Origin of the sequence: Pseudomonas moraviensis subsp. stanleyae (assembly GCF_036283065.1) — a bacterium.
In the GTDB taxonomy this organism is placed as follows: Bacteria; Pseudomonadota; Gammaproteobacteria; order Pseudomonadales; family Pseudomonadaceae; genus Aquipseudomonas; species Aquipseudomonas stanleyae.
The window spans coordinates 173,015-287,279 of record NZ_JAADJI010000006.1; the positions used below are offsets into that span (position 1 = coordinate 173,015).

General features: G+C 60.8%; 106 protein-coding genes, 1 pseudogene and 1 riboswitch (2 of these 108 cut by a window edge). Of the genes and pseudogenes, 54 read left to right on the forward strand and 53 right to left on the reverse strand.

The window, feature by feature from the left end:
* A protein-coding gene (locus GXB78_RS12445) for a substrate-binding periplasmic protein (RefSeq protein WP_329515599.1) crosses the window boundary here: on the reverse strand, positions 1–100 show its start. The gene continues 638 nt to the left of window position 1, outside the view; the window shows 100 of its 738 coding nt (coding positions 1–100); the start codon lies at positions 98–100; the stop codon falls past the left edge of the window.
* Between the two features lie 255 nt (positions 101–355).
* Between GXB78_RS12445 and GXB78_RS12450 the strand changes: the two genes are divergently transcribed.
* Positions 356–808, forward strand: a complete 453-nt coding sequence (locus GXB78_RS12450) for a GNAT family N-acetyltransferase (RefSeq protein WP_329515600.1) — start codon at positions 356–358, stop codon at positions 806–808.
* 187 nt (positions 809–995) lie between these two features.
* On the opposite strand, the gene GXB78_RS12455 is transcribed toward GXB78_RS12450, so the two are convergent.
* From GXB78_RS12455 to GXB78_RS12465, 3 genes are read right to left on the reverse strand one after another with little or no spacing between them, the layout of a single operon-like run.
* A complete protein-coding gene (locus GXB78_RS12455; protein ID WP_003229005.1) occupies positions 996–1,292 on the reverse strand; it encodes a winged helix-turn-helix domain-containing protein in 297 nt (98 codons plus the stop codon).
* A gap of 18 nt (positions 1,293–1,310) precedes the next feature.
* The gene (locus tag GXB78_RS12460) at positions 1,311–1,805 is read right to left on the reverse strand and encodes a M48 metallopeptidase family protein (protein ID WP_186549295.1); all 495 of its coding nucleotides are present in this window, start codon (positions 1,803–1,805) and stop codon (positions 1,311–1,313) included.
* Positions 1,806–1,850: 45 nt separating this feature from the next.
* Positions 1,851–3,974 carry a putative bifunctional diguanylate cyclase/phosphodiesterase gene (locus GXB78_RS12465; RefSeq protein ID WP_329515601.1) on the reverse strand — a complete coding sequence of 708 codons (2,124 nt, stop codon included), beginning with the start codon at positions 3,972–3,974 and terminating at the stop codon, positions 1,851–1,853.
* A gap of 312 nt (positions 3,975–4,286) precedes the next feature.
* Here GXB78_RS12465 and GXB78_RS12470 point away from each other — a divergent pair, with 312 nt between their 5' ends.
* Both GXB78_RS12470 and GXB78_RS12475 read left to right on the forward strand, forming a co-directional pair.
* On the forward strand, positions 4,287–4,955 hold the full coding sequence (locus GXB78_RS12470) for a polysaccharide lyase family 7 protein (RefSeq protein WP_329515602.1): 669 nt from the start codon (positions 4,287–4,289) through the stop codon (positions 4,953–4,955).
* A gap of 195 nt (positions 4,956–5,150) precedes the next feature.
* On the forward strand, positions 5,151–10,037 hold the full coding sequence (locus tag GXB78_RS12475) for a hypothetical protein (RefSeq protein WP_329515603.1): 4,887 nt from the start codon (positions 5,151–5,153) through the stop codon (positions 10,035–10,037).
* 128 nt (positions 10,038–10,165) lie between these two features.
* Here GXB78_RS12475 and GXB78_RS12480 read toward each other — a convergent pair.
* From GXB78_RS12480 to tkt, 8 genes and pseudogenes are all read right to left on the reverse strand, one after another.
* Positions 10,166–10,513: pseudogene (locus tag GXB78_RS12480) on the reverse strand (DUF6124 family protein); the annotation flags it as partial.
* 1,300 nt (positions 10,514–11,813) lie between these two features.
* Positions 11,814–12,200 carry a hypothetical protein gene (locus GXB78_RS12485; protein WP_329515604.1) on the reverse strand — a complete coding sequence of 129 codons (387 nt, stop codon included), beginning with the start codon at positions 12,198–12,200 and terminating at the stop codon, positions 11,814–11,816.
* A gap of 362 nt (positions 12,201–12,562) precedes the next feature.
* Positions 12,563–13,627: a class II fructose-bisphosphate aldolase gene (gene fba, locus GXB78_RS12490; protein ID WP_008081027.1), complete on the reverse strand. Its 1,065-nt coding sequence runs from the start codon at positions 13,625–13,627 to the stop codon at positions 12,563–12,565.
* Between the two features lie 252 nt (positions 13,628–13,879).
* On the reverse strand, positions 13,880–14,212 hold the full coding sequence (locus GXB78_RS12495; RefSeq protein WP_329515605.1) for an MliC family protein: 333 nt from the start codon (positions 14,210–14,212) through the stop codon (positions 13,880–13,882).
* A gap of 57 nt (positions 14,213–14,269) precedes the next feature.
* Positions 14,270–14,491 carry a hypothetical protein gene (locus GXB78_RS12500; RefSeq protein ID WP_064365345.1) on the reverse strand — a complete coding sequence of 74 codons (222 nt, stop codon included), beginning with the start codon at positions 14,489–14,491 and terminating at the stop codon, positions 14,270–14,272.
* A 34-nt stretch (positions 14,492–14,525) separates the two neighbouring features.
* Positions 14,526–15,689 carry a phosphoglycerate kinase gene (locus GXB78_RS12505; RefSeq protein ID WP_329515606.1) on the reverse strand — a complete coding sequence of 388 codons (1,164 nt, stop codon included), beginning with the start codon at positions 15,687–15,689 and terminating at the stop codon, positions 14,526–14,528.
* 12 nt (positions 15,690–15,701) lie between these two features.
* Complete coding sequence (gene epd, locus GXB78_RS12510; RefSeq protein ID WP_042606605.1) at positions 15,702–16,754, reverse strand: erythrose-4-phosphate dehydrogenase; 1,053 nt, start codon at positions 16,752–16,754, stop codon at positions 15,702–15,704.
* Positions 16,755–16,905: 151 nt separating this feature from the next.
* Positions 16,906–18,903, reverse strand: coding sequence for a transketolase (gene tkt / locus GXB78_RS12515; protein ID WP_150743450.1), 1,998 nt, complete (start codon positions 18,901–18,903; stop codon positions 16,906–16,908).
* A 259-nt stretch (positions 18,904–19,162) separates the two neighbouring features.
* On the opposite strand from tkt, the gene GXB78_RS12520 reads away from it, so the two are divergent.
* From GXB78_RS12520 to GXB78_RS12535, 4 genes are all read left to right on the forward strand, one after another.
* On the forward strand, positions 19,163–20,158 hold the full coding sequence (locus GXB78_RS12520) for an ArsR/SmtB family transcription factor (protein ID WP_329515607.1): 996 nt from the start codon (positions 19,163–19,165) through the stop codon (positions 20,156–20,158).
* A gap of 18 nt (positions 20,159–20,176) precedes the next feature.
* Positions 20,177–21,367 (forward strand): methionine adenosyltransferase, encoded by a 1,191-nt coding sequence (gene metK / locus GXB78_RS12525; RefSeq protein WP_024014624.1) that lies wholly within the window; start codon positions 20,177–20,179, stop codon positions 21,365–21,367.
* A gap of 220 nt (positions 21,368–21,587) precedes the next feature.
* The gene (ligB, locus tag GXB78_RS12530; RefSeq protein ID WP_329515608.1) at positions 21,588–23,264 is read left to right on the forward strand and encodes an NAD-dependent DNA ligase LigB; all 1,677 of its coding nucleotides are present in this window, start codon (positions 21,588–21,590) and stop codon (positions 23,262–23,264) included.
* Positions 23,265–23,362: 98 nt separating this feature from the next.
* Entirely contained in the window at positions 23,363–23,758 is a 396-nt protein-coding gene (locus GXB78_RS12535; RefSeq protein ID WP_016772779.1) for a DUF1090 domain-containing protein, read from the forward strand.
* 120 nt (positions 23,759–23,878) lie between these two features.
* Here GXB78_RS12535 and GXB78_RS12540 read toward each other — a convergent pair whose 3' ends face one another.
* Positions 23,879–24,328 carry a c-type cytochrome gene (locus GXB78_RS12540; RefSeq protein WP_329515609.1) on the reverse strand — a complete coding sequence of 150 codons (450 nt, stop codon included), beginning with the start codon at positions 24,326–24,328 and terminating at the stop codon, positions 23,879–23,881.
* Positions 24,329–24,456: 128 nt separating this feature from the next.
* On the opposite strand from GXB78_RS12540, the gene mltA reads away from it, so the two are divergent.
* Complete coding sequence (gene mltA / locus GXB78_RS12545) at positions 24,457–25,641, forward strand: murein transglycosylase A (protein WP_329515610.1); 1,185 nt, start codon at positions 24,457–24,459, stop codon at positions 25,639–25,641.
* Between the two features lie 114 nt (positions 25,642–25,755).
* On the opposite strand, the gene GXB78_RS12550 is transcribed toward mltA, so the two are convergent.
* Positions 25,756–26,139 (reverse strand): MAPEG family protein, encoded by a 384-nt coding sequence (locus GXB78_RS12550; RefSeq protein ID WP_325717305.1) that lies wholly within the window; start codon positions 26,137–26,139, stop codon positions 25,756–25,758.
* 347 nt (positions 26,140–26,486) lie between these two features.
* Here GXB78_RS12550 and GXB78_RS12555 point away from each other — a divergent pair, with 347 nt between their 5' ends.
* The gene (locus GXB78_RS12555) at positions 26,487–27,656 is read left to right on the forward strand and encodes an MFS transporter (protein WP_329515612.1); all 1,170 of its coding nucleotides are present in this window, start codon (positions 26,487–26,489) and stop codon (positions 27,654–27,656) included.
* A 308-nt stretch (positions 27,657–27,964) separates the two neighbouring features.
* Positions 27,965–29,230, forward strand: a complete 1,266-nt coding sequence (locus GXB78_RS12560) for a cation:proton antiporter (protein ID WP_329515613.1) — start codon at positions 27,965–27,967, stop codon at positions 29,228–29,230.
* Here the strand turns inward: GXB78_RS12560 and GXB78_RS12565 are convergent, their stop codons facing one another.
* Together GXB78_RS12565 and GXB78_RS12570 are read right to left on the reverse strand one after the other, a co-directional pair.
* The gene (locus tag GXB78_RS12565) at positions 29,231–30,118 is read right to left on the reverse strand and encodes a formate/nitrite transporter family protein (RefSeq protein WP_329515614.1); all 888 of its coding nucleotides are present in this window, start codon (positions 30,116–30,118) and stop codon (positions 29,231–29,233) included.
* Positions 30,119–30,291: 173 nt separating this feature from the next.
* Positions 30,292–30,696: an acyl-CoA thioesterase gene (locus GXB78_RS12570; RefSeq protein WP_016772772.1), complete on the reverse strand. Its 405-nt coding sequence runs from the start codon at positions 30,694–30,696 to the stop codon at positions 30,292–30,294.
* A 191-nt stretch (positions 30,697–30,887) separates the two neighbouring features.
* A riboswitch (S-adenosyl-L-homocysteine riboswitch) is annotated at positions 30,888–30,986 on the forward strand.
* 23 nt (positions 30,987–31,009) lie between these two features.
* Here GXB78_RS12570 and ahcY point away from each other — a divergent pair.
* The 4 genes from ahcY to GXB78_RS12590 all read left to right on the forward strand — a co-directional run bounded on the left by ahcY (position 31,010) and on the right by GXB78_RS12590 (position 36,557).
* Positions 31,010–32,419 (forward strand): adenosylhomocysteinase, encoded by a 1,410-nt coding sequence (gene ahcY / locus GXB78_RS12575; RefSeq protein ID WP_039757587.1) that lies wholly within the window; start codon positions 31,010–31,012, stop codon positions 32,417–32,419.
* Between the two features lie 186 nt (positions 32,420–32,605).
* Positions 32,606–33,451: a methylenetetrahydrofolate reductase [NAD(P)H] gene (gene metF / locus GXB78_RS12580; RefSeq protein ID WP_329515615.1), complete on the forward strand. Its 846-nt coding sequence runs from the start codon at positions 32,606–32,608 to the stop codon at positions 33,449–33,451.
* Positions 33,452–33,654: 203 nt separating this feature from the next.
* Positions 33,655–34,467, forward strand: a complete 813-nt coding sequence (locus GXB78_RS12585) for a substrate-binding periplasmic protein (protein ID WP_329515616.1) — start codon at positions 33,655–33,657, stop codon at positions 34,465–34,467.
* A 221-nt stretch (positions 34,468–34,688) separates the two neighbouring features.
* A complete protein-coding gene (locus GXB78_RS12590; RefSeq protein ID WP_253496728.1) occupies positions 34,689–36,557 on the forward strand; it encodes a DEAD/DEAH box helicase in 1,869 nt (622 codons plus the stop codon).
* Positions 36,558–36,806: 249 nt separating this feature from the next.
* Here GXB78_RS12590 and GXB78_RS12595 read toward each other — a convergent pair whose 3' ends face one another.
* Entirely contained in the window at positions 36,807–37,385 is a 579-nt protein-coding gene (locus GXB78_RS12595; protein ID WP_039757580.1) for a YceI family protein, read from the reverse strand.
* 31 nt (positions 37,386–37,416) lie between these two features.
* Positions 37,417–37,968 (reverse strand): cytochrome b, encoded by a 552-nt coding sequence (locus tag GXB78_RS12600; protein WP_329515617.1) that lies wholly within the window; start codon positions 37,966–37,968, stop codon positions 37,417–37,419.
* A gap of 300 nt (positions 37,969–38,268) precedes the next feature.
* On the opposite strand from GXB78_RS12600, the gene GXB78_RS12605 reads away from it, so the two are divergent.
* Entirely contained in the window at positions 38,269–38,766 is a 498-nt protein-coding gene (locus tag GXB78_RS12605; RefSeq protein ID WP_123417826.1) for a hypothetical protein, read from the forward strand.
* 363 nt (positions 38,767–39,129) lie between these two features.
* Here GXB78_RS12605 and GXB78_RS12610 read toward each other — a convergent pair whose 3' ends face one another.
* The gene (locus tag GXB78_RS12610; protein WP_329515618.1) at positions 39,130–40,872 is read right to left on the reverse strand and encodes a flavin monoamine oxidase family protein; all 1,743 of its coding nucleotides are present in this window, start codon (positions 40,870–40,872) and stop codon (positions 39,130–39,132) included.
* A gap of 223 nt (positions 40,873–41,095) precedes the next feature.
* Here GXB78_RS12610 and GXB78_RS12615 point away from each other — a divergent pair, with 223 nt between their 5' ends.
* A complete protein-coding gene (locus GXB78_RS12615) occupies positions 41,096–42,502 on the forward strand; it encodes an adenosylmethionine--8-amino-7-oxononanoate transaminase (protein WP_329515619.1) in 1,407 nt (468 codons plus the stop codon).
* 201 nt (positions 42,503–42,703) lie between these two features.
* Complete coding sequence (locus GXB78_RS12620) at positions 42,704–43,423, forward strand: 16S rRNA (uracil(1498)-N(3))-methyltransferase (RefSeq protein ID WP_329515620.1); 720 nt, start codon at positions 42,704–42,706, stop codon at positions 43,421–43,423.
* 92 nt (positions 43,424–43,515) lie between these two features.
* Here the strand turns inward: GXB78_RS12620 and trhA are convergent, their stop codons facing one another.
* A complete protein-coding gene (gene trhA / locus GXB78_RS12625; RefSeq protein ID WP_039757573.1) occupies positions 43,516–44,133 on the reverse strand; it encodes a PAQR family membrane homeostasis protein TrhA in 618 nt (205 codons plus the stop codon).
* 161 nt (positions 44,134–44,294) lie between these two features.
* On the opposite strand from trhA, the gene GXB78_RS12630 reads away from it, so the two are divergent.
* A complete protein-coding gene (locus tag GXB78_RS12630; protein ID WP_329515621.1) occupies positions 44,295–45,215 on the forward strand; it encodes a LysR family transcriptional regulator in 921 nt (306 codons plus the stop codon).
* Positions 45,216–45,405: 190 nt separating this feature from the next.
* Here the strand turns inward: GXB78_RS12630 and madM are convergent, their stop codons facing one another.
* The 16 genes from madM to pilG form a co-directional block, all read right to left on the reverse strand.
* Positions 45,406–46,170, reverse strand: coding sequence for a malonate transporter subunit MadM (madM, locus tag GXB78_RS12635; RefSeq protein WP_329515622.1), 765 nt, complete (start codon positions 46,168–46,170; stop codon positions 45,406–45,408).
* Between the two features lies 1 nt (position 46,171).
* Positions 46,172–46,588: a malonate transporter subunit MadL gene (madL, locus tag GXB78_RS12640; protein WP_329515623.1), complete on the reverse strand. Its 417-nt coding sequence runs from the start codon at positions 46,586–46,588 to the stop codon at positions 46,172–46,174.
* A 62-nt stretch (positions 46,589–46,650) separates the two neighbouring features.
* Complete coding sequence (mdcH, locus tag GXB78_RS12645; protein ID WP_329515624.1) at positions 46,651–47,571, reverse strand: malonate decarboxylase subunit epsilon; 921 nt, start codon at positions 47,569–47,571, stop codon at positions 46,651–46,653.
* Complete coding sequence (locus tag GXB78_RS12650) at positions 47,568–48,188, reverse strand: malonate decarboxylase holo-ACP synthase (protein WP_329515625.1); 621 nt, start codon at positions 48,186–48,188, stop codon at positions 47,568–47,570. The genes mdcH and GXB78_RS12650 overlap by 4 nt, the downstream gene beginning before the upstream one ends.
* Positions 48,182–48,967 (reverse strand): biotin-independent malonate decarboxylase subunit gamma, encoded by a 786-nt coding sequence (gene mdcE / locus GXB78_RS12655; protein ID WP_329515626.1) that lies wholly within the window; start codon positions 48,965–48,967, stop codon positions 48,182–48,184. Before mdcE ends, GXB78_RS12650 begins: the two co-directional genes overlap by 7 nt.
* Positions 48,964–49,815 carry a biotin-independent malonate decarboxylase subunit beta gene (locus GXB78_RS12660; protein WP_329515627.1) on the reverse strand — a complete coding sequence of 284 codons (852 nt, stop codon included), beginning with the start codon at positions 49,813–49,815 and terminating at the stop codon, positions 48,964–48,966. The genes mdcE and GXB78_RS12660 overlap by 4 nt, the downstream gene beginning before the upstream one ends.
* A complete protein-coding gene (locus GXB78_RS12665; protein ID WP_329515628.1) occupies positions 49,808–50,107 on the reverse strand; it encodes a malonate decarboxylase subunit delta in 300 nt (99 codons plus the stop codon). The genes GXB78_RS12660 and GXB78_RS12665 overlap by 8 nt, the downstream gene beginning before the upstream one ends.
* Positions 50,107–50,964, reverse strand: a complete 858-nt coding sequence (locus GXB78_RS12670) for a triphosphoribosyl-dephospho-CoA synthase (RefSeq protein ID WP_329515629.1) — start codon at positions 50,962–50,964, stop codon at positions 50,107–50,109. Before GXB78_RS12670 ends, GXB78_RS12665 begins: the two co-directional genes overlap by 1 nt.
* Positions 50,964–52,634, reverse strand: coding sequence for a malonate decarboxylase subunit alpha (mdcA, locus tag GXB78_RS12675; protein WP_329515630.1), 1,671 nt, complete (start codon positions 52,632–52,634; stop codon positions 50,964–50,966). The genes GXB78_RS12670 and mdcA overlap by 1 nt, the downstream gene beginning before the upstream one ends.
* A 507-nt stretch (positions 52,635–53,141) precedes the next feature.
* Positions 53,142–53,507 carry a DUF6124 family protein gene (locus GXB78_RS12680; RefSeq protein ID WP_329515631.1) on the reverse strand — a complete coding sequence of 122 codons (366 nt, stop codon included), beginning with the start codon at positions 53,505–53,507 and terminating at the stop codon, positions 53,142–53,144.
* Between the two features lie 513 nt (positions 53,508–54,020).
* Positions 54,021–54,491 (reverse strand): chemotaxis protein CheW, encoded by a 471-nt coding sequence (locus tag GXB78_RS12685; protein ID WP_253496759.1) that lies wholly within the window; start codon positions 54,489–54,491, stop codon positions 54,021–54,023.
* Positions 54,484–60,393 (reverse strand): Hpt domain-containing protein, encoded by a 5,910-nt coding sequence (locus GXB78_RS12690; RefSeq protein ID WP_329515632.1) that lies wholly within the window; start codon positions 60,391–60,393, stop codon positions 54,484–54,486. Before GXB78_RS12690 ends, GXB78_RS12685 begins: the two co-directional genes overlap by 8 nt.
* A gap of 11 nt (positions 60,394–60,404) precedes the next feature.
* Positions 60,405–62,453, reverse strand: a complete 2,049-nt coding sequence (locus tag GXB78_RS12695) for a methyl-accepting chemotaxis protein (RefSeq protein ID WP_041476807.1) — start codon at positions 62,451–62,453, stop codon at positions 60,405–60,407.
* A 140-nt stretch (positions 62,454–62,593) separates the two neighbouring features.
* Positions 62,594–63,133: a chemotaxis protein CheW gene (locus GXB78_RS12700; RefSeq protein ID WP_253496768.1), complete on the reverse strand. Its 540-nt coding sequence runs from the start codon at positions 63,131–63,133 to the stop codon at positions 62,594–62,596.
* Between the two features lie 10 nt (positions 63,134–63,143).
* Positions 63,144–63,509, reverse strand: coding sequence for a twitching motility response regulator PilH (gene pilH, locus GXB78_RS12705; protein ID WP_329515633.1), 366 nt, complete (start codon positions 63,507–63,509; stop codon positions 63,144–63,146).
* Positions 63,510–63,569: 60 nt separating this feature from the next.
* The gene (gene pilG / locus GXB78_RS12710) at positions 63,570–63,974 is read right to left on the reverse strand and encodes a twitching motility response regulator PilG (RefSeq protein WP_016772743.1); all 405 of its coding nucleotides are present in this window, start codon (positions 63,972–63,974) and stop codon (positions 63,570–63,572) included.
* Positions 63,975–64,199: 225 nt separating this feature from the next.
* Between pilG and gshB the strand changes: the two genes are divergently transcribed.
* From gshB to GXB78_RS12745, 7 genes are all read left to right on the forward strand, one after another.
* On the forward strand, positions 64,200–65,171 hold the full coding sequence (gene gshB / locus GXB78_RS12715) for a glutathione synthase (protein WP_329515634.1): 972 nt from the start codon (positions 64,200–64,202) through the stop codon (positions 65,169–65,171).
* 148 nt (positions 65,172–65,319) lie between these two features.
* Positions 65,320–66,219: an energy transducer TonB gene (locus tag GXB78_RS12720; protein WP_329515635.1), complete on the forward strand. Its 900-nt coding sequence runs from the start codon at positions 65,320–65,322 to the stop codon at positions 66,217–66,219.
* A gap of 134 nt (positions 66,220–66,353) precedes the next feature.
* Positions 66,354–66,926, forward strand: coding sequence for a YqgE/AlgH family protein (locus GXB78_RS12725; protein ID WP_329515636.1), 573 nt, complete (start codon positions 66,354–66,356; stop codon positions 66,924–66,926).
* Positions 66,926–67,363: a Holliday junction resolvase RuvX gene (gene ruvX / locus GXB78_RS12730; RefSeq protein WP_016772738.1), complete on the forward strand. Its 438-nt coding sequence runs from the start codon at positions 66,926–66,928 to the stop codon at positions 67,361–67,363. Before GXB78_RS12725 ends, ruvX begins: the two co-directional genes overlap by 1 nt.
* An 81-nt stretch (positions 67,364–67,444) precedes the next feature.
* Entirely contained in the window at positions 67,445–67,951 is a 507-nt protein-coding gene (gene pyrR, locus GXB78_RS12735) for a bifunctional pyr operon transcriptional regulator/uracil phosphoribosyltransferase PyrR (protein WP_024014655.1), read from the forward strand.
* Between the two features lie 27 nt (positions 67,952–67,978).
* Entirely contained in the window at positions 67,979–68,983 is a 1,005-nt protein-coding gene (locus GXB78_RS12740) for an aspartate carbamoyltransferase catalytic subunit (RefSeq protein WP_016772736.1), read from the forward strand.
* Positions 68,980–70,251: a dihydroorotase gene (locus tag GXB78_RS12745; RefSeq protein ID WP_329515637.1), complete on the forward strand. Its 1,272-nt coding sequence runs from the start codon at positions 68,980–68,982 to the stop codon at positions 70,249–70,251. The genes GXB78_RS12740 and GXB78_RS12745 overlap by 4 nt, the downstream gene beginning before the upstream one ends.
* 94 nt (positions 70,252–70,345) lie before the next feature.
* Here the strand turns inward: GXB78_RS12745 and GXB78_RS12750 are convergent, their stop codons facing one another.
* Positions 70,346–70,780 (reverse strand): TM2 domain-containing protein, encoded by a 435-nt coding sequence (locus tag GXB78_RS12750; protein ID WP_329515638.1) that lies wholly within the window; start codon positions 70,778–70,780, stop codon positions 70,346–70,348.
* Positions 70,781–71,028: 248 nt separating this feature from the next.
* On the opposite strand from GXB78_RS12750, the gene GXB78_RS12755 reads away from it, so the two are divergent.
* Positions 71,029–71,646: a C40 family peptidase gene (locus tag GXB78_RS12755; protein ID WP_024014657.1), complete on the forward strand. Its 618-nt coding sequence runs from the start codon at positions 71,029–71,031 to the stop codon at positions 71,644–71,646.
* A gap of 150 nt (positions 71,647–71,796) precedes the next feature.
* Here GXB78_RS12755 and GXB78_RS12760 read toward each other — a convergent pair whose 3' ends face one another.
* The gene (locus GXB78_RS12760) at positions 71,797–72,831 is read right to left on the reverse strand and encodes a type IV pilus twitching motility protein PilT (protein ID WP_016772732.1); all 1,035 of its coding nucleotides are present in this window, start codon (positions 72,829–72,831) and stop codon (positions 71,797–71,799) included.
* A 56-nt stretch (positions 72,832–72,887) separates the two neighbouring features.
* On the opposite strand from GXB78_RS12760, the gene GXB78_RS12765 reads away from it, so the two are divergent.
* The 10 genes from GXB78_RS12765 (at position 72,888) to GXB78_RS12810 (ending at position 80,329) form a co-directional block, all read left to right on the forward strand.
* Entirely contained in the window at positions 72,888–73,574 is a 687-nt protein-coding gene (locus GXB78_RS12765; RefSeq protein ID WP_329515639.1) for a YggS family pyridoxal phosphate-dependent enzyme, read from the forward strand.
* Positions 73,575–73,597: 23 nt separating this feature from the next.
* On the forward strand, positions 73,598–74,416 hold the full coding sequence (proC, locus tag GXB78_RS12770; protein WP_329515640.1) for a pyrroline-5-carboxylate reductase: 819 nt from the start codon (positions 73,598–73,600) through the stop codon (positions 74,414–74,416).
* 11 nt (positions 74,417–74,427) lie between these two features.
* Positions 74,428–75,018: a YggT family protein gene (locus GXB78_RS12775; RefSeq protein ID WP_039757546.1), complete on the forward strand. Its 591-nt coding sequence runs from the start codon at positions 74,428–74,430 to the stop codon at positions 75,016–75,018.
* Positions 75,019–75,271: 253 nt separating this feature from the next.
* On the forward strand, positions 75,272–76,411 hold the full coding sequence (gene metX, locus GXB78_RS12780; RefSeq protein ID WP_083353760.1) for a homoserine O-succinyltransferase MetX: 1,140 nt from the start codon (positions 75,272–75,274) through the stop codon (positions 76,409–76,411).
* 7 nt (positions 76,412–76,418) lie between these two features.
* Entirely contained in the window at positions 76,419–77,039 is a 621-nt protein-coding gene (gene metW, locus GXB78_RS12785; protein ID WP_039757544.1) for a methionine biosynthesis protein MetW, read from the forward strand.
* 26 nt (positions 77,040–77,065) lie between these two features.
* Positions 77,066–77,500, forward strand: coding sequence for a DUF4426 domain-containing protein (locus GXB78_RS12790; protein WP_329515641.1), 435 nt, complete (start codon positions 77,066–77,068; stop codon positions 77,498–77,500).
* Positions 77,497–78,093: an RdgB/HAM1 family non-canonical purine NTP pyrophosphatase gene (gene rdgB, locus GXB78_RS12795; protein ID WP_329515642.1), complete on the forward strand. Its 597-nt coding sequence runs from the start codon at positions 77,497–77,499 to the stop codon at positions 78,091–78,093. The genes GXB78_RS12790 and rdgB overlap by 4 nt, the downstream gene beginning before the upstream one ends.
* Positions 78,090–79,295 (forward strand): radical SAM family heme chaperone HemW, encoded by a 1,206-nt coding sequence (gene hemW, locus GXB78_RS12800; RefSeq protein ID WP_329515643.1) that lies wholly within the window; start codon positions 78,090–78,092, stop codon positions 79,293–79,295. Before rdgB ends, hemW begins: the two co-directional genes overlap by 4 nt.
* Positions 79,296–79,317: 22 nt before the next feature.
* The gene (locus GXB78_RS12805; protein WP_008083808.1) at positions 79,318–79,641 is read left to right on the forward strand and encodes a DUF3392 domain-containing protein; all 324 of its coding nucleotides are present in this window, start codon (positions 79,318–79,320) and stop codon (positions 79,639–79,641) included.
* Between the two features lie 139 nt (positions 79,642–79,780).
* Positions 79,781–80,329: an RNA 2'-phosphotransferase gene (locus tag GXB78_RS12810; protein ID WP_329515644.1), complete on the forward strand. Its 549-nt coding sequence runs from the start codon at positions 79,781–79,783 to the stop codon at positions 80,327–80,329.
* A 59-nt stretch (positions 80,330–80,388) separates the two neighbouring features.
* Here the strand turns inward: GXB78_RS12810 and GXB78_RS12815 are convergent, their stop codons facing one another.
* The 5 genes from GXB78_RS12815 to GXB78_RS12835 form a co-directional block, all read right to left on the reverse strand.
* Positions 80,389–81,177, reverse strand: a complete 789-nt coding sequence (locus tag GXB78_RS12815) for a hypothetical protein (protein ID WP_329515645.1) — start codon at positions 81,175–81,177, stop codon at positions 80,389–80,391.
* Positions 81,178–81,352: 175 nt separating this feature from the next.
* Positions 81,353–82,078 (reverse strand): tRNA (guanosine(46)-N7)-methyltransferase TrmB, encoded by a 726-nt coding sequence (gene trmB / locus GXB78_RS12820; protein ID WP_042606558.1) that lies wholly within the window; start codon positions 82,076–82,078, stop codon positions 81,353–81,355.
* A gap of 9 nt (positions 82,079–82,087) precedes the next feature.
* The gene (locus GXB78_RS12825) at positions 82,088–82,882 is read right to left on the reverse strand and encodes a thiazole synthase (RefSeq protein ID WP_007964131.1); all 795 of its coding nucleotides are present in this window, start codon (positions 82,880–82,882) and stop codon (positions 82,088–82,090) included.
* A 61-nt stretch (positions 82,883–82,943) separates the two neighbouring features.
* A complete protein-coding gene (gene thiS, locus GXB78_RS12830) occupies positions 82,944–83,144 on the reverse strand; it encodes a sulfur carrier protein ThiS (protein WP_329515646.1) in 201 nt (66 codons plus the stop codon).
* A 187-nt stretch (positions 83,145–83,331) separates the two neighbouring features.
* Positions 83,332–83,703, reverse strand: a complete 372-nt coding sequence (locus GXB78_RS12835; RefSeq protein WP_329515647.1) for a DUF423 domain-containing protein — start codon at positions 83,701–83,703, stop codon at positions 83,332–83,334.
* A 74-nt stretch (positions 83,704–83,777) separates the two neighbouring features.
* On the opposite strand from GXB78_RS12835, the gene mtgA reads away from it, so the two are divergent.
* The gene (mtgA, locus tag GXB78_RS12840) at positions 83,778–84,500 is read left to right on the forward strand and encodes a monofunctional biosynthetic peptidoglycan transglycosylase (protein WP_095181330.1); all 723 of its coding nucleotides are present in this window, start codon (positions 83,778–83,780) and stop codon (positions 84,498–84,500) included.
* Positions 84,501–84,681: 181 nt separating this feature from the next.
* Here the strand turns inward: mtgA and rpoH are convergent, their stop codons facing one another.
* The 4 genes from rpoH to ftsY all read right to left on the reverse strand — a co-directional run bounded on the left by rpoH (position 84,682) and on the right by ftsY (position 88,826).
* Positions 84,682–85,536, reverse strand: coding sequence for an RNA polymerase sigma factor RpoH (rpoH, locus tag GXB78_RS12845; RefSeq protein WP_016772717.1), 855 nt, complete (start codon positions 85,534–85,536; stop codon positions 84,682–84,684).
* Between the two features lie 115 nt (positions 85,537–85,651).
* Positions 85,652–86,677 carry a permease-like cell division protein FtsX gene (gene ftsX / locus GXB78_RS12850; RefSeq protein WP_329515648.1) on the reverse strand — a complete coding sequence of 342 codons (1,026 nt, stop codon included), beginning with the start codon at positions 86,675–86,677 and terminating at the stop codon, positions 85,652–85,654.
* Positions 86,674–87,345 carry a cell division ATP-binding protein FtsE gene (ftsE, locus tag GXB78_RS12855; protein ID WP_003229148.1) on the reverse strand — a complete coding sequence of 224 codons (672 nt, stop codon included), beginning with the start codon at positions 87,343–87,345 and terminating at the stop codon, positions 86,674–86,676. The genes ftsX and ftsE overlap by 4 nt, the downstream gene beginning before the upstream one ends.
* Positions 87,342–88,826 carry a signal recognition particle-docking protein FtsY gene (gene ftsY, locus GXB78_RS12860; protein ID WP_329515649.1) on the reverse strand — a complete coding sequence of 495 codons (1,485 nt, stop codon included), beginning with the start codon at positions 88,824–88,826 and terminating at the stop codon, positions 87,342–87,344. The genes ftsE and ftsY overlap by 4 nt, the downstream gene beginning before the upstream one ends.
* 608 nt (positions 88,827–89,434) lie before the next feature.
* Between ftsY and GXB78_RS12865 the strand changes: the two genes are divergently transcribed.
* From GXB78_RS12865 to GXB78_RS12890, 6 genes are all read left to right on the forward strand, one after another.
* Positions 89,435–90,790: a M16 family metallopeptidase gene (locus GXB78_RS12865; protein WP_329515650.1), complete on the forward strand. Its 1,356-nt coding sequence runs from the start codon at positions 89,435–89,437 to the stop codon at positions 90,788–90,790.
* The gene (locus tag GXB78_RS12870) at positions 90,783–92,273 is read left to right on the forward strand and encodes a M16 family metallopeptidase (protein WP_329515651.1); all 1,491 of its coding nucleotides are present in this window, start codon (positions 90,783–90,785) and stop codon (positions 92,271–92,273) included. The genes GXB78_RS12865 and GXB78_RS12870 overlap by 8 nt, the downstream gene beginning before the upstream one ends.
* Positions 92,273–92,875 (forward strand): 16S rRNA (guanine(966)-N(2))-methyltransferase RsmD, encoded by a 603-nt coding sequence (gene rsmD, locus GXB78_RS12875; protein ID WP_212617362.1) that lies wholly within the window; start codon positions 92,273–92,275, stop codon positions 92,873–92,875. Before GXB78_RS12870 ends, rsmD begins: the two co-directional genes overlap by 1 nt.
* A 110-nt stretch (positions 92,876–92,985) precedes the next feature.
* On the forward strand, positions 92,986–94,329 hold the full coding sequence (locus tag GXB78_RS12880) for a M16 family metallopeptidase (protein WP_329515652.1): 1,344 nt from the start codon (positions 92,986–92,988) through the stop codon (positions 94,327–94,329).
* On the forward strand, positions 94,322–95,794 hold the full coding sequence (locus GXB78_RS12885; RefSeq protein WP_329515653.1) for a M16 family metallopeptidase: 1,473 nt from the start codon (positions 94,322–94,324) through the stop codon (positions 95,792–95,794). Before GXB78_RS12880 ends, GXB78_RS12885 begins: the two co-directional genes overlap by 8 nt.
* Before the next feature lie 70 nt (positions 95,795–95,864).
* Entirely contained in the window at positions 95,865–96,872 is a 1,008-nt protein-coding gene (locus tag GXB78_RS12890) for a hydrolase (protein WP_329515654.1), read from the forward strand.
* A 251-nt stretch (positions 96,873–97,123) separates the two neighbouring features.
* On the opposite strand, the gene GXB78_RS12895 is transcribed toward GXB78_RS12890, so the two are convergent.
* Together GXB78_RS12895 and GXB78_RS12900 are read right to left on the reverse strand one after the other, a co-directional pair.
* On the reverse strand, positions 97,124–97,978 hold the full coding sequence (locus tag GXB78_RS12895) for a sulfurtransferase (RefSeq protein WP_329515655.1): 855 nt from the start codon (positions 97,976–97,978) through the stop codon (positions 97,124–97,126).
* Positions 97,979–98,009: 31 nt separating this feature from the next.
* Positions 98,010–98,681: a TetR/AcrR family transcriptional regulator gene (locus GXB78_RS12900; protein WP_016772708.1), complete on the reverse strand. Its 672-nt coding sequence runs from the start codon at positions 98,679–98,681 to the stop codon at positions 98,010–98,012.
* Between the two features lie 148 nt (positions 98,682–98,829).
* Here GXB78_RS12900 and GXB78_RS12905 point away from each other — a divergent pair, with 148 nt between their 5' ends.
* From GXB78_RS12905 to GXB78_RS12925, 5 genes are all read left to right on the forward strand, one after another.
* A complete protein-coding gene (locus tag GXB78_RS12905; RefSeq protein WP_329515656.1) occupies positions 98,830–100,260 on the forward strand; it encodes a coniferyl aldehyde dehydrogenase in 1,431 nt (476 codons plus the stop codon).
* Between the two features lie 27 nt (positions 100,261–100,287).
* The gene (locus GXB78_RS12910) at positions 100,288–100,833 is read left to right on the forward strand and encodes a twin-arginine translocation pathway signal protein (protein WP_329515657.1); all 546 of its coding nucleotides are present in this window, start codon (positions 100,288–100,290) and stop codon (positions 100,831–100,833) included.
* A 132-nt stretch (positions 100,834–100,965) separates the two neighbouring features.
* The gene (locus GXB78_RS12915; protein ID WP_329515658.1) at positions 100,966–102,561 is read left to right on the forward strand and encodes a GMC family oxidoreductase; all 1,596 of its coding nucleotides are present in this window, start codon (positions 100,966–100,968) and stop codon (positions 102,559–102,561) included.
* 115 nt (positions 102,562–102,676) lie between these two features.
* Positions 102,677–103,156, forward strand: coding sequence for a pantetheine-phosphate adenylyltransferase (gene coaD / locus GXB78_RS12920; RefSeq protein ID WP_007953414.1), 480 nt, complete (start codon positions 102,677–102,679; stop codon positions 103,154–103,156).
* Between the two features lie 145 nt (positions 103,157–103,301).
* Positions 103,302–103,553 carry a YfhL family 4Fe-4S dicluster ferredoxin gene (locus GXB78_RS12925; RefSeq protein WP_003195146.1) on the forward strand — a complete coding sequence of 84 codons (252 nt, stop codon included), beginning with the start codon at positions 103,302–103,304 and terminating at the stop codon, positions 103,551–103,553.
* Positions 103,554–103,678: 125 nt separating this feature from the next.
* On the opposite strand, the gene GXB78_RS12930 is transcribed toward GXB78_RS12925, so the two are convergent.
* From GXB78_RS12930 to GXB78_RS12940, 3 genes are read right to left on the reverse strand one after another with little or no spacing between them, the layout of a single operon-like run.
* The gene (locus tag GXB78_RS12930; protein ID WP_329515659.1) at positions 103,679–104,002 is read right to left on the reverse strand and encodes a multidrug transporter; all 324 of its coding nucleotides are present in this window, start codon (positions 104,000–104,002) and stop codon (positions 103,679–103,681) included.
* A 56-nt stretch (positions 104,003–104,058) separates the two neighbouring features.
* Positions 104,059–104,871: a bifunctional DNA-formamidopyrimidine glycosylase/DNA-(apurinic or apyrimidinic site) lyase gene (gene mutM / locus GXB78_RS12935; protein WP_329515660.1), complete on the reverse strand. Its 813-nt coding sequence runs from the start codon at positions 104,869–104,871 to the stop codon at positions 104,059–104,061.
* A 12-nt stretch (positions 104,872–104,883) separates the two neighbouring features.
* The gene (locus GXB78_RS12940; RefSeq protein WP_329515745.1) at positions 104,884–105,696 is read right to left on the reverse strand and encodes an HDOD domain-containing protein; all 813 of its coding nucleotides are present in this window, start codon (positions 105,694–105,696) and stop codon (positions 104,884–104,886) included.
* 228 nt (positions 105,697–105,924) lie between these two features.
* Here GXB78_RS12940 and GXB78_RS12945 point away from each other — a divergent pair, with 228 nt between their 5' ends.
* The 6 genes from GXB78_RS12945 to ilvD all read left to right on the forward strand — a co-directional run bounded on the left by GXB78_RS12945 (position 105,925) and on the right by ilvD (position 113,646).
* Positions 105,925–106,464, forward strand: coding sequence for a type 1 glutamine amidotransferase domain-containing protein (locus GXB78_RS12945; RefSeq protein ID WP_329515661.1), 540 nt, complete (start codon positions 105,925–105,927; stop codon positions 106,462–106,464).
* 163 nt (positions 106,465–106,627) lie between these two features.
* Positions 106,628–107,824 carry a class I SAM-dependent rRNA methyltransferase gene (locus GXB78_RS12950; protein ID WP_016772700.1) on the forward strand — a complete coding sequence of 399 codons (1,197 nt, stop codon included), beginning with the start codon at positions 106,628–106,630 and terminating at the stop codon, positions 107,822–107,824.
* 451 nt (positions 107,825–108,275) lie between these two features.
* The gene (locus tag GXB78_RS12955; protein WP_329515662.1) at positions 108,276–109,349 is read left to right on the forward strand and encodes a SagB family peptide dehydrogenase; all 1,074 of its coding nucleotides are present in this window, start codon (positions 108,276–108,278) and stop codon (positions 109,347–109,349) included.
* The gene (locus GXB78_RS12960; protein WP_329515663.1) at positions 109,346–110,323 is read left to right on the forward strand and encodes a diiron oxygenase; all 978 of its coding nucleotides are present in this window, start codon (positions 109,346–109,348) and stop codon (positions 110,321–110,323) included. The genes GXB78_RS12955 and GXB78_RS12960 overlap by 4 nt, the downstream gene beginning before the upstream one ends.
* Positions 110,316–111,548, forward strand: a complete 1,233-nt coding sequence (locus GXB78_RS12965) for an MFS transporter (protein ID WP_329515664.1) — start codon at positions 110,316–110,318, stop codon at positions 111,546–111,548. Before GXB78_RS12960 ends, GXB78_RS12965 begins: the two co-directional genes overlap by 8 nt.
* A 256-nt stretch (positions 111,549–111,804) precedes the next feature.
* Complete coding sequence (gene ilvD / locus GXB78_RS12970; RefSeq protein WP_329515665.1) at positions 111,805–113,646, forward strand: dihydroxy-acid dehydratase; 1,842 nt, start codon at positions 111,805–111,807, stop codon at positions 113,644–113,646.
* A gap of 122 nt (positions 113,647–113,768) precedes the next feature.
* Here the strand turns inward: ilvD and GXB78_RS12975 are convergent, their stop codons facing one another.
* Positions 113,769–114,265, reverse strand: the end of a protein-coding gene (locus tag GXB78_RS12975; RefSeq protein ID WP_329515666.1) for an HAD family hydrolase. Its footprint extends 559 nt past the window's final position; the window shows 497 of its 1,056 coding nt (coding positions 560–1,056); its start codon lies beyond the right edge, outside the window; its stop codon occupies positions 113,769–113,771.

The following is a 114,265-nucleotide window of genomic DNA, read 5'->3' on the forward strand; positions in this document are numbered from 1 at the left end:
GCGGCCAGTTATCGAACACCAGCCGCAGCTTCTGCGCTGCAGCATCCTGGCCGAGCAACAGCAGTCCGATCAAAGCGCAAGCTTGAAGCAATCGCAGCATGCTTGAACATCCTCAGCGGGCATCCGCCCGACGTGGTTTCACGTCAAAATCCAAGGCCCCTTACCGGCAAAACCCAAGCATTGAACATTAGCTCATGGGAACCAGTGCACAGTGCTCTTGAGCAGATTACACAAAGTCGCGGGCGCCGCGAGAAAGGAATGATGGCATTTTGACCTTTATCACAGACTGTTGCGCCATACAGACATACGGAGCCAGTGCGCTTAGTATCGGGCGACGTGTTCAAGGAATCGAAAAATGACAATCGAGTGGATCTGCAAACATCACAGCGACTTGGGCAAAGAACAGTTGTACGCGCTATTGAAGCTGCGCTCGGACGTATTCGTGGTCGAACAGAAATGCGCCTATCCGGACCTCGACGGTCAGGATCTGGAAGGCGATACCTACCATCTGATGGGCTGGGAAAACGATCAGTTGATGGCTTACCTGCGCCTGCTCGATCCGGAATCCCAAGGCGGCGACGTGGTGATTGGCCGGGTGATTACCGCCCCTGCCGGGCGTGGCAAGGGACTGGGTCACGCGATGATGGAACAGGCGTTGAAACAGGCCGAGAAGCATTGGCCGCAAGTGCCGATTTATCTGTCGGCGCAGGCGCATTTGCAGGGGTATTACGGCAGATACGGGTTTGAAGTGGCGGGTGAGGAATATCTGGAGGATGGCATTCCTCACATCGGGATGCGTCGCGCCTGAACAGCCCCTCACCCTAACCCTCTCCCAGAGGGAGAGGGGACTGACCTTGGTGTCTTGGGCCATGCGGCGACCTGAAAAACAGTGTCGATTATGGATTCAACAGCATTCGCTCACTTCGGTGAAATTCTACAATTTCCCCCGATCGGCTCCCTCTCCCTCTGGGAGAGGGCTGGGGTGAGGGGTTTTTTCAGGGATACTCAAGAACAGCCTTGATCTGCCGCAAATTGCGTTCGATCCACCCGCGATCAATCGCCCCCCACTCGCGAATCCGATAGCGCCCGGCATGATTGCGCGCCCCCTCTTCCTGCTCGAATTCACAAACGATATCCAGATCGGCCAGCGCGGCAATCGTGTCCTGCGCCGTGCGCCGAGGCATGCCGGTGACTTCGGTCAGCGCCGGCACGCTGGGCGCCAGGCCACTGTCGATCAGATAGGCCACATACAATCGGCGGTAGAAACTGCTTTTGGTCTTGCTTACGTCCATCCACACCTTCCTGATTGGTTAAGCCTGCATATCCCGCCACGTCAGGTACACGCGCAGATCGAACTCGATCTGGTGATACCCCGGCAGCATGTGCTCGCACAATTTATAGAACGCCTTGTTGTGATCCGATTCCTTGAAGTGCGCCAGCTCGTGCACCACGATCATCTTCAGAAAGTCCGGCGCGGCGTCCTTGAACAGCGAGGCGATGCGGATTTCCTTGTTGGCCTTGAGCTTGCCGCCCTGCACCCGCGAGACCGTAGTGTGCAGACCGAGGGCGCGGTGGGTCAGGTCGAGGCGGTTGTCGAACAGCACCTTGTCGATGGCCGGCGCGTTGCGCATGTATTGCTGTTTCAGATCCAGCGCGTAGCTGTACAACGCCTTGTCGCTCTGCACGTCATGGCGTCCCGAATAGCGTTGGTCGAGGTAATCACCCAGCCGCCCTTCGGCGATCAGTTGGCGCACCTGATCCTGCAAACGCTCGGGATAGGCCTGGAGGTACTTCAAGACAGTCATGGACGGGCAGCACGGCGCGGAAAAAGGTGCGCCAGTGTAGCGAATTCAACCGGCCAGCGCGCTCCAGTCGAACGGCTCGGCAAAGCGGACCGCGTCCTCGGCGACCAAGGGTCGCGCCACCAGGAAACCTTGCACGTACTCGCAGCCATGGGCTTGCAGCCACCGGTATTGCTCGACGGTTTCCACCCCCTCGGCGATCACCAGCAGGCCGTATTGCTTGCACAGGTCGATGACCATGCGCACCAGCGCAGCATCACGCGGCGAGTCTGGCAGGCGCGCGATGAGGTGGCGGTCGAGCTTCAGCGTGTCCAGCTCCAGATCACGCAGATGCGCCAGCGAGCATGATCCGGAACCGAAATCATCCAGCGCCACGCGCACCCCGAGATGACGCAGCAACCGCAGTTGCTTGCGGGTCTCGTCCGGGTTTTGCATCAACGCTTCTTCGGTGACTTCGACCTCCAATTGCTGCGGCTGCAACGCATGGCGCTCCATGACCTGACGCAGTTCGGTGACCAGATTCGGCAAGCCGAACTGGGTGTTGCTCAGGCTCACCCCGAGCACCAGATCTTCGGCGAACAGCGCTTCCCAGGCTTTGCGCTGGCCGGCGCCGCGATGATAGATCCAGCTGCCGAGGCGACTGATCAAGCGTGCCTCTTCCAGCAACGGCAGAAACAACCCCGGCGGCACATCGCCAACGCTCGGATGCTGCCAGCGCAGCAACGCTTCGAAACCACGAATCTGCCCGCTGGCGATCGCCACCTGCGGCTGATACACCAGATTGAAATCGCGGTTTTCGATGGCCTCGCGCACGCTGTCTTCCAGCATCAGGCGCGAGCGTGCGCGGCCATTCATTTCGGGGTCATAGAAGCGATATTGCTGACGCCCGGCACGCTTGGCTTCGTACATGGCAATGTCCGAGGCGCGCAGCAAGCCGTCGAGGTTGCGGCCACAGTCGGGATAGGTGGCGATGCCGATACTGGCGCCAAGGACAATATCCAGACCTTCGATCTGCTGACAGACCGACACCCGCTCGATGAGCTTCTCGGCAATCTTCGCCGCTTGCTCGGGAAATTCCAGATCCAGCAGCGCGGTGAATTCATCGCCGCCCATGCGCGCGAGAATATCGAACGGCCGCAGACACGCCTTCAACTGCTCGGAAACCCAGCGCAACACGCGATCGCCGGCATCGTGGCCGAGGGAATCATTGACCCGTTTGAAGCCGTCGAGATCGAGATAAAGCAGCACCCAGCTGCTGTCACTGCGTTCGCCGCGCAGCAGCAGGTTTTCCACGGTCTGGTAGAAACCCCGCCGGTTGAGCAGGCCGGTCAGCGGATCGGTGACCGCCTGAAACTCCAGTTGCTGGTGCAAATGACGCACCACCGACATGTCCAGCACAGTCACCACCATCGCGTGCTGCTCCGAGGACAGCGGCGCACAGGACAACGCCACCGGCACCTGCTGCCCGGGCGCCGTGCGCAGCAACGCATCGTGCAGACGCAGGGTTTCGCCGCGCTGGTAGCCGGCGTAAAACTCGGAATCGGCCCACAGCGGAATATGCGGCTTCTGCAGGAAGTCGAGAAACTCCTTGCCCTCAAGCTCCTTGACCGGCGCGTTGAGCAGCCGCGAAATCGCCGGGTTGGCAAAGCGAATCACGCCGTCCTCGCTCAACACCAGAATGCCTTCGGCGGCGTTATCCAGCACCGAGGCATTGAAGGCGCGCGCCACTTCCAGATCATGGCTGAGGCGTTGCAGGGCACGGCGATTGCGCTGGTGCTCGAGCAACGCCTGGACCTTGGGCTTGAGGATTTGCGGATCGAACGGTTTGAACAGGTAATCCACCGCGCCGCTGGCATAGCCTTTGATCACGGCGTCCTGGGATTGCTCGTTGGCAGTAAGGAAAATGATCGGCGTCAGGCGCGTGCGCTGACTGCCGCGCATCAGCCGTGCGACTTCGAAACCGTCCATGCCGGGCATCTGCACATCAAGCAGGACCAGGTCGATGTCGTGTTCGAGCAAAAGGTTGAGCGCCTCGAAACCGGAGGCGGCGGTCATCACGTGCCAATCCTGACGCTGCAGCAACGCGCGCATGCTGATCAGGTTTTCGGGGTAATCATCGACGATCAAAAGGACCGAGCTGCCTTCACCTGGCTGGGGTTGCGCGCATTCCATGCTGCTTCTCTTATCGGGACCGGTTGCCGGCAAAACCATAGACGTACTGAGCCTTCACTCTAGTCGCGGATGCCGCAAAGCAGAAGCAGCCGCCACGCCATCATTTGGCCAATGTTCCGTCGAGCCGACTAACGGTCACCGCCACAGCCCCCGAAAACCGGGCGGGATGGCATTTCGACAGGACTTTGACGTCAAGTAATCGCCGGGCGGGCATTAACAAAAATTGCCGCTACGCTTATAAAGACGCCCGAAAAGGCGCGGGCTAGAGCTTCTGGTACCCGCGTTCAGGATGAATCGAGTGGAAGAACCGACATGATCGATCTCGCAACCTGGAACCTCAGCGTTCCCGTTGGCAGCCCGCCGTACACCGTCGAAACCGAAAAACTGGTGAACGGCTTCAAGGATCAATACTTCCATTCCGATACCGGGACCTTGTTTTTCTGGTCCCCGGTTACCGGGTCAAAAACCGAAAACGCCGTGTATCCGCGCACTGAGCTGCGCGAAACCTACAGCAACGGCACCCTGCGCAACTGGTATTACCCGGACGCTGACAACCTGCTGCGTGCGACGCTCACCGTGAACAAGGTACCCAGCTCGGGCAAGATCGTCATCGGCCAGATCCACGCGTACGAGAGCCAGCGGCCGATGGTCAAGCTCGAATATCAGTACAAGGAAAAAACCCAGACCGGCAATCTGGTGATCAAGGTGCGCATGCGCCCGGACGACGCCGAAAGCCGCGTCATTACCCTCGCCACCGGCATCAAGCTCGATCGCGAATTCAACTACCTCATCCACTTGAGTCCGGGCGGCGCACTGGGCGTAAGCGCGGCGGGGTATCAGTGGGATTCACAGATCAGCGCGACCTGGCGCGACAAGCCGTTGTATTTCAAGGCCGGGGTCTATGTGCAGGACAACACCGGATATACGAGTGAGGGTGGACAGGTGATGTTTTCGAAGCTGGATATTGATCACAACAAATGACGCGAGCAAGCGACGGTTCCGGGAGAAATCTGCCGAAACAAGCAGCAACAGCAACAGGCGCAATGTAGTAGTCAGGTATGTCGGGTCAGTTCCCGGGAGTCTTTAGGTTAGGGCGAATCGAACAATCGATTCGTGTGCGGCGCCGCCCGTAGTGGTGGTGGCTGCACCGCAACCAACCTAGAAGGAACCTGGGTGATGAACTCTTCCCCTCCCGATTCTGCCGAAGACGCGCTGCGTCAGTTGGCGCCCTGCACCCTCGCCATCGAGCATCTTCTGGATGCGCAGCCAACTCTTGCTACGGTAATGGCCGCTCACTTGCGCGAGGGTCTGGCGGCGCTCGTACCTGAAAGCCCGCCGGACCCTGACGCGGTTTTTCTCAACGAATATGTGTATGACACGCCCTCGCCCGGTGCTTCAGATGGCGCTGCGCGAGTGGGCCGTCTGACGCGAACACGCAACCTGACACAGGCCCTTCACGAAGCTATTGTCAGTCGGAAAATACCTACCGCCCTCGAGAAAGAGCCGCCAACCGGCCTGGTCGACAAGGCCGTGGGCTTTTACCCACATGCGTACGATACGGGCCGCGATAACGAGATCACTGTCCTGCAAGTCGCAGCCGTCAATACCCTGATCCGCGATCTGCAAGAAGACAGTCCTTTGCTGTACTGGCGGGCGCTCGATGTTTTCTGGGCTTCGCCCCATGCCACCACTGGCGCCCTGACAGTCCTTGAGGCCGTGAGCCAAAAGCAACGTGTGATGTTCAGGCTCGAAGCGGATCTCAAACTGCATGATGCCCGGCAACAACTTATCCAGGCTGAGCAGGCACTGCAGAAAAAGCCTGGTGACAAGTCGCTGCAAACGACAGCCGACAACATCCGGACGCACCTGCAGGTGATGACCGAAGGCAGGCAACTGATCGAAAACCTCGTACTCCACGAGACCACGCGAACCGCCACGCCCGCGCAGGTGGTCAGCATTACTCTCCACTCCAGTGACGAGCCCGAATGGTCGGCACTGCTGAGCGGCTGCTTCATCATCACCGAGCGATTGCATGGGACTCGTCCGACAGTGCTGTACACCCCGCAATTCGGCGTCGAAGTCTTCGAGCACTTCAACGCCATGGAGAATTTTCTGCGGCGCCGTCTGGTAGCTGATCCAGAGAAAACGTTGCTGCTCCACAACGTAGCAGTCAATGACCGAGCCCGCGCCAGCGAAGAAATGAAGCAGGGGCAGCGTTTGCGCTACACCGCGCTTACCGGCGATGTATTCAATGCCTGCCTGAAAAAGCGACGGCAGCACCAGGATGTCGAAATCGATCACGCTTTAAGCGGTTCTCCTGCCAACTTCGGCGCCTTGGCCAAGCAGTTACAGACCGCGTTGGCGCTACCACTCAAAGGCAGTCCTGACTTGATCGCACGATTGCCCGAACGCGCCGAGCCGACCAAAGTCACCGCTCTGGCCCACACTTGGCCCGACGCTGAGCAGCAGACACGCCTGATTCAGCAGTGGAACGCCATCAACCAACAGATTAGCGATGTCCTTGACGAGCAGAAACATCCTTGCCTGCAAAAGGCGCTGTCCTCCCTGCTCAACGAGACCTTTGCAAAGCTGCCTGCCGATATCGAACCGGGCACGTTGTATGTGACCCGCTATCGCACCGGCGCGGACGGTCTTCGTCAGTTCGAGTCGTCGCGTCCCTTGCTCGAGGCGTTGCGCGCTTTATTGCTTTGGGAAAACGCCAAGGCGCCAGCCGAGGATGGCGAAGCAGGGCCGCAAGCGGAGGCGGACCCTGTCAGCGAGGGCGTATTCAGTAGCTCCACCGTCTGCGACGAAGCTGAGCAAATTGCGCAAAACGGTTCGCTGACGGAATTGGCTGACGCTCTGCAAGCCCGTTTGACCGAGCAGGTCCGCGACTACTGGCAAACGCCGTTAGCGGCAGAGCTGGCGTGCCCACAGGCGCGCTTGATCGACCTGTACCGCCAGGCGCTGAACGTTCAGGCTTGCCTGCGCTCAGCCGACCAGACGTTGAGCCCCCAGGCCAGACTGCTGATCGACCGCGCCCTGGGTTTTCCGACCCAGGCTCGCCGGGAGGCGCACTTCAAGCCTGGCGCGCGCCCCGGTATCTATCGAGTGACAGTGAATACCGCCAGCGCCGACGGCGCGCGTCTGGCCGGCAGTTTCGTCCTGACCTCGAACGACGGCTCCAGCCCGGTTTTGCCGCATTGGCCCTATGGCCACAAGAGCCTGAGCACGCAGGGCCTGAGTGGCAGCAGTGGCGCCAGCCTTGTCGTGCTGTATACGCCGCAGCAAGGCTTTGAAGAGCTGCCGAACCTGCAAGCATTACGTGACAGGCTCGTAGCGCGCATCAATGCCGGCGACGAAGTCGGGAAATTATTTGCCAGCGGCTTGCCGCTGGCGGTGCAGCACATGAAAAGCGGCCTGTGGGGCAGTGATCTGCGCTCTACCTTTGCGCCGATAGAGGACGACTTTGTTGCCGACGGCATCCAGACGCTACTGGACAAACAGCAGTCCGACATCGATACCCTCATGGGTCTGGCCCATAGCGAGTCGGACCGCGAAGGCAACGCCCGCCCGCAGATGCTCGAACTGCTGGATATGGCCGGAGCGTTCATGGCGCGTAACCGCCTCTTGCTGGATCACTGGCAGGCGGACTGGGAAAAGCGCCTCAGTCAGGCCGATCGTACGGCGCTGCAGGATCTGGCCCGGGACGCAGAGGAAAAACAGCTGCAACTGAGCCAGCAATGGAAGGCGCTTGTGCCGACCATCGCCGAATATGCCAAGGCACAGGTATTGCTCAAGATTCGTGCCTTCCTCGCAGAAAAGGGCGCAGATGAGCGGGTCCGCGCTGCCTATCCTGCAGAGGGCATCGATCCGGATCAGACGATGGTGATCCGCACTACCCGAACCCGCGTCGGAGCCGGCACGCAATCGGGATTTGCATCGGTGCATGAAAGCGTCGCGAGCACACGCATGAGTCTGACCAATCTGCTGCTGAAAAATAACCAGCCCTGGCAGCGGAGTCTTTCCTGGAGTGAAGAACACCTGCTGGAAGCCACACTGACCACATCCAAGGGCCTCTGGCTGCGTGATACCAGTGGAAAAGCAGTGACTGTGGACAAACAACGCCTTGAACAATGGGTCAAGGAGCTGAACATCGGTCACCGCTATGCGCAGGATGTGCTCGATAAACACCTCGCTCCGCAGGCCACCACCACCGAAGGCCAGGCCTTGCAGAAAGCCTGGATCGCGACTCAGGCAGCGACACTCGGCTACGCGGCCTTGTCCGCACGGTTGAGCCCCGACGCATACAGCAAGGTGTTGCCCAGCGACAATACGCAAAAGACTGCCGCCGCCTGGCTGTCAGCCGTTCTGTCTTCGCCGGATCCACAGAAACGCCCCCTGGTCGATGGCCAGGCGGTGATCGCCAACGCTCTGGTGTTCAACCCCACCGGTAATGCCCCGGATGGCCGCGGCGGGCAAAGCGTGAACGGCGTGCTGGTTCTGTCCGCGGCCAACACCGACATGCGAGTGCTGTATACCCCGAGCGCGCCTGATGGCATGGACCTGCGCGAACTCTCCAGCGAAACCGGCTTGCCCCGACTGATGCGTGGCGCCTGGCAAACCTGGCTCCAGGCACGATTACCGCCCAAAATCCGCCTGCTCAATCACCGCCTCGTCGCTTGTACAGGCGATGTGTTTGCCGGGCTTTATCGGCAAAACTATCTTCACCTGCGAGCCAGGACAAACGCTGAAAGCGTGACCAATGAAGAATTGCTTGACCAGTCCCGGTTCAACCAAGTGATGTTTGGCATCGAGGTGGTGACCACGGTACTGGGCGCTTTGCCCTGGAGCGGACCGATGGCTTCATCCGCGATGAAATGGCTTGGCGCAGTCGGTCGCAGCAGCGTCCAAGCCCTGCGTAGCCTGGGACAAAACGTCGCCGGGCTGATTGTCCGCCGCGGGGCGGCAAATCGAACATTGATCGAAGTCGCAACGGCCACCACTCAGCTCACCGGCGTTGCTCGCGCCACGGGTATCGGCATCAAACCGCTGCAGTTGCTGATCAGGCCGGCCAAAAGTACAACATTGTCGGACCTGACGGGTTATCAAAAAGCCTTTCTCCAGGAAAGCTCCCGCCTGGCAGTCGCGGGCGGGATCCCGGCCGGTTCGTCTCTGGCCGAAGGTTCGGGCATCTATCGCACCCCATCCAATACCCTGCTGGTACGCAGCACCGGTGCAAAAGGTGAAGAGCAGGTATTCCGCATTCAGAACTCATTCAATCTCTACGATCCCAATGGATTGGTTGCCCCAGTGCTGACACCGAGCGGAGCGCTCACCTCTTTTCGGCTACGCAGGATGACCAATCAGCTCTGGACACTCGATACGTTGAATCGGCTACCTGGAGGCGCACCCAAGGCCGATAGCCGGATCGTCAAGGCGCTCAGGGAATGGGATGCAAGAATCACTGCCAATGCTCAATCCGCAAATCCCTTACATACTCTCGACCCCGTACCCTTTTTCAACGAGCGCAACATTCCGGCACAGAGCTGGAACAAATTCGTGAGAAAAAACACTGGAGAAATCAATACGCTCGGCTACTCGATGCTCAGGCCCGGACAATACGAGAGGCTTACGGACGAGCTTTTTCAAATATGGCTTTCCATGAATCAACCCACCAGGGAGGCCGCGGAGGCGTTCGCCAATGCTCACCGCCTTCACCCGTTGATGTGGAGCAAGTACGTGACAAAAAAAGGCGAGCTGACCGTCCCAGGTACTATTCGGGCTATAAAACTGCTAAAAGGCCCTGAGGGGAAATACACGAAGATCACGGACCAGCACTTTCGCGACTGGCACCAGCTTTCTCTGCAATCGGAAAACCGGAACCGATACGCCACCGTCAAGTTTGCACTCGATAACAATATCCATGCTCAATCCTGGATGAAGTACGTCAACGCCCAAGGCGAATTCAGGATGACAATTCCAACGGTGGCCAATCGCGTCAATCGACTGGGGCTAACCCAGAACCTGCCGCAGCCGGGTCCGTCCGGCTCTTCAACCTGACGAGTGATTGGGGTCGAACTGCGCGAGCACACTTTTTACGGGAGTGTGCCCGCTCGCCATGACTGATGATATTCAGCCTGCTTGCCGACTGAGCCACTGCGATCGCCAGCAGGCTCAGTCCGGCAAGTTCAGCTGTGCGCCGCAGTCTGTGCCACTTCGACGTTATCCAGCACCCGGTTCACCGCCTGCTCCGCCAGCATGATGATCTGCGCAATCGCCAGAATCGTATGGCGCTGCGGGCTCTCGACATGCGCGGCAATGTCACTGGTCATGACGCTCGCCGATGCAAGGGATCCACAGGCGTGGGCCTGCAGGCTCTCGTTGTCCATATCGCCGACGATCTGGAACATCGCACTGGGGGTGCGCGGCTTTTGCCCGCTGCCATTCGGTTTCAGGTAATGATCGAGCGCACGTTCGGCGGCGTCGTGCAGCTTTCTGGAGTCGAGGGATTCGTAGGGGGAGGTTTCGGTTTCAGGCGAAGATTACCCTTGGTCGAGCTATCCCCCCTTGAGGCCTGACGAGACTGCACGGAACAACTGGCAGGTTGACAGCCCCGGTGAGTGGACCCTCCAGCCCGCATTGCCTTACACAGAGTTCATTGATCAGCTGCGTAACGTTCTGAATTGCATAAGAGGCGCGGGTCAACGCGGGCAATTATTAGGCCATTCAGCCACGCTTCATTGATCAATTGATAAGATCATCGTAATTACGATTTCACAACGATCAAGAGTACGACCTGTGAAATAAAGCGGACGCTAAAAAAATTTCGAGGGGGACGGATTTAATAAAATCCGGTCCTTTTTTTGGTTTCCTTTTCGTTTTATACATCTGCCCTCTTTCGGCTCCGGATTTGCACTCATCAAATTCGGTATAAAAGGCAATCCATAATCGCAAAAAGATATTAAAGACTGTCAAACCTGACAGGTTCCTAAAAAAGATCAGCTGATATCATCCAACTTCAAGAATCAACAAAACCAAAATTGTCACCCCGGAGATTTATATGTCATATCCAATAAATGGCGAATACATCAATGGCAACTTCACCAATGCGACTTTAAACTTTCGAATTTCCAGCCACGATGAAGCCAATGGTAATTCAGCGGAGTATTATTCGAGAACCAATACACCCCCAATCCAATCAAACACTACATAAATGGATGATTCAAATTCAATAGAGACAAAAACTCCACATCATTTTACTTCAAGACACCTACGGACACTTGAAACTTGGAGTCACCTGATTTGGGAGGCAAGAATCAATTCATGGTAATGAACGCAACCCGCACCCCCAACGACCAGTCGAAACCGCCTACAACCTTAGTTTTAGATGCAGCAAACAAGTGACCGTAATACGCTCGAAGGACGCTCGGGACTCTGTGGGAAACTCGGTATAAATCATGCATCGTCGAAACAGGCACGTATTTGCTAGGCTGTGGCCGATGCATTGAACTCAACCCGCTGCGAGCTCAAATGATTGCTCGGATACAAGAGTACCCGTGGTCGATCTATTACTTGAGACTCAATGAAAATGATAAGGACACTTGACTGGATGAAAGCCCCGGGTTCAATGGACTTGGCTTGAACCACGTTTAGCGAGTTTATGGATCAAGCCACGCCACCTTCTGAATTGCAGTCGGCAAGGGGGGCGGCTTAACGCGTGTAATTGACTGGCAGTGTGCGTTTCACAGAAGAAATTGAAAACATCACGAAAGTGCGAATTTCGCTACGTTCTAATAGAAGGGAACAGATTTGATAAATCTGCCCCCTTTTCTAGGATTATTGCTTACCTAATGACTGACTTATGCTATCCGAACCATTGCCAGCTCCGGAGTTTGTTGTTCTTCCGGTGTCATTACGGAATTGCCACGAACCGGTTTCAACACCATTGTTAAACTCTACGCCCTGGAAGTGACGAAAATCCGGCCCATCACTGTGGTATGGCTGTGTAAATTGATATTTAAAATCACCGATTTCGAAACTTAAATCCGTCCGTCTTCCTTCGTGATTGAAGTGAAAATATCCTGCGATGGCTACACCCGCGCCAGGCGGACCAAACGTGCCCGTAAACTTCCCCTTAGCTTCATCCATCCAACTAATCACCAACTGCTTATAAGGACTGACAAGGTTTGCGTTGTAAGTACCTAACATATTTGAATGGGACATGAGCTTCTCCAAGAAAAATTTTCATCCATTTCATATCTTCGCTTACTACATGGATAAACTACCAAGAAGGGGTGCACGCAGCCACCTGTCAACATTGACAGTTTTTTATGCAAATTCGCTATAGGCTAAATAATGATAAAGGATCAGATCTTGAAGGAACGCCTACAACCTGAAAAGAGCAATTAACGTGTTGGGCGTGCGCCAGATGATGGCGCTGATGGGCTGAAACGCCTTTTTTCGTCTGCTGTGAGCACAAAAGCAAACGCCCCGAACAAGTCGGGGCGTCTGCTGCAACCACCATCAGTGCGTTTTCACACAGTCTGTCACGGCGGGTTTCTTTTAAAGCAGTCTAACGCTCAGGCTCAGTTAACCTTAGCGTTCAACTCACCCTTCAGATAACGCTGGTACATCGCTTCCAGGGAGATCGGCTTGATCTTCGAGGCATTGCCGGCAGTACCGAACGCCTCATAACGAGCGATACACACGTCACGCATTGCGGTCACGGTTGCACCGAAGAATTTACGCGGGTCGAATTCGCTCGGGTTGGTGGCCATCAGGCGGCGCATGGCGCCGGTGGAGGCCAGGCGCAGGTCGGTGTCGATGTTGACCTTGCGCACGCCGTGCTTGATGCCTTCGACGATTTCTTCTACCGGTACGCCGTAGGTTTCTTTGATGTCGCCGCCGTACTGGTTGATGATCGCCAGCCACTCTTGTGGCACGGAGGACGAACCGTGCATCACCAGGTGGGTGTTCGGGATGCGCTTGTGGATTTCCTTGATGCGATCGATCGCCAGCACGTCACCGGTCGGTGGCTTGGTGAACTTGTAGGCGCCGTGGCTGGTGCCGATGGCGATGGCCAGGGCGTCGACCTGGGTGCGCTTGACGAAGTCAGCGGCTTCTTCCGGGTCGGTCAGCATCTGGCTGTGATCCAGAACGCCTTCAGCGCCGATGCCGTCTTCTTCACCGGCCATGCCGGTTTCCAGCGAACCCAGGCAACCCAGCTCGCCTTCTACCGAAACGCCGCAGGCGTGGGCCATGGCGACGGTCTGTTGGGTGACCCGGACGTTGTAGTCGTAGTCGGTCGGGGTCTTGCCGTCTTCGCCCAGCGAGCCGTCCATCATCACCGAGCTGAAGCCCAGTTGAATCGAACGCTGGCAGACGTCAGGGCTGGTACCGTGGTCCTGGTGCATGCACACCGGGATGTGCGGAAATTCTTCGATCGCGGCGAGGATCAGGTGACGCAGGAATGGTGCGCCGGCGTATTTGCGGGCGCCGGCCGAAGCCTGGACGATCACCGGGGAGTCAGTCTTGTCAGCGGCTTCCATGATGGCGCGCATCTGCTCAAGGTTGTTGACGTTGAAAGCTGGAACGCCGTAGCCGAACTCGGCTGCGTGGTCCAGCATCTGGCGCATGCTGATAAGTGCCATTGTGTGTGTCTCTCCCGGTTGAGGGTCGTTGATCGTGCCAGCCTGCCGGAGCGGCGGCGGCTATTCAAGTTAATGCAGATCGGGGGTTGAGGCCCGGTCTGGTGATTCGATAAAGCAAAATCCTGAGAACTACACAGAACCCCTGTGGGAGCGAGCCTGCTCGCGAAAGCAATCTTGCAGTCGCAGATGCAGTGCCTGTCAGACCGCTTTCGCGAGCAGGCTCGCTCCCACATTAGAACTGTGGTGTGTCAATTACTGCGCCTTGCATCCACGGCCAATCAGGTCATTGGTGGCGACCCAGTACACCAGGCCTTCGTCACCCTTGACGTGAAACGCCAGCATGCCGTCGCTGTACAGCGTGCCCGAGGCGCCCGCCTCTTCTTTCAGGCGATAGACCTGATCTGCGCCACCGAGGCGAACGTCGACTTCCTGCTGGCCGGCATCGGCGTAACGCCACAACACCTTGGCCTGACTGTCGCAGGTCCAGGTCGTCCAGTCGTCTGCCGGGGCCGACGACTGAAACAGGTTCAACTGCGCGCAACCACCCAACAATGCCAAAGCCGCAACGGCGATCAAGCCTTTCATCCGTGTTCCTCGACTGACGACACACGCCGCCAGCCCTGAGTTAAAGAGTCAGACCCGTCAAGGACAACCATGTTCCTTGACCGGGGTTTGCGTCTCGTATTTGTCCAGACCGTCCGGGCCCGAGCGCTTGTTCAGCACCGGGTTGGTTTCGGCCTGCCAGTCGGCCTGATAACAGCCCTTCTGCGGCTCGCTCGGTGCTGGCGTCGCGTCGGCCTTCGGGTTACTCCCGCAGGCCGCCAGCGTACCGCTCAGCAACAACAGCGCTAACGACTTGACCATATGAACACTCCTTTGCCTGGCCAAACGGGCGGCCTCAGGCCTTGGCCCGGCTTTCCAGGACTTCGACGGCAGGCAGCACCTTGCCCTCGACGAATTCGAGGAACGCGCCACCACCGGTGGAAATGTAGGAGATTTGCTCAGCCACGCCATATTTATCGATCGCCGCCAGGGTGTCGCCGCCGCCAGCAATCGAGAATGCCGAGCTTTCAGAGATGGCCTGGGCGAGCACTTTGGTGCCGCTGCCGAACTGATCGAACTCGAACACGCCGACCGGGCCGTTCCACAGAATGGTTTTCGACGACTTCAGCAACTCGGCGAAGTTGGCTGCGGTTTGCGGGCCGATGTCGAGAATCATGTCGTCAGCCGCAACGTCAGCGATCAGCTTGACGGTAGCTTCGGCGCTTTCGGCAAATTCCTTGGCGACCACAACGTCAACCGGCAATGGCACGCTGACTTTCGCAGCGATTTCACGGGCAGTGTCGAGCAGATCCGGTTCGTACAGCGACTTGCCGACCGGGTGACCGGCCGCCGCGAGGAAGGTGTTGGCGATGCCGCCGCCGACGATCAGTTGATCGCAGATCTGGCTCAGGCTGTTCAGCACGTCGAGTTTGGTCGAGACCTTGGAGCCGGCAACGATGGCTGCCATTGGCTTGGCCGGCGCGCCCAGGGCTTTGCCCAGTGCGTCCAGTTCAGCGGCCAGCAACGGGCCGGCGGCAGCGACTTTGGCGAACTTGGCCACACCATGCGTCGAACCTTCGGCGCGGTGAGCGGTACCGAAAGCGTCCATCACGAACACGTCGCACAGGGCCGCGTATTGCTGAGCCAGCTCGTCAGTGTTCTTTTTCTCGCCCTTGTTGAAGCGCACGTTTTCGAACAGCACGATATCGCCAGCCTTGACCTCGACGCCACCAAGGTAATCAGCCACCAGCGGCACTTCACGGCCGAGCGCTTTGCTCAGGTAGTCGGCGACAGGTTTCAGGCTGTTCTCGGCGGAGAATTCGCCTTCGGTCGGACGGCCCAGGTGCGAGCAGACCATCACCGCCGCGCCTTTTTCCAGGGCCAGCTTGATGGTCGGCAGCGAAGCCAGGATGCGCGCGTCGCTGGTGACAACACCGTCCTTGACGGGGACGTTGAGGTCTTCGCGGATCAATACGCGCTTACCTTGCAGATCGAGGTCGGACATCTTCAACACGGTCATGGGTCGCACTTCCTACGGTTTTTTTGAAGTTGCTGTTTGCAGATAGTGGTCTGCAACGTCCAGCATTCGGTTGGCAAAACCCCACTCGTTGTCGAACCAGGCCAGGATGTTCACCAGTTTGGGGCCGGAAACACGGGTCTGACTGGCATCGACAATGGCCGAATGTGGGTCATGGTTGAAATCACAGCTGGCGTGCGGCAACTCGGTGTAGGCCAGAAGGCCTTTGAGCGGGCCACTAGTGGCGGCTTCGCGCAGGATCCGGTTGACCTCGTTGGCGTCAGTCGCGGTGGCGGTCTGCATCGTGATGTCGAGGCAGGACACGTTGACTGTCGGCACGCGCACGGCTTTGGCCTGAATTCGTCCGGCAAGTTCCGGCAGCAGGCGCTCGATACCGCGCGCCAGACCAGTGGACACCGGGATCACCGACTGGAACGCCGAACGCGTGCGGCGCAGGTCTTCATGGTGATAGGCGTCGATCACCGGCTGATCGTTCATCGCCGAGTGGATCGTGGTGATCGACACGTAATCCAGACCGATCGCCTGATCGAGCAGGCGCAGCAGCGGCACGCCGCAGTTGGTGGTGCAGGAGGCGTTGGACACCAGCAGTTCGTCGCCGGTCAGGCAGTCCTGATTGACGCCGTAGACGATGGTGGCGTCGACATCCGCTTCGCTGGCCATCGGCTGCGAGAACAGCACGCGTGGCGCGCCGGCGTCGAGAAACCGCTGACCGTCGGCACGGGTGTGGTAAGCGCCGGAGCACTCGAGCACCAGATCGACGCCCAGCGACGCCCAATCGATGCCTTCGGGAGTGGCACTGCGCAGGACCTTCACGCAGTCGCCATTGATATGCAGACAATCGCCCTCAACCCGCACTTCGCCGGGAAAACGGCCGTGGGTGGAGTCGAAGCGTGTCAGGTATTCGATGCTGGCCATGTCGGCCAGATCGTTGATCGCGACAATTTCAAACCCGGCCTTCGCGCCGCGCTCGAACAACGCCCGCAAGACGCAACGACCAATGCGGCCGTAGCCGTTGAGTGCAACTTTGTAGGGACGCGGTTGAGGCATGGGGTTCTCGATTACCGTGGTGTATCAGGCAGTGCGATGTTGCCTGAGCCATCGCTTTCGCGAGCAGGCTCGCTCCCACAGGGAAATGCATTCCATCGTGGGAGCGAGCCTGCTCGCGAAGGCGTCAGCCCGGACAACACAACTGTCAGACTTAGTCTTCCAGCAGCTCTTCAGCCTGACCCAGGATGTTTTCCAGGGTAAAACCGAACTCTTCGAACAGTGCCGAAGCCGGCGCCGACTCACCGTAGGTGGTCATGCCGATCACGCGACCTTCCAGACCCACGTACTTGAACCAGAAATCGGCGTGGGCCGCTTCGATGGCGATACGTGCGCTGACTTGCAGCGGCAGAACCGACTGCTTGTACTCCGCATCCTGAGCATCGAACGCGCTGGTGCAAGGCATGGAAACCACGCGGACCTTGCGGCCCTGCTCGGTCAGTTTGTCGAAAGCCTGAACGGCCAGACCAACTTCCGAACCGGTAGCGATCAGGATCAGCTCAGGCTCGCCTGCGCAGTCCTTGAGCACATAACCGCCACGGCTGATGTTGGCGATCTGGCCAGCATCGCGTTCCTGGTGTTGCAGGTTCTGCCGCGAGAAGATCAGCGCCGACGGGCCGTCCTTGCGCTCCAGCGCGTTTTTCCAGGCCACTGCCGATTCCACGGCATCGGCTGGACGCCAGGTGTCGAGGTTCGGCGTGCTGCGCAGGCTGGTCAGTTGCTCGATCGGCTGGTGCGTCGGGCCGTCTTCGCCCAGACCGATGGAGTCGTGGGTGTAGACGTGGATCACACGCTTCTTCATCAGTGCCGACATACGGACGGCGTTGCGCGCGTATTCCATGAACATCAGGAAGGTCGCGCCGTAAGGCACCAGACCGCCGTGCAGGGCCACGCCGTTCATGATCGCGGTCATGCCGAATTCGCGCACGCCGTAGTACATGTAGTTGCCGCTGGCATCTTCGGCGCTGACGCCTTTGCAGCCTTTCCACAGGGTCAGGTTGGAACCGGCGAGGTCAGCCGAACCGCCGAGCATTTCCGGCAGCAGCGGGCCGAAAGCATTGAGGGTGTTCTGGCTGGCTTTACGGCTGGCGATGGTTTCGCCCTTGGCCGCGACTTCGGCGATGTAGGCCGAGGCTTTTTCCGAGAAGTCGGCCGGCAGTTCGCCGCTCAGACGACGGATCAGTTCGTTGGCTTCGGTCGGGAACGCAGCGGAGTAGGCGGCGAAACGCTGATCCCACTCGGCTTCGACCGCGCGGCCAGCTTCTTTGGCGTCCCACTCGGCGTAGATTTCAGCCGGGATTTCGAACGGGCCGTAGTTCCAGTTCAGCGCCTGACGGGTCAGGGCGATTTCCGCGTCACCCAGTGGCGCGCCGTGGCAATCTTCTTTCCCCTGCTTGTTCGGCGAGCCGAAACCGATGGTGGTCTTGCAGCAGATCAGCGTCGGTTGAGCGCTCTTGCGTGCGGTTTCGATGGCGGTCTTGATCTCTTCCGGATCGTGGCCGTCGACGTTGCGGATCACCTGCCAGTTGTAGGCTTCGAAACGCTTCGGCGTGTCATCGGTGAACCAGCCTTCGACTTCGCCGTCGATGGAGATGCCGTTGTCATCGTAGAAGGCGATCAGCTTGCCCAGGCCCAGCGTGCCGGCCAAGGAGGCGACTTCGTGGGAAATGCCTTCCATCATGCAGCCATCACCGAGGAACACGTAGGTGTGGTGATCAACGATGTTGTGGCCGGGGCGGTTGAACTGCGCGCCCATGACTTTTTCCGCCAAGGCGAAACCGACGGCGTTGGCCAGACCCTGACCCAGCGGGCCGGTGGTGGTTTCGACGCCCGGGGTGTAACCGAATTCCGGGTGGCCTGGAGTACGGCTGTGCAGTTGACGGAACTGCTTGAGGTCGTCGATCGACAGGTCGTAACCGGTCAGGTGCAGCAGCGAGTAGATCAACATCGAGCCGTGCCCGTTGGACAGCACGAAGCGGTCACGGTCGGCGAAAGACGGGTTGCTCGGGTTGTGCTTGAGGTAGTCGCGCCACAGCACTTCGGCAATATCTGCCATACCCATAGGGGCACCGGGATGGCCGCTGTTGGCTTTTTGCACGGCATCCATGCTGAGGGCACGAATGGCGTTGGCACGCTCACGACGGCTAGGCATCGCTGATCTCCTGGGTGTGAATAGACTGAAACGGAAAAAAGGAGGGCATTTTCCCTCACCCATGCGCCTCGGGGCAATGACAGATAGTCATCGGCAGGCGTTTTTCCAATTGATAGCACCGGTTTCGTCTGGTGAAACCTTTCCGCTATTCGTTTGTAGAGACTACCGTCCGGCGAGAAGTGCCATTTATCGAGCAATATCAAAACTTTTTGATATTGACCTTGCGATGCTTTGCCCCCGTCTCTAGACTGCCAGCCCTATGAACTTACGCGTGCCTTCCATTCGCCATGACGATTGCGACGAGCTGGCGGCCCTGTGCAAGGCCGGCGGCGATCCGCTGCGGCTGAATGTCTTGCGCGCGCTGGCCAACGATTCGTTCGGCGTGCTGGAGCTGGCGCAGATTTTCGGCATCGGCCAGTCGGGCATGAGCCATCACCTCAAGGTGCTGGCGCAAGCCGATCTGGTGGCGACACGCCGTGAAGGCAACGCGATTTTCTATCGTCGCGCCCTGCCCCACAGCGATTTGCTCGGCGGCAAGCTGCACGCGGCATTGTTGGAAGAAGTCGACAATCTGGATCTGCCTGACGAGGTGCAAGCGCGCATCGAACAGGTTCACGGCCAACGTGCCGCGGCGAGCCAGGACTTTTTCGCCCGGGTCGCGGAGAAATTCCGCGCCCAGCAAGACTTGATCGCAGGCTTGCCGCAGTACCGTGACAGCGTGCTGGCCCTGCTCGACAAACTGAACTTCGATGGTGCAGCCACGGCCATTGAAGTCGGCCCCGGCGATGGTGCTTTTCTGCCGGAACTGGCCCGTCGCTTCGGCACCGTAACCGCGCTGGACAACAGCCCGGCGATGCTCGAACTGGCGCGTCAGGTGTGCGAACGTGAACAGCTGGCTAACGTCAGCCTGCAATTGGCCGATGCATTGAACGGCACCAGCCTTACGGCCGATTGCGTGGTGTTGAACATGGTCCTGCACCATTTCGCCGCCCCGGCCGATGCGCTCAGGCACATGGCCGACCTGCTGCAACCGGGCGGTAGCCTGCTCGTGACAGAGTTATGTAGCCACAACCAGAGTTGGGCCAGGGAGGCCTGCGGTGATCTCTGGTTGGGGTTTGAACAGGACGATCTGGCCCGTTGGGCCACCGCTGCGGGACTCGTTCCCGGGGAAAGCCTCTATGTAGGCTTACGTAATGGTTTCCAGATCCAGGTTCGCCACTTTCAGCGACCGGCTGGCGACACTCACCATCGGTAAATTCAGGAAAACATCGAGATGAGCGAATACTCCCTCTTCACCTCCGAGTCCGTGTCTGAAGGACATCCGGACAAAATCGCCGACCAGATTTCCGATGCGGTGCTGGACGCCATTATTGCCCAGGACAAACACGCTCGCGTGGCCGTGGAAACCCTGGTCAAGACCGGCGTGGCCATCGTTGCCGGTGAAGTGACCACCAGCGCCTGGGTCGACCTGGAGCAGATCGTTCGTGACGTGATCTGCGACATCGGCTACACCAGCTCCGAAGTCGGCTTCGACGGCGCGACCTGCGGCGTGATGAACATCATCGGCAAGCAGTCCCCGGACATCAACCAGGGTGTTGACCGCGCCAAGCCTGAAGATCAGGGCGCTGGCGACCAGGGCCTGATGTTCGGCTACGCCAGCAACGAAACCGACGTTTTGATGCCAGCGCCGATCACCTTCTCGCACCAGCTGGTGCAGCGTCAGGCCGAAGCACGCAAGTCGGGCCTGCTGCCGTGGCTGCGTCCGGACGCCAAGTCGCAAGTGACCTGCCGTTACGAAGGTGGCAAGGTTGTCGGCATCGACGCCGTGGTTCTGTCGACCCAGCACAACCCGGAAGTGTCGTACAAAGACCTGCGCGAAGGCGTGATGGAGCTGATCGTCAAGCACGTGCTGCCTGCCGAACTGCTGAGCAAGGACACCCAGTTCCACATCAACCCGACCGGCCAGTTCATCATTGGCGGCCCGGTAGGTGACTGCGGTCTGACCGGTCGCAAGATCATCGTCGACAGCTACGGCGGTATGGCCCGTCACGGCGGCGGCGCGTTCTCCGGCAAGGATCCATCGAAGGTTGACCGTTCGGCTGCCTACGCTGGTCGTTACGTGGCCAAGAACATCGTTGCAGCCGGCCTGGCCGAGCGTTGCGAGATTCAGGTTTCCTACGCGATCGGTGTGGCCCAGCCTACGTCGATCTCGCTGAACACCTTCGGCACCGGCAAGATCAGCGATGACAAGATCATCAAACTGGTGCGTGAAGTGTTCGACCTGCGTCCATACGCGATCACCACCATGCTCGACCTGCTGCACCCGATGTACCAGGAAACCGCAGCCTACGGCCACTTCGGCCGTGCACCGCAGACCAAGACCGTTGGCGAAGACAGCTTCACCACGTTCACCTGGGAAAAAACCGACCGCGCCGACGCCCTGCGTTCCGCCGCTGGCCTGTAAGACCCTGGCTGCATGAAAGCCCCGCACGGTTTGCGCCGTGCGGGGCTTTTTCATGCCTGAAACATTCTTTAGATCCCTGTGGGAGCGAGCCTGCTCGCGAAGGCGCCCTCCCCGGCAACACCAGTTCTCCTACCCCGAAACAGTTCGCAAAACAGCCGCGCAACGTTCTTCAGATCCTCACCTACCCTTCAAGCATCACCCCCGAGCAAGGACGCTCACAATGCTGTTCACACTGCGCCTGTTGCTGGCCTTCCTGCTGGCAATCATCACCCTCGTCAGCCAAGCCAACTGCCCCGACTGGCCCCTACCTCAAGCCCAACGCGAAATCACCACCCTGCAAAACCGGATCGACCAATGGGACGACGCCTATCACCGCGAAGGCCGCTCATTGATCACTGACGAACTCTATGACCAGTCCGTGCTGCGACTGAATGAGTGGCAAGCCTGCTTCAACCAGCCCTCATCACCGCAGCCCTTGCGCACCGCGTCCGGCGCGGTCACGCACCCCATCGCCCACACCGGTCTGGACAAGCTGCACAAAGCCGAAGACGTCGCCAACTGGCTGCGTGATCGCCAGAACGTCTGGGTGCAACCCAAAGTCGACGGCGTGGCCGTCACGCTGATTTACCGCGATGGGTTATTGCAGCAGGCCATCAGTCGCGGCGACGGGATCAATGGCCAGGACTGGACAGCCTCCGCGCGAAAGATCGCTGCCATTGCGCAACGCCTGACGCAGCCACGGGATCTGTTGGTGCAAGGTGAACTGTATTGGCGCCTGAACGCGCATGTTCAATCACAGGCCGGCAGCGTCAATGCCCGCGCTACCGTGGCCGGGCTGATGGCACGCAAATCCCTCGATGCAGAACAGGCTGCCGGGATCGGCCTGTTTGTCTGGGACTGGCCGCAAGGCCCGGTGCGGCTGCCGGAAAGATTGTCCGAACTTCAGGCATTGGGGTTCGCTGCCACTGAGCCCTATACACAGCCCATCAGCCAATTCGAAGACGCGCAAAAATGGCGCGAGCACTGGTATCGCTCGCCCCTGCCCTTTGCCAGCGACGGCGTGGTGCTGCGCCAGAGCCAACGGCCAACCGCCGAACGCTGGCAGGCCAAGGCACCTTATTGGGCGGTTGCCTGGAAATACCCTTTCGCTCAGGCATTGGCCGAAGTGCGCAAGGTCAACTTCAAGATCGGCCGTACCGGACGCGTCACGCCGGTGCTGGAACTGCTGCCGGTCCGACTCGATGACCGCGAGATCAAACGGGTCAGCGTCAGCTCGCTCAAGCGCTGGCAGACCCTCGACATTCGCCCCGGCGATCAGGTCGCGGTCAGCCTGGCCGGGCTGACCATTCCACGTCTCGACAGTGTCGTGCTGCGCACCAGCGAACGCGCGGACATCAGCGTTCCCAATGCCAGCGACTACCACGCCCTGAGCTGCTGGCAACCGACGCCCGGCTGTGAGAGCCAGTTTCTCGCGCGTCTGACCTGGCTGAGCGGCAAGCAGGGTCTGGGCATGCACCATGTCGGGCGTGGCACCTGGGAGAAACTTTTGGAAACAGGCCGTCTGAAACACCTGCTGGATTGGCTGACCCTCGATGCGTCAGAGCTTGCTAACATTGCCGGCCTCGGCGAGCGCAGCAGCGCGCGTCTGGTCCACAGTTTTCAGGGCGCGCGGCAACAGCCGTTCGCTCAATGGTTGAAAGCGCTGGGCATGCCGCCGGCCGGACAGGCACAACTGGCCGATTCATGGCAGGCCCTGGCACAACGCGACACTGAACAATGGCAGGCAGAAGCCGGCATCGGCCCGGGTCGCGCCGCGCAACTGAGCGCATTCTTTCGCGACCCGCAGGTACTGGCTTTGAGCAACACCCTGAAAGCCGCCGGCATCGACGGCTTCTGAACATGCAATCCCCGCCCGGCGGGAACCCAATGGCCGGCCAGACGCTCCAACAGCGCAGTGCCCTCCAACCCCGATTGCCTTTGCACATGGAGCTTTTTATGAAATTTCTCGCACCGCTGGCCCTGCTCACTCTTTGCGGTGTCATGGCCGCCCCGGTCATGGCCGAAGAAGACGGCCCGGGCCTGACCGGTTGCGCTGCCAAGAAGCAGGGCATCATCAATCAGATCGAACAGGCCAAATCGCGCGGCAACATGGAGCAGCAGGCAGGTCTTGAAACCGCACTGCGCGAAGTGAACGAACACTGCACCGACGCCGGGCTGAAGAAAGAACGTGAGAACAAGGTGCTTGAGGCCAAGCATGAAGTCAGCCAGCGTCAGGCGGACCTCGACAAGGCCATGAAGAAGGGCGATCCGGAGAAGATCAACAAGCGCAAGGAGAAGCTGGCCGAGTCGCGCAAGGAACTGCAGGAAGCGCTGGACGAGATCGATAAGTAAAAGTTTGATTTGGTGGCGAATGGCAGACCGCTTTCGCGAGCAGGCTCGCTCCCACATGGGAATGCATATCCCGTGTGGGAGCGAGCCTGCTCGCGAAGGCGTCAGTCAAGGCTACACAAATCAATGATCGCGAAACTCTTTATGGCAAGCACTGCAGGCATCCTCGACTTTCTGCACTGCCGGTCCGAGATTGCTGGCCTTGTACGGCTGAACCTGACTGGCGACGACCAGTTCACCGGTAGCCGCTTCGAGGACGCGGGCCAGTTCCTGAAAACGCGCCTGTTTCTGCCAGACGTCGTCTTTGGCGCTGGTGTGATCTTCTTCGCGCACCTGCGGGAAATGCTTCCACGGCTCATGGGCCAACGCATCAAGTCTGACCGCGCCTTCGGCAAATTTCGGCCCGTCGAAGGCGATGCGCCCGCGCAACATGCCGCCGAGGTCTTCGCTGGTCTTGAGCATCTGCTTGAAAATGGCCTTGCGCTGGCCCAATGGCGAGTTCGGGTCGACGCCGCCACAGGCGGACAAGGTCAGACAGGCCAGCAGTACAACAGCAATTCGTTTCAGAGTCATGGTGGCTTCAGGTCGCGGAAATCGGCGGCCAGTATCCTCGGCTCACCGCCAAACACCAATAGCCCTATTAAAAATACGGGTTGGTCGAGCGCATGGAGCACTCGGCTAACCGGCACAGGAATCACTCCATGAACAGCCGCTTCACGGCCTGGCGTCACCCGCTTCTCGTCACCCTCCCGCTACTGGCCATCCTCGCCGGCTGTACTGGCGGCGACAGCGCCAAACCGAAAACCCATGCGCTGGCCACCTATTCCAGCGCAACCTGGGAAGCGTTGCCGGCAGTTTCCGACAGCGATCTGGTCGCCGGTTTCGGCTCGTGGCGCAGCGCCTGCACCCGACTCAAAGCCGACGCGGTGTGGGGCCCGACCTGCGCTGCGGCAGCCAATGTGCCGCAGAGCGCCGCCGAGATTCGCGCGTTCCTCAAGCAGAACCTCGATGTCTACGGCCTGCGCGCCGAGAACGACAACCCCAACGGTCTGATCACTGGCTACTACGAACCGGTGTATCCCGGCAGCCTGACGCCAACCGCGACGGCAAACGTGCCGGTGTATGGCGTGCCGGAAGACATGATCATCGTCTCGCTCGACAGCATCTATCCGGAACTCAAAGGCAAGCGCCTGCGCGGCCGTCTCGAAGGCCGCGTGCTCAAGCCTTACGACGATGCGGCGACCATTGAATCCAAAGGCGTGAAAGCGCCGGTAGTGGCTTATCTGACTGATCCGATGAACCTGCAATTTCTGCAGATTCAGGGCTCGGGCCGGATTCAGACCGAGGACGGTAAACAGTTGCGCATCGCCTACGCCGACCAGAACGGCCACCCGTACCGGCCGATCGGTCGCTGGCTGGTCGAGCAAGGTGAGCTGAAGAAGGAAGAGGTAACCATGAGCGCGATCAGCAACTGGGCCAAGGCCAACCCGACTCGCATCCCGGAACTGCTCGCCAGCAACCCGAGCTACGTGTTCTTCACCCGCAACCCGGACAGCAACGAAGGTCCGCGCGGCTCGCTGAACGTGCCGCTGACCGCCGGCTACAGCGCGGCGGTGGATCGCAAGGTGATTCCACTGGGCAGCCTGTTATGGCTGTCCACCACCAAACCGGATGGCACACCGCTGGTGCGCCCGGTCGCGGCGCAGGATACCGGCGGCGCGATTGCCGGTGAGGTGCGTGCGGATCTGTTCTGGGGCACTGGCGATGCGGCCGGGCAACTGGCCGGGGACATGAAACAGCAAGGGCAGATCTGGATGCTCTGGCCTAAAGGAAAAGAATTGCCGCAAGTGCCGCAGGTGGCGGATACACCGAAGCAAAAGTCTTAGGTTCTTCATGGTCTGATCGGTCGCCTTCGCGAGCAGGCTCGCTCCCACATCTGGAATGCATTTCCATGTGGGAGCGAGCCTGCTCGCGAAGAGGCCGGCAGCACCACCCGATAATCAGATAGACACAAAGAAGAACGAAGCAATCAACGCCATCCCGATAAACCACACCACCGAACGCAGTGCAGCCCAGTCGGCCAGGTAGCAAATGATGTACAGCAGACGGCTGGTAATGAACAGCACGGCCAGCACATTGACCGTCACCAGTTCGGCAGTGCCGACCAGATGCGCAACGATCACCGCGGCGGCAAACGCCGGAGTCACTTCAAAGCTGTTCAGTTGCGCGGCATGGGCGCGACGAGCGACGCCATCGACACTGTCGAGAAAGTCCCGTGGATCGTAATTGTCCTTGAGGCGGAAACCGCCGGTTGCCTTCGCCACGATCGTGCACACGTACGGCAGAAAAATCGCGATCAACACACACCACAGAGCCACCGTCATAACGTCGTCCTTTTTTCGATTCGAGTAATGGGCGAGCGGTCAGAACTTCATCACCAGCATGCCGATCAGCACCTGCCCACAGGCTAAGAGCCGTGGCCGACCGAAAGGTTCTTTCAGACGGATATTTCACGACAGCGTCTACGCTGAACATCCGAATCCGGAACCGATCAGTCAGATTATTGATTCGCCATGTGTCAGCAGCTGTTTATACTGCACCCCACCACGCCGTACTCAGTTGCACACCCAAAAATTCCAATAAAAGCTGCCTGCTCCGCTTTCTTCGAAAACGGTCGCTGGCACGCGTATGCCTGATCAAAGCGTCAAGACTACTGACAGAGACCTTGCGCATGCCCCTCGCTTTGCTTGCACTCGCCGTTGCCGCATTCGGCATCGGCACCACCGAATTCGTCATCATGGGCCTGCTGCCCGACGTCGCCCGCGACCTCGCCGTGAGCATTCCTCACGCCGGCCTGCTGATCACCGGTTACGCCCTGGGCGTGGTGTTCGGCGCGCCAATCCTGGCGATCGGCACCGCCAACATGCCGCGCAAAGCGACACTGCTGGGCATGACGCTGATGTTCATTCTCGGCAACGTGCTCTGCGCGCTCGCGCCGAACTACGCAACGCTGATGGCGGCACGCGTGGTCACGGCGCTGTGTCATGGCGCGTTTTTCGGCATCGGCTCGGTGGTCGCCGCCGGGCTGGTTGCGCCGAACAAACGCGCGCAGGCCATTGCGATGATGTTCACCGGCCTGACCCTGGCCAACGTCCTCGGCGTACCCTTGGGCACAGCGCTGGGCCAATACGCTGGCTGGCGCTCGACCTTCTGGGCGGTGTCGGTGATCGGCATTGTCGCCGCGCTGGCGCAATGGCTGTGGTTGCCGAAACACATCGCGATGGACAAGGCCAACCTCGCCAGCGAATTCAAAGTATTGGGCAAGGCCAACGTGCTGCTGGCGCTGGGCATGAGTGTGCTGGCCTCGACCAGTCTGTTCAGCGTGTTCACCTATATCGCACCGATTCTGCAAGACATCACCGGCGTCAGCCCCCACGGCGTGACGGTGATGCTGCTGTTGTTCGGCGTCGGCCTGACGGCGGGCAGCATGCTCGGCGGGCGTCTGGCTGACAGCCGTCTGTTGCCATCGCTGGTCGGCGTGGCGCTGGCGGTCGTGGTGATTCTGGCGGCGTTCAGCCAGACCAGCCGTGCGGTTATTCCGGCGGCGATCACGCTGGTGCTGTGGGGAGTTTTCGCTTTCGCACTGTGCCCGATTCTGCAGCTGTTGATTATTGATCAGGCCCACGAAGCGCCGAATCTCGGGTCGACGCTGAACCAGAGCGCGTTCAACCTCGGCAACGCTGCGGGCGCCTGGATCGGCGGGCTGGTAGTGGCCAGCGGCGCGGATCTGGCGGACTTGCCCTGGACCGGGGCGCTGGTTGGCGTGCTGACGGTGCTGACGGCGCTGCTGTTCATTTACCTGCAACGCCGGCGGGCCAGTGCGGTCAATGTGTCTGGCTGATTGTGGGTTGCCAGATGCAGCCCTCACCCTAGCCCTCTCCCAGCGGGAGAGGGGACTGATCGGGGAATGCTCGATACCCACGCCGACTTGAACGTGCTTTGCTGAATCCTTAATCGACCCGATCGTCCAGATCGATGCACCTCACCAGACACCTCGGTCGGCCCCCTCTCCCTCTGGGAGAGGGCTGGGGTGAGGGCTGTTGAATTTGACTCCGGATTCGGATGTGCCCTCAGCCACCCCCACCCCATCAAATCCCTGCGTGCAGACTCCGGTCGCGTGCCATTCACCCTCCATCCCAAGGACTCCGGATGCTTGAACTTGTCGCCGCTTTCATCTGCCTCACCACCCTCCTGACCTTCGTCAATTTCCGTTTCATCGGCCTGCCACCGACCATCGGCGTGATGGTCACCGCGCTGCTGTTTTCGCTGATCCTGCAAGGCCTCAGCGTGCTCGGTTTCCCTGGCCTCGAAGATCGCGTGCAGCAACTGATCGGCCAGATCGATTTCGGCGATCTGCTGATGAACTGGATGCTCTCGTTCCTGCTGTTCGCCGGCGCCCTGCACGTCAACCTCAATGACTTGCGCAGCTACCGCTGGCCGATCGGCCTGCTGGCGACTTTCGGCGTATTGATCGCCACTGTGGTGATCGGCAGTCTGGCCTTCTACATCTTTGCCCTGTTCGGCTGGCACGTGAGTTTCCTCTACTGCCTGTTGTTCGGCGCGCTGATCTCGCCGACCGACCCGATTGCCGTGCTCGGCGTATTACGCACGGCCAACGCTTCGAAACCGCTGAAAACCACCATCGTCGGCGAGTCGCTATTCAACGACGGCACGGCGGTAGTGGTCTTCACCGTGCTGCTGGGCATTGCGCAACTGGGCGAAACCCCGACCGTCAGCGCCACGGCCATGCTCTTCGTTCACGAAGCGATTGGCGGTGTGTTGTTCGGCGGTCTGATCGGTTATCTGGTGTATCGCATGATCAAAAGCATCGAGCAGCATCAGATCACGGTAATGCTGACCCTGGCCCTGGTGATCGGCGGTTCGGCGATGTCCACCGAACTGCACGTCTCGGCGCCGATCGCGATGGTGGTCGCCGGTCTGATCATCGGCAACCTTGGGCGCAATCTGGCGATGAACGACATGACCCGCCGCTATCTGGACGGTTTCTGGGAGTTGCTCGATGACATGCTCAACGCCCTGCTGTTTGCACTGATCGGCATGGAGTTGTTGCTGCTGCCGTTCAACTGGCTGCACATGGCCGCCGCAGGGCTGCTGGCGGTGGCGATTCTGCTGTCGCGCCTGCTTACCGTGGCCCCGGCGATCCTCTTGCTGCGTCGCTGGCGCTCAGTGCCGGCCGGCACTATCCGCATTCTCACCTGGGGTGGTTTGCGCGGCGGTGTGTCGGTGGCACTGGCGCTGGCCCTGCCGCTGGGCCCGCAACGCGACCTGCTGCTGAGCATCACCTACATCGTCGTGCTCTCGTCGATCCTGTTGCAGGGGCTGACCATCGGCAAACTGGTCAAGCACGCGACGCGCAATGAGCCGGCCAGCGTGCCTGAGCCAGCACACCACTGATCATTTCTTGATCGACTGCGGATCGGGCTCAACAGCCTGATTCGCAGGCTCCTTCGGCGCACCGCTCTCGCTGCGAATCTGCGCATGGCTGATCAGCGCGAAGATAAAGCTGCCGCCGATGATATTTCCCGCCAGCGTCGGCGCGGCGAACACCGCCCAGAAATCACTCCACGGCAACTCTCCGGCAAACACCAGATACGACACTTCCGCCGATCCGACGACAATATGAGTGAAGTCGCCCAGCGCCATGAAATAGGTGATGAGGATGATGATCCACATCTTCGCGCTCTCCATGGACGGAATCATCCAGACCATGGTGGCGATCATCCAGCCGGAAACAATGCCCTTGGCGAACATCTGACTGGCGCTGTGCTCCATGACCTTGCGGCCGATCTCGAGGAAGGCGACATCGGTCTTGCTGTCGAAAATCGGCAGTTCGAGCATCACGTAGGCGACCAGAATCGTCCCGCAGAGGTTGCCGACCAGTACCACTGACCACAGACGCATCAGCCGGGCGAAATTCAGCAGCGTCGGCTTGGTCATCACCGGCAGAACGGCGGTCAGGGTGTTTTCGGTGAACAGCTGCTGCCGCGCGAGGATGACCGCGAGGAAACCGGCGCAGTAGCCGAAACTGGCGATCACCTTGAATTCGTCGCCATCGGGTAGGCGCGAATTGAGCAAGCCCATGCCCATCAGCGACAGGCCCATGGTCAACCCTGCCGCCAGCGCCGACCACCACAGCGCGGCAATGCTGCGCTCCAGTTCCTGATCGCCCTGGGTGCGGATGATTTCATGCAGAACGGCCGCGCGCGGCGGCTGGCTCTTCTCGACTTCGTGCTGCTCCTTGGCCGAGAGGTCGGGGGTCTTGTCGCTGGTGGGGGTGGTCATGGCGTGGCAACCGGTGGGGGGCGATGTAGCTACGACCGTTGCGCTTCATGGCTGTTCAGTGGCCAGGCGAATCTTCGCTGAACGGGCAACCTCTTTCGCGAGCAGGCTCGCTCCCACAGGGATCACGCGTACCTGTGGGAGCGAGCCTGCTCGCGAAGAATGCGCCGCCGATCTTATTGAACGGCTTCGTCATCCTTGAACTGGTCTTTCACATATTTGATCTCCGTCCGCCCGTGCGGCGCCGGCAGGCCGTCTTCGCCGAGGTTGACGAAGACCATCTTCTCCACGGTCAGGATGCTCTTGCGGGTGATCTTGTTGCGCACTTCGCAGGTCAGGGTGATCGAGGTGCGGCCGAATTCGGTGGCGGTGATGCCCAGTTCGATGATGTCGCCCTGGCGCGAGGCGCTGACGAAGTTGATTTCCGAGATGTACTTGGTCACCACGCGCTGGTTGCCCAACTGCACGATGGCGTAGATCGCCGCTTCTTCATCGATCCAGCGCAGCAGGCTGCCGCCAAACAGCGTGCCGTTGGGGTTGAGGTCTTCGGGTTTAACCCATTTGCGGGTGTGGAAATTCATGGGGGGGCTCCAAGGTCGAGGCGTTTGGGCGTTAGGGGTATTGGCCCCCAGCTTCAAGTTTTCAGCTACAAGCTGCAAGTAAAAGCGGATTGGCTTTTACTTGCCGCTTGTAGCTTGCCGCTTGCCACTAGCCGGGCGAAGACCGCTATAATCGCCACCGATTCAGAACGGCTATGCCGTTTTCCCGCCACCTGTCCGAGGGGCGCTGCAGCAGGTTCGACCTGTCAGGCTCGGATGGGGCGTTGACCGGCTCATCCCGGACACTAAACGCACAACGGCGCCCATTCGCATACATTACGAATGGAGGCTCTTCATGAGCGCTGTCAACACGCCTGCCGATTTTACCGATTACAAAGTTGCCGATATGTCCCTGGCTGCCTGGGGCCGTCGCGAAACCATCATCGCCGAATCGGAAATGCCTGCCCTGATGGGTCTGCGCCGCAAGTACGCTTCCGAGCAGCCGCTCAAGGGCGCGAAAATCCTCGGCTGCATCCACATGACCATTCAGACCGCCGTGCTGATCGAAACCCTGGTTGCCCTGGGTGCCGAAGTACGCTGGTCGTCCTGCAACATTTTCTCCACTCAGGATCAGGCCGCTGCCGCTATCGCTGCCGCCGGTATCCCGGTGTTCGCCTGGAAAGGCGAGACTGAAGAAGAGTACGAGTGGTGCCTGGAGCAGACCATCCTCAAGGATGGCCAGCCATGGGACGCCAACATGATCCTCGACGACGGCGGCGACCTGACCGAGCTTCTGCACAAGAAATACCCGCAAGTGCTCGATCGCGTTCACGGCGTGACCGAAGAAACCACCACTGGCGTACACCGTCTGCTGGACATGCTGGCCAAGGGCGAGCTGAAAATCCCGGCGATCAACGTCAACGACTCGGTGACCAAATCCAAGAACGACAACAAGTACGGCTGCCGTCACAGCCTGAACGATGCAATCAAGCGTGGTACCGACCACTTGCTGTCCGGCAAGCAAGCGCTGGTCATCGGTTACGGTGACGTGGGCAAGGGCTCGGCGCAGTCCCTGCGTCAGGAAGGCATGATCGTCAAAGTGTCGGAAGTCGACCCGATCTGCGCCATGCAAGCCTGCATGGACGGTTTCGAACTGGTTTCGCCGTTCATCGACGGTATCAACGACGGTTCCGAAGCGAGCATCGACAAAGCGCTGCTGGGCAAGATCGACCTGATCGTGACCACCACCGGTAACGTCAATGTCTGCGACGCGAACATGCTCAAAGCCCTGAAGAAGCGCGCCGTGGTCTGCAACATCGGTCACTTCGACAACGAAATCGACACCGCTTTCATGCGCAAGAACTGGGCATGGGAAGAAGTGAAGCCACAGGTGCACAAGGTTCACCGCACCGGTGCCGGCAGCTTCGACCCACAGAACGACGACTACCTGATCCTGCTGGCCGAAGGCCGCCTGGTGAACCTGGGCAACGCCACCGGTCACCCGAGCCGCATCATGGACGGTTCGTTCGCCAACCAGGTACTGGCGCAGATCTTCCTGTTCGGCCAGAAATACGCCGACCTGTCGCCAGCACAGAAAGCCGAGCGTCTGACCGTTGAAGTACTGCCGAAGAAACTCGACGAAGAAGTGGCTCTGGAAATGGTGCGCGGCTTCGGCGGCGTGGTCACTCAGCTGACCAAGCAACAGGCTGACTACATCGGCGTCACCGTCGAAGGCCCGTTCAAGCCGCACGCCTATCGCTATTAAGAGCAGCTGCGAGCTTCAAGCTGCAAGCGGCAAGTAAAAGCGGTTGGTTTACTTGAGGCTTGTAGCTGTCGCTGGCTTCTTCATCGTTATTACGCAGCCGCTGGTTGCAAGCTTCAGGCACAGGATCCCGGCGCTCCGCCCTCTTGCAGCTTGAAGCTTGCAGCTCGTAGCTGGAGGCCCCCTCCAATGTCCCAAGACCGTCGCTACAGCTTCGAGTTTTTCCCGACCAAGACCGATGCCGGGCAAGAAAAGCTCCTCGCCACTGCCCGTCAGTTGGCCACTTACAACCCTGATTTCTTTTCCTGCACCTACGGCGCTGGCGGTTCGACCCGTGATCGCACGCTCAACACCGTGTTGCAGCTGGAAAGCGAAGTCAAAATACCTGCCGCACCGCACCTGTCGTGCGTCGGCGACAGCAAGGACGACCTGCGCGGCCTGCTCAACGAATACAAGGCTGCCGGCATCAAGCGCATCGTCGCCCTGCGTGGCGATCTGCCGTCCGGCATGGGTATGACCAGCGGTGAGCTGCGTCACGCCAATGAGCTGGTGGAATTCATTCGTGAAGAAACCGCCGACCATTTCCACATCGAAGTCGCCGCTTACCCGGAGATGCATCCGCAAGCGCGCAACTACGAAGATGATCTCGCCAACTTCGTGCGCAAGGCAAAGGCCGGTGCCGACAGCGCGATCACCCAGTACTTCTTCAACGCCGACAGCTACTTCTACTTTGTCGACCGTTTGCAGGCGCTGGGCGTGGATCTGCCGATCGTGCCAGGGATCATGCCGATCACCAACTACAGCAAACTTGCGCGTTTCTCCGATGCCTGCGGTGCGGAAATCCCGCGCTGGATCCGCAAGCAACTGGAAGCCTACGGCGACGACACACGAAGCATTCAGCGCTTTGGCGAACAAGTCGTCAGCGAAATGTGCGAACGTCTGCTGCAGGGCGGCGCACCAGGGCTGCATTTCTATTCCATGAACCAGGCCGAGCCTAGCCTGGCGATCTGGAATAACCTGAAGTTGCCGCGGTGAAGCAGCTGCAAGCTTCAAGCTGAAAGCTACAAGCAAGAGCAAAAGCAAGAGCAAGAGATCGCGGCCTTCGGCAGCTCCTACATTGGAATTTCGTATCCCGTAGGAGCTGCCGAAGGCTGCGGTCTTTTGCTTTTAAGCCCGCGAAACAGAGCTTGTGCAGGCACTTTCTGGCTCTTTCGGGTTTCTCGTCGTAATCTCCAGCCATGCCTTTGATCACGCAGTTATTCGCCGTGCTGGTTTTTGCTTGCCTGAGCTTCGCCGCTCGGGGCGAGAAGTTGCGTATTGTCACCGAGCCCTGGGCGCCCTACGTGTACGAACAGGGCGGGCAGAACCTCGGGCTGGACTACGAAACCACCGCCATCGTGTTCAAACGCCTGGGCATTGAAGTCGAGTGGCAGTTCCTGCCGTGGAAGCGCTGCCTGTCGATGCTCGAAACCGGTCAGGCCGACGGTGCGCTGGACATTTTTCACAGCGCCGAGCGCGACGCCACCCTGCTCTACCCCAGCGAACCGTTGTCCGACGTTGAATTCGTAATGTTCTACGCCAACGATCGGCCGCACCCGTTCAGCACCCTGGAACAACTCAAGGGGCTGACCATCGGCACCTCGCCGGGCTATCTGTACAGCCCGGATTTCAGCCAGTCACAGCTGTTCAGCCGGGAGCCGGCGCCAACCCATGAAGCCAACTTCGGCAAACTGGTGCGCGGGCGTATCGACCTGGTGATTACCGATCGCCGTGTCGGCCAGCATTTGCTTGATGAACTGAATATTCGCGATCTGATCACGGAAAACCCGACGGTTATCAGCCGGCAGAGCCAGTTTCTGGCGGTTCGGCGCAATGCCGGCATGGACCTGCTGGTGCAGCGTTTTGGCGCCGAGCTCAAGCGTTTCAAGCGCGAACCGGCCTACGCCGAGCTCAGCGCACGCTACGGTGCTGCTCCCGTCGACAGCGCTTCTCTGCGCTCGGCCACGGCCAGTGGCAAAACCGTTGAGCAGCAGGAAAGCAGCGCGCAGTGATTGCTCTGTTATACTCCGGCGTTCCCGCCAGGCTCACGCCCGGACGCCCGGAACCGTAACAGGCCTCACGACCCGCTACAGCGCAGCTTCCAGCCCGCGCGAGCGCTCCTGACGAGCCTTCGGAACCGCCGCTGGACCGGACGGGATTGCGTCCTCTTAAACGTGATTCGCGCCAGGCAAGACTCCCATTGGGCCAAGCCCTAACTAAAACAGGATTACTCATGTCCTTTGCTTCCCTCGGTCTCTCCGAGGCTTTAGTCCGTGCCATCGAAGATGCGGGCTATACCGAGCCTACTCCGGTGCAACAGCGGGCCATTCCCGCCGTGTTGCAAGGTCGCGACCTGATGGTTGCGGCTCAGACAGGTACCGGTAAAACCGGCGGCTTCGCCCTCCCGATTCTGGAGCGGTTGTTCCCCAACGGTCACCCGGACAAATCCCAGCGTCATGGCCCGCGCCAGCCACGCGTACTGGTCCTGACCCCGACCCGCGAACTCGCGGCCCAGGTGCACGAGAGCTTCAAGATCTACGCCCGTGACCTGAAATTCGTCAGCGCCTGCATCTTCGGCGGCGTCGGCATGAACCCACAGGTCCAGGCCATGTCTCGTGGCGTCGACGTCCTCGTTGCCTGCCCGGGTCGTCTGCTCGACCTCGCCGGCCAGGGCAGTGTCGATCTGTCCCACGTGGAAATCCTCGTCCTCGACGAAGCCGACCGCATGCTCGACATGGGTTTTGTGCACGACGTGAAGAAAGTCCTCGCACGTCTGCCGGCCAAGCGTCAGAACCTGCTGTTCTCGGCGACGTTCTCCAAAGACATCACCGACCTCGCCGGCAAGTTGCTGCACAACCCGGAACGCATCGAAGTGACGCCGCCGAACACCACGGTCGAGCGCATCGAACAACGCGTATTCCGCCTGCCGGCCAGCCACAAGCGTGCGCTGCTGGCACACCTGATCACCGCCGGCGCGTGGGAACAGGTGCTGGTCTTCACCCGCACCAAGCACGGCGCCAACCGTCTCGCTGAATACCTGGACAAACACGGCCTGCCGGCGGTGGCGATTCACGGTAACAAGAGCCAGAACGCCCGCACCAAAGCCCTGGCCGACTTCAAGGCCGGTGAAGTGCGCATTCTCGTTGCCACCGACATCGCTGCCCGTGGCCTGGACATCGACCAGTTGCCGCATGTGGTCAACTTCGAGCTGCCGAACGTCGACGAAGACTACGTGCACCGTATCGGCCGCACCGGCCGCGCCGGTCGTTCGGGCGAGGCGATCTCGCTGGTCGCGCCGGACGAAGAAAAGCTGCTGAAAAGCATCGAACGCATGACCAAACAAAAGATTGCCGACGGCGATCTGATGGGCTTCGACTCCAGCACCATCGAAGCCGAGAAGCCGGAAGCCCGCGAGCGTCCGGACATCCGCAACCCGCGCAATTCCCGTGGCCCACGCGGCGACGGCCCGAATGGCGGCGGTGGTGGCGGTGGTCGCAAGGACAAAGGCAAAGACAAGGGCAAGGAAAAACCGGCCGGTGATCGTGGCGAGCGCCCTGCCCGTCAGCAGAAACCGCGCGAAGGCACGCCGAGCCGCGAACAGCGTCCGAGCCAGCCACCGCGTGCAGCGGCTGACCGTGCCCCGGACGAGTTCCTCGACGACGATATCGATAACTTCGGTAACCGCGTTGATTACGTGCCGAAAGCCGCTCCTGCCGGCGGCCGTGGCCGTCGTCCGGGCGCCCCGGCGCAAGGCGCAGGCACTGGCGCACCACGCGGCGGTCAGCCACAGGGTCGCCAGAACGGTCCGCGCAACAGCAACGGTTCGAGCACCGGCACACCACCGGCCAAACGCAGCGGCCCGCGCAATGGCGCACCGCGTGACGGTCAGGGTCGTCGTGACGAATCCGCGCCGCGCAACCGCCGCCCGGCCCGTGACGATCAACCACGCAGCGAACCGGCCGTGCAGAACCCGCGCAGCAACGGTCCGAAGATCATGCACAAGGAATCGAAAGCCGACCGCTTCCCGACGCCTGAGCAGCTCGATCAACTGCCAACCCGCCCGCGCGGCGAGAAACCAGCACTGCTGACCCGCAATCGCTGAGTTCAAGCCGCCATGAAAAATGCCCCGACTCGAAAGAGCCGGGGCATTTTTTTACCTCTATTATCTCTGCCACACCGCAACCCCCCTGTGGGAGCGAGCCTGCTCGCGAAAGCGTCGGATCAGTTGCATCTCTGCCGAGTGACATACCGCTTTCGCGAGCAGGCTCGCTCCCACAAGGAATAGCGTGTTGCAGCAATAAAAACGCCCCCAGCCTTGCGACCGGGGGCGTTTTTCATGTGGCGGCGAAAGTTATTTCGCTTTCACACCTTCAAACGAAACGTACAGTTCGACCGCGTCAGACTTCGGACCGAGGTCTTTCTGCTTGCCGAAATCGGAACGCTTGATGGTGGTGGTGCCTTCGAAGCCGGCACGGTAGCCGCCCCATGGATCCTTGCCTTCGCCCAGGAAGGTTGCCTTGACGACAACTGGCTTGGTCACGCCCAGCAGGGTCAGGTCGCCGGTCACGTCAGCCGTGTTGGCACCAGTGGATTTGACGCTGGTGGACACGAAAGTGGCTTTGCCGAATTTGCTGGCGTTGAGGAAGTCAGCGCTGGCGATGTGCTTGTCACGCTCGGCGTGGTTGGTGAACACGCTGGCAGTGTTGACGTTGAACTCGATCTTGCTGTCTTCAGGCTTGGCAGCGTCGAAGCTGAACTTGCCGTCGATGTCCTTGAAGGTACCGGTGATGTAGCTGTAGCCCAGGTGGCTGATCTTGAAGTCGACGAAGGCGTGCTGGCCTTCCTTGTCTACTACATAGTCAGCAGCCATTACGTTGGCGGACAGCACGGCAGAACCGATTGCCAGAGCGGCCAGAGTCTTTTTCAACATGCTTTCTTTTCCTTTGAGTCGAGGTTGAATTTCAGGCTTTGCGACCAAGCATTCGGGTGAGGGTCGCATCACGATCGATAAAATGGTGCTTCAATGCTGCCAACGCATGGAGACCGGAAAAAATTACCAGTGCCCACGCCAGCCACAGATGAATCACCCCAGCGGTATCTGCCTGACCCGGTAGTCCGGAGAGCAGAGCAGGAACTTCAAACAGGCCAAACACCGGGATCCCGACACCGTCTGCGGTGGAAATCAGGTAACCGGCAATCATCACAGCGAACAGCGCCAGATACAGAAACCCATGGCCGAATTTAGCGCCAATGCGGGTCATGCGGCTGTAGCTTTGCAAGGTTGGCGGCGGTGGGCTGATGAAGCGCCACAACACCCGCAACACCATCACAGCGAGCAGCACGAGGCCGATGCTCTTGTGCAGGTCCGGCGCGTCTTTGCGCCAGGTGCTGTAGTAATCCAGCCCGACCATCCACAGACCCAGCGCAAACAGCCCGAAGACCGCCAACGCCACGACCCAATGCATGAAGATGCTGACCCAACCATAGCGCGAAGAAGAGTTACGTAGCTGCATTGCCCAAATCCTGTGAGAACTGCGAACCAAGACTAGCGAGTTATCTATCGAATTAAAGCGGAAAATTTTGCTTTGAAATATCGAGAAATACGATCAAGAGTCTGCGAGCGGGGTGTTAAGGAAGGATTAAAGGCGATTCCTGCGTGGAGCGCTTGTACAAATGACGGGGGCTGCATTGACCATCGTCATCTCTGCACACGCAGACGGCGAAACTCGCCCCTGATAACTATGTACCGCTGATGCGCAATTCAAACCTGCTCGAATGATGCTTCTTTTCATTATTCAAACAGGCACGAAAACATGGCTCTGCGATATACGCCCTTTCAAGCAAGTGGTTCTTCTGTACTGCCTCCCAATCAAACGATGTCTGCGGGCCAATTCCTGCAATCCGAGAACGGTCGATTTCGTCTGATGCTGCAAAGCGACGGGAACCTCGTGCTCAAGGACGGTGAGGCGATCATCTGGATCGCCGACGCCAATCAACCTTACAGCGCAACTTTGCACCCGAAGAAGATGCGCGAGCCGCTGCAGTTTGTGATCAGCAACAGCGGCTTTCTTTATGACCCCTCCAGGCGACGATTATGGATCGCGGAAAGCACGCATAGCGCCGACAAGTCGCTTTGGTACAACACATACATGACTGTGCAGGACGATGGAAACCTGGTGATTTACGACCAGCGCACGGGCAGTCTGCGCTGGGCGCGTTTCGGTTTCATTCCTGGGCGCCTGCGCAAACCCAAGCAAAAGTGGCTGAGGAAACTGCCGAACGGGACAGAGTTCTTCAAGTGGGAGTTTTAACTGACCAGCCATTCATGGCCGGTCAGTTATGAAGTACCGCCGGCGGTTGCAGGCATTCGGCACTGTAGGGGTCTATCTGGCACTTGTGCGCCAGTTCAGAACCATAACCGCCGGGGAAAAATTGCCCTTTGCTACATCCGGAAAGTGCAATCAAAACCAGTATCGCGATAAGCGTTTGCATAGCATGCCTCCAATTTTTTCCAGCATAAAATTGGCGCGCTGGCAGCCGCTATCACCTGGTTCCGAGTGTTTTGTGGGAAGCCTCCGGTACGCAGGTAAGTCCCGTAACCAGATGACGAAGGACAGAAACGCAGGGCAAAAAAAACGCGACCCGAGGGCCGCGTTTTTCATGGGAGCAAAGCCTTACTGCGCCTTGGTCTCGGTGGTCGCTGCCGGCTTGGCCGCTGGCTTCTTCGCCGGTTCAGCGTTTTTTGCCGCAGGTTTCGCCGCAGGCTTTTTCGTTTCGGTTTTTGCCGCAGGCTTCTTCGCTGGCTCGGCTTTTACCGGCGCCGCTGGTTTCGGTGCTTCCACCGGAGCTGGCGCAGGGGCCGGGGTCGGTGCAGGCGCTGGAGCGACCGGAGCAGGTGCTGGCTCTGGCGCTTTCGCTGGCTCAGGCTTCTTCTCGTCATCCGAGCCGCCGAACAGGTTGCTGAAGAAGTTGCCTTTCTTCGCTGCCACGGCACCCGCCGCACCTGCCGCTGCTGCAGCCGGAACCACTTTCACCGGTTCGAACGATTTGCCTGCCGCCAGATCTTCAACCTGACTGGCCGCGCGCTGGCCGGTGCGCAGTGCGCCTTCCAGAGTGCCCGGGTACAAGGTGTCGGTGTGTTCGCCGGCGAACGCTACGCGTTGCAGCGGGCGTTCCCACAGCCGCCAGAACTTGCTGATCTGCCCCGGACCGTAAGCGAGGTAGGCACCACCCATCGACGGGTCGGTGCTGTAGCGACGGATTTCATAACCGGTAAACGAGCCACGGGCCTGTGGATAAAACGCGTGCAGACGGATCAGCACCTGATCGACCATCTGCTTGTCGCCGAACGCCTGCATCACGCGGGCATTGTCGCCGGACAGGTTGATCACCACGTTGGCGCCGCCCTTCAGCGCCGGTTCGATCCACAGCATGCCCAGACCGGTATTGCTGTAAATCTCGCCGGACATGCGCGATTTGCTTTCCCACACTGGCGTCTTGAACTTCAGCATGATCTGGTCGCGCCAGCCATAGTTGGTGCCTTTGATCGCCGCCAGGTGCTGAGCATCCAGCGCTGGCGTCAGCGAAATCTTGTTCAGTGCGCGCAGCGGCACCGCCAGTACCACGTAGTCAGCCTGATAGCCGACGCTTCCGACCTTGACGGTCACGCCGTCCTTGTCCTGGGTGATGGCCGAGACCGGCGAGCTGGTCTTGATGGTCTTGATCTGTTTGACGAAGGCCTGGGCCAGCACCTGGCTGCCGCCGACCAGACGCGAGGCGCGCAGGTCACGGTCGGAAACGCCGCGATAGACGCGGTTCTGCTGAGCGAAATACAAAAGCGACAGACGCGAAGGTTCGTCGTAGTGGGTGCGAATGTCCTGGTTGATCAACTGACGCGCGGTGGCTGGCAGGTTCTGCTTGTCGAGCCAGCTCGATACGGTGATCTGATCCAGCGCATGCAGGGTCGCGGTCGCGGCCGGGTTCTGCGGGTCGTCGATCGAGCGCGCCAGATCGTCGAGGGTTTTCTGGTAGCGCTTGAGCGCATCGGCGGTGGCTGGCTGCTTGGTGGCCAGATCAGCGGCGGAGAAATAATCGCCGTCGATCAGATAGCTCGGGGTACGGACTAATTCCGGCGCCGGCGTGGTGCCGAGCTTGAAAGTCGAGACGTACTTGTTCAGCACCGGCTGGGTCTTGTCGTTGCCGATCCACTCGCTGGTGGCCATGCCCGAGCGCCCACCCAGGCTCGGCTTCGCTTCCAGCAGGGTGACCTGCCAGCCCTTGTTCTGCAGCTCGTAAGCGGCAGTCAGACCCGACAGGCCGCCGCCGATCACGATTGCGGTTTTATCCTTGGCCAGCGCCGTAACGCTGAACAGCCCCAACATCACCAGCGCACAGGCGCGCAGCCAACCGACAGACATTCAGCGAACTCCGGAAAAACATGTGGGAAAAAGCAGTTTTGCGAGTCAGACGACTCAAAGAACCGCGAAGAATACGTTAGCCATCAAAACGCCGCCAGCCACGTCTATCGCCTCAGACAAAGTAGCTCAATCGACACAATGGGTTGTTCCCGCGCGATGCATTGCATAGGCTTGCGCGATTGTTCGCCCGCGCTTGACGCGAGCCGCCTCGAGGAGACTGTAAATGGGCCTGAATAACCAGTGGATGCAACGCGATCTCGCGGTGTTGTGGCATCCCTGCACCCAGATGAAAGACCACGAACAGCTGCCGCTGATCCCGATCAAGCGCGGCGAAGGCGTCTGGCTCGAAGACTTCGAAGGCAAGCGCTACCTCGACGCGGTCAGCTCGTGGTGGGTCAATGTGTTCGGCCACGCCAACCCGCGCATCAACCAGCGCATCAAGGATCAGGTCGATCAACTCGAACATGTGATTCTCGCCGGCTTCAGTCATCAGCCGGTGATCGAGCTGTCCGAGCGCCTGGTGAAGATGACCCCGGAAGGCCTGAATCGGGTGTTCTACGCCGATAACGGCTCGTCGTGCATCGAAGTCGCGCTGAAAATGAGCTTTCACTACTGGCTCAATCGCGGCCAGCCCAACAAGAAGCGCTTCGTCACTCTGACCAACAGTTACCACGGTGAAACCATGGCAGCGATGGCAGTCGGCGACGTGCCGCTGTTCACCGAGACCTACAAAGCCCTGCTGATGGACACCATCAAAGTGCCGAGCCCGGATTGTTACGGGCGCCCCGAGGGCATGAGCTGGGAAGAGCATTCGCGCAACATGTTCGCTGCCATGGAACAGACCCTGGCGGAAAACCATGACAGCGTCGCGGCAGTGATCGTCGAGCCGCTGATTCAGGGCGCCGGCGGCATGCGCATGTATCACCCGGTCTACCTCAGGCTACTGCGCGAGGCTTGCGACCGTTACGGCGTGCACCTGATCCACGATGAAATCGCCGTCGGCTTCGGCCGCACCGGGACGATGTTCGCCTGCGAACAGGCCGGCATCCGCCCGGACTTCCTCTGCCTGTCGAAAGCCCTGACCGGCGGCTATCTGCCGCTGGCAGCGTGCCTGACCACCGACGAGGTCTACAGCGCCTTCTACGACGATTACCCGACCCTGCGCGCGTTCCTGCACTCGCACAGCTACACCGGCAACCCGCTGGCGTGCGCGGCGGCGCTGGCGACGCTGGACATTTTCGAGCAGGACAACGTCATCGAGAACAACCGGGCCCTCGCTCAGCGCATGGCCTCGGCGACGGCGCATCTGGTCGATCACCCGAACGTTTCCGAAGTGCGCCAGACCGGCATGGTCCTGGCCATCGAGATGGTCAAGGATAAAGCCACGAAAGAGGCCTACCCTTGGCAGGAACGCCGTGGCTTGAAGGTGTTCCAGCATGCGCTGGAACGTGGCGCGCTGTTGCGGCCGCTGGGCAGCGTGGTGTATTTCCTGCCGCCCTATGTGATCACCCCGGAGCAGATCGACTTTCTGGCTGAAGTGGCCAGTGAAGGCATTGATATTGCGACGCGTGACAGTGTCAGCGTTGCGGTACCGAAAGATTTCCATCCAGGCTTCCGTGATCCGGGCTGAACCCCCAATCCAGCAAACCCCGTGGCGAGGGAGCTTGCTCCCGCTGGAGGCCGAAGGACTCCCGACCCCAGGCGACGCGGTAAAACAGGCATACCGCGCCGACAGGATTTGCGACTGCTTCGCAGCCGAGCGGGAGCAAGCTCCCTCGCCACAAAAACACTGCACCGCCGCCATTCTGTGCCCATTTTCAAGAGACCCGAAATGAGACTGTCCCGCTTCTTTATCGACGCCCCGCTGAGCACCGGTGAACACGAATTGCCCGAGGCCCAGGCGCATTACATCAGCCGCGTGCTGCGTATGGCCGAAGGCGATGCCGTGCAGTTGTTCGACGGTTCCGGCCATGAATTTCGCGGATCGCTGGTGGAAGTCGGCAAGAAGCGCGTCGTCATACAGATCGACGAGCAATTCGCCGGGCAGGTCGAATCGCCGCTGCAGATCCACCTCGGCCAGGGCCTGTCCCGGGGGGAGCGCATGGACTGGGCGATTCAGAAAGCCACTGAACTGGGCGTCACGGAAATCACCCCGATTTTCAGTGAACGCTGCGAAGTGCGCCTCAAGGACGAACGCGCCGACAAGCGCTTGCTGCACTGGCGTCAGGTGGCGATCAGCGCCTGCGAACAGTGCGGGCGCTCAAGGGTGCCGGTGATTCATCCGCCGGTGCTATTGGCAGACTGGCTCAAGCAGACCGAGGCCGAGTTGAAACTGGTCCTGCACCCGGTGGCCGAGCCGCTGGTCAGTCATGCCAGACCGGCGACGCTGGCGTTCCTGATCGGGCCGGAGGGTGGCTTGTCAGATACCGAAGTCGAGCAGGCCAAGACCAACGGCTTCCACGCCGCCCGCCTCGGCCCAAGGGTGTTGCGCACCGAGACCGCGCCGGTGGTGGCGCTGGCGGTGGCCCAGCAACTTTGGGGGGATTTCTAAGGCCCCAAAAGATCGCAGCCTTCGGCAGCTCCTACAATTGAAATGCATTCCAATGTAGGAGCTGCCGAAGGCTGCGATCTTTTGATCTTGCTTCAAAGGACGTAGAACAGAATCGCGACAAAATGCAGCAAGCTCCCGGCAATCACAAACAGATGCCAGATGCCATGGGCATGCCGCAGGCGGTGATCCAGGGCAAAAAAGATAATCCCCACCGTATACAAGACCCCGCCCGACGCCAGCCAGGCAAACCCCGCCGTACCCAGCGCGGCAATCAGCGGTTTGACCGCGACCAGCACGATCCAGCCCATCACCGCGTAAATCACGATCGACAGAATCCGCGCCTCGGAGCGCGGTTTGATTTCTTGCAGAATGCCGATCAACGCCAGCCCCCAGACAATCCCGAACAGCGTCCAGCCCCACGGCCCGCGTAACGTCACCAGACAGAACGGCGTGTAGCTGCCGGCGATCAACAGATAGATCGAAAAATGATCGACCTTCTTCATGATCGCTTTCTTGCGCCCGCGCACGCTGTGGTAAACGGTCGAGGCGCTGTACAGCACCAGCAAGGTGAACGCATAAATCGCCACGCTGACAATCTTCCATGGACTGCCGTCGAGGCTGGCGATTACCAGCATCCACACGCCGCCGATAAACGCGGCAATGGCTCCGACCAGATGGGTCCAGGCGTTGAGTTTTTCCCCGTGATACATGTATTGCTCACCTCACATTCGTTACCGCAGCGCGCAAGGCTCGGGCCTTGAGCGTAAAAGCGCAAGTTTGCGTTCAACACGATCCCCTGCAGGAGCTGCCGAAGGCTGCGATCTTTTGATCTTCCGTGCACAATCGCCGCATTCCAAAAAGAGTCCGCGCCATGCTGATCGACGAAGAATTGACCCTGAAAAAACTCGAGGTGTTCCTCGCCTTCATGCGCACCGGCAACCTTGCCCGCGCCGCCGCCGAATTGCAGACCAGCAACGTCAGCGTGCACCGCGCCATTCACTCTTTGGAAAACGCCCTGCGCTGCCCGCTGTTCAAACACGAGGGCCGCAACCTGACGCCGCTGGAAAGCGCTTATGTGCTGGAAGAACGCGCGCAGAAGCTGATCAACGACGTCGTCGAAAGCGTGCGCCTGACCCGCGAAGCCGCCGGGTTCTCCGCCGAGCGTTTCAAGCTCGGCTCGCTGTATTCGCTGACGGTGAAGACCGTACCGCAGCTGATCATGGGCCTGAAAATCCGTCGCAGCGAACTCAACATCGACCTGATCCTCGGCTCGAACATCGACCTGCTCTACAAGCTGAAAAACATGGAAGTCGACGCAATTCTGGTGTCGCTGGACGACAGCATCAACGATCCGGATTGCGAACAGATTGCGCTGTTTTCCGACGACATCTTCCTCGCCACCCCGGCGGATTCGAAGTTCGCCCAGCGCAGTGAAGTCGATCTGGCGGAAGTGCGCGACGAGACTTTCATCACCCTGACCCAGGGCTTCGCCACGCATCAGGACGGTGTGCGGGTATTCAAACAGGCGGGGTTCGAGCCGAAGGTGGCGATGCAGGTCAACGACATCTTCACCTTGCTGAGCATGGTCAGCTCGGGGGTGGGTTATGCGTTGCTGCCAGGAAGGATTGCGGCGGTGTACGAAAATCGGGTGAAGCTGATCCCGTTGCAGGAGAAGTACCGGTTGCAGCAGCACATTGGCGTGGTGTTTCTGAAGGCCAAGGAGCGCGATCCGAACTTGTTGGCGTTATTGGCGGAGTGTCGGATGTATGCCAATCGCCAGGTTGGGGTTTAGATCAAGATCAAGAGCTACCCCCTCACCCCAGCCCTCTCCCCCAAGGGGGTGAGGGGGGAAGGGAGCAGATCTTCATGGGTTTCAAGACCTGAGTTCGACACAGGAATGTCAGGTCGGTGTAACTCGAACAAGCACGTCGGTCAGTCCCCTCTCCCCCCGGGAGAGGGCTAGGGTGAGGGGCTCTTGATCTTCAGCCGACAATCGCGCGAACAATGAAGAACAACAACGATGGCCCCAGCAAACACCCTAGCCCGGTGTGAAAGGTAGCCGTCAACGCCCCGTACGGCACCAAGCGCCGATCCGTCGCCGCCAGCCCCGCCGTCACCCCACTCACCGTCCCGGCCAGCCCGCCAAAGACCATCGCCGAACGCGGATTGTCCAGACCCATCCAGCGCGCCGCAACCGGGGTGCCGACCATCACCAGAATCGCCTTGATCAACCCGGTGGCAATCGACAGCGCCATCACATCCGACGTCGCGCCGATCGCCGCACCGGTCACCGGCCCGACGATATATGTCACCGCGCCCGCGCCGATAGTGGTCATGCTCACCGCATCGCGATAGCCGAAGGTCCAGGCCATGCACGCGCCGACAATGAATGGCAGGATCGTGCCCAGGAGCAAGGCGATCACGCCGATCATCCCGGCCTTCTTCGCTTCGGTGGCCTGCACTTCGAAGGCGGTGGCGACGATGGCGAAGTCACGCAACATCGCCCCGCCCATCAGGCCGATGCCGGAGAACAGCGTCAGATCGGCCAGGCCTTTTTGCCCGCCGGTCATGGTGCCGCCGACCCAGGCCAGCACCAGGCCGATGACGATGGCGATCGCCGAGCCGTGGATGCGCCCGAAGGTCAGGCGCTTGGAGAGAATCACCGACACCCACATGATCACGCCGACGAAGGCGAACGCGGTGACCAGCCCATTGTGTTCCAGACCTTTTTCGATGAGATCCCACATGTCAGCGACCTCCTACCGGTGTGCCGACCGTGGAAATTTCCGCCGGTTCATCAGGCAATGGCTCGCCTTTATGCGTGCGGCTGATCAGGGCAATCGTGCAACCACAAACCGCCACGGAGCCGATTGCCGCCAGCACCGCCACCGGGCCGCCGTGCAGGGCGGTGACGACGTTCTGTTGCGCGGCCATCGCCACCACCACCGGAATGTACATCGCGCCCCAGAAGCCGACGCCCATCTCGCAATCCTTGGTCATGCCGCCGCGCTTTTGCATCCACAAGCGCGCGCAGATCAGCAGAATCATGGCGATGCCGACCCCGCCGACGTTGGATTTGACGCCCAGCAAAACACCAAGCATGTCGCCCATGATCACCCCTGCCAGCGTACAGATCGCCAGCAGTGCCACACCGTAAATAATCATTGTTGTAGTCCTCAAAATGCATCGTCGAATTGTTCTTGTTGTTCGAAGCTTGAGTCGGCGGTTTAGAGTTGGCGGCCACCCTCCTCGCGCAACAGCGCTTGCAGGGTGTCGAGGCGGGCACCGTCGAAGGCAGTGACTGTGCCTTGCTCGAACACCCGGCGCGCCAGCCCGGTCAGTACCGCACCGGGCGGTAGTTCGATCTGTAGACGCACGCCGCGCTCGTAGGCGCTTTGCACGGTGCCGCGCCAATCCACCACGCGGCACATGTTGAAGGCGAGGTCGTCGCGCAACGCTTCCACTTTGGTAACAGGCCGCGCGCGACTGCCGCTCAGGTAAGCGATTTTCGGGGTATTCAAATCAACCCTGGCGAAGGCCTCGGCGAGCGCCTGCGCAGGTTTTTCCAGCAGTGGGCAGTGCGACGGCACGCTCACCGCCAGACGTTTTGCCAGACCGGCGCCACCACTGCGCGCCAGTTCGGCCACCGCTTGCATGGCCTTGTCGCTGCCAGCGATGACCACTTGGTTATCAGCGTTGATGTTGGCCAGATACACCGGCGTTTCTTCGCTGTGCACTTGGGCCAGCAGCGTTTCCACTGTGGATAATTGCAAGCCGATGATCGCGGTCATGCCGTAGCCCTGTGGATAAGCCTGTTGCATCAGCTCACCGCGCAGGCTGACCAGATGCAATGCATCGCTGAAACTCAAGGCCCCCGCCACCACCGCCGCCGGGTAGGCACCAATGGACAGACCGGCGACGTAATCCGCGCTCAGTCCGTCCCGCAATAATTGCCGTGAAGCAGCGACCCCGGCGATCAGCAGACAGAGTTGAACCGCCCTTGTCGTGCGCAATGCCTCGGTTGAATCCAGCAGCAAAACATCTTCACCAAGAACATCACTGGCCTCGACCAGGGCTTCGCTTGGCAAACGCTGAAGCATGCCCGTTTGCTGCGCGCCCTGGCCGGGAAACACCAGCAGACTGCTCACGCTGCCTGCTCCTGCGGGTTCCACGGGTCCGTCACCAGACACGCCTGATGGGCATTTTTCAGCAGCACTCGGGACGAACCACGGGCCCATTCGCGCAAGGCCACCGCACCGAATGGCGTCTGCAATTGCGCGTCGACCCGGCACACGGTTTGATCAAAAAGTGCGACCAGTTCGCGTGCCTGATCACGGCGGATCATCTGCGGCGTACGCAGGATCAAATCGAGATCGCTGGCAGCGTGCATCGCCGCAAAACCACTGGCCAATTCAAATCCGACACTGCCGCTGACACCCCAGACCCAACCGCAACCGTCGAGCAGCGGTCGCAGCTGTTGCAGCGCCTGCATCACCGGCAAATCACGCGGGCTGTCGACATGACACAGCGCTTCAGGACTGACCCGCCGCGCGATCGAATCAACCGGCATGGACGCAGCCAGGCGTTGCTCGCGCAAAACACCGCGCACGCCGACCGCGATCAAGCCTTCCTCGCTCAACGCCCGTCGTACCACCACCGGTTGCCCGGCCGCGAGCACCTCGACTGCCCACTGCGGCGCATCTGCCGGCAACTGCGCCGGTGTCATACCCCAGAGCAGATCGTGGGCCAAAGTCAGGTTCACCACTGCGCCCTCAGCAGTTCGCGGACGCGGCTGGAAGCTGCACGATTGCTCGCACCGAGACGGCCCTTCAAATCGCTGCCGCTCACATCGTTGATCGCCTGCTTCAGGCACTCGCGCACCCGCGCCAGATCTTCCGCCGTCGGCTGTTCGATCTGCTGCACCGAGAGAATTTCCCAAAGCAGACCGAGGCTGGCGTAGCTGTCGATGTCATACGCCATCGGCGGCACGCTGGCCGCCAGCGCTTCCAGCTCTTCGACACTACGCAAGGTAACGCGCGCCGCCGAGGCCTTGCCCATCGCGTGGACCATCACGCCGGGGTCGCGCAGCGCGATCAAGCGATTGGCCTGATAACCGTGGGCGAGAAATGCGCCCGACATCGCTTTGCCCACCAGCAGCGCAATCACCGGATGCCCGGCCAATCGCGCACGGGCATAACTGTCCGCCGCGCCAGCCAGGGCCTGATGAATGCCGAGGGCTTCTTCGCGGCGGCCATACGCCTGACTCGGCACATCGACGATGGCGATGATCGGGCGCTTCTGCGCTTGGTCGCGGTCAGCGCTGATCGCGTCATCCACAGCCTTGGCCAGACCCCAGCCTTCGAGCAAACCGACTTCGCCATTGCGGGCGCGCGGGAAATGATTGTCCGGGTCAGCGACCACCGCGATAAAACGGCCGAGTTCAGCGTCGGCCACTTTCAATGACGGCGGCAAACCTTCGACGCTTTCAGCGCCCGCGCTCAACGCGTTGAACCAGTGCAAACCGCGCAATGAATAACTGCTCATGAGCGCTCTCCTTGATACAGATCGCGAACCACCGACGGTTCGATTTGCGGGTCAGTGTTCAGACTGCCGAGGCGTTGCAGAAACCATTCGGCGCGCTGGCTTCGCGGTTGAGTCGGCAAACCTTGCTGGAGCAATTCGCTGACCTGCTGACGAATCTTCGCCACGTCGTCGGCGACATATCGATCGACCAGACCACTGGCAAACCGCTGCTCACCGCCAGTCAAACTCCAAATGAAAGGCCGGTCGCGAGAGTCGTATTCCTCGATTCCGGCTTCCTGCTCGATCACCTGCGGGCCGTTCAAACCGAGGCGCGCCTCCTGAGTCACAAGCAAATAGCTGCACAGCGCTGCGGCAATCGACATGCCGCCGAAGCAACCGACGCTGCCGGCGACCACTCCGACCACCGGTTGATAGCGCTGCAAATCGACAATCGCCGCATGAATATCAGCAATCGCCGCCAGCCCCAGATTGGCCTCCTGCAAGCGCACGCCACCGGTTTCCAGCAGCAACACTGCGCGAGTAGGAATGCCGTTGCGGTTGTCTTCAGCCGCCAGTTCCAGCGCACCGGCAATCTTCGCCCCGCCGACTTCGCCAAGGCTGCCGCCTTGAAACGCGCCTTCAATCGCCGCGATGACCACCGGCAAACCGTTGAGGTTGCCCTTGGCGATGATCACCCCGTCGTCGGCTTGCGGCACTACGCCCTGACGTTCCAGCCACGGCGACATGACCCGTTGAAACGGATCGAGCAGTTCGCGAAAGGTCCCGGCGTCGAGCAAGGCTTTCGCTCGCTGCCGCGCACCGAGTTCGACGAAGCTGTGTTTGTTCAGCAACGCTGCGCTGTCAGTCATGGCCGATCTCCTCGAAACCTTGTTCCAGGCGCAAGCGCACCACCCCAGGCGTCGCGCCGAAATCGTGGATATCGATGGCCATCGCCGGCGGCGTGGTGCCGTCGAACATCCGCGCAAACAGGTGTTGCCAGCGCTGCTGCGCGCCGTTGACCGAGGTCTGCACATTGATCGTCAGCTTGCCGGCCGAACCCGGTTCGATCAGCACTTCCAGATCACCCGAACCGACACAACCGACCAGCGCACGACCCCGTGGCGGCTGCCCGGCGGGGAATTCAAACGATAGGTTTTCCATCAAAACGCTCCCTGAACAATGCCGTCGCGCTCGATGCGATCGAGCAGCAGCGTGGCCGCGAGCAAGTCAGCGGCGCCACCGGGCGAGGCATTCAATGCGATGAGTTGTTGATCGAGTTCGTGCAGGCGCCGGCGACCGCTGAGGCTGGCGCTGCCGCCGGCGTCGAGCACCGCTTGCGCGCCGTTTTGCATGGCGCGCAGGCCGGGTTCACCGGCGCGGTAGAGCACGCAGGTGTCGGCCAGCTCGGTCATGATCGCCAGCAACGCATCGAGCCGGGCGTTCTGTTCGCCGTGGCCGTTGGCGCGACTTTTGTGCAGTTGCGGCAGGCCGCGTTGCAACACGGACGGAAAGCCCAGTTGCGCTTCCCCGCGAGCACCGCGTGCGCCGTAGCGCTGGGCGACTTGTGCGCCGTGGCTGAGCGGTTGCGGTGCGTAGCGGTCGTCGAGCAATGCCAGGCGTGCGGCACACAGGGCGATGGATTTCGGTTGCAGCGCGGCGGCCGTCACCAACAGTCCCAACGCCCAAATCGCCCCGCGATGGGTGTTGACGCCGTTGGTGGTCACAAGCATGGCTTGCTCGCCTTCACGACCGATGCGGCCAATCGCTTCGCGCAACGGTAAGCCGACTTCGCCAATCTCAAGCGCAGCCTCGGCCATTTCCTTGAACGCTGGCCACAACGCCAACGCCGAAGCGTGCATCAGGCCCAGGTGCAGATCGGTGTGTGCGCCATTGCCGCGACGGTCGACCAGCGCCGGTTTCGGCGACAGATCCGCTTCGTCGATCAACGCGTCCACGGCCAGATCGGCCAGGCGCTCGGCCAGTGACAGCGGTTGCGCTTGCAGGTTGAGTGCGTGCATTACCAGCTCCTGAATTTGGCGGGCGGGTTGTACAGGCCGCCGGACCACTCGACCAGATCGGCCACGCTTTTCGCCGCGAGCAACTCGCGGGTGGCGTCGGTGCGGCGGATGCCGAGGTCTTCGGGCAAGGCGATCAGGCCTTCGCGGCGCATGCGTTCGGTGTCTTTCGGGTTATGCCGCAGGCCGATGGCGGTCACGCCGGCAACGGCAGCGATCATCGCCTGCCGCTCTTCCAGCGAGCGCGCCTTGTACAGATAGGCGATGCCTTCTTCGGTGAGCAGATGGGTGACGTCGTCGCCGTAGATCATGATCGGCGCCAGCGGCATGCCGCTTTTCTTCGCCACTTCGACCGCGTCGAGGGTTTCGACGAAGGTCGGTTTGCCGCCCTCCTGGAATGTCTCGACCATTTGCACCACGAGTTTCTTGCCGCGTTCGAGCATCGGTTGCGGCGCATCGGCGTGGCGCATGTCCAGCCACGCCGGGGTACCGTGACGGCGGCCGCGCGGGTCATGGCCCATGTTCGGCGCGCCACCGAAACCGGCGAGACGGCCACGGGTCACGGTCGAGGAATGGCCGTCGCCATCGACCTGCAATGTCGCGCCGATAAACAGGTCCACCGCGTATTGTCCGGCCAGTTGGCAGACCATGCGGTTGGAACGCAGCGAGCCGTCGCGGCCAGTGAAGAACACATCCGGGCGGGCGGCAATGTAGTTTTCCATGCCCAGTTCGGTGCCGAAGCAATGCACGCTCTCGACCCAGCCGCTCTCGATCGCGGGGATCAGCGTCGGGTGCGGGTTGAGCGTCCAGTTGCGGCAGATCTTGCCTTTCAGACCGAGAGATTCGCCGTAGGTCGGCAGGATCAGTTCGATGGCGGCTGTATTGAATCCGATGCCGTGGTTGAGCGACTGCACGTTGTGTTTTTCGTAGATCCCGCGAATCGCCATCATCGCCATCAGCACGTGCACTGGCTTGATGTGCCGTGGGTCGCGGGTGAACAGCGGTTCGATGTAGAACGGCTTGTCGGCCACCACGACGAAATCGACCCATGAAGCAGGAATGTCCACGCGCGGCAGTTCGCTGACGTCGTCGACCAATTGGTTGACCTGAACAATGACGATGCCATCGCTGAACGCCGCCGGTTCGATCAGTGCCGGGGTGTCTTCGGTGCTCGGGCCGGTGTAGATGTTGCCGGCACGGTCGGCCATAAAACCGGCCGAAAGCACTACGTTGGGGATCAGGTCCACAACGAGGCGGGCGTAGAGTTCGATGTAGGTGTGGATCGCGCCGACTTCGAGCAGGCCATCTTCAAGCAACTGACTGATGCGCAGGCTCTGGGTGCCGGCGAAGGAGAAATCGAGCTTGCGCGCAATGCCGCGTTCGAACAGGTCGAGATGCTCGGAGCGGCCAACGCTGGGCATGATCATGTGCAAATCGTGAAGCTTGGCCGGGTCGGCCTTGGCCAGCGAGCGCGAAAGGAAATCCGCCTGCTTCTGGTTGTTGCCCTCCAGCACCACGCGGTCGCCGGGATGGATCAGCGCTTCGAGCGCGGCGACGATCTTGTCGCTGGGCAACACCACGCCGTCAGCCAGCCCGCGCACCTTGTCGAGCCGGCGCTGCTTCTCGTCACGCCGCCGCGTCCAGCGCGAGTCGGGGGAAATTGTTGTTGTCATGCTCACTCCACGGGGTTCGCTGTCGTGGAGCCACGTTAGGCGTGTGTGGTGAGGGCATCAATCAAGCTGGGTGGTGAATCATTACGCTGAGCGTAACGTTCAAAAGCTACCCTCACCCTAGCCCTCTCCCGGAGGGAGAGGGGACTGATTGGGGGATGTTTGGGAATGACGCTGACCTGAAGCAGCCGTGGTGAATCCCGAAACGAAAAAATCAACAGCCCCTCACCCTAGCCCTCTCCCGAGGGAGAGGGGACCGATTGGGGGATGCTTGGGAATGACGCCGACCTGAAGCAGCCGTGGTGAATCCCGAAACGAAAAATCAACAGCCCCTCACCCTAGCCCTCTCCCGGAGGGAGAGGGGACTGATTGGGGGATGCTTGGGAATGACGCTGACCTGAACCCGTTGTAGTGAATCCATAATCGACTCGGTCATTCAGGTCGATGTTGGACGCGAGACACCTCGGTCGGCTCCCTCTCCCTCTGGGAGAGGGCTGGGGTGAGGGGCTTTCAGTCGGTTGGCACCATTTTGTCCAGCACGCGGTTCACCGCCATCTCCGCCACCATGACAATCTGCGCGATGCCCTGCAGGGTCTTGCGTTGCGAGCCTTCCACAGAAGCTGCGTGGTTATGCAGCATCACCGTCGCCGAACCAAGGGTTTCGCAGGCGTCGGCCAGCAAGGACTCGGTGTCGGCCTCGGGATTGGCCATGTACAGCGTGTTGGGGGTGTACGGCGGGGCCATGAAGTCGGCGGCGGGTGGGCCGAGGTAATGGTCGAGGGCGCGCTCGGCGGCTTCGTTGAATTTCCTGGAGTCGGGGGATTCGTAGGGGGATGCCGGGTCTTTGGTCGGCGGGTTTGGCGTAACTTTGAACATAAGCTGTGTTCCCGTTGTTTAGCGCCAACCCCTTGGCTACTAAACGAAAGGGAGGCAGCTGTACGCAGGTTAGTAGACCGGGGAACTCAGCTTAAGCCGGCGCGCCGAAGCGCCCTGCGTACAACCACCATCAAGCTCAGATGCGGAACACCTGTGATGAATGCACGACCAGCTGAATTACCGCGGGCTACTAAACCCGATCACTGGGAATCAGTGACCCGATCCAAGTTACGCAGCATGCCCTGGGCGCACAAGCCGGCGGATTCTGGTACATGCGTAGGCAGGGGCGCAAGGATTTGTAGGTTGGTGGGGCGTAACACCGGGTGTCTTTAAACACAGGCAAGGATTGGTGTTTATCGAGCTACAGGAATTGAGGATCTACCTGTGGGATTGTGGTGATGCGACTGGCGCTTTCGCGAGCAGGCTCGCTCCCACAGAGGTCGCCCGGTGTACACACCCTGTGGGAGCGAGCCTGCTCGCGAAGAGGCCATCCAAAACAGCGAAAGCCTTGGATCAGCGGGCCAAGCCAGCCTCCACCAACAACCGCTCCAACCCCAACAGATCCGGCACCTTGGCCACCTGCTCGCCAACCTGCACCGCCGCCTGCTCCAGCGCACACAACGGCACATCCACGTAACTCAACTGACTGTCCAGCTTGTACGAACGCGGTATCCCCTGCACCAGCAGGGCAATGAATTTCAATTCCGGCAACCCACCCAGCGCATTCAAAATCACAATCCTTGCCCGCTCGCCGATGACGATTTTCTGTCCGCACGCCGATTCGAAACTGATCAGCGGAATCTGCCGCTCACGCCACGTCACTCGCCCCAGATACCACGGCGGGGTGTCGAGGTCGAAGGCGCTGGCCTGGTAGTCGATCAGCTCGGCAATGGCGACGTTGGGCAGGATCAGGTTGCGATCGGCCAGCGGCAGCAGCAGTCCCGTGAGCTGGCCGGTGCGCGGGTTGTGCCGGTGTTCATGCATGTTTCTTGCTCCACTGGGCGATGCTCTCCAGCAACACCGATTCCTGATACGGCTTGCCGAGGTAGTCGTTGACGCCGATGGCCATGGCGCGGTCGCGGTGTTTCTGCCCGGTGCGCGAGGTGATCATGATGATCGGCAGGTGGCGCAGGCGTTCGTCGGCGCGCACCTGGGTGGCAACTTCGAAGCCGTCCATGCGCGGCATTTCGATGTCGAGCAGCATCAGGTCGGGCATGTGCTCTTCGAGCAGCAGCATCGCATCGACGCCGTCCTTGGCGGTCAGCACATTCATACCGTGGCGCTCGAGCAAACGGCTGGTGACCTTGCGCACCGTCACCGAGTCATCGACGACCATGATCAGCAGCGGCTTGTGCGGTTCGCTGTCGATCTCCGTGTGTGACGGTTCCTGTGCCAACCGCGCCTGCATCGCCCGAATCGGTGCGAGTAGATCCAGAATCAGCACCACGCGGCCATCGCCGAGAATTGTCGCCCCCGACACCCCCTGCACCGCCGCGAACTGCGGCCCGAGGCTCTTGACCACGATCTCGCGGGTGCCGGCCATGGAGTCAACCAGCACCGCGATGTGGCGATCGTTGTAATGCACCAGCAGCACCGGCAGCGGCAGGTTCTGCCCGAGCAGTTTCGGCCTTGGCGCAGTCTTCAGCAGCTCGCCCAGATAGCACAGCTCATAACGCTGACCGCCATATTCGTATCGCGGCGGATCGTGACGGAAGTGCCCTTCCAGATCATTCGGCAACACGCGCACGATGCCTTCGATGGTGTTTAGCGGAATCGCGTATTGATCCTCGCCGCACTGCACCATCAGCGCGCGGTTGACCGACACGGTGAACGGCAGGCGAATGCGGAAATGCACGCCCTGCCCCGGCACCGATTCGATGCTCATGCTGCCGCCGAGCTGGCGCACTTCTTCGTGAACCACGTCCATGCCGACGCCACGCCCGGAAATCTGGGTGATTTTTTCCGCCGTGGAGAAACCCGGCTGGAGAATGAACTGCAACACATCGCGGTCACTGATTTCGGCATCGGGGGCGAGCAAGCCGCGCTTGATCGCCTTGCGCCGCACGGCTTCCAGCGGCACTCCGGCGCCGTCGTCGCGAATGTCGAAAACCATGTCACCACCCTCACGGGAAAGATCGAGGCTGATCTGTCCTTGCGCCGGTTTGCCCGCCGCCAGCCGCACCTCGGCCGATTCCAGGCCATGGTCGACGGCGTTGCGCAGCATGTGTTCCAGCGGCGCGGCCATGCGTTCGAGGACGTTGCGATCCATCTCGCCATCGGCATTGCCGACGACAAACGCGACATCCTTGCCCAGCTCTTCCGCGACCTGACGAACGATGCGCTTCAGTCGCGGGACCATGCGCTCGAACGGCACCATGCGCGTGCGCATCAGGCCTTCCTGCAGTTCGGTGTTGATCCGCCCCTGTTGCTGCAGCAGGTTCTCCGCATCGTGGTTGCGGCGGTCGAGGGTTTCCTTAAGGTCGAGCAAGTCCGATGCGGATTCGAACAGCGCCCGCGACAGTTGCTGCAGCTGCGAATGCCGATCCATTTCCAGCGGGTCGAAGTCTTCGTAACCGAGGCGCTCACCGTCGAGTTGCTGGCGGCTGAGAATGCGCCCCTGGGTTTCCGTGTCGAGGCGGCGCAACTGATCGCGCATACGTTCGATGGTGGTTTCCATCTCGTTCAGGGCGATCTGCGCATCGTTGACCTGCTGCTCGATCCGCCCGCGAAAGATGGACGTTTCTCCGGCCAGATTGACCAGTTCATCGAGCAGCTCGGAAGAGACCTTGACCATGTCCGCGCCGGCGTCGGCACTCGGTGGCGCAGCCTCAGGCTTGATGACCGGAGCTGGCGCCGGCGGCGTTTCAACCTGCGCCGGATGGCTGAAATTCTGGATCGCGTTGATCAGCCGATCGGCCGGCGGGCACGGTTGCCCGGCGCGCACGCCATCAAGCATTTGCGCCAGTCGGTCATGGCCGCGCTGCACCAGCGCAAACAGTTCGGCAGACGGTTGCAGCGCACCGCTGGAGAGGCTTTCGTAGAGAAATTCCAGCTCATGGGCGAGGTCGCCGATCGGGCCGATTTCGACCATCCGCGCGCCGCCCTTGAGCGTGTGCAGATCGCGCAGCAGGGTTTCGACTTCCTGACGGTTGCCCGGCTCGGCCTGCCAGCGCAGCAGTGCGGCGCCGGAGCTTTCGATGATGTCGAAGCCTTCTTCGAGGAAGATCTCCAGCAACTCTGGGTCGTGCCCGGCGTTGTCGTGCTCGGTTGGCGCTGGGGCAGTTTCGCTGGCGGCCTGGCCCTGACGCAGCTGACGGATGGCGTCGATCAGATCCTGCGCCGGGGTCAGCGCTTGATGCGCTTGCAGTTGCTCGAGCATCCCTGCCAAGCGTGCATGACTCTGCTGCAGCAACCCTTCGAGCGCGGCGCTGTGGTTGTAGCGTCGATCGACCAGGCCTTCGTAGAGGTTTTCCAGTTCTTGGGCGAGGTCGCCCACGGCCTCGACCTCAGCCATGCGCGCGCCGCCCTTCAGGGTGTGCAAGTCGCGCTGCAATGACGACAGCGGCGCGGCGTTGTCCGGATCCTTGAGCCAGCGCTGCAAGGCTTGTCCGGCGCTGTCGAGGATGTCCACCGCCTCTTCGAGGAAGATCTCGACGATCTCGTCGTCAGGCTCGAGCGCGGCAGCCGATTGCTGCAATTGGGCGGTGGCGCTGCCCAGTTCGCGAATGTCGAGGGTGCGGCTGCCATCGCTGCGGATCAGGCCCATCGATGCCGGGTCGAGGCCTTCGTCGAGCAGTTCCTGCAAGGCGCGGATCCGCTCCGGTTGCGGGGTGATTTCCTGGCCGGCGGCGAGTTCGTCGAGCATGTTGATCAGCGCTTCGTGGGCCAGCTGCGCTTCATGGAAAAACCGCTCGCTGACCGCCAGACTGCTTTCTTCCACCGCGCCATACAGGTCGAGCAAGGCTTCGCATAAACCGTCGACCGGCAGCAGATCGGCAAGGTGCGCGCCTTCGCCGAGGGTGGTCAGTTCATCGAGCAGGGCACTGAGTTCCTGGCGCTCGCCGGGGTGTTGCTGCCAGCGCTGCAAAAGGTTTTCGGCGTCGAGGAGGATGTCCATGCCCTGCGCGAGGAAGTTGTTGATCAGTTGCGGGTCGCGCTTGAGGCGCAGGCCGCTGTCAGCGCCATCGGATCCTGCTTGGAGGCGTTCGGCGAGCAGCGCGTCGGTGCGTTTGATCAGCGACTGCGCACCGACAATTGGCGCCAGCGGATCGTGTTTGAGCTGGCGCAGGCCGACACGGAACAGGCCCTCGGCTTCGAGCAGCAATTCCACTTCATCCAGATCCAGCGGCAACTGATGCGCCTTGAACTCGCGGGCCAGTTGATCGAGTGACGCGGCAAGTTCGGCCATCGGCAAGACGCCGGCCATCGAGGCACTGCCCTTGAGCGTGTGCAGCGCGCGTTGCAGCTCGTCGCTGGCCGGCAACGGCACGTGCTCGGCGGCTTGATCGAGGAAGCGGTTGAGGCTGGCGAGGTGGGTTTCGGCTTCTTTGCGGAAGATCTCCAGCAGCAGCGGGTCCAGCGCGGCGACGTCGTCGGTGTCTTCGGCCGCCAGCAGTTCATCGCCCTTGGCCAACGCGTGGGCACGCGCAGCGAGCTGGTCGACATCGCTGCGCTGGCGTTGGCGCTGGGTGGCGAATTCGTTGATCAGCTCGGGCAGCAGCAATACTGTGTCGCCGAGCAACTGGCGCAGCACTGCGCCGGGTTCGACGCTTTGTTCGAGCACGCGGTTGAGCAGGTTTTCCACCGCCCAGGCCAGTTCGCCGAGGACCAGCGCGCGAACCATGCGCCCGCTGCCTTTCAAGGTGTGAAACGCCCGGCGCAGTTCAGTCAGCGCGGCGCGGTCCTGGGGATTGGCGGTCCAGCGCGGCAGGTATTCGTGGAGCACTGCGAGGACTTCGTCGGTCTCTTCGAGGAACACCTCGCGCAGTTCGTCGTCGACCGGTTCTTCATCGGCCGGCGGCGGCATCAGGGTGTCGGGGGTATTGCGTGCCGGCGGGTTGAGCGTCGACAGCGGACTGGCCAGCACCTCGGCCAGCGACTGCACGACTTCAGGGTCGTCGAGGCTTTGCAGGCCCTGCATGACCTGCGCTTCGCTGGGGCTGAGCACCTCATCGAGCAGCGGCACCTGCGGTTCGCCGGGCTGCTCGTTGGGAAAAAAGCCCAGCCTGGCGAGGCTGTTCTGCGCGACATCGAGCAGATGCTCGGCGGGTGCCTGCGGGTCGTCGCTCAGGCGTTCGAGGTAATACTCGAGGCTGCTGATCACATCGGCCAGATGATCGAGTTGTTCCCAGCCCGGCTCATGATCATCGAGCATCAGATGTTCACGGATAAAGCCGTTGCAGGCCTCGACCAGACTCGCCGCGCGCGCCAGCGGAATCATCGCCAGCGCGCCGCGCACCTGGGTCAGCAGGTCGGGCAGCGGTTGCAGATGCTGGCGGTCCCAATCGGCGTCGATGTAGTCGACAATCATGTCCTTGGCCTGTTGCAGGCAGATGCGCGCTTCCTTGATCACGATCTGGTGGATCTGCGTCAGGTCGGTGGTCGGCAAGCGCGCGTCGTCGGCGCTTTGCGTCTCCACCGTGCCGACCATGCCGGCCAGCGTCGCTTCGACGTAGAGCAAGGCTCCGGCGACGTCCATGAGGATCGCGTCGTTCGGTTCGCGCTGGCCCTGGGCGAGGCTGAGCACCACCGCCAGTTGATCGATGATGACTTTGCGCGGCTGGCCGAAACCCAGCACCGCGAGGGTGTCGGCAATCTGCCGCAACGGCGCGAGCAGGCTGTCCAGATCCGAGGCGTGCTGGCGGTCGCTGCGCACGAACAGGTCGAGGCGTTCCTTGACCCGCACCAGTTCTTCGCACAGCGCGGCCAGCACCGAGCGCATGGCATCGCGGTCGGGGCCGGCGAGGCGCGCACGTTCTTCATCGACCATCGCGCTGTCGGGCAACGCGTCGTCCAGGGAGTAGCGATCTTTCATGGTCAGCATCTGCCCGGTGGGATGTTCGGCTTTGGCAATATAGAACAACAGGCTTTTCAGCAGCTCGGCCGGCGCCGGTTGATTGAGGCCGACGATGCCCTGCTCGAGCAGGCGCTTGAGCTCTTTGTCGGCGTCCTTGAACAGGCTGCGCAGCGCCGGACTGTTGGCGATGACGCCCTCGCGCATGCCCTCGATCAACGCCGAGGCGACCTGCCACAACGGGCTCAACGGCGCGTCGCCGCTCAACGCTTCCAGGCGAGTAAATACCTTGGCCAGATAATCGAGGTGCGTCTGGTCATCCTGTTCGCGTAGCAGCCCCACCAGGGCCATTTGCAGCATCTGCCGCAGTTTGCGCAGCACGTTCGGCAGATCGGGCGGTTCCAGTGCGGCGAGTGCTTCGTCGCCGAGCGGCGCCAGCTCGGGCAGTGGCGGGCTGAACAGGCTGGTTTCCGCCAGCAGGCTTTCACCACGGGCGCTGCGCAGATCGTTGATCAGCGGCAAAACCACCAGCGGCAGGTCACGGCGCGCGCTCTGCACGCGGTCGAGGTACGCCGGCAAGTGCCCCAAGGCTTGCAGCATCAGGTGCAAGGCTTCGTCGCGGTGCGGCACGCGTGCATGTTGCAGGGCTTCGACCAGGTGCTCCATTTCTTCGGCGAGCAACGCCGCGCCGTAGAACTCGACCATTTGCAGACTGCCGTGGACCTGATGGATGTACGCCAGGCACTCGTCCAGCCCGGGCAAGGCCTGCGGATCGTCGAGCACGGCTTCGATCGCCTGATGCGCCAGCTTCAGCGTTTCGGCAATTTCGCCCTTGACCCATTCCAGGGCCACATAGTCGTGCCGATCACCCATAACCACTCCACTCACGCTTTATCTGTCGCCGCCGGCAAGGTGAATCCGGACACCGAACGACGCAGCTGACTGGCCATTTTCGCCAGGTTGCCGATGCTCTCGGCGGTGGCGGTGGACCCCGACGAGGTCTGCGAGGTGATCTGCTGGATCACGTTCATCGTCAGCGAGATCTGCCCGGCGGACGAGGTCTGCTGCTGCGCCGCATTGGAAATGCTCTGGATCAGCGCGGCGAGGGTCTTCGATACACCTTCGATTTCTTCCAGGGCCACACCGGCATCCTGCGCCAGTCGCGCGCCGCGCACCACTTCGGTGGTGGTCTGTTCCATGGAAATCACCGCTTCGTTGGTGTCGGCCTGAATCGCCCGCACCAGGGTTTCGATCTGCCGGGTCGCGGCGGAGGAACGTTCGGCCAGACGCTGCACTTCGTCGGCAACCACAGCAAAACCACGCCCGGCATCACCGGCCATCGATGCCTGGATCGCCGCGTTGAGGGCAAGAATGTTGGTCTGGTCGGCGATGTCGTCGATCAGGCTGACGATGTCGCCGATCTCCTGAGAGGATTCGCCGAGGCGCTTGATGCGCTTGGCGGTGTCCTGAATCTGCTCGCGGATGTTGTCCATGCCGTGGATGGTGTTGTGCACCACCTCGTTGCCCTTGTTGGCGATTTCCACGGAACGCTCGGCCACCGCCGACGATTCGGCAGCGTTGGCCGAGACCTGATCGATGGACTCGGCCATGTCGCTGATCGCCGTCGAAGCTTCGGAAATCTGCTGGGCCTGTTGCTCCGAGGCCTGGGCCAGATGCATGGCGGTGGCCTGGGTTTCCTGTACGGCAGCGGCGACCTGGCCGGCGGTGAGGTTGATGGTCGCGACGAGATCGCGCAACTGGTCGACGGAATAGTTGATCGAGTCGGCGATGGTGCCGGTGAAGTCTTCGGTCACCGAAGCGGTCACGGTGAGATCGCCGTCGGCGAGGTCTTCGATCTCGTCGAGCAGGCGCATGATCGCGTTCTGGTTGCGCTCGTTCTTCTCGGCAGTTTCGCGCAACTGGCGATTGGTTTCCCGCACCATCACCAAGCCGATGAGGATGATCGAGGCCAGCGCCAGCAAGCCCAGCACGTAGCCGCCAATAGTGTCGGTGTTGCGCCCTCCGGCCAGATGCTCGAAACCTGTAGCAAGGTGCGACGCTTCGTCGAGCAGGGTTTGCGAGAGGGTGAAGATGTTGCTCGCCGATTCGCGGACCTTGAACAGCTCCGGCGAGGTTTCGAGGATTTCGTCCACGGAGCCTGAGACGAACTGGAACAGTTCGGAGATTTCGCTTAAACGCGCACGGGCGTCGCGGTCTTCGACCTGACTGATTTTCAGCGCCGGGTTGCCCTGCAACATGCCGTTGAGCACCAGACCGAAACGCGCGGCATCGCGGCCAAAGGCATCGGCGGCCTGCTGCGAGTTTTCATCACCGGCAAGCACGGTGTTGACCGCACCGAGGATGCGTTCGGCGAGCAACGACTGCCGTTGCGCCATCGCCACCTGCGCCGCCGGAGCGCCGCGCTGCAAGAGAATTTCCACGACTTTTTCGTATTCGATCTGCAACTGCGGCACGGTTTCGGCCAGCGTCGCGGCGACCTGGTGCAGCGACAGCACGGTCTGTTCGCTGCTGAGAATCGCATCGGTGTTTTTCAGCAGGCGTTCCCAATCCATTTGCACCGCGCGCATTTCCGGGCGCACGGCGACGGGTGCCGGGGGCAGCCCGGTGTTCGGGTCACCTTTCTTCAGGTAACCCCAGCGCTGGGCGAAATCGTTGCGCGCATCGCTGAGCAACTTGAATGCAGCCGCCTTGCCCGCCGCCGCTTCGGTGGCGTTCTTGGCGATGCGTTGCGAGAGCACGCGCAGCTCACCGGCGTGGCCGATGTACTGCTTGTCGTAGTTCGCCTGGGTATTGAGGTAAGCGAAGTTGGCGAACAGCAGCATGATGAACACGATCAGCGCGATAAACAGCACGATGATCTGCGCACGACTGCGCGATGCTTCTGCCGACTTGCCTGTTTTTGCTTTTGTCATCGGTCCTCGCCTTAGAAACTCGCCATGGCCTCTTGTGGGAGCGAGCCTGCTCGCGAAGGCGGTGGGTCAGCCAGCATCAATGTGCAGGGCAGACCGCATTCGCGAGCAGGCTCGCTCCCACAGGGATGGTATTCAACCAATCAGATTGCCACACCCATGAACACCGGGGATCTGGCCAGTGCGAACAGGCTGAACACCCGCCAGTTCTGTTCGCGGCGGAAATAGCCTTTGACGAATTCGGCCTTGGAGCCCTGGCGCTTGCTGATCGACAGCGGCTCGAAACTGCCTTGCTCGAAATGCTGCAAGCCGATGACTTCATCGACCATCACCCCGGCGAACACGTCTTCATGTTCCACCACCAATACCCGCCGCTGTTTGCGCAGCGGCGACAGTTCATGGCCGAAGAAACCGCACAGGTCCATGATCGGCAGCAGCCGCCCGCGCAGATTGGCCACGCCCTTGACCCACGGTTTGACCCCGGGGACCTGGGTGAAGCGCGGCTCGTGCAGGACTTCGCTGACTTCGCCCATCGGCGCCACATACCAATGCTCGCCGAGGCGAAAGCCGATGCCGCTCCAGCGGTCCGGGCGCGCCGCTTGCGACGGCAGGTCCGCTGCCAGCAGGCGGCAGCGCTGGTCGATCTGCCAGAGCAGTTCGAACGCGGTCAGCGATTCGCTCATGATTGCGCGATCAGCCTTTGAGGACGTTGTTCAGGGTCTTGATCAGGGTGTCTTCGTCAACGGGTTTGGTCAGGTAATCCTTGGCGCCCTGGCGGGTGCCCCAGACCTTGTCGGTTTCCTGATCCTTGGTGGTGATGATGATCACCGGGATGCGCGCGGTGTCGGCATCCTTGGTCAGTTGCCGGGTCGCCTGAAAACCGTTGAGGCCGGGCATGACGATGTCCATCAGCACGGCGTCAGGTTTTTCCTGACGGGCCAGGGCCACGCCGTCGGCGCCGTTCTCGGCCTTGAGCACTTCATGGCCGTGCTTCTCGAGCATGCCGGTGAGTTTGTACATTTCAGTCGGCGAATCATCGACGATCAGGATACGTGCCATGCTCTTCCCCATTTTTCTGGTCGACTGCCGGCCCGCTGGCCGAGCGTCACTGTGCGTGTCTTACTGCGGCAAAACGGCGGCGAAGCCCGGAACATGGGCCTGGATCGCGTTGAGCAGTTCTTCTTTGCTGAACGGCTTGGTCAGAAATTGATCAGAGCCGACAATCCGCCCCTTGGCCTTGTCGAACAAACCGTCCCTGGATGACAGCATGATCACCGGCGTCGCCTTGAAAGCGCTGTTGTTCTTGATCAGGGCACAGGTCTGATATCCATCCAGACGCGGCATCATGATGTCGACGAAGATGATCCCGGGATGGTGGTCGGCAATCTTCGCCAGCGCATCGAAACCGTCGATGGCGGTGATCACTTCGCAACCGACGTTCTTCAACAATGTTTCGGCGGTGCGGCGAATCGTTTTCGAGTCGTCGATCACCATGACCTTCAAGGCGCTGGACTGCTGTTCCATAAGAGGGTTCTACCGTCGCCTTTGCGAATCAAATTGTCCGTTTTGCTGTGAATAATGGCCTGAAACCCTTGATAGCCAAGGGGCGGCGCGATCTGCCAGCCTTTTTAGCACAGTCTCCAGATGCAATCTATCGACGGGTTTTTCCTTGACCCGAAACCCGCCCGGCGCCACTCTGGCGGCACTTTTTCAATACCGATCCGGTAGCCAAATTTCGAGGAAAACCCAATGAGCGTTCGCGTCGGGATTGTCATGGACCCTATCGCCAGCATCTCCTATAAAAAGGATAGCTCGCTGGCCATGCTGCTGGCCGCGCAGAAGCGTGGCTGGGAACTGTTCTACATGGAACAGAAAGACCTGTATCAGGCCGAAGGCCAGGCGCGGGCGCGAATGAGCCCGCTGAAAGTCTTCGCCAATCCGGACAAGTGGTTCGAACTGGACGCCGAGCAGGACAAGCTGCTGAGCGACCTGGACGTGATCCTGATGCGCAAGGATCCGCCATTCGACATGGAGTTCGTCTACTCCACCTACCTGCTGGAGCAGGCCGAAGCCGCCGGCGTGCTGGTGGTGAACAAGCCGCAGAGCCTGCGCGACTGCAATGAAAAGCTGTTCGCCACGCTGTTCCCGCAGTGCACGCCGCCGACCATCGTCAGCCGCCGCCCGGACGTATTGCGCCAGTTCGCCGATCATCACGGTGACGTGATCCTCAAGCCGCTGGACGGTATGGGCGGTTCGTCGATCTTCCGCCACACCGCCGGCCACCCGAACCTCTCGGTGATCCTCGAAACCCTGACCCTGCACGGCAAGCAGCAGATCATGATTCAGGGTTACCTGCCGGCGATCGTCGATGGCGACAAGCGCATCCTGATGATCGATGGCGAGCCGGTGGATTACTGCCTGGCGCGAATCCCGGCACTGGGCGAAACCCGTGGCAACCTCGCCGCCGGTGGCCGTGGCGAAGCGCGACCGCTGACCGAGAAGGATCGCTGGATCGCCGCCCAGGTCGGCCCGACCCTGCGCGAGAAAGGCCTGCTGTTCGTCGGCCTCGACGTGATCGGCGAGCACCTGACCGAAATCAACGTCACCAGCCCGACCTGCATCCGCGAAATCGACAATGCGTTTGGCACTGACATCGGCGGCATGCTCATGAATGCTATCGAAAGCAAGCTGCAAGCTTCGAGCCGCAAGCCGCAAGCTTAAAGCCGGCCCGCGTCAGCTTGAAGCTTGCAGCTTGCAGCTTGCAGCTGCCCCTATGCAGCTTGTCGCTTGAAGCTCGTCGCTTGCAGCTAAAAACCAACATTGCGTTATCATGCCGGGCCCATGAAAACGCGATGTTGGTTTTTCTGTAATGACTCTTCCGTCCGATCTGCCCGCTGAACTCGCCCATCGTGGCGTGCGCCCGGCCGATCGCCTCGGTTTTACCCTGTTTCTCGCGGCGCTGATTCATTTGGCGCTGCTGCTGGGCGTCGGCTTCACCATGGTCGAGCCGCAGCAGATCAGCAAAACCCTGGAAATCACCTTGGCCACCTTCAAGGCCGAGAAGAAGCCGGAAAAGGCAGATTTTCTCGCCCAGGAGAACCAGGAAGGCAGCGGCACGCTGGACAAGAAAGCCCTGCCCAAGACCACCGAAGTCGCGCCGTTCCAGGACAATCAGGTCAAAAAGGTCACCCCGCCACCTGCGGCCAAGCCTGAGGTGCAGGAGGCCGCACCGAAGGCAGCGGTGACCACCGTCGCGCCAAAGCCGAAAAAGGCGCCGACCAAGAAAGAAGAAAGCAAAACCGAGGTCAAGCCGACCGTCGACGCGCCGGCGTTCGACAGCTCGCAACTGTCCAGCGATATCGCCAGCCTCGAGGCGGAACTGGCCAAGGAACAACAGCTCTACGCCAAGCGCCCGCGCATCCACCGCTTGAGCGCGGCCTCGACCATGCGCGACAAGGGCGCCTGGTACAAGGACGACTGGCGCAAGAAGGTCGAGCGCATCGGCAACCTCAATTACCCGGAAGAAGCACGGCGCAAGCAGATCTACGGCAATCTGCGCCTGATGGTCTCGATCAACCGCGACGGCTCGCTGTATGAAGTGCTGGTGCTCGAATCCTCCGGCCAGCCGCTGCTCGATCAGGCGGCGCAGCGCATCGTCCGCCTGGCCGCACCGTTTGCACCGTTTACCGGCGATCTGTCGGATATCGACCGCCTGGAAATCATCCGCACCTGGAAATTTGCCCGGGGCGACAAGCTCTCAAGCAATTAAGAGAAAATCAAAAGATCGCAGCCTTCGGCAGCTCCTACAGTGGGCCTGCGTACACCCTGTAGGAGCTGCCGAAGGCTGCGATCTTTTAAAGCCTCAGCTTGTCAGTTCGCCCTTGCGACGCCACACTAGCGCTCATGAAAAACGTCAGCCCCAGCTACCTCAAGCATCACTTCCTGATCGCCATGCCACACATGGCCGACCCGAACTTTGCCCACACCTTGACCTACATCGTCGAGCACACGGCCAATGGCGCGATGGGGATTGTGGTCAACAGGCCGCAAGAGCTGAATCTGGCCGACATCCTCGAGCAATTGCGCCCGGACATCGACCCGCCAGCACTGTGCCAGCACGTACCCATCTTCATCGGCGGCCCGGTGCAGACCGACCGCGGTTTTGTCCTGCACCCGGCAGGCAAAACCTTCCAGGCCACTGCGCAACTGGACGGCGATCTGGCTCTTTCGACTTCGCAGGACGTGCTGTTCGCCATCGCTGACGGCGTCGGTCCGGCGAAAAGCCTGATTGCCCTCGGTTACGCCGGCTGGGAAGCCGGGCAGCTGGAAGCGGAACTCGCCGACAACGCCTGGCTGACCTGCCCGTACGACGCCGACATCCTCTTCAACACCAGCAGCGAATTGCGCCTCGAAGCGGCGGCCAGGCACTTGGGGATCGACCTCAATCTGCTCACCAGCCAGGCAGGTCACGCCTGATGGCCCTGCGCCTGATTCTCGGCTTCGACTACGGCACCAAACAGATCGGCGTCGCGGTCGGCCAGGTCATCACCGGCCAGGCCCGTGAGCTGTGCACTTTGAAAGCGCAGAACGGCGTGCCGAACTGGGATCAGGTCGAAGCGCTGATAAAAGAATGGAAACCCGACGCCGTGGTGGTCGGCCTGCCATTGAACATGGACGGCACGCCCAGCGAGATGTGCGTGCGCGCCGAGAAATTCGCCCGCCGCCTCAACGGCCGCTACAACCTGCCCTTCTATACCCACGACGAACGCCTGACCACCTTCGAAGCCAAAGGCGAGCGACTGGTGCGTGGCGGGCAGAAAGGCAGTTACCGCGACAACCCGGTGGACGCCATCGCCGCCGCTCTGCTGCTGCAGGGCTGGCTCGATGAAAACACTGCATTGTTTGAATCCTGACAAGCGCTTCGGCGCTTTTCTTTTGGTTATAAACCGAGCTTCGTCCGGCAGGACGCAGCGCGGATTCACGAAGGAGCAACCATGAGCCTGCCCAATCCCGCCGATCTGATCAGCCAGATGGCGACCCGCCTCAAGGCGCACCTTGCCCAGCGTGACATCAGCGAACCGCGTTACATCGGCATCCGCACCGGTGGCATCTGGGTCGCGCAGGCGCTGCTCAAGGAACTGGCCAGTGATGCGCCGCTGGGCACGCTGGATGTGTCCTTCTACCGCGACGACTTCAGCCAGAACGGCCTGCACCCGCAAGTGCGCCCGTCCGCCCTGCCCTTCGAGATCGAAGGCCAGCATCTGGTGCTGATCGACGACGTACTGATGAGCGGCCGAACCATCCGCGCCGCGATGAATGAACTGTTCGATTACGGCCGCCCGGCCAGCGTGACGCTGGTCTGCCTGCTGGACCTGGACGCCGGTGAGCTGCCGATCCGTCCGAACGTGGTCGGCGCCACCCTGACGCTGGCCGGCAACCAGCGGGTCAAGTTGTCCGGCCCCGAGCCGCTGACCCTCGAACTGCAAGACGTCACCCTTTAATCCGCCCTATTGAGAGTCCCCCTCGCGATGACGCCTCTAGATACCAAGCGCCCGCTGCAGCTCAATGATCAGGGCCAGCTGCGCCACTTCCTCTCGCTCGACGGTCTGCGCCGCGAGTTGCTTACGGAAATCCTCGACACTGCCGACTCGTTCCTTGAAGTCGGCGCCCGGGCGGTGAAGAAGGTCCCGTTGCTGCGCGGCAAGACCGTGTGCAACGTGTTCTTCGAAAACTCCACACGCACCCGCACCACTTTCGAACTGGCGGCCCAGCGGCTGTCGGCGGACGTGATCACCCTGAACGTGTCGACATCGTCGGCGAGCAAGGGTGAAACGTTGCTCGACACCCTGCGCAACCTTGAAGCCATGGCCGCCGACATGTTCGTCGTGCGCCACGGTGATTCCGGTGCGGCGCACTTCATCGCCGAGCATGTCTGCCCGCAAGTGGCGATCATCAACGGCGGTGACGGCCGGCATGCGCACCCGACCCAGGGCATGCTCGACATGCTCACCATCCGCCGGCACAAGGGCGGTTTCGAAAACCTTTCGGTGGCGATCGTCGGCGACATCCTCCATTCGCGGGTGGCGCGCTCGAACATGCTCGCGCTGAAAACCCTCGGCTGCCCGGACATCCGCGTGATCGCGCCGAAAACCCTGCTACCGATCGGCATCGAGCAATACGGCGTCAAGGTCTACACCGACATGGCTGAAGGCCTGAAAGATGTCGACGTGGTGATCATGCTGCGCCTGCAACGTGAGCGCATGACCGGCGGCCTGCTGCCGAGCGAAGGCGAGTTCTACCGCTTGTTCGGCCTGACCACCGCGCGTCTGGCCGGGGCCAAACCGGATTGCATCGTCATGCACCCGGGGCCGATCAACCGTGGCGTGGAGATCGAATCGGCGGTGGCCGACGGCCCGCACTCGGTGATCCTCAATCAAGTGACCTACGGCATCGCGATTCGTATGGCTGTGCTGTCCATGGCCATGAGCGGGCAGACTGCGCAACGTCAATTCGAGCAGGAGAACGCCCAGTGAAGCTCAGCATTCTCGGCGCACGCGTCATCGATCCAAGCAGCGGCCTGGATCAAATCACCGACATCCACGTTGAAGCCTGCAAGATCGTCGCCCTCGGCGCCGCGCCGGCCGGTTTCAGCGCAGTAGAAACCATCGATGCCCAAGGCCTGGTCGCTGCGCCTGGCCTGGTCGATCTCAACGTTGCCCTGCGCGAGCCGGGCTACAGCCGCAAAGGCTCGATCGTCAGCGAAACCCGCGCCGCCGCTGCCGGCGGCGTGACCAGCCTGTGCTGCCCACCGAAGACCAGACCGGTGCTCGACACATCCGCCGTGGCCGAACTGATCCTCGACCGCGCCCGCGAAGCCGGCAACACCAAGGTGTTCCCGATCGGCGCACTGAGCAAAGGTCTGGACGGTGAGCAACTGGCCGAACTGGTGGCCCTGCGCGACGCCGGTTGTGTGGCGTTCGGCAACGGTCTGGAGAGTTTCCGCAACAGCCGCACCCTGTGCCGGGCGCTGGAATACGCGGCGACTTTCGACCTGACGGTGATCTTCAATTCGCAGGATCACGATCTGGCCGAGGGAGGTCTCGCCCACGAAGGCGCGGTCGCCAGTTTCCTGGGTCTGCCGGGTATTCCTGAAACTGCGGAAACCGTGGCGCTCGCTCGCGATCTGCTGCTGGTTGAGCAGACCGGCGTGCGTGCGCATTTCAGCCAGTTGACCAGTGCGCGCGGCGTTGCCCTGATCGCCCAGGCCCAGGCCCGTGGCCTGAAAGTAACGGCCGATGTCGCGCTGTATCAGCTGATCCTGACTGACGAAGCGCTGATCGACTTCAACAGTCTCTATCACGTGCAACCGCCGCTGCGCACCCGCGCCGACCGCGATGGTTTGCGTGAAGCGGTGAAGTCCGGGGTGGTTTCGGCCATCTCCAGCCATCACCAGCCCCACGAGCGCGACGCCAAACTGGCACCGTTCGGCGCCACCGAGCCGGGCATCAGCAGCGTTGAGTTGCTGCTGCCGCTGGCGATGACGCTGGTCGAAGATGGTTTGCTCGACTTGCCGACGCTGCTGGCACGCCTGAGCGCAGGTCCAGCCGAAGCGCTGCGTTTGCCGGCGGGCAAGCTGACGGTAGGTGGTGCGGCGGATATCGTGCTGTTTGATCCGAAAGCGTCGACGGTGGCCGGCGAGCATTGGCTGTCGAAGGGCGAGAACTGCCCGTTCATCGGGCACAGTTTGCCGGGTGTGGTTCGCTACACGCTGGTGGACGGGCGGATCAGTCACCAGGCTTGATACCGGGTCGCCCCCATTCCCGAGCAAGCTCGCTCCCACATTGGATCTGTGAACGACACAAATCCCCTGTGGGAGCGAGCCTGCTCGCGAAAGCTTACTGGAAGGCGCCGCGATTCTGCGCGTTGCGCACCGACACCTGATCGTTCAGCGTCCAGAAGTCATACAGCACGCCAATAAAGAACAACCCGCCGGTCAGCAGATAAAGCAGACCGCTGATCCACTTGCCTTGGTACATGCGGTGTACGCCGAACACACCGAGGAAGGTCAGCAGGATCCACGCGACGTTGTACTCGATCGGCCCGGCGGCAAAGCGCAAGTCCGCTTCACGGTCCATCGCCGGGATCAGAAACACGTCGATGAACCAGCCAATCCCCAGCAAACCGAAGGTGAAGAACCAGATCGTTCCGGTCACCGGCTTGCCGTAATAAAAGCGGTGCGCACCCGTGAATCCGAAAATCCATAGCAGGTAGCCGATGACCTTGCTGTGAGTGTCCTTTTCATTCACGCGGGGTAGCTGATAGCTGTTCATTAAGACCTCATTGCACTCGATAGATAAATATTCTTCATTTCTTTGTGACTTTTTTACAGGTGGCCGACGTATGGCAAATGTTACCGTTGCTAGCGCGAAACCCTTGTAGAACCTGACTTCTGTCGGACAATTGCGTACTTTTTGAGCATTTTTGGTTCCGTAGCCGGCCGAATGAATCGATGAACGGCCTCGGAACGGCAAAAAAAGCTGTTATAAAGTTGCGCGCTATCACTTACGAGCCACGCCTAATGCGACCATTTTTCAAGACATGGCTGACTATTTGCCTATTAATGCCACTGGCCGCCCACGCCACCAATCGTGAGCAACGTCTTCCCAACGTTAACGGCTTCACCCCGAAATCCCATGCTTCGGCTCCATCGAGCAAAAGCAGCAAGAGCAAAACCACCACGCTGAGCAGCAAGAGCCGCAGCAAACTGGTGCCACCGATGGCGAGCAAGGAAAGCAGCAATGTGCTGAGCCGTGCGGTGAACGTCCTCGGTACACCTTATCGTTGGGGCGGCAGCAGCCCAAGTAAAGGCTTTGATTGCAGCGGCCTGGTGAAATACGCGTTTAACGACGCTACGTTCGATCTGCCACGCACCTCCAACGCCATGGCCAGCGGTCACGGCGAGAAAGTCGAGCGTAAGGATCTGAAACCCGGCGACCTGATTTTCTTCAACATCAAGAGCCGTCGGGTCAACCATGTTGCCATCTACCTGGGCAACGACCGCTTCATCCACGCCCCGCGTCGTGGCAAAGCGGTGAGTATCGACACGCTGAACAAGCCGTATTGGGAAAAGCACTACGTCGTGGCCAAGCGCGTGTTGCCGAAAGAGCAACAACAGCTGCGTGTAGTCCAGCGCTGAGCTGTTTGATCTCCTGAATCAGCTTCAGCAGTACCGGCCTTTTCGCGAGCAGGCTCGCTCCCACAGAAGAATGCATTCCAGCTGAAGGAATGCGGCTTGATGTGGGAGCGAGCCTGCTCGCGAAGGGGCCGGCAGCCGCACCACCGACCCTCAGAAATTATCCGGGGTGCGCGCTTTTTCCCGCGCATGCTCGCGGCTGATCAAGCCCTTGGTCACCAGATCCTTCAGGCACATGTCCAGCGTCTGCATCCCCAGCGACCCGCCGGTCTGAATCGCTGAATACATCTGCGCCACCTTGTCCTCGCGGATCAGGTTACGGATCGCCGATGTCCCCAGCATGATTTCATGCGCCGCCACCCGCCCGCCGCCGATCTTCTTGATCAACGTCTGCGACACCACCGCCAGCAACGATTCCGAGAGCATCGAACGGACCATCGACTTCTCGTCGCCGGGGAACACGTCGACCACACGGTCGATGGTCTTCGCCGCCGAGGTCGTGTGCAGCGTGCCGAACACCAGATGCCCGGTCTCGGCGGCAGTCAGCGCCAGGCGAATGGTTTCCAGATCGCGCATTTCGCCGACCAGAATCACGTCCGGATCCTCACGCAGCGCCGAGCGCAGGGCAGTGGCGAAGCTGCGGGTATCGCGATGGACTTCGCGCTGATTGATCAGGCATTTGCGCGATTCGTGAACGAACTCGATGGGATCCTCAATGGTGAGGATGTGGTGGTGGCGATGGGTGTTGAGGTAATCGATCATTGCCGCCAGCGTGGTCGATTTGCCGGAACCGGTCGGCCCGGTCACCAGCACCAGCCCTCGCGGCGCATCGGTGATCTTGCGGAAAACATCGCCCATGGCGAGGTCTTCCATGCTCAGCACTTTCGACGGAATAGTGCGGAACACCGCGCCGGCGCCACGGTTCTGGTTGAACGCGTTGACCCGGAAACGCGCGACACCGGGCACATCGAAGGAAAAATCGGTTTCCAGATTTTTCTCGAATTCGATGCGCTGGGTGTCGTTCATGATGTCGTAGATCAGATCGTGCACTTGCTTGTGATCCAGCGCCGGCAGATTGATCCGCCGCACGTCGCCATCGACGCGGATCATCGGCGGCAGGCCGGCTGACAGGTGCAGGTCGGATGCGCCCTGTTTGGCGCTGAAGGCCAGCAGTTCAGTGATATCCATAGCGTCCCTCAATTCCAGTAGAATGCCGCGAACCTACAGACCGCCGGCGCCTCTTGATGTCCACGATAGCAGACAACATAGCCCTCGTTAGTTCACGCATTCAGGCCGCGATCTCGGCGGCCGGTCGTGCCGAAAACAGCGTCCAGCTACTGGCCGTGAGCAAGACCAAACCCGCCCAGGCCCTGCGTGAAGCCTGTGCCGCCGGCCTGCGCGACTTCGGTGAGAACTACCTGCAGGAAGCCCTGGGCAAACAGCTGGAGCTGGCCGACCTGCCCTTGATCTGGCACTTCATCGGCCCCATTCAATCGAACAAGACTCGGGCGATTGCCGAGCATTTCGATTGGGTGCACTCCGTGGATCGTCTGAAAATTGCCCAACGCCTGTCCGAGCAGCGCCCGGCCGAACTGCCGCCCCTGAACATCTGCATTCAGGTCAATGTCAGCGGCGAGGCGAGTAAATCCGGTTGCACCCCGGCGGATCTGCCAGCGCTGGCCGAGGCCATCAGCGCCCTGCCCCGGCTGAAATTGCGCGGGCTGATGGCGATTCCCGAGCCGACCGAAGAGCGCGCCGAGCAAGACGCTGCGTTCGCCGCCGTGCAGACCTTGCAGGCGAGCCTCGATCTGCCGCTCGACACCTTGTCCATGGGCATGAGCCACGACCTCGAGTCGGCCATTGCCCAAGGCGCCACCTGGGTGCGGGTCGGTACCGCGCTGTTTGGCGCCAGAGATTATTCCCAGTCTTGAACGTTTCCAGATAAGGACCACACATGAGCAACACACGTATTGCGTTTATCGGTGCGGGCAACATGGCGGCCAGTCTGATTGGCGGCCTGCGCGCCAAGGGTCTGGAAGCGGCGCAGATCCGCGCCAGCGATCCGGGCGACGACACCCGCGCCAAGGTCAGCGCCGAGCACGGTATCGAAACGTTCGCCGACAACGCCCAGGTTATCGAAGGCGTAGATGTCATCGTACTGGCGGTCAAGCCGCAGGCGATGAAAGCCGTGTGCGAGGCGATCCGCCCAAGCCTGAAGCCGAATCAACTGGTGGTGTCGATCGCCGCCGGGATCACCTGCGCGAGCATGACCGCCTGGCTCGGCGAACAGCCGATCGTGCGCTGCATGCCGAACACCCCGGCGCTGCTGCGTCAGGGTGTCAGCGGTCTGTACGCGACCAGCGAAGTGAGCGCCGAGCAGCGTCAGCAAGCCGAAGAGCTGTTGTCCGCCGTCGGTATCGCGCTGTGGCTGGAAGAAGAACAGCAACTGGACGCAGTCACCGCAGTGTCCGGCTCCGGTCCGGCGTACTTCTTCCTGCTGATCGAAGCCATGACCGCCGCCGGCGTCAAACTTGGCCTGCCAAAAGAGATCGCTGAGCAACTGACCGTGCAGACTGCCCTGGGCGCCGCGCACATGGCGGTGTCCAGCGATGTCGACGCCGCCGAATTGCGTCGCCGCGTGACCTCGCCAAACGGCACCACGGAAGCAGCGATCAAATCATTCCAGGCTGGCGGCTTCGAAGCGCTGGTTGAAACCGCACTCGGCGCCGCCGCGCACCGCTCGGCCGAAATGGCCGAACAACTGGGCAAATAAAGGAGCCTTACATGATCGGATTGAACACCGCAGCGGTTTACGTGCTGCAAACCCTCGGCAGCCTGTACCTGCTGATCGTGCTGCTGCGCTTCGTCCTGCAACTGGTGCGGGCGAACTTCTACAACCCGCTGTGCCAGTTCGTGGTCAAGGCCACCCAGCCGCTGCTCAAGCCTTTGCGCCGGATCATCCCGAGCCTGTTCGGCCTCGACATGTCGTCGCTGGTCCTGGCGATTCTGGTGCAACTGCTGCTGATGGCGCTGACCCTGCTGCTGACCTACGGCACCACCGGCAACCCGCTTCAACTGCTGATCTGGTCGCTGATCGGCGTCACCGCACTGTTCCTGAAGATCTTCTTCTTCGCCTTGATCATCAGCGTGATCCTGTCGTGGGTCGCACCGGGCAGCCACAATCCAGGCGCCGAACTGGTCAACCAGATTTGCGAGCCGGCGCTGGCACCGTTCCGCCGCTTCCTGCCGAACCTCGGCGGCCTGGATCTGTCGCCGATCTTCGCTTTCCTGGCACTGAAATTGATCGACATGCTGGTGATCAACAATCTGGCAGCGATGACGATGATGCCGGAGATTCTGCGTTTGCTGATGTGAGGTGAGAGGGATTGGGCGCTCGGCTTGATATCGAGTCGCCTGCGCCCCTCACCCCAGCCCTCTCCCGAGGGAGAGGGAGCCGATCCGGTTGTTTTCAAGGCCTGCGTTCGACTCGATACCTCAGGTCAGCATCACTCTGAAGATCGCCGCGGTCAGTCCCCTCTCCCTCCGGGAGAGGGTTAGGGTGAGGGCCGCTTGCCGCTACCCCCCACGGTCTTTAGACTTACGCCTCATTTCAACGAGAGCAGGGTCGATGCCAACTGCCTTTCCCGCCGATTCTGTTGGTCTGGTGACACCACAAACCGCGCACTTCAGCGAACCGCTGGCGCTGGCTTGCGGGCGTTCGCTGGCCGCCTATGATCTGATCTACGAAACCTACGGCACGCTGAACGCCCAGGCGAGCAACGCCGTGCTGATCTGCCACGCCTTGTCCGGCCACCACCACGCTGCCGGTTATCACAGCGTCGACGACCGCAAGCCCGGCTGGTGGGACAGCTGCATCGGCCCCGGCAAGCCGATCGACACCAACAAGTTCTTCGTGGTCAGCCTGAACAACCTCGGCGGCTGCAACGGCTCCACCGGCCCGAGCAGCATCAACCCAGAGACCGGCAAGCCGTTCGGCGCCGACTTCCCGGTGCTCACCGTGGAAGACTGGGTGCACAGCCAGGCGCGTCTGGCTGACCTGCTCGGCATCGGCCAGTGGGCGGCGGTGATCGGCGGCAGCCTCGGCGGCATGCAGGCGCTGCAATGGACCATCACCTACCCCGATCGCGTGCGTCACTGCCTGGCCATCGCCTCGGCACCGAAGCTGTCGGCGCAGAACATTGCTTTCAACGAAGTCGCGCGGCAAGCGATTCTTACTGACCCGGAATTCCACGGCGGTTCGTTCCAGGAAGCGGGCGTGATCCCCAAGCGCGGGCTGATGCTCGCGCGCATGGTCGGCCACATCACCTATCTGTCCGACGATTCCATGGGCGAGAAATTCGGCCGTGGCCTGAAGAGCGAGAAGCTCAACTACGACTTCCACAGTGTCGAGTTCCAGGTCGAGAGCTACCTGCGTTATCAGGGCGAAGAATTCTCCGGGCGCTTCGATGCCAACACTTATCTGTTGATGACCAAAGCACTGGATTACTTCGATCCGGCGGCGAACTTCGACGATGATCTGGCGAAAACCTTTGAAAACGCCACGGCCAAGTTCTGCGTGATGTCGTTCACCACCGACTGGCGCTTCTCCCCGGCGCGTTCGCGGGAACTGGTGGATGCGCTGATGGCCGCGCGCAAGGACGTCAGCTACCTGGAAATCGACGCACCGCAGGGCCACGACGCCTTCCTGATTCCGATCCCGCGTTACTTGCAGGCGTTCGGCAATTACATGAACCGCATTTCGTTGTGAGAAAGCCATGAGAGCTGATCTGGAAATCATCCAGGAATGGATCCCCGCCGGCAGCCGCGTCCTCGACCTCGGTTGCGGTGACGGCGAGCTGCTGACCTGGCTGCGCGACAACAAGAACGTCACCGGTTATGGCCTGGAAAACGACGCCGACAATATCGCCGAGTGCGTGGCCAAGGGCATCAACGTCATCGAGCAGGATCTGGACAAAGGCCTGGGCAACTTCGCCAGCAACAGTTTCGACATCGTCGTCATGACCCAGGCCCTGCAAGCGGTGCATTACCCGGACAGGATCCTCGACGAAATGCTCCGGGTCGGCCGCCAGTGCATCATCACCTTCCCCAACTTCGGCCACTGGCGCTGCCGCTGGTACCTGGCGAGCAAGGGCCGCATGCCGGTCTCCGAGTTCCTGCCCTACACCTGGTACAACACGCCGAACATTCACTTCTGCACCTTCGAGGATTTCGAAGAACTGTGCCGCGAACGGGATGCCAAGGTCATTGATCGGCTTGCCGTGGATCAACAGCACCGCCACGGGTGGGCCAGTAAGCTATGGCCTAATCTGTTAGGTGAAATCGGTATCTACCGCGTCAGCAGTCCGCAACTGGCGGACCACAGAGTCGCGGTCTGAACCAGGCTATTTCGAGGAGCACGAACATGAGTCGTCTAGCGTTGTTGTTAATCACCGCCTGCCTGAGCGCCGGCGCCCTTGCGGCGGACGCCATCAAAGGTGAGCGCAAGGAAACCTTCGGCGACATCACGGTGCACTACAACACCTTCAACTCGACGTTCCTGCAACCGGACATCGCCAAGGCTGCCGAGCTGATTCGCAGCAAGAACCAGGGCGTGATCAACGTCTCAGTGGTCAAGGACGGCAAACCGCTGATCGCCAGCGTCAGCGGCACGATCAAGGACCTGACCAGCAACAGCGTGCCGCTGAAATTCCGCCAGGTCACCGAACAGGGCGCGATCTACTACATCGCCCAGTACCCGGTGCCGCAGCAGGAAACCCGCACCTTTGAAATCAAGGTGCAGAACGGCGACAAGATCAACACCATCAATTTCAACCAAGAACTCTTTCCCGGCGAATGATGAACATCAAGCAGCTCGTACTGGCCAGCCATAACGCCGGCAAACTCAAAGAACTCCAGGCCATGCTCGGCGACTCGGTGCAACTGCGCTCGATTGGCGAATGGAGCCAGGTCGAGCCGGAAGAAACCGGCCTGTCGTTCGTCGAGAACGCGATCCTCAAGGCCCGCAACGCCGCGCGTATTTCCGGGCTGCCGGCACTGGCCGACGACTCCGGGCTGGCGGTGGATTTCCTCGGCGGTGCGCCGGGCATCTACTCGGCGCGTTACGCCGACGGCCAGGGCGATGCGGCGAACAACGCCAAGCTGCTCGATGCGCTGAAAGATGTGCCAGAAGCCGAGCGCGGTGCGCAGTTCGTTTGCGTTCTCGCGCTGGTGCGCCACGCCGATGATCCGCTGCCGATTCTCTGCGAAGGCCTGTGGCACGGGCGCATCCTCACCGCTGCCAGCGGTGAGCACGGTTTCGGTTATGATCCGCTGTTCTGGGTGCCGGAGCGCGATTGCTCCAGCGCTGAACTGAGCCCGGCCGACAAGAACCAGATCAGCCACCGCGCCCGTGCAATGGATCTGCTGCGCCAGCGTCTGGGCTTGAAATGACCACTGATTCTTCCGCGTCGTCGCTGATCATCGGCGGCGCCGCGTCCTCGCCTCGGGCACCGCTGCCAAACCTGCCGCCCCTGGCGCTGTACATCCACATTCCGTGGTGTGTACGCAAATGCCCGTATTGCGATTTCAACTCGCACACCGCCAGCCCGGTGCTGCCTGAGCAGGAATACGTCGACGCGCTGCTGGCCGATCTCGATCAGGATCTGCACGCGGTTTATGGCCGTGAGCTGACCTCGATTTTCTTCGGTGGCGGGACACCGAGCCTGTTCAGCGCCGAAGCCCTCGGACGTCTGTTGAAGGGCGTCGAGCAGCGCATCCCGTTCGCCGACGACATCGAAATTACCCTCGAGGCCAATCCAGGCACCTTCGAGCAAGAGAAGTTTGTCGCCTATCGCAAGCTGGGGATCAATCGGCTGTCGATCGGTATTCAGAGCTTCCAGCAGGAAAAGCTTGAGGCCCTTGGTCGCATTCACAACGGCGACGAAGCCGTGCGTGCGGCGGGCATGGCGCGACAGGCCGGGTTCGATAACTTCAACCTGGACTTGATGCACGGTTTGCCCGATCAGTCGCTGGACGATGCCTTGAGCGATCTGCGCCAGGCCATCGCGCTGAAGCCGACGCACATTTCCTGGTATCAGCTGACGCTGGAGCCGAATACGGTGTTCTGGAATCAGCCGCCGGTGCTGCCGGAAGACGACACGCTGTGGGACATTCAGGAAGCCGGCCAGGCGCTGCTGGCCGAGCACGGTTACGCGCAATACGAAGTGTCGGCATATGCCCAGGCCGGTCGCCCGGCGCGGCATAACCTCAATTACTGGAGTTTCGGCGACTTCATCGGCATCGGCGCCGGCGCCCACGGCAAGTTGAGCCACCCGGACGGACGCATTGTGCGGACGTGGAAAACCCGGCTGCCGAAGGATTATCTGAACCCGGCAAAGAGCTTTCAGGCCGGCGAGAAATTGCTGAGCAATGACGAAATGCCGTTCGAGTTCCTGATGAACGCCCTGCGCCTGACCGCCGGGGTCGAATCGCGCCTGTATCCGGAGCGCACCGGCCTGTCGCTGGACAGCCTCGCCGAAGGCCGGCGCGAAGCCGAACAAAGCGGCCTGTTGCAGGTCGAACCGTCACGCCTGGCGGCGACCGAACGCGGCCAGCTGTTTCTCAACGATTTGCTGCAACAATTTCTGAACTGACTTCAGCCCAAAGGGAAAACGCATGGATTTGATACTCGACCTGCTGGCCACCGTCTCCCGCTGGAGCCGCAGCAATCTCTCGGAAATCGCTCTGGCGCTGGTTGGTTGCCTGCTGGTGCTGTTCGGCGCCGACTTCAAGGGCTGGGTCGAGCAACGCCTGGGCAGCATCGCCGGTGCCCTGCGCGTGCCGCTGATGGCCCTGCTCTGCCTGATCGGCAGCGGCGCCGCGCTGATCTACGCCACACCATGGGTGATCAAGGGCCTGAGCCAGTTCAACAACTACAGCCTGGCGCCGGTGCTACTGGTGGTGCTGGTGTTGATTGGCGTGGTTGCTGATCGTCGCTGATTCCGCAAACACCCCGAAACGAAATGTGGGAGCGAGCCCGCTCGCGAATACGGTGTGTCAGTCAACATCAGTGTTGAATGAACATCCGCTTTCGCGAGCAGGCTCGCTCCCACAGTTGATCGCAATGAAAGGGACGTTCATGAGTAAAAAGTTGCTGGACGAGACAAGCAAATTTCTCAGCTTCGTGTTGCGTCACGAGCCTCAAGCGATTGGTCTAAAGCTGGATTCGGAGGGTTGGGCAGATATTGACGCACTGATTCGTGGCGCAGCGCGTGACGGTCGCAACCTCGATCGCGATTTGATTGAAACTGTGGTGGCAAGTAGCGACAAAAAGCGTTTTGCGATTACCACTGACGGCTTGTGCATCCGCGCTGTTCAGGGCCACTCGACGAAGACTGTCGAGTTGCAGTTCGACGAGAAACACCCACCGCAAACGCTATATCACGGCACAGCCATGCGTTTTCTCGATTCGATCAATGATCAAGGTTTGATCCCTGGATCACGCCACCATGTGCATCTTTCGGAAGAAATCGCCACTGCCACTTCCGTAGGTCAACGCTACGGCAGCGTGGTGATCCTTGAAATCGCCGCGCAGCAGATGCAGGAAGAAGGCTTCAAGTTCTATCAGGCCGAAAACGGCGTGTGGCTGACAGACCACGTACCTGCGCGGTTCATGACAACGCTGTAATGCCGAGCACTCATAAGTCCTTTTCGCTAGCAGGCTCGCTCCCACTATCAGGCCTTGGTTCAATGATTCTTCGATAAGCGGCTCTGCGCCTGAAGGATCACCTTGAGCCCAACGGAATCCTTGCAGCCCAGCGCTATCGCTTTATCGAAATGTTCGATATTGCCGCTGTCGCGCTGATCGCTGCCGCTTACACGAGTCAACGCGAGTATGTAGTAGGCCTCAGCTCGAAACTGGTCTTCGGACAATACCAAGCCGGCTGCGCGGGCTCGCATGGCGGCCATCGGCCCGACCTTGCCTGCAGGCGCTCCGCTTTCTTCGAAACACAGCGAACGTTTGGTCTGCAACGGATAGTCGTCAGCATGCGTATCAGGCTTGAGCAGCAACTGCTCGAGAGACTGCAAGAATTTCAAATGATCAGGATTTTGCGCATCAAATCGTTCATACGCTTTGTCGCACAAATGGTAATAGCCCACCGCAGCCGCCAACAATCCATCATCCATGGCCTGTTGATAAAGACCACAGGTCTGTAGGCGCGTCTGCTCGGAAAACATCGGGTTGTCCTGCAGGCTGGCGAGAAAGTAGGTGGCCAGCGTATGCCCGCCGTCTGAGGCATGCTTGAGGTTGTCCACAAGGGCCTCGAGATCACCTTCGGCAACGCGCAGCTGTTCAGGGGTGTATTGCACGCTTTCCCCGGCGGCCTCACGCTTGATCCGGTCATTGGCGTCGCGCTCTATCTTTGCCGCCGTTCTCTGCGCACTCGCGAAGTACTCCTCGGGGCTGACCACCCGTTCGCACGCTGCGCAACAAATGAGACCCAGAACCAGCGTGCAGGCAAAAATGGCTTTCAAGATTTGTCTTCCTTTACAAATGGGGGCCGTGGAGCTTTCGTCGGGTCATGGCCAAACTTGAGCAAACCCCGGAAACAACTGTAGGAGCTGCGGCACGCTGCGATCTTTTGATCTTCAAAATCAAGATCAAAAGATCGCAGCGTGCCGCAGCTCCTACAGGGGTATTGCGTGATGCTTAGGACTGTTTTTCGAACTTCAGATCCCACACGCCATGGCCAAGGCGTTCGCCACGGCGTTCGAACTTGGTGATCGGGCGTTCGGCCGGGCGTGGGACGCATTTGCCGTCTTCGGCAAGGTTGCGGTAGCCCGGGGCAACGTTCATCACTTCCAGCATGTATTCGGCGTACGGCTCCCAGTCGGTGGCCATGTGCAGAATGCCGCCTACCTTCAACTTGCTGCGCACCAGTTCAGCGAACGAAGCCTGGACGATGCGGCGCTTGTGGTGGCGGCTCTTGTGCCACGGATCCGGGAAAAACAGCATCAGGCGATCGAGGCTGTTGTCGGCGATGCAGCGGTTGAGCACTTCGATCGCGTCGCAATCGTAGACCCGCAGGTTGGTCAGACCTTGGGTCAGCACGCCATTGAGCAGCGCACCGACACCCGGACGGTGTACTTCAACACCGATGAAATCCTGCTCCGGAGCGGCCGCGGCCATTTCCAGCAGCGAATGGCCCATGCCAAAACCGATTTCCAGCGAGCGCGGCGCCGAGCGGCCGAACACCTGGTCGTAATCGACCGGCGCATCGGCCAGCGGCAGCACGTACAGCGGCGCGCCCTGATCCAGGCCGCGTTGCTGGCCTTCGGTCATGCGCCCGGCGCGCATCACGAAGCTCTTGATGCGGCGGTGTTGGCGCTCGTCGCCTTCGTCCGGCTGGACAGGCGTGTCGTTCGATTCAGTCATCAATGGCTCTTACTTGATCAGACCATCCAGCGGCGAAGAGGCGCTGGCATAGAGTTTTTTCGGCATGCGGCCGGCGAGGTACGCCAGGCGACCGGCGACGATGGCGTGCTGCATGGCTTGCGCCATCATGACCGGTTGCTGGGCGTGGGCGATGGCCGAGTTCATCAGTACGGCGTCGCAACCCAGCTCCATCGCGATGGTCGCGTCGGAAGCGGTACCGACACCGGCATCCACCAGCACCGGGATCTTGGCTTCTTCGAGGATGATCTGCAGGTTGTACGGATTGCAGATACCCAGACCGGAGCCGATCAGACCGGCCAGCGGCATCACGGCGATGCAGCCGATTTCCGCCAGTTGCCGGGCGATGATCGGATCATCGCTGGTGTACACCATCACGTCGAAGCCTTCCTTGACCAGCGTTTCCGCTGCCTTGAGGGTCTCGATCACGTTGGGGAACAGGGTTTTCTGGTCGGCCAGCACTTCCAGCTTCACCAGATTGTGGCCATCGAGCAATTCACGCGCGAGGCGGCAGGTGCGCACGGCTTCGATAGCGTCGTAGCAACCAGCGGTGTTCGGCAGGAAGGTGTAGCGATCCGGCGACAGCACTTCGAGCAGGTTCGGCTCGCCTTCGATCTGGCCCAGATTGGTGCGGCGCACGGCGAAGGTGACGATCTCGGCACCCGAGGCTTCGATGGCCTGGCGGGTTTCTTCCATGTCACGGTACTTGCCGGTACCGACCAGCAAACGCGACTGGTAAGTACGACCGGCCAGCACAAAAGGCTTGTCGCTACGAACGATGCTCATGGGGAATCCTCTTGAGGGGTGAGGGTCTTGCAGAATTCTTTGCCCTTGCGGGCCGGGACAATCAGCCGCCGCCGATGGCGTGGACGACTTCGACGCTGTCGCCGTCATTGAGCGTGGTATCGGCATGCTGGCTGCGCGGAACGATGTCCAGATTGACCTCGACCGCCACCCGGCGTCCGGTCAGCTCCAGACGGGTGATCAGGCCCGCAACGGTTTCACCGTCGGGCAATTCAAAGGATTCACCGTTCAACTGAATGCGCATGCACAACGCCGCCATCATTTTTAGGGGCTGGCATTCTAGCCCGATCAGTCAGGCTGACCCAAGCCATTCGTCTTGAAACACGTCCGTGTAGGAGCTGCCGAAGGCTGCGATCTTTTGATCTTGCTTCTAAAAAATCAAAATCAAAAGATCGCAGCCTTCGGCAGCTCCTACAGGGGGAGCGTCAGATTCAGGATAGGCGCCAGGCGGCGAGGCCGAGGCAAACCCAACCGATGAGAAACGCGAGACCACCAAACGGGGTAATGATGCCTAGCTTGCTGATGCCGGTGGTGGTCAGCAGATACAGACTGCCGGAGAACAACACAATGCCGACGGTGAAGGACGCGCCCGCCCAAGTAATCAGGCGCCCCTGAATCTGCGTGGCCAACAGCGCGACCCCGAACAAGGCGAGGGTGTGCACCAGTTGGTAGGTGACGCCCGTATGGAAAATCGTCAGGTATTCCGGGGTCAGGCGGTTTTTCAGACCATGGGCAGCGAACGCGCCCAGCGCAACACCGGTGAATCCGAAAAAAGCGGCCAGCATCAAAAAGCCACGCAGCATGGGGAACTCCAGTCAGACGCGATCGGCAGGGTCTGTATAATGGCCCGCTCCACGGGTTCGGCCAAGCCATCTCTATGCTGCGTTCAATTTTCCGTCGTCTCACGAAGGCCCTGCTCTGGTTCGCCGGTGGCAGTGTCTTGCTGGTGCTGGTGTTTCGCTTCGTGCCACCGCCGGGCACGGCGCTGATGGTCGAGCGCAAGGTGGAATCCTGGGTCGACGGTGAGCCGATCGACCTGCAGCGCACCTGGAAACCGTGGAATGAGATCTCCGATGACTTGAAGGTGGCGGTGATTGCCGGCGAGGATCAGAAATTTCCCGAGCACTGGGGCTTCGATCTGCGCGCGATTCAGGCAGCTCTGGCCCACAACGAACTGGGCGGCTCGATTCGCGGCGCCAGCACCTTGAGCCAGCAAGTGTCGAAAAATCTGTTTTTGTGGTCCGGCCGCAGCTATCTGCGCAAGGGCCTGGAAGCGTGGTTTACCGCGTTGATCGAGGTGTTCTGGCCCAAGCAGCGGATCCTTGAGGTGTACCTGAACAGCGTCGAATGGGATGACGGCGTGTTTGGCGCTGAAGCCGCGGCCCGCCATCACTTTGGTGTGAGCGCAAAGTCGTTGTCGCGGCAGCAGGCGAGTTATCTGGCGGCGGTACTGCCCAATCCACGGGTGTGGAGCGCGAGTCATCCGACCGGTTATGTGTCGCGTCGGGCTGGCTGGATTCGCCAGCAGATGAGTCAGTTGGGTGGGGACAGTTATTTGCTGGGGCTGAACGATTCGCGTCGGGCGCCTTGGGCTGAATAACGCCGAAATACCAATGTGGGAGCGAGCCTGCTCGCGAAAGCGGTGTGTCTGCTTGCATTGATGTCACTGATAAGCCGCATTCGCGAGCAGGCTCGCTCCCACAGGGGATTTGTGTTGAAACAGAAATGAAAAACGCCCCGATCATCGCTGTTCGGGGCGTTTTTTATTGCTGATGCGACGGTTACGCGGCGATCGACAACTTGAGCTTGTTCATCGCGCTCTTTTCGAGCTGACGGATTCGCTCGGCCGACACGTTGTACTTCTGCGCCAGGTCGTGCAGCGTGGCTTTCTCTTCCGCCAGCCAGCGCTGGTAGAGGATGTCACGGCTGCGCTCGTCCAGCACTTCCAGTGCTTCGTGCAGGTTGGTGTTCGAGTTGTCGCTCCAGTCGGCATCTTCCAGTTGACGCGCCGGGTCGTACCGGTGGTCTTCCAGGTAATTGGCCGGCGACTGGAAGGCACTGTCATCGTCGGCTTCGGCAGCCGGGTCGAAGGCCATGTCGTGGCCGGTCAGACGGCTTTCCATCTCGCGCACTTCCCGCGGCTCGACGCCGAGGCTTTCCGCCACACGGTGGACTTCCTCGTTGTTCAACCACGCCAGACGTTTCTTCTGGCTGCGCAGGTTGAAGAACAGCTTGCGCTGGGCCTTGGTGGTCGCGACTTTCACAATGCGCCAGTTGCGCAGGATGAACTCGTGAATTTCCGCCTTGATCCAGTGCACGGCGAACGACACCAGACGCACACCCATTTCCGGGTTGAAGCGCTTGACGGCCTTCATCAGGCCGACGTTACCTTCCTGGATCAGGTCAGCCTGAGCCAGACCGTAGCCGGAGTAGCTACGGGCAATGTGTACGACAAAACGCAGGTGGGCGAGCACCATCTGCCGAGCCGCCCCCAAATCCTGCTCATAGTAGAGACTCTCGGCCAGTTCACGCTCCTGCTCCGGCGTCAGCAAGGGAATGCTGTTGACGGTGTGCACGTAAGCTTCCAGGTTCGCACCCGGAACCAACGCATACGCAGGTTGCAAAGAATTGGTCATACGAAAAAACCTCCCACTCACATACTCGTGCCTCTCGGCACTGCGAAAAATTGACCGGGAACTCAAGTACAAGTTCCCATAAAAACCGCAAGGTCAATCACGCGCAAAAAAGATTCTACTTCGGCGCCAGCTCCCTGAGATGACGTGCGACTGCAATCCATGCACCGATATAACCCAACAGCACCGCGCCAAGCAAGAGCGACAGACCGTCGGCCACTGGCACACCGGCCAGGGCGAAATCACTGCCGTACAAGCCGGCCAGTCCAACCACCGCATCGTTCAGCCAGTTCAGGCCGAACGCCAATACACCCCAGGACAACAGCCCCGCACCGAAGCCATACAACGCACCCAGATAAAGGAAAGGGCGACGCACATAACTGTCAGTGCCGCCGACGAGTTTAATCACTTCTATCTCGGTGCGGCGGTTTTCAATATGAAGACGAATGGTATTGCCTATCACCAAAAGTAATGCAGAGACCAACAACACCGTCAGACCGAAGACAAAGCGGTCGCCAAGCTTGAGGATGGCGGCCAGACGCTCGACCCAGACTAGATCAAGTTGCGCCTGTTGTACCTTGGGCAGCTCGGAAAGTTTTTGTCTTAATGCTTCGAGTGTCGGCTTGTCGACTTCGTTCGGTGTTACCAGCACCACACCCGGCAACGGGTTCTCGGGCAACTCACGCAGGGCTTCGCCCAGGCCGGACTGCTGCTGGAACTCCTCCAGCGCTTGATCGCGGCCGACATATTCGGCATCCGCGACCCCAGGCATGCCTCTAATCTGCTCGCGCAGCGCTTCGCCCTGTTCCGGACTGGCGTCGAGTTGCAGGTACAGGGAAATCTGCGCCGCGCGCTGCCAGGAACCGCCAAGACGCTCGACGTTGTTGAGCAACAGCGACAGCCCCATTGGCAGACTCAGCGCAACGGCCATCACCATGCAGGTGAAGAAACTGCCGATCGGCTGCTTGCCGAGGCGGCGCAGGCTGTCGAGCAGGCTGGCGCGATGGCTTTCGATCCAGGCGCGGAACAGCGTGGCGAAGTCCGGACCGTCGTCATCGTCGTGTTTTTTCTTCTTCTGCGGTTGCGGGTCGGCGGCTTTCGGGGCCACGCGCTCGGAAACCTTCGGACTGCGTGTCGCACTCATACCCCGGCCTCCCCGTCGCCGATCAAGCGGCCGCGTTGCAGGGTCAGCATGCGGTGGCGCATGCGTGCAATGAGCGCCAGGTCGTGGCTGGCGATCAGCACGCTGGTGCCCAGACGGTTGATGTCTTCGAACACGCCCATGATTTCCGCCGCCAGTCGCGGGTCGAGGTTACCGGTCGGTTCGTCCGCCAGCAGCAAGGCCGGGCGGTGGACGATGGCGCGGGCAATGCCGACGCGCTGCTGTTGACCGGTGGACAGGTCGCCCGGGTACAGATCGGTTTTGTCCGATAGCGCCACGCGTTCCAGCGCCGAGTCGACGCGCTTGGCGATTTCGGCCTTGGACAGGCCGAGAATCTGCAGCGGCAAAGCGACGTTGTTGAACACTGTGCGATCGAACAGCAACTGGTGATTCTGGAACACCACGCCGATCTGTCGGCGCAGGAACGGAATCTGCGCGTTGCTGATGGTGCTGAGGTCTTGCCCGGCGAGCAGCAGTTTGCCGCTGGTCGGCCGCTCCATCGCCAGCAACAGGCGCAACAGCGTGGATTTACCGGCACCGGAGTGACCGGTGACAAACAAGAACTCGCCACGACGGACTCGAAAGCTCAGCTCATGCAAGCCGACGTGACCGTTCGGGTAGCGTTTACCGACCTGTTCGAAACGAATCATGAACGCTCCCGCTCGGCAAACAGTGCCTGGACAAAGGGTTCGGCTTCAAAGGTACGCAAATCGTCGATGCCTTCACCGACGCCGATGTAGCGGATCGGCAGGCCGAACTGCTTGGCCAGGGCGAAAATCACCCCGCCCTTGGCGGTGCCATCGAGCTTGGTCAGCGCCAGACCGGTCAGTTCGACGGTCTGGTTGAACTGCTTGGCCTGATTGATGGCGTTCTGGCCAGTGCCGGCGTCAAGCACCAGCAGCACTTCGTGCGGCGCGTCGGCGTCGAGCTTGCCGATCACCCGGCGAACCTTTTTCAGTTCTTCCATCAGGTTGTCTTTGGTGTGCAGACGACCGGCGGTGTCGGCGATCAACACATCAATACCACGGGCCTTGGCAGCCTGCACGGCGTCGAAGATCACCGAAGCCGAATCAGCGCCGGTGTGCTGGGCGATCACCGGAATCTTGTTGCGCTCGCCCCAGACCTGCAATTGCTCCACGGCAGCGGCACGGAAGGTATCACCAGCGGCGAGCATGACTTTCTTGCCTTCGAGCTGCAGCTTCTTCGCCAGTTTGCCGATAGTGGTGGTCTTGCCGGCGCCGTTGACGCCGACCACCAGAATCACGAACGGCTTGTTCTGCGAGGCGATTTTCAGCGGCTGTTCGACCGGCTTGAGCATAGCGGCCAATTCGGCCTGCAAGGATTTGTACAGGGCGTCGGCGTCGGCCAGTTCCTTGCGCGCGACCTTCTGGGTCAGGCGCTGGATGATCTGTGTGGTGGCTTCGACGCCGACGTCAGCGGTGAGCAGACGGGTTTCGAGGTCGTCGAGCAGATCATCATCGATGGTCTTGCGCCCGAGGAACAGGCTGGCCATGCCCTCGCCGATACTGGCGCTGGTCTTCGACAGGCCTTGCTTGAGGCGGGCGAAGAAACCGGCTTTGGTTTCTTCGCTGCGCGGGGTTTCGACTGGCGTTTCTGCAGAGGCTTCGACCGGCACGATCGGAGCGGTAACTGGCGCAGCGGCAATCGGGGCAGGCGCAGGCTCGGACGGCTGGATAACCGGGGCCACTGGCTCGGCAACCACAGGCGCTGGCTCGACAACCGGTTCAGGCACAGGCTGCGCAGCCACTTCGGCAACCGGCGTAGGAATCACTGGCGTCACGTGCGGTGCCGCTTCTTCGACGAAGGCCACCGGCTCTTCTTTCACCGGCAAGGTCAGCCAAGGTTCGGCGGCGGGTGTCAGCGGCAACTCGGCAGCAGCCGGCGTTTCCGGCTCGGCTTCAGCCTCCGGTTGCAGCACCGGTTCGGCGATCGGCAGCACAATCGGTGCCGGTTCTTCTTCTATTGCAGGTGCTGGCGCGGCGGCCGGCTCAGGAATCGCGGGCGGCTGTTCGACGACGGGTTCCTGCGGTTTCTTCCGCAGCCATCCGAACAGGCTTTTCTTCTCGCCAGCCGCAGCTGGGCTCTTCTTGTCGTCGTTGGAACCAAACATGGAGGACGGCTATCTCACGGTAGCGACGCGCCAACAGGGCGCCCCGGCAAATAAATATTCGATGCAGAACAGACTGTGTTTCATCCAGCTTGTTCACGCGCAACATTTTGTCGAGGCACCGCAGGCACCTCAAGGTTCGTTTTTACGATGGTCTAAACCGGCGAAAATCGGCGAAAAGGCAGAGTCTGGTTGCCAAACCGCTGCCTTGTGCCGCAAACCCATTCAGCCTTATCAGGTTACAGAACCTCATAGGCGTGGTCTCCGGTAAAACGGATCAGTATCCTAGGGCGTGTCATTGATCATTACCAGTACCGCGTGGCCGCCTGAAAACGGGCCAGACAAGGCGCAGGCCGCAGGGAATGTGCTTTCCTTGCCAAGGACTGCAACGCAGTATGGCCCGCTTTCAGGCGCCACCCGGAGGGCCGGGCCTGATAGTGTGCAGGGCTGCGTTGCTCGGAGTTTATTTGGAACAACCAAACCACACTCCTCGCGCCTTGCCCTGCAAACTATCAGGCGCCGGCGCGGTACTGGTAATGATCAATGACACGCCCTACCTCTCGCCCGCCGACGCTAAGACCAAGCGGGCAGCCCAACAGGTTGAAAAACGAATGAATGCTCTAGCCCGCCGCGCTGCTGGCCTGCTGCTCAGCGCAGTCTGCCTGCCCCTTTCGGCCCTGGCGGCCGACCCGCAACCGACCCATGAATTCACCCTCGACAACGGCCTCAAGGTCGTCGTGCGCGAAGACCATCGTGCGCCTGTCGTCGTTTCGCAGATCTGGTACAAGGTCGGCTCCAGCTACGAGACTCCGGGCCAGACCGGCCTGTCCCACGCGCTCGAACACATGATGTTCAAGGGCAGCGAAAAAGTCGGCCCCGGCGAAGCTTCGCTGATCCTGCGCGACCTCGGCGCCGAAGAGAACGCCTTTACCAGCGACGACTTCACCGCCTACTACCAAGTGCTGGCCCGCGATCGCCTCGGCGTGGCTTTTGAGCTTGAAGCCGACCGCATGGCCAACCTGCGCCTGCCGGCCGACGAATTCGCCAAGGAAATCGAAGTCATCAAGGAAGAGCGCCGCCTGCGCACCGATGACAAGCCGATGTCCAAGGCCTACGAGCGCTACAAAGCCATGGCTTATCCGGCGAGCGGTTATCACACGCCCACCATCGGCTGGATGGCTGACCTCGACCGCATGAAAGTCGAAGAGCTGCGCAACTGGTACCAATCCTGGTACGCGCCGAACAACGCCACGCTGGTGGTGGTCGGTGACGTCACTCCGGACGAAGTGAAGACCCTCGCCCAGCGCTATTTCGGTCCGGTCGGCAAACGCGAGGTACCACCGGCGAAAAAACCGCTGGAACTGGCCGAGCCCGGCGAGCGCCAGATCACCCTGCGCGTGCAAACACAACTGCCGAGCCTGATGCTTGGCTTCAACGTGCCGAGCATTGCTACCGCTGAAGACAAGCGCTCGGTCAACGCCCTGCGCCTGATTTCGGCGCTGCTCGACGGCGGCTACAGCGGACGCATCCCGACGCAACTGGAACGCGGTGAAGAGCTGGTTTCCGGCGGCTCGTCGGACTACGACGCCTACACCCGTGGCGACAGTCTGTTCACCCTGTCGGCAACGCCGAACACGCAGAAGAAAAAGACCATCGCCCAGGCCGAAGCCGGGTTGTGGAAACTTCTCGAGCAGCTGAAAACCACCGCGCCGTCTGCCGAAGAGCTGGAACGCGTGCGCGCACAGGTCATCGCCGGGCTGGTCTATGAGCGTGATTCGATCACCAGCCAGGCCACCGCCATCGGTCAACTGGAGACGGTCGGCCTGTCGTGGAAGCTGATGGACACCGAACTGGCCGACCTGGAAAGCGTGACCCCGCAAGACATCCAGAACGCCGCGAAAAAGTATTTCACCCGCGAACGTCTCAGCGTCGCCCACGTCCTGCCAATGGAGACGACTCATGAGTGAGCGCAAAACCCCACGCCTGATGCTGCTTGGTCTGATTGCTGTCGCAGTGATCGGCTCGGCAGCGATTTATCTGTCGCCAGGCGCTGACAGCAAGGCCAGCGAAGCACTGGATAACGCCAAGTCCAGCCAGAAGCTGCAATCGCTGGCCGAACTCGACGGCAAGGCCCCGGCCAGCCGCAAGCTCGACGTGCAGACCTGGAACACCGCCGAAGGCGCCAAAGTGCTGTTCGTCGAGGCCCATGAACTGCCGATGTTCGACATGCGCCTGATCTTCGCCGCTGGCAGCAGTCAGGACGGCAACGCGCCCGGCCTCGCAGTGCTGACCAACGCCATGCTCAACGAAGGCATCGCCGGCAAAGACGTCGGCGCCATCGCCCAGGGTTTTGAAAGCCTCGGTGCCGACTTCGGCAACGGTGCGTTCAAGGACATGGCGCTGGCCTCTTTGCGCAGCCTCAGCGCACCCGAGCAGCGTGAGCCGGCGCTGAAGCTGTTCGCCGAAGTGGTCGGCAAACCGACCTTTCCCGCCGACTCCTTCGCGCGCATCAAGAATCAGTTGCTCGCCGGTTTCGAATACCAGAAACAGAACCCCGGCAAACTCGCCAGTCTGGAGCTGATGAAGCGTCTGTACGGCGAGCATCCATATGCGCATTCCAGCGATGGCAATCCGCAGAGCGTGCCGAAGCTCACCGTCACCCAGTTGCGTGAATTCCATGCCAAGGCCTACGCCGCTGGCAATGCGGTGATTGCGCTGGTCGGTGATTTGTCGCGCGCCGAAGCCGAGGCGATTGCCAGTCAGGTCTCCTCAGCCCTGCCGAAAGGCCTGGCACTGGCGAAGATCGCTGCGCCGCAGGAACCGAAGGCCAGCGTCAACCACATCGAGTTTCCGTCGAAACAGACCAACCTGATGCTCGCGCAACTCGGTATCGATCGCGACGATCCGGATTACGCAGCGCTGTCGCTGGGCAATCAGATCCTCGGTGGCGGTGGTTTCGGTACGCGCCTGATGAGCGAAGTGCGCGAGAAGCGTGGCCTCACTTACGGCGTGTATTCGGCGTTCAGCCCGATGCAGGCCCGTGGCCCGTTCATGATCAACCTGCAGACCCGCGCGGAGATGAGCGAAGGCACCCTGAAACTGGTGCAGGACGTGCTCGCCGACTACCTGAAAACCGGCCCGACACAGAAAGAACTCGACGATGCCAAGCGCGAACTGGCCGGCAGCTTCCCGCTGTCCACCGCGAGCAACGCCGACATCGTTGGCCAGCTCGGCGCGATGGGCTTCTATAATCTGCCGCTGAGCTATCTGGACGATTTCATGCGCCAGTCGCAGAGCCTGACCGTGGAGCAGGTCCGCGATGCGCTGAACAAACACCTGAGCACGGAGAAAATGGTCATCGTCACTGCTGGCCCGACCGTGCCGCAAAAGCCGTTACCGGCCCCATCTGATAAACCTGCCGAGCAACCGCTCGGGGTTCCGGAGCATTAATGGCGACTCGAGCACCGAAAAAACCTGTGCAGAACGTGCACAACGGCGTCAATCAGCTGCGCATCATTGGCGGCCAGTGGCGCAGCCGCAAACTGAGCTTCCCTGACGCGCCGGGCCTGCGCCCGACCCCGGATCGCGTGCGCGAAACCCTGTTCAACTGGCTTGCGCCGTATGTCGAAGGAGCGAAAGTGCTCGACCCGTTCGCTGGCAGCGGCGCGCTGTTTCTCGAAGCGCTGTCCCGTGGCGCGGCCACGGCGCAGGCGCTGGATGCCAGCAACGTTGCGGTATCGAGCCTGAAAGAACACCTCGGCACCTTGCGTTGCAGCAACGGTCAGGTACAAACCGCCGATGCGCTGCGCTACCTGGAAACCCAGACCGCCACGCCGTTCGATCTGGTGTTCCTCGACCCGCCGTTCAACCAGAACCTGTTGCCAGCGGTTTGTACTTTGCTGGAAGAGCGCCAATGGCTGGCGGCCGATTCGTGGATCTACACGGAAAGCGAAACAGCGCCTTCGACATTGGGCCTGCCGGGCAACTGGCGCCTGCATCGTGAACAAAAATCCGGTCGTGTGTATTACGCGTTGTGGCAACGCAGCGCCTGACCCTGTCCGCACCGGGTTGAGAGTGCGGTAAATAGTTACCGCACCCAGCCCCGCGAAATTCGCCACAGTGGTTGCCGCAATCTGCGTCAACCACTGAGGACATTTCGCGTATGGATACGCTCTGCAGCCGGATGCTGCTTTTTCTTGGCCTCGCGCCGTTCGTGACACTGGCCGCCACGCCCGCGCCCACTCATCAATTCACCCTGGACAACGGTTTGCAGGTGTTGATCCGAGAGGATCATCGCGCGCCGTTGGTCACTTCGCACCTGTGGTTCAAGGTTGGTTCGGCTGACGAAGCGCCGGGGCAGTCCGGGCTGTCGCACGTTCTTGAACACATGCTTTACAAAGGCAGCGGCAAGACCTGTGCGGACGAAGCCTCGCGTATTCTGGAGTCCGTGGGTGCCGAGGAAAATGCTTTCACCAGGGCCGACGTCACAGGATTCCACCAGACCTTGGCGCCGCGCTATCTGGGCGTAGTGTTCGAACTGATGGCCGATCTGATGTCGACTGCCCATTTGCACGTCGACGACCTGAACACTGAACTGGCGGTCATCCGCGAAGAGCGCCATCTGCAGATCGACGACGATGTCGATGCCGCTGTGCTGGAACACTTCACCGCGCAGGCGCACTTCGCCAATAGCTATCGCACGCCAGTCATCGGCTGGATGCATGACTTGCAGCAAGTAGATGCCGAGGAACTGCGCCACTGGTATCAAAGCCGTTATGCGCCGGCCAACGCCGTACTGGTGATCGTCGGCGATATCACGCTCGCCCAGGTGCAGCCGCTGGCCGAGCGCTATTTTGGGACGCTCGCAAAACGTCCCGTACCGCGCCCGCTACGCCCGGTCGAACTGCAAGTACCGGGCGAGCGCAAATTGACTTTGCAGCGCAGAGTGCCCGCAGAGCAGTTGCTCATGGCGTTCAATGTTCCCGGACTGGCCACGGCTGAAGATCCACACACTGTGCACGCGCTGCGCCTGATCAACGCGATACTCGGCGGCGCCAGTGGTGCGCGACTGCAAAAGAAACTGATATTCACCGAGCGCGTATTCAATCGCCTCGACACCTACTACAACGAACGGACTCGCGGCGACAGCCTGCTGCTGTTGATCGCCGAACTGGCCGATCCGCCGTTGACCGATCTTGAGGGCGCGCAGGCGCGGGTGTGGGAGCAGATCGAATCGTTGCGCACCACACCGCCATCAGTGAGGGAGCTGGAGCGGGCCCGTACGCAGTTGATCGCGCAGCAGGTGTATGCCCGCGATTCGATTCAGGAGCAGGCTCGTCAGTTGGCGACGTTGCAGGCCATCGGCTTGCCTTGGCGGATGCTCGATGAAGATGCCGAAGCGTTGGCAAAAGTGACGCCGGCGCAAATCCGCGAGGTGGCCGCCACGTGGCTGATCCGTGAGCGACTCAGCGTTGCCCACGTGCACAAGGTGGTCGCCGATGAGTAAGTTTTCACGGTTACCCGGGTGGGTCCTGATGTGCCTGTCGGCTACGGCGGCGGGCGCTGACGCAGGGCCTGAGCAAGCGCGGACATCGCGTCTGCAATCGCTCGGCGAAGTCGAGGCGCTGGAAATCAAACCGCGCGCATTGCAGATCAGAGGCTGGAAAACCCTGACCGGCACCAAGGTGCTGTTCGTGCGTACGCACGATCTGCCCATGTTCGATATCCATGTCAGCTTCGCGGCGGGCAGCGCTCGCGACGGTCGCCTGCCGGGCCTGGCGGCCACGACCTTTTCCCTGCTCAACGAAGGTATTCCCGGCAAGGATTTGTCCGCCATTGCGGAAACCTTCGACGGGCTCGGTGCGCAATGGGAAATGGACATCGATCATGACCGCGCCGTGTTCTCTTTGCGCAGCCTCAGTGATCCGGCAAACCGTCTGCCGGCGATCAACTTGCTGACGCAGATTTTCAGCGAGCCGCTGTTGAGTGAGGATCGGCTGCCGCCAGTAAAGAACGAACTGCGCGCAGCGCTCACTGCCGAGCAAGGCGATGCTGCTGATCAGGCTTTGCAACGAATCAAGAAGTTGCTGGCGCCGGACAGCCCTTACGGTCTGCCGGTCTATGGCACCGAATCGGGACTCAGCGCGGTGAGCCGCGCCGCGGTGAAGGATTTTCACCGGCGCTATTACGCTGCCCGCCATGCGCAAATCACTCTGGTCGGTGACCTCACCCTCGAGCAGGCGCAAGCGATCAGCCTGCAGATCAGCAACGCCCTGCCTACGCCACCAGACAGTTTCGAGGCTTCAGCAACAGCCACGCCGGGTGACCTGCAGACCAGTCATCTCGAATTGGCCCTGAAGCAGACCCATATCGTTTTTGCCCAAATCAGCGTGCCGCGCCGACACGCCGATCATGCCGCCCTGTTTGCCGCCGGTGAGATTTTCGGGGGTGGCAGCAACAGCCGCCTGATGAACGAACTGCGGCACAAGCGCGGACGGGTCTATGACGCCTACGGTGCCACCATCCACTGGTCGGGCGGCGCGGGACTGCTGACCATCGCTTTGCAGACCGGTAATTCCTTCAGCGCCAGCACCGTCGCCCTGGTGCGCGGCATGTTGAATGATTTTCTCCGGGACGGCCCTACCGCTCTGGAGCTCGAGCATCTCAAGCGCAGGCTGGCCAACAGAAATGTGCGCACGAGCGCCAGCAACCGGCAGATCCTTGCCAGATTGGCCGAGATCAACCGCTACGACCTGCCGCTCGATCTGGATTACACGATGCAACAGGTGCAGAAGCTGACGGTGGACGACATCAAGCTCGCTATGAACCGCCACTTGTCTGCCGATCGCTGGGTGTCGGTCACCGCAGGTGCCACGGTAGAACAGCAGCCATTGCCTGCATCGTTGCCCGCAGCGGTCGATCAGGCTGAAGAGAGCATGTGTCGCGCGGACACAGGCTTTGTGGCAAGTTAGGCGCTTCATTGAGAAGCGGCAGGCCGCACTGTGCGCCTGCCGCTTCGAGCAAGGTCTGTCGAGATTTGTCGTGCAACCACCGCCCCCGCTTCCCGCCTCGCGTTTCATTCCGGCCTTCGGCCTCGGCAATCCGCACCTGCAGACCTTGTGGGGGCCGCTGTGGCGCAAGACCGTGCACATCGAGCGCGAACGAGAGCGCCTGTGGCTCGAAGACGGCGACTTCCTCGACCTCGACTGGCACGGCCCGCACAGTGCCGAGGCGCCGCTGGTCCTGGTGCTGCACGGGTTGACCGGATCTTCCAATTCGCCCTATGTGGCAGGCATTCAACAGGCCTTGGCCGACCAGGGCTGGGCCAGCGTCGCGCTGAATTGGCGCGGTTGTTCCGGCGAGCCGAACCTGTTGCCGCGCAGCTACCACTCCGGCGCCAGCGAAGACCTTGCCGAAGCCATCCAGCACTTGCGCGCGAAACGTCCGTTGGCACCGTTGTATGCGGTCGGCTATTCGTTGGGCGGCAACGTGCTGCTCAAACACCTTGGTGAAACCGGCAGCAATAGCGGCGTGCTCGGCGCGGTGGCAGTGTCGGTGCCGTTCAGGCTCGACCAATGCGCCGATCGCATCGGCCAGGGATTTTCGCGGGTTTATCAGGCGCATTTCATGCGTGAAATGGTTGCCTATATCAAGAACAAGCAGCGCCAGTTCGAGCATGACGGGCGCGAAGACGGCCTGGCGAAACTGGCGGCGCTCGGTTCGCTGGAGAACATGCGCACGTTCTGGGATTTCGACGGCCGGGTCACCGCGCCGCTACATGGCTTCAATGATGCCGAGGATTACTACCGCCGCGCCTCAAGCCGCTACTACCTCGGCGAGATCCGCACGCCGACGCTGATCATTCAGGCGGCCGACGATCCTTTCGTGTTTCCTTACAGCCTGCCGCAAGCCGATGAGCTGTCAGCCTGCACCCGGTTCGAACTGCAGGCGCGGGGCGGTCATGTCGGTTTCGTCGACGGCTCGCTGCGCCGGCCCGGGTATTATCTGGAGCGGCGCATTCCGCAATGGCTGGCCGCCACCAGTGTGTGAACACCGCGTATCCCCTGTAGGAGTGAGCCTGCTCGCGATGGCGGTGTGTCAGTCTGGAATTCAATGCCTGACAGGACGCATCGCGAGCAGGCTCGCTCCCACAGGGATTTGTGTCGGCATGAAAATGCATGGCACAACCTGGTCCATTGTGGGAGCGAGCCTGCTCGCGAAAGCGGTGGGTCAGTTGGCATTTAACTCACCGACATACCGCTATCGCGAGCAGGCTCACTCCTACAAGGTGATCGCGGTGATTATTCGCCTGTGGCTATGCCGCGCGAGGGCTCGTTGATCCACTCGCTCCACGATCCGGCATACAGCGCGCCCAGTGGGTAGCCGGCCAGGCACAGTGCAAACAGGTTATGACACGCCGTCACCCCGGAGCCGCAGTACGCGACCAGATCCGTCGGCGAGCGCTCGCCCAGTTTCGCGGCGAAACGCTGTTTGAGCTGCTCCGCCGGCAAGAAGCGCCCGTCACTGCCAAGGTTGTCGGTAAACGCCGCACACTGCGCGCCGGGAATGTGTCCGGCGACCGGATCGATCGGCTCAACCTCGCCCTTGAAGCGTGGCAAGGCGCGGGCGTCGAGCAGGGTCAGCGTTGGCTGGCCGAGGCGTTGCTGCAATTGTTCGGCGCTGAGCAGCAGGCTCATGTCCGGCTCACCGCTGAAGTTACCCGGCGTCACGCTCGGCGGATCCAGGCTCAGCGGCAGACCGGCGGCGTGCCAGGCCTTGAGCCCGCCATCGAGAATGAACACGCCGTCGCGCTTGCCCAGCCATGCAAGCAACCACCACGCCCGCGCTGCGTAAGCGCCCGGGCCGTCGTCATACAGAACCACATCGCTGTCATTGTTGATGCCCCAGGCTTGCAGGCGTTCGATCAGCGCCGCCGGCTCGGGCAACGGATGACGACCGGTCACACCTTTGTCGACCTTACCGCTCAGGTCCCGCTCCAGATCGGCGAAACCCGCCCCGGCAATATGCCCTTCGGCGTAGCTGCGCTGGCCGTAGTCCGGATCTTCGAGGGCGAAACGACAATCGAGAATCACCAGCCCCGGCTGCTCTTTGCGAGCATCCAGTGCTTGTGGGCTGAGCAACTGCGCAATCGACATAGCGGGCTCCTGTGGCATTCAACTGAACGGTTTATTTCACGTCTTCAAGGGCCTGCGCCAGCGGCACATAGAACTCGTCGAACAACGCATTGACTTCATCCCGCGCCTGATCGGTGACAAACCCCGCCTCCAGCACCAGCACCTGATACACGCCACGCTTCACTGCCTGCTCGCTGAGGTGGTTGGAGTTTTCCCGCGTGGTGCACAGAAAACGCACCCACGAGGTCAGGATGATCCAGGCGTTGAGGGTCAGCGATTCGATCTGCACGCGATCCATCTTCAGGATGCCGGCGGCGACGAAGCCCTCGTAGATTGCCGCCCCCTGGATCACGCAGCGCTGGGAAAAGCGCCGATAACGCGCGGCCAGTTCCGCATCGCTGTCGAGCAGATGTTCAAGGTCGCGGTGCAGAAAACGGTAGCGCCACATGGCGGAAAGCAGTTCCTTCAAATAGAAACGCTTGTCCTCGACGGTCGCCGGGCGGCCCTGTGGCGGACGCAAAAAGCTGTCCACCAACGCTTCGTACTCACTGAACAACACGGCGATGATCGCCTGCTTGTTGGGGAAGTGGTAGTACAGGTTGCCCGGAGAAATCTCCATGTGCGCGGCGATGTGGTTGGTGCTGACGCTGCGCTCGCCCTGCTGATTGAACAGCTCCAGGCTGTTCTGAACGATGCGCTCGCTGGTTTTTATTCGTGGGGCCATGGCTTGAGCTTTAATTCAGAGTGCGTAGACGGCGCATCTTACGACCTAACCGGAAATGGATAAAACACTGACGTGCGCGGAAGTCGTTTGACTTTCTAGAGCATAGACTCTAAAAAGTGCCCCACTACAATAAAATCCGGAGCCTGCGATGACTGCCGACATTGCCTACCTGCAAACGCTGCAACAGCCTCTTGAAATGCTCGATCGGCAGTTCCAGGCGCAACGGGCGGCGTACTCCGCCAACCCGATGCCGCCCGCCGCACAACGTCAGCAGTGGCTCAAGGCGCTGCGCGACCTGCTCAGCGCTGAGCGTCAGGCATTGATCGATGCGATCAGCACCGATTTCAGTCACCGCAGCGCCGACGAAACCCTGCTCGCCGAACTGATGCCGAGCCTGCACGGCATTCACTACGCCAGCCGTCACCTGAAAAACTGGATGAAGCCCTCGCCACGCAAGGTCGGTGTGGCGTTCCAGCCTGCTTCGGCGAAGGTGGTCTACCAGCCGCTGGGCGTGGTCGGTGTAATCGTGCCTTGGAACTACCCGCTGTATCTCGCCGTGGGGCCGATGGTCGGCGCTCTGGCGGCGGGCAATCGGGTGATGCTCAAGCTCAGCGAATCGACCCCGGCGACCGGGCTGCTGCTCAAGCAATTGCTGGCGCGGATCTTCCCTGAAGACCTGGTCTGCGTGGTGCTGGGCGAAGCGGATGTCGGCATGGCGTTCTCGCGTCTGCCTTTCGATCATCTGCTGTTCACCGGTTCCACCAGCGTCGGCAAACACGTCATGCGTGCGGCGGCGGAGAACCTGACGCCAGTGACCCTGGAACTGGGCGGCAAGTCGCCAGCCATCGTTTCCAGAGACGTGCCATTGAAGGACGCCGCCGAACGCATCGCCTTCGGCAAGACCCTCAACGCCGGGCAGACCTGCGTCGCGCCCGACTATGTGCTGGTGCCGGAAGACCGCGTCGGCGCCTTCGTCGAAGCCTATCGCCAGGCCGTACAAGGCTTCTACCCGACCCTGACGGACAACGCCGACTACACGGCAATCATCAACGAACGCCAACTGGCCCGGCTCAACGGATACGTCAGCGACGCGACCAGCAAGGGCGCGCTGCTGATCCCGTTGTTCGAGCAAGGCCAGGGCCGGCGCATGCCGCACAGTGTGCTGCTCAATGTCAGCGATGAGATGACGGTGATGCAGGACGAAATCTTCGGCCCGTTGCTGCCGATCGTGCCTTATCGCGATCTGGAGCAGGCATTCGCTTACATCAATCAGCGGCCTCGTCCTCTGGCTCTTTACTACTTTGGCTACGACAAACGCGAACAGAACCGAGTGCTGCACGAGACTCATTCCGGCGGCGTGTGCCTGAACGACACGCTGCTGCACGTCGCCCAGGACGATATGCCCTTCGGTGGCATCGGCCCGTCAGGCATGGGCCATTACCACGGCCACGAAGGTTTCCTGACCTTCAGCAAGGCCAAAGGCGTGTTGATCAAACAGCGTTTCAACGCGGCCCGGCTGATCTACCCGCCATATGGCACATCGATTCAGAAACTCATTCAGAAACTGTTCATCCGCTAAACGCTGTCGACCCGGGTAATAACAACAATGCACCCAAGCCTGACTGAAACACCCGCCCTGTCGCGTCGTGGCCTGCTGAAATTCAGCCTCGGCGCCACGGCGTTTCTCGCCACCGCCGGCCTTGGCGCCAGCCTGACTGGCTGCTCGTCGAGCGTCAGCGCCAACGGCTTCATCAGTTTGCGCGACGGCGATCTGCTGTTTCTGCGCGCGCTGATCCCGGTGATGCTCGACGGTGCTGTGGCGGCAGAGAAAATGCCCGCAGCGGTCGACGGCACACTGAAGTCGCTGGACTACAGCCTCGATCACCTGTCGCCGGAAATGCTCAAGCTCACTCGACAACTGTTCGATGTGCTCGGCATGGCCGTGACCCGTGGCCCGCTCACCGGAATCTGGGGCAGTTGGGACAACGCCAGCCCTGAAGCGATGCGGCATTTCCTCGAGCGCTGGGAGAACAGTTCATTGAGCTTGCTGCGCATGGGCCATAGCTCGTTGCAGCAGATGGTAATGATGGCCTGGTACACCCGCGCCGAATCCTGGGCGCATTGCGGTTATCCCGGGCCGCCTACAGTTTGAGATCGGCGTCGCGCCCTTCGCGAGCAGGCTCGCTCCCACAGGAAAATGCATTTCAAATGTGGGAGCGAGCCTGCTCGCGAAGGGGCCAGCCGGCACACCCAAGCATCCAGAATAATAAAGAGAACCTGATCGATGCCTGTACCCGACCCCTTCCGCGAAGGCCTCGCCCGAGGCTGGAAAACCTACAACGGCGCGCAACTGAGCGACGACCTCACCCTCGAAGCCGACGTGGCGATCATCGGCAGCGGCGCCGGCGGCGGCACCACAGCGGAAATCCTCAGCGCGGCCGGCTATAAAGTCCTGCTGATCGAAGAAGGCCCGTTGAAGACCAGTTCGGATTTCAAACTGCTCGAGGACGAGGCCTACAGCAGCCTCTATCAGGAAGGCATCGGGCGCATGAGCAAGGACGGCGCGATCACGATCCTGCAGGGCCGCGCGGTCGGCGGCACGACGCTGATCAACTGGACCTCGAGTTTCCGCACACCCGAGCCGACCCTCGAACACTGGGCCAGCGAACACAACGTCAAAGGCCATAGCCCGGCGGAGATGGCGCCGTGGTTCGAAAAAATGGAGCAGCGCCTCGGCGTCGCGCCATGGATGGTGCCGCCCAACGCCAACAACGATGTGATCCGCAAAGGCTGCGAGCAACTCGGCTACAGCTGGCACGTGATCCCGCGCAACGTGCGTGGCTGCTGGAACCTCGGCTATTGCGGCATGGGCTGCCCGAGCAACGCCAAGCAGTCGATGATGGTCACGACCATCCCGGCGACGCTGGAAAAGGGCGGCGAACTGCTCTATCTGGCGCGGGTGGAGAAACTGCTGATCAGCGGCGACAAGGTCACCGGCCTGCATTGCGTGGCGATGGACGAACGCTGCGTTGCACCGACCGGGCGCAACATCACGGTCAAGGCGCGACATTACGTGCTGGCCGGCGGCGGCATCAATAGCCCGGCGTTGTTGCTGCGCTCCGACGCGCCGGACCCGCATGAGCGGGCGGGCAAGCGCACCTTTCTGCATCCGGTGAACATGTCCGCCGCGCGTTTCGCCGAGGTGGTCAATCCGTTTTACGGCGCGCCGCAGTCGATCTATTCCGACCATTTTCAGTGGAAGGACGGCACCACCGGACCGATGGCGTTCAAGCTCGAAGTGCCACCGCTGCACCCGGCGCTGGCCGCCACGCTGCTCGGTGGTTTCGGCCGGGATAATGCGCAACACATGGCCGACCTGCCACACACCCACGCGATGCTGGCGTTGCTGCGCGACGGCTTTCACCCGGACAGTATCGGGGGCTCGGTGGAATTGCGCAGCGACGGCTCGCCGGTGCTCGACTATCAAGTCTCGCAATACGCCTGGGACGGTTTGCGCCGGGCTTTTCACGTCATGGCCGAAATCCAGTTCGCCGGCGGCGCGCAATCGGTGATGCCGATGCACGCCGACGGCCGCTATGTGAAGACACTGGCCGAGGCGCGCTCAATGATCGATGGATTGAGCCTGGAGCTGTACCGCACGCGACTGGGCAGCGCTCACGTCATGGGTGGTTGTGCGATGGGTGAAGATCCGCAAAGCGCGGTTGCCGACAGCCTCGGTCGCCATCATCAACTGAGCAATCTTTCGATTCACGATGGCTCGCTGTTCCCCACCAGCATCGGCGCCAACCCGCAGCTGTCGGTGTATGGCCTGACCGCGCAACTGGCAACGGCGTTGGCCGATCGACTGAAAAATCCATGAAAAAGCACGATATTCCTATCGTCTATAGTGCTTTCTTACCCAACAGGTGACTTGGCCGACCGGGAAGGCTGCGATACCATCCGACTCCCCAACGGACTCCCGCCAGGACGACGCGATGAACCGAGTGTTGTACCCAGGTACCTTCGACCCTATCACCAAGGGCCATGGCGATCTGGTCGAACGCGCCTCGCGCCTGTTCGATCACGTGATCATTGCGGTCGCCGCCAGCCCGAAAAAGAACCCGCTGTTCCCGCTGGAACAACGGGTCGAACTGGCTCGCGAGGTCACCAAGCACCTGCCGAACGTGGAAGTGGTCGGTTTCTCGACGCTGCTCGCGCATTTCGCCAAAGAGCAGAATGCCAACGTGTTCCTGCGTGGTCTGCGCGCGGTGTCGGACTTCGAATACGAATTCCAGCTGGCCAACATGAACCGCCAACTGGCGCCGGATGTGGAGAGCCTGTTTCTCACGCCGTCGGAGCGTTATTCGTTCATTTCCTCGACGCTGGTGCGGGAGATCGCCGCGCTGGGCGGTGATATCAGCAAGTTCGTCCACCCGGCCGTGGCCGAAGCGCTGACCCTGCGCTTCAAGAAGTAGGAGCTGCCGCAGGCTGCGATCTTTGCTTTTAAAGATTGCAGTCTCGTGCCCTTGATCGCCCCCGCGTGCACTGCGCTCGCCAATGCGGCACAATTGCGCGCATTGATTTATAGCGCCCGGGCGTGCCGCCCCGGCTGGAGTTAGCATGTCCCTGATCATCACCGACGATTGCATCAACTGCGACGTCTGCGAACCCGAGTGCCCGAACGCCGCCATCTCCCAAGGCGAAGAGATCTACGTGATCGACCCGAACCTGTGCACCCAGTGCGTCGGCCACTATGACGAGCCGCAGTGCCAGCAGGTCTGCCCGGTGGATTGCATTCCACTGGACGAAGCCCATCCTGAGACTGAAGAGCAGTTGATGGAGAAGTACCGCAAGATCACCGGCAAGGCCTGATCTCTTCAGTGCCCGTCCGGCCCTCTTCGCGAGCAGGCTCGCTCCCACATTTGCAATGCATTCCCCTGTGGGAGCGAGCCTGCTCGCGAATGGGCTATCAGCCACATCGCTGAAATCCGATCAGCTCATTCGCGCTGCTCAAACCCCTCCCCTATACACCCCAGACACCGCACAAACGCCGCTTTCGCCGGATCGACCACCAGCGCCTGCCCCGCATCGCCGACACCGCCACCCAGCGCGGTAAACGGCAACGACACAACAAACGCTCCGGCACCGATCACCGTGGCCACCACCAGCAAGGGTCGGGCAATCAGCAGGTCGCCGAGCATGGCGTAGGCCGGGGGATTCTGGATGGTGTAACGGGGGTCACCGCTGCCGCTTTCCGAGGCCTGAACGGTCAGGCTGGAGCACAGCAGCAGAGTGATGAAGAGGGCTTGCAGGACTTTCATGGCACGATCCTTCGAGCTGCGCAGTGAGACTTCTCACTATAGACCGAAGGATTTTTTCAGGTCTGGCAGCGCGGGCAAAACACGCTGGCGCGCTGGCCCAGTTTCACTTCGCGCAGGCCGGTGCCACAGACCTTGCAGTGCTGACCGCCGCGGCCGTAGACAAACAGTTCCTGCTGGAAATAGCCTGGCTGACCGTCGCCACCAATGAAATCGCGCAACGTCGTGCCGCCACGCTCGATGGCAGCGGCGAGGATACGTTTGATCTCGATCGCCAGTTTCAGATAGCGCCCGCGGGAGATTCCTCCAGCTTCGCGGCGCGGATCGATGCCAGCGGCGAACAGCGCTTCGGTCGCATAGATATTGCCGACCCCGACCACCACCGCGTTGTCCATGATGAACGGCTTGACCGCCATCGAGCGCCCGCGTGACAGCTGGAACAGGCGCTCGCCATCGAACAGATCGGTCAGCGGCTCCGGCCCGAGGCGAATCAGCAGTTCGTGATTGAGCGGGTCGGTGCTCCACAGCATCGCGCCAAACCGTCGCGGATCGGTGTAGCGCAGGGCCAGTCCCGAGTCCAGCTCGATGTCGACGTGTTCGTGCTTCAACGCCGGCAAACCGGCCTCGACCAGGCGCAGATTGCCGGACATGCCCAGATGGCTGATCAGCGTGCCGATCTCGGCGTTGATCAACAGGTACTTGGCTCGCCGCTCGACCAGCACAATACGCTGCCCGGACAGGCGTACATCGAGGTCTTCCGGGATCGGCCAGCGCAGACGCCGGTCGCGGACGATGACCCGGCTGACGCGCTGGCCTTCCAGGTGCGGGGCGATACCGCGACGGGTGGTTTCGACTTCCGGCAGTTCAGGCATGGCGTCCTCGGATCAATGCGCGCCGAGGTCGCGAATCGTTTGTTTGAGTGTTTCGAAGTCGTAGTCCGACAGACCGACGTAATCCAGCACCAGCGGGCCGACCGCGATCCACTCGAAATCTTCGCTCTGGTTGCCCAGTACTCGGTACGAGGCACAGATGTGCTCGGCCATTTTCAGGATCGCCAGCAAGTTTTTCAGTTGGCTGTTCTTCGACGATTCGTCACTGAAAATCGCCAGCGCATTGTGGTGGTTGGCGATGGCGGCGCTGACATGCTCCGGCAGGCGCCAGGACTTGGCGGTGTAGTAACCGACCACGGCGTGGTTGGTGTTGAACACACGGTTTTCCGTATCCACCACGCGGCACTCCGGGCTGGCGCTGGCGTAAGCCTCTTCCAGGACGGTCATGTAATTGGGGAAGCGCTGCAGCATCAACGGCACGCCGCAGTCATGGAACAGGCCCAAGGCATAGGCTTCGTCCCCGGCCTGGGTGCCGATGCGCTTGGCCAGGGTCAGGCAGGTCATCGCCACATCCTGCGCGGTGTCCCAGAAACGGTTGAGGGTGACGATGGTGTCGTCGTTCATCTCGCCCTTGATCGACTGCGCGTTGATCAGGTTGATGATCGAACGGCTGCCCAACAGGTTCACCGCGCGCTGGATCGAGGTGATCTTGTTGCTCAGACCGTAATACGGCGAGTTGACGATTTTCAGCAGCGCACCGGACAAGCCGGGGTCCTGGGAGATCAGCCTGGCGATCACCTCCAGGTCCGGGTCGGGCATGTACTGCTCCATTTGCAGATCCACCATGATCTGCGGTTGCGCCGGCACACTGATGCCTTGCAGCGATTGTTGAATCTGTTCGGTGGTCAGCTCTTGGGACATAAGTACACACTCCGGGGCAGGCGGCGATTCTAACCGCTGAAACGGCAGGGCGACACACCGATGGGCACATCGCCGGAACTTTCATCCTCGCCCAGGCTTCGGACTCTGTAGGGCGCATCGGACCTCAATGGTCCGCTGCGAAGGCAAAATCTCCACAGACTCAGGAGCTTACCGATGGCAACTTCCCTCAATGGCAAACGCGTGGCTATTTTGGTAACCGATGGTTTCGAACAGGTCGAAATGACCGGGCCCAAGGATGCCCTGGAGCAGGCCGGCGTGCAGGTCGATATCCTTTCAGCCGAAACCGGCACGGTCAAAGGCTGGAACCATGACAAACCGGCGGACGACTTTGCGGTCGCCAATACCTTCCAGGCCGTGAGCATCGATCAATACGATGCCGTGCTGCTGCCGGGCGGCGTGCAGAATTCCGACACCATCCGCATCGATCAGGATGCTCAGCATCTGGTCAAGACTGCCGCTTCGGCCGGCAAGCCGATTGCGGTGATCTGTCATGGCAGCTGGTTGCTGATCTCGGCGGGGCTGGTCAATGGCAAGACCATGACCAGCTACAAGACCGTCAAGGACGATCTGGTCAATGCCGGTGTCAACTGGGTTGACCAGGAAGTAGTCAAGGACGGCAACCTGATCAGCAGCCGCCAGCCGGATGATGTGCCGGCGTTCAGCCAGGCCCTGATTGACGCACTGGCTGCGTAATCTTCGCGGTCCCGTTCGCGAGCAGGCTCGCTCCCACACTTGAAATGCATTTCCCTGTGGGAGCGAGCCTGCTCGCGAAGGCATCATCAGCGTTTCATCGCATCCTCAGCCCGGCGCAAACCGCAACACGCTATACTCCCGCTCTTTTTTCCGGAGCGACGTCATGTCCCTGCCTAGCCTGCGCCTCAAAGCCAACGCCGACCGTCGCCTGCGCAACGGCCACTTGTGGGTCTACAGCAACGAAATCGACGTGGCCGCCACGCCTCTGCACGGCTTCAAGGCCGGTGATCAGGCGGTGCTCGAAGCCGCCGGCGGCAAGCCGTTGGGCATCGTCGCCATGAGCCCGAACAACCTGATCTGCGCGCGTCTGCTGTCGCGCGACATCAAACTGGCACTGGACAAGTCGCTGCTGGTACATCGCCTGAATGTCGCGCTGTCGTTGCGCGAGCGGCTGTTCGACAAGCCGTTCTACCGTCTGGTCTACGGCGATTCCGACCTGCTGCCGGGTCTGGTGGTCGATCGTTTCGGCGACATCCTCGTGGTGCAGATCGCTTCGGCGACCATGGAAGCGCACAAGGACGACGTGATCGCAGCGCTGACCCAAGTGCTCAAGCCAAGTGGCATTCTGTTCAAGAATGACTCCGCCGCCCGCGATGCCGAAGGCCTCAACCGTTACGTTGAAACCGTGTTCGGTCTGGTGCCGGAGTGGGTCGCGCTGGAAGAGAACGGCGTCAAGTTCGAAGCGCCGGTCATTCAAGGCCAGAAAACCGGCTGGTTCTACGACCACCGCATGAACCGCGCGCGCCTGGCACCGTACGCCAAAGGCAAGCGCGTGCTCGACCTCTACAGCTACATCGGTGGCTGGGGCGTGCAGGCCGCTGCGTTCGGCGCCAGCGAAGTGTTCTGCGTCGATGCCTCCGCATTCGCTCTCGACGGTGTCGAGCGCAACGCTGCGCTGAACGGTTTCGCTGACAAGATGACCTGCATCGAAGGCGACGTCTTTGAAGCACTGAAGGAACTCAAAGCCAGCGAAGAGCGCTTTGACGTGATCGTTGCCGATCCGCCGGCCTTCATCAAACGCAAAAAAGATATGAAGAACGGCGAAGGCGCCTACCGTCGTCTGAACGAGCAAGCCATGCGCCTGCTGACCAAGGACGGCATTCTGGTCAGCGCTTCGTGCTCCATGCACCTGCCGGAGGACGATCTGCAGAACATCCTGCTGACCAGCGCGCGTCATCTGGACCGCAACATCCAGATGCTCGAACGTGGCGGTCAGGGCCCGGATCATCCGGTGCATCCAGCCATCGCCGAAACCCGCTACATCAAGAGCATCACCTGCCGTCTGCTGCCCAACAGCTGATTGCGGTCGAACACGGGGAGCCACTGAGCTCCCCGTTTTTTTTGCGCCACTCTCCCCCGCTTCTTCACACTCGACATGAGTGCTTTGCCTTCTTCCTACAACTTCTTTCTTCCTACCTTGCAGGAAGTTTCGCCACGCCTGTTAATTAGCGAAATTAAACCTACACAACTAGTCTCCTGCAAAAGATCACTCCGACAAAAATACTGGAATATTCCTACTTAATATCCGCTTGCCAATATTCGATTACAAACTATTATGAAGTTGTCGCCACGAAGCGACTTCAACTTTCTATGAACAAGGAGTTCACATCATGAAAACCATTTATCTGGAAACAAATAAAATCGCCAACCTGGCCTTCCTGGTTGCAGCCAACGCCCGCTAAGTAAGTCTGGACGCCGGAGAGTGCCGGCACTCCGGCGTCCTCAAGACTTTCCCTGAGTGATCTGAAACAATGTATATCAATCCTTTTCTGTTTATATTGCCGCGCCCGCCCGGACAAGTTGTCTGGAACTACAAGAGCCATACTCAACACGAGCTTGATCTTGACTATTCCCACCGCCTCGCCATTCTCATACACAATCCAAACCTGTTTGATCCGAACAACATAATAGACAGACAACTTCTGGACGCCGGAATTCTAACAGTTTCAAAAATAGACAGCCCGGATTGGGGATGGGATGAATTGTCGAAGATTTATCACATCGGCACGCAAAATATCCCCTGCGAATACACGCCACAGAACATTCATGAGTGGTCCAGACAATATCTGGCGCATTGCAGCGAAGTGCTGGCGAAGCCAGAGCCGGCAACAGGTAGAAAGCTCCAGTCAGTGGAGGCGCTCATCACCCTGCCTGCTCCCGGGCCGATCAACGATGACAGTCTGACGCAGGCGTTGCTGAAGCGGAAAACCTGCCGCTCCTACACCGGTGCGCCGGTGACACTGGACGAGGTTGGCACGCTGCTGTATTTCACCCTCGGCTATCTTCCCGCGCGCAGGAATTCGCACGACGATCCTGTCGCGCCAGGCCTCGAGGCTCGCCGAAGCTGCCCCTCCGGCGGCGGACTGAACGCCTGTGAGGGTTTTCTCCTGGCGCAGAACGTTGCCGGCCTGGAACCCGGCATCTACGCCTACCACCCGGCCGAACACGCTTTAAGTCGGGTCAATGCGCTACCCGATCCGGAATTGGGCCAGTTGCTCGGCGGCCAGCACTTCATCAATAACCTGCCGCTGGGCGTGTTCATTACTGCAAGGTTTGATCGCATCTGGTGGAAATACGAGCACTCGCGCGCCTATCGCATGGCATTCATTGAAGCCGGCCATCTCTCGCAAACCTTCCAGTTGGTGGCGACGACGCTGGGGCTGAACACCTGGTTGACTGGCGCGTTTGCCGATGCGCAGGTTGAAAACCTGCTCTGCCTCGAAGGCAGCGCCGAGCAACCGTTGTTCTTTGTCGGTTGTGGCGAAAGCGATGGCCAGGCCATGTGCCAGGAAATGCGCGATCTGCTCAGCGGGGTGCCGTCATGATTCCCGCCGCGATGGATGAGAGCGAAGCCCCGGTGTCCTGGTCGCTCAAGTTCACCCTTCCCGATTGGGAAAGCCGCGCATCGGTGCGCAGCAGTACCCATGACTATCGTTTACCGGGCGATGTCGAACAGCAATTGCAAACCCGCTATTGGTTTCCCCCGGCCTTCCTGCCTTATCTGGCGCACCCGGCCATCCAGGCCAAGGGTCGCGAAACCCTGCACCGTCTCACCGCCAATCATCTGGTGTATTTCCTCGATTACACCACCCTGCTCGAGCACCGCATCGTCAACCGCGCAGTGGAGGTCATCGTCCACCGTGAATTGCCTGTCTATATACCGCTGCCGATGAAGCACGCAGCGCTCCAGCTGTATACCGACGAGGGCTACCACGCGCTGTTCTCCAACCAGATTGCCGAGCAGATCGCCGCCCTCTACAGCATTACCCGGCGACCGGTCATTCCGAAGCGGATCACCCGCATGAACGCTCTGATTGCGCGCACACCGGAGAAGAACCGGGCCCTGGCGTGGTTTCTGCTTGGATTCGTCTCGGAAACCATCATTGCCCGGGAGTTGCTCGAGGTCTGCCGCAACACACTGGTGTCCAGCGTGAACGACATGCTGCGTGATCATCTTGCCGACGAAGCCCGGCACAGCCGGTACTTCGCTGAAGCCTTCCACTACTTCTGGATTGCGATGAACAGTCGCCAGCGGCTGTTCGCCGCCAGGACGCTTGCGGAGATCATCCCGATTTTCTTCGAGGTCGATGAAAGCTGGCTGCAACAAAGCCTGCGCTCGGCGGGCATTGCCGAAGACGACATGAAAGCGATTGTCGGCGCCATGGCAACGGTGCAGGCCAGCCGTGCCCGCGCCCGCGCCGGCTCCAAACCCACGCTGGAGGCCCTGCACATGGCTGGTTTTTTTGCGCTGCCCCATAACCAGACCCTTTTCGCCAAGGCAGGACTGCTCGATGGATGACCACAGCCGTGTAGTAAATCGCAGACGACAGCGCGGTGCCGTCAGCCTGTTGTTGGCGATGATCCTGCTCGGCGTGTTCCCGCTGGACGTGCTGTTGCCCTCTTTTCCGGCACTCGCGGCACACTTTGGCCGCTCGCAAGGCGACATCGCGCTGTCGATCAGTCTGTTCGCCGTGGGCATCGCATTTGCCCAGTTATTGATCGGTCCGTTGTCCGACATGATCGGGCGCAAGGGGCTGCTGCTCGCTGGCATGAGCGTGTCGCTGCTCGGCGCGCTTGGCTGCGTGCTGAGCAATGACTACACGCTGTTCCTGGTGTTCCGGGTAATGCAGGCCTTGGGGTGCGGGTGTTTTGTGCTGTCGCAGGCACTGGTGCAGGATCTGTTCGAGGGCCACGAACGTGATCGGCTGCGGATCCTGATGGTCACCGCGACGGGCATTTTCATATCGGTATCACCGCTGGCGGGTACGTTTCTACAGGCAACCCTTGGCTGGCGCGGCAGCTTTTGGGTATTCACCGCCCTGGCAGCGGTGGTTCTGCTGCAAACGTGGCGACTGCTCGACAACAGCCGGCCTGTTCAAAGTGGTCCTCACCTGGGCTTCATACAGTCCTACACAAGGGTGCTGAGCAATTTCCCGTTTGTCGGCTATTGGCTGATTTCCGCATCCGCTTTCGCCTGCCACTTCTCCTTCATCGTCATTTCGCCGCTGATCTTCATGGAGCAGCTGCAAATGGCGCCTTACGATTTCGCCTTGATCCTGCTGATCTATGGCGCCGCCTATGTCTTCGGCGGCCTGCTCGCCAGCGTGCTGAACCGGCATATCAATGCGCAACAGCAGATTTTCACCGGGCTGGGTCTGATCCTGCTTTCGGGGCTGGTGATGCTCTACCTCGCCGCCAACCAGGAGTTGTCAGCGGCGACGGTGCTGATTCCGATGCTGATCTGCACGGTGGGCACCACCATCTCGCGGCCACCGGCCACCTCCCGCGCCATGAGCCTGTTTGCCGAAAATGCCGGGGCATCGGCATCCGCCGGCAGCACCATCATCTTTATCTGTGGCGGACTGGTCAGCGCGTTGATCAGTCTTGGCCCGGCCAACCTGCAAGCGACACTGGGCTATGGTTTCGTGGTATTGAGCGGCATTTCCCTGCTGCTCAACAGCGTGATCGGACAGCGCGCCAGCAAGCTGCGCAGCAATCCGGTAATGCCGGGAGGCGACCATTGACCTTGCCAGTCGTCATGGCGCAGGCTCCTTGCGCACCGGAACAACGCTTTGCGCCATTCCCTCGCGACGCCAGCGGTGTAGAATCGCCTCATTCATCGCCATTCATCCCCGGCGGGTTTATGAGCTCAGGCTGAGACCAGCGGCGATCCCGCAACGTCATCGGCAGCTTCCGGACACACGGCCATTTTTCGGGTGTTTCAGAGGTCAACAGAAGCTCACTCCCCTTTAGTACGTGATTAGCCGCCCGGAGTGCTCCATGCCAGATTACCGCTCGAAAACATCCACCCACGGCCGCAACATGGCCGGCGCCCGCGCACTGTGGCGCGCCACCGGCATGAAAGATGATGACTTCAAGAAGCCGATCATCGCCATTGCCAACTCGTTCACCCAGTTCGTCCCGGGGCACGTGCACCTGAAGGACCTGGGTCAGCTGGTCGCCCGCGAGATCGAGCGCGCCGGTGGCGTGGCCAAGGAATTCAACACCATCGCCGTCGATGACGGCATCGCCATGGGTCACGACGGCATGCTGTATTCGCTGCCAAGTCGCGAGATCATCGCCGACTCCGTCGAGTACATGGTCAACGCCCACTGCGCCGACGCCATCGTGTGCATTTCCAACTGCGACAAGATCACCCCGGGCATGCTGATGGCCGCGCTGCGCCTGAACATCCCGGTGATCTTCGTTTCCGGCGGCCCGATGGAAGCCGGCAAGACCAAACTCGCCTCCCACGGCCTCGATCTGGTTGACGCCATGGTAATCGCCGCCGACTCCAGCGCTTCTGACGAGAAGGTCGCCGAGTACGAGCGCAGTGCCTGTCCGACCTGCGGTTCGTGCTCCGGCATGTTCACCGCCAACTCGATGAACTGCCTGACCGAAGCACTGGGTCTGGCCTTGCCGGGCAACGGTTCGACTCTGGCCACTCACAGTGATCGTGAGCAGCTGTTCCTGCAGGCCGGTCGCACCATCGTCGAGCTGTGCAAGCGTTACTACGGCGAAAACGACGACTCCGTGCTGCCGCGCAACATCGCCAACTTCAAGGCGTTCGAGAACGCGATGATGCTCGACATCGCCATGGGCGGTTCGACCAACACCATCCTGCACTTGCTCGCTGCCGCCCAGGAGGCCGAGATCGATTTCGACCTGCGCGATATCGACCGTCTCTCGCGCAGCGTGCCGCAGCTGTGCAAAGTGGCGCCGAACATCCAGAAGTACCACATGGAAGACGTGCACCGCGCCGGCGGCATTTTCAGTATTCTCGGTTCGCTGGCCCGTGGCGGCCTGCTGCATACCGACCTGCCGACCGTGCACAGCCGCAGCATGGCAGAAGCCATCGCCAAGTGGGACATCACCCAGACCAGCGACGAAGCCGTGCATCACTTCTTCAAGGCTGGTCCTGCGGGCATTCCGACCCAGACCGCGTTCAGCCAGTCGACCCGTTGGGAAACCCTCGATGACGACCGTGAAAACGGCTGCATCCGCAGTTTCGAGCACGCCTATTCGCAAGAAGGCGGTCTCGCCGTGCTGTACGGCAACATCGCGTTGGACGGTTGCGTGGTGAAAACCGCCGGGGTCGACGAGTCGATCCACGTCTTCGAAGGCAACGCGAAGATCTTCGAAAGCCAGGACAGCGCCGTGCGCGGCATCCTTGCCGATGAAGTGAAGGAAGGCGATATCGTCATCATTCGCTACGAAGGCCCGAAAGGCGGCCCGGGCATGCAGGAAATGCTCTACCCGACGTCCTATCTGAAATCCAAAGGCCTGGGCAAAGCCTGCGCGCTGCTCACCGACGGGCGCTTCTCCGGCGGTACTTCCGGCCTGTCGATCGGCCACGCTTCGCCAGAGGCTGCGGCCGGCGGCGCGATCGGTCTGGTGCAGGATGGCGACAAGGTGCTGATCGACATTCCGAACCGCTCGATCAACCTGTTGGTCAGCGACGAAGAACTGGCGGCACGCCGCGCCGAGCAGGACAAGAAAGGCTGGAAACCGGTCGAGGTGCGCCCACGTAAAGTGACCACCGCGCTGAAGGCCTACGCCCTCCTGGCGACCAGTGCCGACAAGGGTGCTGTGCGTAACAAAGCGATGCTGGACGGGATATAAAAACAGCTTCAAGCTTCAAGCTTCAAGCTTCAAGCTTCAAGCTTCAAGCTTCAAGAAAGAGCCAAGTTGCTCTTCTTGCCGCTTGTAGCTTGTAGCTTGCAGCTTGCAGCTAGCAGCTGCTTTTATTGAATGTCTTCAGGTTTGACGATCACCCAGTTCTTGTCCGCCGTCACCGGCAATCCTTCCTTGGCCTGCGCCGCTGCGTGTTTGGCCATCATGCCGTTGATCTGCGCCATGTACTTGTCTTTGCGGTTGATCCACAAGTGGATGCCGCCCTTGGCTACGTCGACATCGTGGAACAGCATGTAACCGTCGCTCGTCGGGGTATCGCCACCGACCAGCACCGGTTTTTTCCATTCATCAATGTAGGTCAGGATTGCCGCGTGCTTGCCAGCCATCCACGTTGCCGGGGTCCACAGGTAAGGCGTCAGTTCGAGGCCGAGGTTGGCCTTCTCGTCATACTTGCCGGCGGTGATCTGCTTGCGCGCGGTGGTCAGCTCGCCAGTCTTCTGATCCTTGAGCAGCAGTGAAACGCCAATGACGTTCTGCGGTTTGACGTTGTAGCCGTACTTGGGGTCCGCCGCGACCATGCGCACCAGTTCCTCGGAGGCGGCGGTCA

Coding starts and splice junctions, on each gene's coding strand:
- thiS (WP_329515646.1), bottom strand. CDS start 83,144: ATGCGCATTCAGTTGAACGGTGAATCCTTTGAATTGCCCGACGGTGAA.
- metK (WP_024014624.1), top strand. CDS start 20,177: ATGAGCGAATACTCCCTCTTCACCTCCGAGTCCGTGTCTGAAGGACAT.
- metW (WP_039757544.1), top strand. CDS start 76,419: ATGAGAGCTGATCTGGAAATCATCCAGGAATGGATCCCCGCCGGCAGC.
- GXB78_RS12565 (WP_329515614.1), bottom strand. CDS start 30,118: ATGACCACCCCCACCAGCGACAAGACCCCCGACCTCTCGGCCAAGGAG.
- ahcY (WP_039757587.1), top strand. CDS start 31,010: ATGAGCGCTGTCAACACGCCTGCCGATTTTACCGATTACAAAGTTGCC.
- metX (WP_083353760.1), top strand. CDS start 75,272: ATGCCAACTGCCTTTCCCGCCGATTCTGTTGGTCTGGTGACACCACAA.
- GXB78_RS12535 (WP_016772779.1), top strand. CDS start 23,363: ATGAAATTTCTCGCACCGCTGGCCCTGCTCACTCTTTGCGGTGTCATG.
- hemW (WP_329515643.1), top strand. CDS start 78,090: ATGACCACTGATTCTTCCGCGTCGTCGCTGATCATCGGCGGCGCCGCG.
- GXB78_RS12910 (WP_329515657.1), top strand. CDS start 100,288: ATGCACCCAAGCCTGACTGAAACACCCGCCCTGTCGCGTCGTGGCCTG.
- proC (WP_329515640.1), top strand. CDS start 73,598: ATGAGCAACACACGTATTGCGTTTATCGGTGCGGGCAACATGGCGGCC.
- pilH (WP_329515633.1), bottom strand. CDS start 63,509: ATGGCACGTATCCTGATCGTCGATGATTCGCCGACTGAAATGTACAAA.
- GXB78_RS12725 (WP_329515636.1), top strand. CDS start 66,354: ATGAAAAACGTCAGCCCCAGCTACCTCAAGCATCACTTCCTGATCGCC.
- GXB78_RS12610 (WP_329515618.1), bottom strand. CDS start 40,872: ATGTCTGTCGGTTGGCTGCGCGCCTGTGCGCTGGTGATGTTGGGGCTG.
- mdcA (WP_329515630.1), bottom strand. CDS start 52,634: ATGACAACAACAATTTCCCCCGACTCGCGCTGGACGCGGCGGCGTGAC.
- GXB78_RS12750 (WP_329515638.1), bottom strand. CDS start 70,780: ATGAACAGCTATCAGCTACCCCGCGTGAATGAAAAGGACACTCACAGC.
- GXB78_RS12765 (WP_329515639.1), top strand. CDS start 72,888: ATGTCCACGATAGCAGACAACATAGCCCTCGTTAGTTCACGCATTCAG.
- GXB78_RS12475 (WP_329515603.1), top strand. CDS start 5,151: ATGAACTCTTCCCCTCCCGATTCTGCCGAAGACGCGCTGCGTCAGTTG.
- ftsY (WP_329515649.1), bottom strand. CDS start 88,826: ATGTTTGGTTCCAACGACGACAAGAAGAGCCCAGCTGCGGCTGGCGAG.
- GXB78_RS12955 (WP_329515662.1), top strand. CDS start 108,276: ATGTATATCAATCCTTTTCTGTTTATATTGCCGCGCCCGCCCGGACAA.
- trmB (WP_042606558.1), bottom strand. CDS start 82,078: ATGACTGAATCGAACGACACGCCTGTCCAGCCGGACGAAGGCGACGAG.
- pilG (WP_016772743.1), bottom strand. CDS start 63,974: ATGGAACAGCAGTCCAGCGCCTTGAAGGTCATGGTGATCGACGACTCG.
- mdcE (WP_329515626.1), bottom strand. CDS start 48,967: ATGAGCAGTTATTCATTGCGCGGTTTGCACTGGTTCAACGCGTTGAGC.
- GXB78_RS12505 (WP_329515606.1), bottom strand. CDS start 15,689: ATGACCGTGTTGAAGATGTCCGACCTCGATCTGCAAGGTAAGCGCGTA.
- metF (WP_329515615.1), top strand. CDS start 32,606: ATGTCCCAAGACCGTCGCTACAGCTTCGAGTTTTTCCCGACCAAGACC.
- GXB78_RS12620 (WP_329515620.1), top strand. CDS start 42,704: ATGAGACTGTCCCGCTTCTTTATCGACGCCCCGCTGAGCACCGGTGAA.
- GXB78_RS12540 (WP_329515609.1), bottom strand. CDS start 24,328: ATGACTCTGAAACGAATTGCTGTTGTACTGCTGGCCTGTCTGACCTTG.
- GXB78_RS12615 (WP_329515619.1), top strand. CDS start 41,096: ATGGGCCTGAATAACCAGTGGATGCAACGCGATCTCGCGGTGTTGTGG.
- GXB78_RS12945 (WP_329515661.1), top strand. CDS start 105,925: ATGGCAACTTCCCTCAATGGCAAACGCGTGGCTATTTTGGTAACCGAT.
- GXB78_RS12555 (WP_329515612.1), top strand. CDS start 26,487: ATGCCCCTCGCTTTGCTTGCACTCGCCGTTGCCGCATTCGGCATCGGC.
- GXB78_RS12775 (WP_039757546.1), top strand. CDS start 74,428: ATGATCGGATTGAACACCGCAGCGGTTTACGTGCTGCAAACCCTCGGC.
- GXB78_RS12600 (WP_329515617.1), bottom strand. CDS start 37,968: ATGCAGCTACGTAACTCTTCTTCGCGCTATGGTTGGGTCAGCATCTTC.
- tkt (WP_150743450.1), bottom strand. CDS start 18,903: ATGCCTAGCCGTCGTGAGCGTGCCAACGCCATTCGTGCCCTCAGCATG.
- GXB78_RS12915 (WP_329515658.1), top strand. CDS start 100,966: ATGCCTGTACCCGACCCCTTCCGCGAAGGCCTCGCCCGAGGCTGGAAA.
- gshB (WP_329515634.1), top strand. CDS start 64,200: ATGAGCGTTCGCGTCGGGATTGTCATGGACCCTATCGCCAGCATCTCC.
- pyrR (WP_024014655.1), top strand. CDS start 67,445: ATGAGCCTGCCCAATCCCGCCGATCTGATCAGCCAGATGGCGACCCGC.
- GXB78_RS12865 (WP_329515650.1), top strand. CDS start 89,435: ATGAATGCTCTAGCCCGCCGCGCTGCTGGCCTGCTGCTCAGCGCAGTC.
- GXB78_RS12500 (WP_064365345.1), bottom strand. CDS start 14,491: ATGGTCAAGTCGTTAGCGCTGTTGTTGCTGAGCGGTACGCTGGCGGCC.
- GXB78_RS12680 (WP_329515631.1), bottom strand. CDS start 53,507: ATGTTCAAAGTTACGCCAAACCCGCCGACCAAAGACCCGGCATCCCCC.
- GXB78_RS12965 (WP_329515664.1), top strand. CDS start 110,316: ATGGATGACCACAGCCGTGTAGTAAATCGCAGACGACAGCGCGGTGCC.
- GXB78_RS12690 (WP_329515632.1), bottom strand. CDS start 60,393: ATGGGTGATCGGCACGACTATGTGGCCCTGGAATGGGTCAAGGGCGAA.
- GXB78_RS12930 (WP_329515659.1), bottom strand. CDS start 104,002: ATGAAAGTCCTGCAAGCCCTCTTCATCACTCTGCTGCTGTGCTCCAGC.
- GXB78_RS12495 (WP_329515605.1), bottom strand. CDS start 14,212: ATGAAAGGCTTGATCGCCGTTGCGGCTTTGGCATTGTTGGGTGGTTGC.
- GXB78_RS12665 (WP_329515628.1), bottom strand. CDS start 50,107: ATGGAAAACCTATCGTTTGAATTCCCCGCCGGGCAGCCGCCACGGGGT.
- GXB78_RS12925 (WP_003195146.1), top strand. CDS start 103,302: ATGTCCCTGATCATCACCGACGATTGCATCAACTGCGACGTCTGCGAA.
- GXB78_RS12470 (WP_329515602.1), top strand. CDS start 4,287: ATGATCGATCTCGCAACCTGGAACCTCAGCGTTCCCGTTGGCAGCCCG.
- GXB78_RS12485 (WP_329515604.1), bottom strand. CDS start 12,200: ATGTCCCATTCAAATATGTTAGGTACTTACAACGCAAACCTTGTCAGT.
- GXB78_RS12660 (WP_329515627.1), bottom strand. CDS start 49,815: ATGACTGACAGCGCAGCGTTGCTGAACAAACACAGCTTCGTCGAACTC.
- GXB78_RS12895 (WP_329515655.1), bottom strand. CDS start 97,978: ATGTCGATTGCGCAGTTGCTCAGCCCACAAGCACTGGATGCTCGCAAA.
- GXB78_RS12630 (WP_329515621.1), top strand. CDS start 44,295: ATGCTGATCGACGAAGAATTGACCCTGAAAAAACTCGAGGTGTTCCTC.
- GXB78_RS12695 (WP_041476807.1), bottom strand. CDS start 62,453: ATGACAAAAGCAAAAACAGGCAAGTCGGCAGAAGCATCGCGCAGTCGT.
- coaD (WP_007953414.1), top strand. CDS start 102,677: ATGAACCGAGTGTTGTACCCAGGTACCTTCGACCCTATCACCAAGGGC.
- fba (WP_008081027.1), bottom strand. CDS start 13,627: ATGGCACTTATCAGCATGCGCCAGATGCTGGACCACGCAGCCGAGTTC.
- mltA (WP_329515610.1), top strand. CDS start 24,457: ATGAACAGCCGCTTCACGGCCTGGCGTCACCCGCTTCTCGTCACCCTC.
- GXB78_RS12760 (WP_016772732.1), bottom strand. CDS start 72,831: ATGGATATCACTGAACTGCTGGCCTTCAGCGCCAAACAGGGCGCATCC.
- madM (WP_329515622.1), bottom strand. CDS start 46,170: ATGTGGGATCTCATCGAAAAAGGTCTGGAACACAATGGGCTGGTCACC.
- GXB78_RS12720 (WP_329515635.1), top strand. CDS start 65,320: ATGACTCTTCCGTCCGATCTGCCCGCTGAACTCGCCCATCGTGGCGTG.
- GXB78_RS12960 (WP_329515663.1), top strand. CDS start 109,346: ATGATTCCCGCCGCGATGGATGAGAGCGAAGCCCCGGTGTCCTGGTCG.
- GXB78_RS12880 (WP_329515652.1), top strand. CDS start 92,986: ATGGATACGCTCTGCAGCCGGATGCTGCTTTTTCTTGGCCTCGCGCCG.
- GXB78_RS12755 (WP_024014657.1), top strand. CDS start 71,029: ATGCGACCATTTTTCAAGACATGGCTGACTATTTGCCTATTAATGCCA.
- GXB78_RS12905 (WP_329515656.1), top strand. CDS start 98,830: ATGACTGCCGACATTGCCTACCTGCAAACGCTGCAACAGCCTCTTGAA.
- GXB78_RS12900 (WP_016772708.1), bottom strand. CDS start 98,681: ATGGCCCCACGAATAAAAACCAGCGAGCGCATCGTTCAGAACAGCCTG.
- mutM (WP_329515660.1), bottom strand. CDS start 104,871: ATGCCTGAACTGCCGGAAGTCGAAACCACCCGTCGCGGTATCGCCCCG.
- trhA (WP_039757573.1), bottom strand. CDS start 44,133: ATGTATCACGGGGAAAAACTCAACGCCTGGACCCATCTGGTCGGAGCC.
- GXB78_RS12520 (WP_329515607.1), top strand. CDS start 19,163: ATGAACTTACGCGTGCCTTCCATTCGCCATGACGATTGCGACGAGCTG.
- GXB78_RS12835 (WP_329515647.1), bottom strand. CDS start 83,703: ATGCTGCGTGGCTTTTTGATGCTGGCCGCTTTTTTCGGATTCACCGGT.
- GXB78_RS12465 (WP_329515601.1), bottom strand. CDS start 3,974: ATGGAATGCGCGCAACCCCAGCCAGGTGAAGGCAGCTCGGTCCTTTTG.
- GXB78_RS12685 (WP_253496759.1), bottom strand. CDS start 54,491: ATGCATGAACACCGGCACAACCCGCGCACCGGCCAGCTCACGGGACTG.
- GXB78_RS12810 (WP_329515644.1), top strand. CDS start 79,781: ATGAGTAAAAAGTTGCTGGACGAGACAAGCAAATTTCTCAGCTTCGTG.
- GXB78_RS12805 (WP_008083808.1), top strand. CDS start 79,318: ATGGATTTGATACTCGACCTGCTGGCCACCGTCTCCCGCTGGAGCCGC.
- rsmD (WP_212617362.1), top strand. CDS start 92,273: ATGGCGACTCGAGCACCGAAAAAACCTGTGCAGAACGTGCACAACGGC.
- GXB78_RS12595 (WP_039757580.1), bottom strand. CDS start 37,385: ATGTTGAAAAAGACTCTGGCCGCTCTGGCAATCGGTTCTGCCGTGCTG.
- GXB78_RS12700 (WP_253496768.1), bottom strand. CDS start 63,133: ATGAGCGAATCGCTGACCGCGTTCGAACTGCTCTGGCAGATCGACCAG.
- GXB78_RS12885 (WP_329515653.1), top strand. CDS start 94,322: ATGAGTAAGTTTTCACGGTTACCCGGGTGGGTCCTGATGTGCCTGTCG.
- GXB78_RS12825 (WP_007964131.1), bottom strand. CDS start 82,882: ATGAGCATCGTTCGTAGCGACAAGCCTTTTGTGCTGGCCGGTCGTACT.
- rpoH (WP_016772717.1), bottom strand. CDS start 85,536: ATGACCAATTCTTTGCAACCTGCGTATGCGTTGGTTCCGGGTGCGAAC.
- rdgB (WP_329515642.1), top strand. CDS start 77,497: ATGATGAACATCAAGCAGCTCGTACTGGCCAGCCATAACGCCGGCAAA.
- madL (WP_329515623.1), bottom strand. CDS start 46,588: ATGATTATTTACGGTGTGGCACTGCTGGCGATCTGTACGCTGGCAGGG.
- epd (WP_042606605.1), bottom strand. CDS start 16,754: ATGCCTCAACCGCGTCCCTACAAAGTTGCACTCAACGGCTACGGCCGC.
- GXB78_RS12460 (WP_186549295.1), bottom strand. CDS start 1,805: ATGACTGTCTTGAAGTACCTCCAGGCCTATCCCGAGCGTTTGCAGGAT.
- GXB78_RS12570 (WP_016772772.1), bottom strand. CDS start 30,696: ATGAATTTCCACACCCGCAAATGGGTTAAACCCGAAGACCTCAACCCC.
- ftsE (WP_003229148.1), bottom strand. CDS start 87,345: ATGATTCGTTTCGAACAGGTCGGTAAACGCTACCCGAACGGTCACGTC.
- GXB78_RS12870 (WP_329515651.1), top strand. CDS start 90,783: ATGAGTGAGCGCAAAACCCCACGCCTGATGCTGCTTGGTCTGATTGCT.
- ilvD (WP_329515665.1), top strand. CDS start 111,805: ATGCCAGATTACCGCTCGAAAACATCCACCCACGGCCGCAACATGGCC.
- mtgA (WP_095181330.1), top strand. CDS start 83,778: ATGCTGCGTTCAATTTTCCGTCGTCTCACGAAGGCCCTGCTCTGGTTC.
- ftsX (WP_329515648.1), bottom strand. CDS start 86,677: ATGAGTGCGACACGCAGTCCGAAGGTTTCCGAGCGCGTGGCCCCGAAA.
- GXB78_RS12790 (WP_329515641.1), top strand. CDS start 77,066: ATGAGTCGTCTAGCGTTGTTGTTAATCACCGCCTGCCTGAGCGCCGGC.
- GXB78_RS12450 (WP_329515600.1), top strand. CDS start 356: ATGACAATCGAGTGGATCTGCAAACATCACAGCGACTTGGGCAAAGAA.
- GXB78_RS12550 (WP_325717305.1), bottom strand. CDS start 26,139: ATGACGGTGGCTCTGTGGTGTGTGTTGATCGCGATTTTTCTGCCGTAC.
- GXB78_RS12455 (WP_003229005.1), bottom strand. CDS start 1,292: ATGGACGTAAGCAAGACCAAAAGCAGTTTCTACCGCCGATTGTATGTG.
- GXB78_RS12605 (WP_123417826.1), top strand. CDS start 38,269: ATGGCTCTGCGATATACGCCCTTTCAAGCAAGTGGTTCTTCTGTACTG.
- GXB78_RS12590 (WP_253496728.1), top strand. CDS start 34,689: ATGTCCTTTGCTTCCCTCGGTCTCTCCGAGGCTTTAGTCCGTGCCATC.
- GXB78_RS12585 (WP_329515616.1), top strand. CDS start 33,655: ATGCCTTTGATCACGCAGTTATTCGCCGTGCTGGTTTTTGCTTGCCTG.
- ruvX (WP_016772738.1), top strand. CDS start 66,926: ATGGCCCTGCGCCTGATTCTCGGCTTCGACTACGGCACCAAACAGATC.
- GXB78_RS12950 (WP_016772700.1), top strand. CDS start 106,628: ATGTCCCTGCCTAGCCTGCGCCTCAAAGCCAACGCCGACCGTCGCCTG.
- GXB78_RS12740 (WP_016772736.1), top strand. CDS start 67,979: ATGACGCCTCTAGATACCAAGCGCCCGCTGCAGCTCAATGATCAGGGC.
- GXB78_RS12560 (WP_329515613.1), top strand. CDS start 27,965: ATGCTTGAACTTGTCGCCGCTTTCATCTGCCTCACCACCCTCCTGACC.
- GXB78_RS12670 (WP_329515629.1), bottom strand. CDS start 50,964: ATGCACGCACTCAACCTGCAAGCGCAACCGCTGTCACTGGCCGAGCGC.
- ligB (WP_329515608.1), top strand. CDS start 21,588: ATGCTGTTCACACTGCGCCTGTTGCTGGCCTTCCTGCTGGCAATCATC.